Source organism: Leifsonia sp. NPDC080035 (assembly GCF_040050925.1).
In the GTDB taxonomy this organism is placed as follows: Bacteria; Actinomycetota; Actinomycetes; order Actinomycetales; family Microbacteriaceae; genus Leifsonia.
In genome coordinates this window covers 1344723-1457650 of the sequence record NZ_CP157390.1, presented here as the reverse complement: position 1 = coordinate 1457650, position 112928 = coordinate 1344723, and the positions used below count along the sequence as shown (strand labels likewise).

General features: G+C 71.7%; 112 protein-coding genes and 1 pseudogene (2 of these 113 cut by a window edge). 73 read left to right on the top strand and 40 right to left on the bottom strand.

Features of this window, described 5'->3' with window-relative positions; genetic code table 11:
• A protein-coding gene (locus AAME72_RS07125; protein WP_348789543.1) for an SDR family NAD(P)-dependent oxidoreductase crosses the window boundary here: on the bottom strand, nucleotides 1-500 show its 5' portion. 316 nt of this gene lie to the left of the window's left edge; the window shows 500 of its 816 coding nt (coding positions 1-500); it begins with the start codon at nucleotides 498-500; its stop codon lies off the left edge, out of view.
• 54 nt (nucleotides 501-554) lie between these two features.
• On the opposite strand from AAME72_RS07125, the gene AAME72_RS07120 reads away from it, so the two are divergent.
• The 4 genes from AAME72_RS07120 (at nucleotide 555) to AAME72_RS07105 (ending at nucleotide 3114) form a co-directional block, all read left to right on the top strand.
• On the top strand, nucleotides 555-1205 hold the full coding sequence (locus tag AAME72_RS07120; RefSeq protein WP_348789542.1) for a helix-turn-helix domain-containing protein: 651 nt from the start codon (nucleotides 555-557) through the stop codon (nucleotides 1203-1205).
• A gap of 349 nt (nucleotides 1206-1554) precedes the next feature.
• Nucleotides 1555-2061, top strand: a complete 507-nt coding sequence (locus AAME72_RS07115) for a hypothetical protein (RefSeq protein ID WP_348789541.1) — start codon at nucleotides 1555-1557, stop codon at nucleotides 2059-2061.
• Nucleotides 2062-2134: 73 nt separating this feature from the next.
• A complete protein-coding gene (locus tag AAME72_RS07110) occupies nucleotides 2135-2740 on the top strand; it encodes a DUF308 domain-containing protein (protein WP_348789540.1) in 606 nt (201 codons plus the stop codon).
• Between the two features lie 26 nt (nucleotides 2741-2766).
• Nucleotides 2767-3114 carry a hypothetical protein gene (locus tag AAME72_RS07105; protein ID WP_348789539.1) on the top strand — a complete coding sequence of 116 codons (348 nt, stop codon included), beginning with the start codon at nucleotides 2767-2769 and terminating at the stop codon, nucleotides 3112-3114.
• A 36-nt stretch (nucleotides 3115-3150) separates the two neighbouring features.
• On the opposite strand, the gene purB is transcribed toward AAME72_RS07105, so the two are convergent.
• Both purB and AAME72_RS07095 read right to left on the bottom strand, forming a co-directional pair.
• Complete coding sequence (gene purB / locus AAME72_RS07100; RefSeq protein WP_348789538.1) at nucleotides 3151-4530, bottom strand: adenylosuccinate lyase; 1380 nt, start codon at nucleotides 4528-4530, stop codon at nucleotides 3151-3153.
• Between the two features lie 58 nt (nucleotides 4531-4588).
• A complete protein-coding gene (locus tag AAME72_RS07095; RefSeq protein ID WP_348789537.1) occupies nucleotides 4589-4975 on the bottom strand; it encodes a phage holin family protein in 387 nt (128 codons plus the stop codon).
• Between the two features lie 106 nt (nucleotides 4976-5081).
• On the opposite strand from AAME72_RS07095, the gene AAME72_RS07090 reads away from it, so the two are divergent.
• The 4 genes from AAME72_RS07090 (at nucleotide 5082) to AAME72_RS07075 (ending at nucleotide 10063) form a co-directional block, all read left to right on the top strand.
• A complete protein-coding gene (locus AAME72_RS07090; protein ID WP_348789536.1) occupies nucleotides 5082-6191 on the top strand; it encodes a pyridoxal phosphate-dependent aminotransferase in 1110 nt (369 codons plus the stop codon).
• A 4-nt stretch (nucleotides 6192-6195) separates the two neighbouring features.
• A complete protein-coding gene (gene pdhA, locus AAME72_RS07085) occupies nucleotides 6196-7335 on the top strand; it encodes a pyruvate dehydrogenase (acetyl-transferring) E1 component subunit alpha (protein WP_348789535.1) in 1140 nt (379 codons plus the stop codon).
• A 359-nt stretch (nucleotides 7336-7694) separates the two neighbouring features.
• Entirely contained in the window at nucleotides 7695-8654 is a 960-nt protein-coding gene (locus tag AAME72_RS07080) for an alpha-ketoacid dehydrogenase subunit beta (protein ID WP_348790102.1), read from the top strand.
• 26 nt (nucleotides 8655-8680) lie between these two features.
• Entirely contained in the window at nucleotides 8681-10063 is a 1383-nt protein-coding gene (locus tag AAME72_RS07075; RefSeq protein ID WP_348789534.1) for a dihydrolipoamide acetyltransferase family protein, read from the top strand.
• Between the two features lie 15 nt (nucleotides 10064-10078).
• Here the strand turns inward: AAME72_RS07075 and AAME72_RS07070 are convergent, their stop codons facing one another.
• The 3 genes from AAME72_RS07070 to AAME72_RS07060 are packed head-to-tail and all read right to left on the bottom strand — an operon-like array spanning nucleotide 10079 to nucleotide 11738.
• Nucleotides 10079-11101: an NAD(P)-dependent alcohol dehydrogenase gene (locus AAME72_RS07070; RefSeq protein WP_348789533.1), complete on the bottom strand. Its 1023-nt coding sequence runs from the start codon at nucleotides 11099-11101 to the stop codon at nucleotides 10079-10081.
• A gap of 14 nt (nucleotides 11102-11115) precedes the next feature.
• Nucleotides 11116-11334, bottom strand: coding sequence for a helix-turn-helix transcriptional regulator (locus AAME72_RS07065; RefSeq protein ID WP_348789532.1), 219 nt, complete (start codon nucleotides 11332-11334; stop codon nucleotides 11116-11118).
• Nucleotides 11328-11738 (bottom strand): hypothetical protein, encoded by a 411-nt coding sequence (locus AAME72_RS07060; RefSeq protein WP_348789531.1) that lies wholly within the window; start codon nucleotides 11736-11738, stop codon nucleotides 11328-11330. Before AAME72_RS07060 ends, AAME72_RS07065 begins: the two co-directional genes overlap by 7 nt.
• 174 nt (nucleotides 11739-11912) lie before the next feature.
• On the opposite strand from AAME72_RS07060, the gene AAME72_RS07055 reads away from it, so the two are divergent.
• The 9 genes from AAME72_RS07055 (at nucleotide 11913) to AAME72_RS07015 (ending at nucleotide 18426) form a co-directional block, all read left to right on the top strand.
• The gene (locus AAME72_RS07055) at nucleotides 11913-12812 is read left to right on the top strand and encodes a zinc ABC transporter substrate-binding protein (protein ID WP_348789530.1); all 900 of its coding nucleotides are present in this window, start codon (nucleotides 11913-11915) and stop codon (nucleotides 12810-12812) included.
• Nucleotides 12809-13669: an ATP-binding cassette domain-containing protein gene (locus AAME72_RS07050; RefSeq protein WP_348789529.1), complete on the top strand. Its 861-nt coding sequence runs from the start codon at nucleotides 12809-12811 to the stop codon at nucleotides 13667-13669. Before AAME72_RS07055 ends, AAME72_RS07050 begins: the two co-directional genes overlap by 4 nt.
• Nucleotides 13666-14523: a metal ABC transporter permease gene (locus tag AAME72_RS07045; protein WP_348789528.1), complete on the top strand. Its 858-nt coding sequence runs from the start codon at nucleotides 13666-13668 to the stop codon at nucleotides 14521-14523. Before AAME72_RS07050 ends, AAME72_RS07045 begins: the two co-directional genes overlap by 4 nt.
• A 6-nt stretch (nucleotides 14524-14529) precedes the next feature.
• Entirely contained in the window at nucleotides 14530-14928 is a 399-nt protein-coding gene (locus AAME72_RS07040; RefSeq protein WP_348789527.1) for a transcriptional repressor, read from the top strand.
• A 168-nt stretch (nucleotides 14929-15096) separates the two neighbouring features.
• On the top strand, nucleotides 15097-15333 hold the full coding sequence (gene rpmB / locus AAME72_RS07035; RefSeq protein WP_348789526.1) for a 50S ribosomal protein L28: 237 nt from the start codon (nucleotides 15097-15099) through the stop codon (nucleotides 15331-15333).
• Between the two features lie 2 nt (nucleotides 15334-15335).
• Nucleotides 15336-15503 (top strand): 50S ribosomal protein L33, encoded by a 168-nt coding sequence (gene rpmG / locus AAME72_RS07030; RefSeq protein WP_089916186.1) that lies wholly within the window; start codon nucleotides 15336-15338, stop codon nucleotides 15501-15503.
• A 3-nt stretch (nucleotides 15504-15506) separates the two neighbouring features.
• Complete coding sequence (gene rpsN, locus AAME72_RS07025; protein WP_179604180.1) at nucleotides 15507-15812, top strand: 30S ribosomal protein S14; 306 nt, start codon at nucleotides 15507-15509, stop codon at nucleotides 15810-15812.
• A 233-nt stretch (nucleotides 15813-16045) separates the two neighbouring features.
• The gene (locus tag AAME72_RS07020; protein WP_314146123.1) at nucleotides 16046-16330 is read left to right on the top strand and encodes an HU family DNA-binding protein; all 285 of its coding nucleotides are present in this window, start codon (nucleotides 16046-16048) and stop codon (nucleotides 16328-16330) included.
• 146 nt (nucleotides 16331-16476) lie between these two features.
• Nucleotides 16477-18426: a cytochrome c oxidase assembly protein gene (locus AAME72_RS07015; protein ID WP_348790101.1), complete on the top strand. Its 1950-nt coding sequence runs from the start codon at nucleotides 16477-16479 to the stop codon at nucleotides 18424-18426.
• A gap of 24 nt (nucleotides 18427-18450) precedes the next feature.
• Here AAME72_RS07015 and AAME72_RS07010 read toward each other — a convergent pair whose 3' ends face one another.
• Entirely contained in the window at nucleotides 18451-19491 is a 1041-nt protein-coding gene (locus AAME72_RS07010; protein ID WP_348789525.1) for a hypothetical protein, read from the bottom strand.
• 92 nt (nucleotides 19492-19583) lie between these two features.
• On the opposite strand from AAME72_RS07010, the gene AAME72_RS07005 reads away from it, so the two are divergent.
• Nucleotides 19584-20903 carry a DEAD/DEAH box helicase gene (locus tag AAME72_RS07005; RefSeq protein WP_348789524.1) on the top strand — a complete coding sequence of 440 codons (1320 nt, stop codon included), beginning with the start codon at nucleotides 19584-19586 and terminating at the stop codon, nucleotides 20901-20903.
• A gap of 42 nt (nucleotides 20904-20945) precedes the next feature.
• A complete protein-coding gene (locus AAME72_RS07000; protein WP_348789523.1) occupies nucleotides 20946-21299 on the top strand; it encodes an FHA domain-containing protein in 354 nt (117 codons plus the stop codon).
• 25 nt (nucleotides 21300-21324) lie between these two features.
• Here the strand turns inward: AAME72_RS07000 and AAME72_RS06995 are convergent, their stop codons facing one another.
• From AAME72_RS06995 to AAME72_RS06985, 3 genes are all read right to left on the bottom strand, one after another.
• Nucleotides 21325-21972: a biliverdin-producing heme oxygenase gene (locus AAME72_RS06995; RefSeq protein ID WP_348789522.1), complete on the bottom strand. Its 648-nt coding sequence runs from the start codon at nucleotides 21970-21972 to the stop codon at nucleotides 21325-21327.
• 70 nt (nucleotides 21973-22042) lie between these two features.
• A complete protein-coding gene (locus AAME72_RS06990) occupies nucleotides 22043-22567 on the bottom strand; it encodes a hypothetical protein (protein ID WP_348789521.1) in 525 nt (174 codons plus the stop codon).
• A 32-nt stretch (nucleotides 22568-22599) separates the two neighbouring features.
• Entirely contained in the window at nucleotides 22600-23013 is a 414-nt protein-coding gene (locus AAME72_RS06985) for a DUF4383 domain-containing protein (RefSeq protein ID WP_348789520.1), read from the bottom strand.
• A gap of 139 nt (nucleotides 23014-23152) precedes the next feature.
• Here AAME72_RS06985 and AAME72_RS06980 point away from each other — a divergent pair, with 139 nt between their 5' ends.
• Nucleotides 23153-24427 (top strand): serine hydrolase domain-containing protein, encoded by a 1275-nt coding sequence (locus AAME72_RS06980; protein WP_348789519.1) that lies wholly within the window; start codon nucleotides 23153-23155, stop codon nucleotides 24425-24427.
• A gap of 9 nt (nucleotides 24428-24436) precedes the next feature.
• Here AAME72_RS06980 and AAME72_RS06975 read toward each other — a convergent pair whose 3' ends face one another.
• Genes AAME72_RS06975 through flgN form a run of 4 tightly spaced genes read right to left on the bottom strand, consistent with a single transcriptional unit; the run spans nucleotide 24437 to nucleotide 27628 of the window.
• Nucleotides 24437-24826: a flagellar assembly protein FliW gene (locus AAME72_RS06975; protein ID WP_348789518.1), complete on the bottom strand. Its 390-nt coding sequence runs from the start codon at nucleotides 24824-24826 to the stop codon at nucleotides 24437-24439.
• Nucleotides 24823-25695: a flagellar hook-associated protein FlgL gene (gene flgL / locus AAME72_RS06970; RefSeq protein ID WP_348789517.1), complete on the bottom strand. Its 873-nt coding sequence runs from the start codon at nucleotides 25693-25695 to the stop codon at nucleotides 24823-24825. Before flgL ends, AAME72_RS06975 begins: the two co-directional genes overlap by 4 nt.
• 14 nt (nucleotides 25696-25709) lie before the next feature.
• Nucleotides 25710-27134 (bottom strand): flagellar hook-associated protein FlgK, encoded by a 1425-nt coding sequence (flgK, locus tag AAME72_RS06965; protein ID WP_348789516.1) that lies wholly within the window; start codon nucleotides 27132-27134, stop codon nucleotides 25710-25712.
• On the bottom strand, nucleotides 27134-27628 hold the full coding sequence (gene flgN / locus AAME72_RS06960) for a flagellar export chaperone FlgN (RefSeq protein WP_348789515.1): 495 nt from the start codon (nucleotides 27626-27628) through the stop codon (nucleotides 27134-27136). The genes flgK and flgN overlap by 1 nt, the downstream gene beginning before the upstream one ends.
• A gap of 381 nt (nucleotides 27629-28009) precedes the next feature.
• Between flgN and AAME72_RS06955 the strand changes: the two genes are divergently transcribed.
• From AAME72_RS06955 to AAME72_RS06870, 18 genes are all read left to right on the top strand, one after another.
• Entirely contained in the window at nucleotides 28010-28828 is an 819-nt protein-coding gene (locus tag AAME72_RS06955; RefSeq protein WP_348789514.1) for a sigma-70 family RNA polymerase sigma factor, read from the top strand.
• Nucleotides 28829-28987: 159 nt separating this feature from the next.
• Nucleotides 28988-29821, top strand: coding sequence for a flagellin (locus AAME72_RS06950; protein ID WP_348789513.1), 834 nt, complete (start codon nucleotides 28988-28990; stop codon nucleotides 29819-29821).
• 192 nt (nucleotides 29822-30013) lie between these two features.
• Nucleotides 30014-31399, top strand: a complete 1386-nt coding sequence (fliD, locus tag AAME72_RS06945) for a flagellar filament capping protein FliD (RefSeq protein WP_348789512.1) — start codon at nucleotides 30014-30016, stop codon at nucleotides 31397-31399.
• A gap of 5 nt (nucleotides 31400-31404) precedes the next feature.
• Complete coding sequence (locus AAME72_RS06940; RefSeq protein WP_348789511.1) at nucleotides 31405-31896, top strand: flagellar export chaperone FliS; 492 nt, start codon at nucleotides 31405-31407, stop codon at nucleotides 31894-31896.
• The gene (locus AAME72_RS06935) at nucleotides 31877-32221 is read left to right on the top strand and encodes a hypothetical protein (protein ID WP_348789510.1); all 345 of its coding nucleotides are present in this window, start codon (nucleotides 31877-31879) and stop codon (nucleotides 32219-32221) included. The genes AAME72_RS06940 and AAME72_RS06935 overlap by 20 nt, the downstream gene beginning before the upstream one ends.
• 543 nt (nucleotides 32222-32764) lie before the next feature.
• Entirely contained in the window at nucleotides 32765-33106 is a 342-nt protein-coding gene (locus AAME72_RS06930; RefSeq protein ID WP_348789509.1) for a flagellar basal body protein, read from the top strand.
• A gap of 41 nt (nucleotides 33107-33147) precedes the next feature.
• Nucleotides 33148-33540, top strand: coding sequence for a flagellar basal body rod C-terminal domain-containing protein (locus tag AAME72_RS06925; RefSeq protein ID WP_348789508.1), 393 nt, complete (start codon nucleotides 33148-33150; stop codon nucleotides 33538-33540).
• Nucleotides 33540-33848, top strand: coding sequence for a flagellar hook-basal body complex protein FliE (fliE, locus tag AAME72_RS06920; protein WP_348789507.1), 309 nt, complete (start codon nucleotides 33540-33542; stop codon nucleotides 33846-33848). The genes AAME72_RS06925 and fliE overlap by 1 nt, the downstream gene beginning before the upstream one ends.
• Complete coding sequence (fliF, locus tag AAME72_RS06915; RefSeq protein ID WP_348789506.1) at nucleotides 33848-35446, top strand: flagellar basal-body MS-ring/collar protein FliF; 1599 nt, start codon at nucleotides 33848-33850, stop codon at nucleotides 35444-35446. The genes fliE and fliF overlap by 1 nt, the downstream gene beginning before the upstream one ends.
• The gene (fliG, locus tag AAME72_RS06910) at nucleotides 35443-36459 is read left to right on the top strand and encodes a flagellar motor switch protein FliG (protein ID WP_348789505.1); all 1017 of its coding nucleotides are present in this window, start codon (nucleotides 35443-35445) and stop codon (nucleotides 36457-36459) included. The genes fliF and fliG overlap by 4 nt, the downstream gene beginning before the upstream one ends.
• Nucleotides 36449-37051, top strand: coding sequence for a FliH/SctL family protein (locus AAME72_RS06905; protein WP_348789504.1), 603 nt, complete (start codon nucleotides 36449-36451; stop codon nucleotides 37049-37051). Before fliG ends, AAME72_RS06905 begins: the two co-directional genes overlap by 11 nt.
• On the top strand, nucleotides 37048-38361 hold the full coding sequence (locus tag AAME72_RS06900) for a FliI/YscN family ATPase (protein WP_348789503.1): 1314 nt from the start codon (nucleotides 37048-37050) through the stop codon (nucleotides 38359-38361). The genes AAME72_RS06905 and AAME72_RS06900 overlap by 4 nt, the downstream gene beginning before the upstream one ends.
• Nucleotides 38361-38807, top strand: a complete 447-nt coding sequence (locus AAME72_RS06895; protein WP_348789502.1) for a hypothetical protein — start codon at nucleotides 38361-38363, stop codon at nucleotides 38805-38807. The genes AAME72_RS06900 and AAME72_RS06895 overlap by 1 nt, the downstream gene beginning before the upstream one ends.
• Nucleotides 38804-39577, top strand: coding sequence for a C40 family peptidase (locus tag AAME72_RS06890; protein WP_348789501.1), 774 nt, complete (start codon nucleotides 38804-38806; stop codon nucleotides 39575-39577). The genes AAME72_RS06895 and AAME72_RS06890 overlap by 4 nt, the downstream gene beginning before the upstream one ends.
• Nucleotides 39574-41031 (top strand): flagellar hook-length control protein FliK, encoded by a 1458-nt coding sequence (locus AAME72_RS06885; protein ID WP_348789500.1) that lies wholly within the window; start codon nucleotides 39574-39576, stop codon nucleotides 41029-41031. The genes AAME72_RS06890 and AAME72_RS06885 overlap by 4 nt, the downstream gene beginning before the upstream one ends.
• A gap of 18 nt (nucleotides 41032-41049) precedes the next feature.
• A complete protein-coding gene (locus tag AAME72_RS06880; RefSeq protein WP_348789499.1) occupies nucleotides 41050-41505 on the top strand; it encodes a flagellar hook capping FlgD N-terminal domain-containing protein in 456 nt (151 codons plus the stop codon).
• 27 nt (nucleotides 41506-41532) lie between these two features.
• A complete protein-coding gene (locus tag AAME72_RS06875) occupies nucleotides 41533-42708 on the top strand; it encodes a flagellar hook protein FlgE (RefSeq protein ID WP_348789498.1) in 1176 nt (391 codons plus the stop codon).
• A 125-nt stretch (nucleotides 42709-42833) separates the two neighbouring features.
• Nucleotides 42834-43583, top strand: coding sequence for an ABC transporter permease (locus AAME72_RS06870; RefSeq protein WP_348789497.1), 750 nt, complete (start codon nucleotides 42834-42836; stop codon nucleotides 43581-43583).
• Nucleotides 43584-43668: 85 nt separating this feature from the next.
• Here the strand turns inward: AAME72_RS06870 and AAME72_RS06865 are convergent, their stop codons facing one another.
• Genes AAME72_RS06865 through AAME72_RS06855 form a run of 3 tightly spaced genes read right to left on the bottom strand, consistent with a single transcriptional unit; the run spans nucleotide 43669 to nucleotide 45594 of the window.
• Entirely contained in the window at nucleotides 43669-44490 is an 822-nt protein-coding gene (locus AAME72_RS06865) for a flagellar motor protein MotB (RefSeq protein WP_348789496.1), read from the bottom strand.
• A gap of 1 nt (nucleotide 44491) precedes the next feature.
• Nucleotides 44492-45298 carry a MotA/TolQ/ExbB proton channel family protein gene (locus AAME72_RS06860; RefSeq protein ID WP_348789495.1) on the bottom strand — a complete coding sequence of 269 codons (807 nt, stop codon included), beginning with the start codon at nucleotides 45296-45298 and terminating at the stop codon, nucleotides 44492-44494.
• Nucleotides 45299-45312: 14 nt separating this feature from the next.
• The gene (locus AAME72_RS06855) at nucleotides 45313-45594 is read right to left on the bottom strand and encodes a flagellar FlbD family protein (protein ID WP_348789494.1); all 282 of its coding nucleotides are present in this window, start codon (nucleotides 45592-45594) and stop codon (nucleotides 45313-45315) included.
• 166 nt (nucleotides 45595-45760) lie between these two features.
• Here AAME72_RS06855 and AAME72_RS06850 point away from each other — a divergent pair, with 166 nt between their 5' ends.
• From AAME72_RS06850 to fliN, 3 genes are read left to right on the top strand one after another with little or no spacing between them, the layout of a single operon-like run.
• The gene (locus AAME72_RS06850) at nucleotides 45761-46372 is read left to right on the top strand and encodes a vitamin K epoxide reductase family protein (RefSeq protein WP_348789493.1); all 612 of its coding nucleotides are present in this window, start codon (nucleotides 45761-45763) and stop codon (nucleotides 46370-46372) included.
• 32 nt (nucleotides 46373-46404) lie between these two features.
• Nucleotides 46405-47280: a flagellar motor switch protein FliM gene (locus tag AAME72_RS06845; protein ID WP_348789492.1), complete on the top strand. Its 876-nt coding sequence runs from the start codon at nucleotides 46405-46407 to the stop codon at nucleotides 47278-47280.
• Between the two features lie 4 nt (nucleotides 47281-47284).
• Complete coding sequence (gene fliN / locus AAME72_RS06840; RefSeq protein WP_348789491.1) at nucleotides 47285-48001, top strand: flagellar motor switch protein FliN; 717 nt, start codon at nucleotides 47285-47287, stop codon at nucleotides 47999-48001.
• Nucleotides 48002-48005: 4 nt separating this feature from the next.
• On the opposite strand, the gene AAME72_RS06835 is transcribed toward fliN, so the two are convergent.
• Nucleotides 48006-48944, bottom strand: a complete 939-nt coding sequence (locus AAME72_RS06835; RefSeq protein ID WP_348789490.1) for an Lrp/AsnC family transcriptional regulator — start codon at nucleotides 48942-48944, stop codon at nucleotides 48006-48008.
• Between the two features lie 212 nt (nucleotides 48945-49156).
• Here AAME72_RS06835 and AAME72_RS06830 point away from each other — a divergent pair, with 212 nt between their 5' ends.
• From AAME72_RS06830 to AAME72_RS06810, 5 genes are read left to right on the top strand one after another with little or no spacing between them, the layout of a single operon-like run.
• Nucleotides 49157-50503 (top strand): MFS transporter, encoded by a 1347-nt coding sequence (locus tag AAME72_RS06830; protein WP_348789489.1) that lies wholly within the window; start codon nucleotides 49157-49159, stop codon nucleotides 50501-50503.
• Between the two features lie 4 nt (nucleotides 50504-50507).
• A complete protein-coding gene (locus tag AAME72_RS06825; RefSeq protein WP_348789488.1) occupies nucleotides 50508-52181 on the top strand; it encodes an amidohydrolase in 1674 nt (557 codons plus the stop codon).
• Between the two features lie 25 nt (nucleotides 52182-52206).
• A complete protein-coding gene (locus AAME72_RS06820) occupies nucleotides 52207-53838 on the top strand; it encodes a thiamine pyrophosphate-binding protein (protein ID WP_348789487.1) in 1632 nt (543 codons plus the stop codon).
• Between the two features lie 18 nt (nucleotides 53839-53856).
• Complete coding sequence (gene speB, locus AAME72_RS06815; RefSeq protein ID WP_348789486.1) at nucleotides 53857-54864, top strand: agmatinase; 1008 nt, start codon at nucleotides 53857-53859, stop codon at nucleotides 54862-54864.
• Complete coding sequence (locus AAME72_RS06810; protein ID WP_348789485.1) at nucleotides 54857-55846, top strand: C-terminal binding protein; 990 nt, start codon at nucleotides 54857-54859, stop codon at nucleotides 55844-55846. Before speB ends, AAME72_RS06810 begins: the two co-directional genes overlap by 8 nt.
• Nucleotides 55847-55879: 33 nt before the next feature.
• On the opposite strand, the gene AAME72_RS06805 is transcribed toward AAME72_RS06810, so the two are convergent.
• A complete protein-coding gene (locus AAME72_RS06805) occupies nucleotides 55880-56623 on the bottom strand; it encodes an SUMF1/EgtB/PvdO family nonheme iron enzyme (RefSeq protein WP_348789484.1) in 744 nt (247 codons plus the stop codon).
• Between the two features lie 78 nt (nucleotides 56624-56701).
• Here AAME72_RS06805 and fliO point away from each other — a divergent pair, with 78 nt between their 5' ends.
• The 8 genes from fliO to csrA all read left to right on the top strand — a co-directional run bounded on the left by fliO (nucleotide 56702) and on the right by csrA (nucleotide 63258).
• A complete protein-coding gene (fliO, locus tag AAME72_RS06800) occupies nucleotides 56702-57187 on the top strand; it encodes a flagellar biosynthetic protein FliO (protein WP_348789483.1) in 486 nt (161 codons plus the stop codon).
• Nucleotides 57148-58023 carry a flagellar type III secretion system pore protein FliP gene (gene fliP / locus AAME72_RS06795; RefSeq protein ID WP_348789482.1) on the top strand — a complete coding sequence of 292 codons (876 nt, stop codon included), beginning with the start codon at nucleotides 57148-57150 and terminating at the stop codon, nucleotides 58021-58023. Before fliO ends, fliP begins: the two co-directional genes overlap by 40 nt.
• Entirely contained in the window at nucleotides 58020-58295 is a 276-nt protein-coding gene (locus tag AAME72_RS06790) for a flagellar biosynthetic protein FliQ (RefSeq protein WP_314148020.1), read from the top strand. The genes fliP and AAME72_RS06790 overlap by 4 nt, the downstream gene beginning before the upstream one ends.
• Nucleotides 58295-59056, top strand: a complete 762-nt coding sequence (locus tag AAME72_RS06785) for a flagellar biosynthetic protein FliR (RefSeq protein ID WP_348789481.1) — start codon at nucleotides 58295-58297, stop codon at nucleotides 59054-59056. The genes AAME72_RS06790 and AAME72_RS06785 overlap by 1 nt, the downstream gene beginning before the upstream one ends.
• On the top strand, nucleotides 59053-60189 hold the full coding sequence (locus AAME72_RS06780) for an EscU/YscU/HrcU family type III secretion system export apparatus switch protein (RefSeq protein WP_348789480.1): 1137 nt from the start codon (nucleotides 59053-59055) through the stop codon (nucleotides 60187-60189). The genes AAME72_RS06785 and AAME72_RS06780 overlap by 4 nt, the downstream gene beginning before the upstream one ends.
• On the top strand, nucleotides 60186-62234 hold the full coding sequence (locus tag AAME72_RS06775) for a flagellar biosynthesis protein FlhA (RefSeq protein ID WP_348789479.1): 2049 nt from the start codon (nucleotides 60186-60188) through the stop codon (nucleotides 62232-62234). Before AAME72_RS06780 ends, AAME72_RS06775 begins: the two co-directional genes overlap by 4 nt.
• A 40-nt stretch (nucleotides 62235-62274) precedes the next feature.
• A complete protein-coding gene (locus tag AAME72_RS06770) occupies nucleotides 62275-62925 on the top strand; it encodes a hypothetical protein (RefSeq protein WP_348789478.1) in 651 nt (216 codons plus the stop codon).
• 96 nt (nucleotides 62926-63021) lie between these two features.
• Nucleotides 63022-63258 (top strand): carbon storage regulator CsrA, encoded by a 237-nt coding sequence (gene csrA / locus AAME72_RS06765; protein ID WP_348789477.1) that lies wholly within the window; start codon nucleotides 63022-63024, stop codon nucleotides 63256-63258.
• A 102-nt stretch (nucleotides 63259-63360) separates the two neighbouring features.
• Here the strand turns inward: csrA and AAME72_RS06760 are convergent, their stop codons facing one another.
• From AAME72_RS06760 to AAME72_RS06740, 5 genes are read right to left on the bottom strand one after another with little or no spacing between them, the layout of a single operon-like run.
• Complete coding sequence (locus AAME72_RS06760; RefSeq protein WP_348789476.1) at nucleotides 63361-64119, bottom strand: SDR family oxidoreductase; 759 nt, start codon at nucleotides 64117-64119, stop codon at nucleotides 63361-63363.
• Entirely contained in the window at nucleotides 64110-65261 is a 1152-nt protein-coding gene (locus AAME72_RS06755; RefSeq protein WP_348789475.1) for an NAD(+)/NADH kinase, read from the bottom strand. Before AAME72_RS06755 ends, AAME72_RS06760 begins: the two co-directional genes overlap by 10 nt.
• Entirely contained in the window at nucleotides 65258-66862 is a 1605-nt protein-coding gene (gcvPB, locus tag AAME72_RS06750) for an aminomethyl-transferring glycine dehydrogenase subunit GcvPB (protein ID WP_348789474.1), read from the bottom strand. The genes AAME72_RS06755 and gcvPB overlap by 4 nt, the downstream gene beginning before the upstream one ends.
• A complete protein-coding gene (gene gcvPA / locus AAME72_RS06745; RefSeq protein WP_348789473.1) occupies nucleotides 66859-68235 on the bottom strand; it encodes an aminomethyl-transferring glycine dehydrogenase subunit GcvPA in 1377 nt (458 codons plus the stop codon). The genes gcvPB and gcvPA overlap by 4 nt, the downstream gene beginning before the upstream one ends.
• Entirely contained in the window at nucleotides 68232-70265 is a 2034-nt protein-coding gene (locus AAME72_RS06740) for a beta-galactosidase (protein ID WP_348789472.1), read from the bottom strand. Before AAME72_RS06740 ends, gcvPA begins: the two co-directional genes overlap by 4 nt.
• Before the next feature lie 142 nt (nucleotides 70266-70407).
• Between AAME72_RS06740 and AAME72_RS06735 the strand changes: the two genes are divergently transcribed.
• Nucleotides 70408-71067, top strand: a complete 660-nt coding sequence (locus tag AAME72_RS06735; RefSeq protein ID WP_348789471.1) for a GntR family transcriptional regulator — start codon at nucleotides 70408-70410, stop codon at nucleotides 71065-71067.
• Nucleotides 71068-71095: 28 nt separating this feature from the next.
• On the opposite strand, the gene AAME72_RS06730 is transcribed toward AAME72_RS06735, so the two are convergent.
• From AAME72_RS06730 to AAME72_RS06700, 7 genes are read right to left on the bottom strand one after another with little or no spacing between them, the layout of a single operon-like run.
• Nucleotides 71096-71917, bottom strand: a complete 822-nt coding sequence (locus AAME72_RS06730) for a carbohydrate ABC transporter permease (RefSeq protein ID WP_348789470.1) — start codon at nucleotides 71915-71917, stop codon at nucleotides 71096-71098.
• Nucleotides 71914-72834, bottom strand: a complete 921-nt coding sequence (locus AAME72_RS06725; protein WP_348789469.1) for a sugar ABC transporter permease — start codon at nucleotides 72832-72834, stop codon at nucleotides 71914-71916. The genes AAME72_RS06730 and AAME72_RS06725 overlap by 4 nt, the downstream gene beginning before the upstream one ends.
• 1 nt (nucleotide 72835) lies before the next feature.
• Nucleotides 72836-74143 carry an extracellular solute-binding protein gene (locus AAME72_RS06720; RefSeq protein WP_348789468.1) on the bottom strand — a complete coding sequence of 436 codons (1308 nt, stop codon included), beginning with the start codon at nucleotides 74141-74143 and terminating at the stop codon, nucleotides 72836-72838.
• Between the two features lie 39 nt (nucleotides 74144-74182).
• A complete protein-coding gene (locus AAME72_RS06715; protein ID WP_348789467.1) occupies nucleotides 74183-75895 on the bottom strand; it encodes a hypothetical protein in 1713 nt (570 codons plus the stop codon).
• Nucleotides 75892-76788 (bottom strand): carbohydrate ABC transporter permease, encoded by an 897-nt coding sequence (locus tag AAME72_RS06710; RefSeq protein ID WP_348789466.1) that lies wholly within the window; start codon nucleotides 76786-76788, stop codon nucleotides 75892-75894. Before AAME72_RS06710 ends, AAME72_RS06715 begins: the two co-directional genes overlap by 4 nt.
• Entirely contained in the window at nucleotides 76785-77750 is a 966-nt protein-coding gene (locus AAME72_RS06705) for a sugar ABC transporter permease (protein WP_348789465.1), read from the bottom strand. The genes AAME72_RS06710 and AAME72_RS06705 overlap by 4 nt, the downstream gene beginning before the upstream one ends.
• A gap of 10 nt (nucleotides 77751-77760) precedes the next feature.
• A complete protein-coding gene (locus AAME72_RS06700) occupies nucleotides 77761-79035 on the bottom strand; it encodes a sugar ABC transporter substrate-binding protein (RefSeq protein WP_348789464.1) in 1275 nt (424 codons plus the stop codon).
• A 152-nt stretch (nucleotides 79036-79187) separates the two neighbouring features.
• On the opposite strand from AAME72_RS06700, the gene AAME72_RS06695 reads away from it, so the two are divergent.
• Complete coding sequence (locus AAME72_RS06695; RefSeq protein ID WP_348789463.1) at nucleotides 79188-80219, top strand: serine hydrolase domain-containing protein; 1032 nt, start codon at nucleotides 79188-79190, stop codon at nucleotides 80217-80219.
• 64 nt (nucleotides 80220-80283) lie between these two features.
• Nucleotides 80284-80859 (top strand): isochorismatase family cysteine hydrolase, encoded by a 576-nt coding sequence (locus AAME72_RS06690; protein WP_348789462.1) that lies wholly within the window; start codon nucleotides 80284-80286, stop codon nucleotides 80857-80859.
• 50 nt (nucleotides 80860-80909) lie between these two features.
• Here AAME72_RS06690 and AAME72_RS06685 read toward each other — a convergent pair.
• Nucleotides 80910-81320, bottom strand: a pseudogene (locus tag AAME72_RS06685) (NUDIX domain-containing protein); the annotation flags it as partial.
• 35 nt (nucleotides 81321-81355) lie between these two features.
• Nucleotides 81356-82306: a zinc-binding dehydrogenase gene (locus tag AAME72_RS06680; protein ID WP_348789461.1), complete on the bottom strand. Its 951-nt coding sequence runs from the start codon at nucleotides 82304-82306 to the stop codon at nucleotides 81356-81358.
• A gap of 145 nt (nucleotides 82307-82451) precedes the next feature.
• Between AAME72_RS06680 and AAME72_RS06675 the strand changes: the two genes are divergently transcribed.
• From AAME72_RS06675 to AAME72_RS06655, 5 genes are read left to right on the top strand one after another with little or no spacing between them, the layout of a single operon-like run.
• Entirely contained in the window at nucleotides 82452-84056 is a 1605-nt protein-coding gene (locus AAME72_RS06675) for an MFS transporter (protein WP_348789460.1), read from the top strand.
• A gap of 2 nt (nucleotides 84057-84058) precedes the next feature.
• Complete coding sequence (locus AAME72_RS06670; protein ID WP_348789459.1) at nucleotides 84059-85258, top strand: sensor histidine kinase; 1200 nt, start codon at nucleotides 84059-84061, stop codon at nucleotides 85256-85258.
• Nucleotides 85255-85878, top strand: a complete 624-nt coding sequence (locus AAME72_RS06665; RefSeq protein WP_348789458.1) for a response regulator transcription factor — start codon at nucleotides 85255-85257, stop codon at nucleotides 85876-85878. Before AAME72_RS06670 ends, AAME72_RS06665 begins: the two co-directional genes overlap by 4 nt.
• 12 nt (nucleotides 85879-85890) lie before the next feature.
• Nucleotides 85891-86520, top strand: coding sequence for a TMEM175 family protein (locus tag AAME72_RS06660; RefSeq protein ID WP_348789457.1), 630 nt, complete (start codon nucleotides 85891-85893; stop codon nucleotides 86518-86520).
• Between the two features lie 16 nt (nucleotides 86521-86536).
• On the top strand, nucleotides 86537-86725 hold the full coding sequence (locus tag AAME72_RS06655; protein WP_348789456.1) for a hypothetical protein: 189 nt from the start codon (nucleotides 86537-86539) through the stop codon (nucleotides 86723-86725).
• 34 nt (nucleotides 86726-86759) lie between these two features.
• On the opposite strand, the gene AAME72_RS06650 is transcribed toward AAME72_RS06655, so the two are convergent.
• On the bottom strand, nucleotides 86760-86978 hold the full coding sequence (locus tag AAME72_RS06650; RefSeq protein ID WP_348789455.1) for a hypothetical protein: 219 nt from the start codon (nucleotides 86976-86978) through the stop codon (nucleotides 86760-86762).
• A 144-nt stretch (nucleotides 86979-87122) separates the two neighbouring features.
• On the opposite strand from AAME72_RS06650, the gene AAME72_RS06645 reads away from it, so the two are divergent.
• Together AAME72_RS06645 and AAME72_RS06640 are read left to right on the top strand one after the other, a co-directional pair.
• Complete coding sequence (locus AAME72_RS06645; protein ID WP_348789454.1) at nucleotides 87123-89984, top strand: hypothetical protein; 2862 nt, start codon at nucleotides 87123-87125, stop codon at nucleotides 89982-89984.
• 150 nt (nucleotides 89985-90134) lie between these two features.
• Nucleotides 90135-92384 carry a glycoside hydrolase family 3 C-terminal domain-containing protein gene (locus AAME72_RS06640; RefSeq protein ID WP_348789453.1) on the top strand — a complete coding sequence of 750 codons (2250 nt, stop codon included), beginning with the start codon at nucleotides 90135-90137 and terminating at the stop codon, nucleotides 92382-92384.
• 7 nt (nucleotides 92385-92391) lie between these two features.
• Here AAME72_RS06640 and AAME72_RS06635 read toward each other — a convergent pair whose 3' ends face one another.
• From AAME72_RS06635 to AAME72_RS06615, 5 genes are all read right to left on the bottom strand, one after another.
• Complete coding sequence (locus AAME72_RS06635) at nucleotides 92392-94125, bottom strand: ABC transporter ATP-binding protein (RefSeq protein ID WP_348789452.1); 1734 nt, start codon at nucleotides 94123-94125, stop codon at nucleotides 92392-92394.
• Nucleotides 94106-96082, bottom strand: coding sequence for an ABC transporter ATP-binding protein (locus AAME72_RS06630; protein ID WP_348789451.1), 1977 nt, complete (start codon nucleotides 96080-96082; stop codon nucleotides 94106-94108). Before AAME72_RS06630 ends, AAME72_RS06635 begins: the two co-directional genes overlap by 20 nt.
• Nucleotides 96083-96196: 114 nt before the next feature.
• Entirely contained in the window at nucleotides 96197-96859 is a 663-nt protein-coding gene (locus tag AAME72_RS06625) for a class II aldolase/adducin family protein (protein ID WP_348789450.1), read from the bottom strand.
• The gene (otnK, locus tag AAME72_RS06620) at nucleotides 96847-98151 is read right to left on the bottom strand and encodes a 3-oxo-tetronate kinase (RefSeq protein WP_348790100.1); all 1305 of its coding nucleotides are present in this window, start codon (nucleotides 98149-98151) and stop codon (nucleotides 96847-96849) included. The genes AAME72_RS06625 and otnK overlap by 13 nt, the downstream gene beginning before the upstream one ends.
• Nucleotides 98151-98936, bottom strand: a complete 786-nt coding sequence (locus AAME72_RS06615; RefSeq protein WP_348789449.1) for a DeoR/GlpR family DNA-binding transcription regulator — start codon at nucleotides 98934-98936, stop codon at nucleotides 98151-98153. The genes otnK and AAME72_RS06615 overlap by 1 nt, the downstream gene beginning before the upstream one ends.
• Nucleotides 98937-99022: 86 nt before the next feature.
• On the opposite strand from AAME72_RS06615, the gene AAME72_RS06610 reads away from it, so the two are divergent.
• The 9 genes from AAME72_RS06610 to AAME72_RS06570 all read left to right on the top strand — a co-directional run bounded on the left by AAME72_RS06610 (nucleotide 99023) and on the right by AAME72_RS06570 (nucleotide 112823).
• Nucleotides 99023-100471 (top strand): FGGY family carbohydrate kinase, encoded by a 1449-nt coding sequence (locus AAME72_RS06610; protein WP_348789448.1) that lies wholly within the window; start codon nucleotides 99023-99025, stop codon nucleotides 100469-100471.
• On the top strand, nucleotides 100468-101388 hold the full coding sequence (locus tag AAME72_RS06605; protein WP_348789447.1) for a hypothetical protein: 921 nt from the start codon (nucleotides 100468-100470) through the stop codon (nucleotides 101386-101388). The genes AAME72_RS06610 and AAME72_RS06605 overlap by 4 nt, the downstream gene beginning before the upstream one ends.
• Nucleotides 101385-102149 carry an aspartate/glutamate racemase family protein gene (locus tag AAME72_RS06600; RefSeq protein ID WP_348789446.1) on the top strand — a complete coding sequence of 255 codons (765 nt, stop codon included), beginning with the start codon at nucleotides 101385-101387 and terminating at the stop codon, nucleotides 102147-102149. Before AAME72_RS06605 ends, AAME72_RS06600 begins: the two co-directional genes overlap by 4 nt.
• A gap of 507 nt (nucleotides 102150-102656) precedes the next feature.
• Entirely contained in the window at nucleotides 102657-104543 is a 1887-nt protein-coding gene (locus AAME72_RS06595; protein ID WP_348789445.1) for a hypothetical protein, read from the top strand.
• Nucleotides 104540-106384 carry an MBL fold metallo-hydrolase gene (locus AAME72_RS06590; RefSeq protein ID WP_348789444.1) on the top strand — a complete coding sequence of 615 codons (1845 nt, stop codon included), beginning with the start codon at nucleotides 104540-104542 and terminating at the stop codon, nucleotides 106382-106384. The genes AAME72_RS06595 and AAME72_RS06590 overlap by 4 nt, the downstream gene beginning before the upstream one ends.
• A gap of 254 nt (nucleotides 106385-106638) precedes the next feature.
• Complete coding sequence (locus tag AAME72_RS06585; protein ID WP_348789443.1) at nucleotides 106639-107682, top strand: ROK family protein; 1044 nt, start codon at nucleotides 106639-106641, stop codon at nucleotides 107680-107682.
• Nucleotides 107675-108259, top strand: a complete 585-nt coding sequence (locus AAME72_RS06580; protein WP_348789442.1) for an SIS domain-containing protein — start codon at nucleotides 107675-107677, stop codon at nucleotides 108257-108259. The genes AAME72_RS06585 and AAME72_RS06580 overlap by 8 nt, the downstream gene beginning before the upstream one ends.
• Nucleotides 108260-108336: 77 nt before the next feature.
• Nucleotides 108337-110958: a glycoside hydrolase family 38 C-terminal domain-containing protein gene (locus AAME72_RS06575; protein WP_348789441.1), complete on the top strand. Its 2622-nt coding sequence runs from the start codon at nucleotides 108337-108339 to the stop codon at nucleotides 110956-110958.
• The gene (locus tag AAME72_RS06570) at nucleotides 110955-112823 is read left to right on the top strand and encodes a hypothetical protein (RefSeq protein WP_348789440.1); all 1869 of its coding nucleotides are present in this window, start codon (nucleotides 110955-110957) and stop codon (nucleotides 112821-112823) included. The genes AAME72_RS06575 and AAME72_RS06570 overlap by 4 nt, the downstream gene beginning before the upstream one ends.
• 13 nt (nucleotides 112824-112836) lie before the next feature.
• Here the strand turns inward: AAME72_RS06570 and AAME72_RS06565 are convergent, their stop codons facing one another.
• Nucleotides 112837-112928 carry the final stretch of a GntR family transcriptional regulator gene (locus AAME72_RS06565; RefSeq protein WP_348789439.1) on the bottom strand. The gene runs 661 nt beyond the window's last position, so 92 of the gene's 753 nt are visible here — the last part of the coding sequence; its start codon lies beyond the right edge, outside the window; the stop codon is at nucleotides 112837-112839.

Sequence of the window (112928 nt, the reverse complement as noted above, 5' to 3'; positions counted from 1 at the left end):
ACATCGATGCCGTACTGGCGCACCTCGCCGCGCAGCGAGTCGGACAGTGCCTCCAGGGCGAACTTGGAGGCGTGGTACCAGCCTCCGAGGGGAGCCGCGAACTCGCCGGCGAGCGACGAGACGTTGACGATCCGCCCGCTCCTGGCCTCGCGCATCCCCGGGAGAACCGCCTGGATGAGCCCGACCGCGCCGACGACGTTCACCTCCAGCTGCCTCCGCGCATCCACCAGGGTCGTCTCCTCGACGCTGCCGAACTCGCCGTAGCCGGCGCAGTTGATGAGGACGTCGACGTGTCCGGCCCGCTCGGTCGCGAGGTCGACGGCCCGGCGGATCGAGGCCGGGTCGGTCAGATCGATGGGCACCGCCGTGACGCCGGGGATGCCGTCGATCGCGCGGGCGTTGCGGGCGGCACCGAAGACGGTCGCGCCGCCTTGTGCGAGAAGGGCCGCGGCGCGTGCGCCGATGCCGGAGGAGGCGCCGGTGATCAGGATCGTTGTCATGAGAAGTCCTTTCTGTGAACGCTATTCACAGAAAGGGACGTTACAGTGAACGTCATGCACAGTCAAGAGGATCGCGCGCTCCGCCAGTTGTGGGGGCTCGAGGTCGCCGTCGCCCGCGGCCCGAAGGCCCGATGGAGCCCGGCCCAGGTTGCTGCGGCGGCCGTCGAGCTCGCGGACGAGGCCGGCCTCGACGGCGTCTCACTCGGAAAGGTGGCCGAGCGGGTCGGGATGACCACGACGGGTGTCTACCGCTACGTCGACTCGAAGGCCGAGCTCGTCGAGCTCATGGTGGACGCGGCGATCGGGGACCCCCCGGCGATCCCGGGCACGGACTGGCGCGAGCGCTGCAGGGCGTGGACGGCGCTGCTCGCGGACCGGTACGCGCGGCATCCGTGGCTGTGCGAGGTCACCCCGACGCGGATGCCGACGCAGCCGCGGGCCTACGCCTGGATCGAGGCGTTGCTCGACGCCGTCGGCGATCGGCCCGAGGTCGACGCGCTCCGGCTCGCGCTCCTGCTCGACAGTCTCGTGCGCACCTACGCCTCGCTCGAGAACGGACTCCGCGGGGCCGAGCCGGCTCCGTGGCTCGCGGCGGCCGTCGCGGAACGGTATCCGCGCCTCGCCGCGGCTGCGGTCCAGGATGTCTCGGACGCCGGGCGAGAGCTGGAGTTCGCGGTGGATGCCGTCCTAGCCGGCCTGGGCTGAGCCCGCGCGCCGGGTGGCGGGCGGTAGACCCGCGCTTGCGCGCGCGGTACGCCGCCGAGTTCGCGCGGTCGCCGCTGCCGGCGACGGCAACGCCCGCGGCGGATCCCGCGACCTTCACTCAGGCAACCGTGGCGGCGGCGCCGCGAGTGCGGATGCCGTGCGGGATCTGCGGGTCGACGCTCGCGGTGATGGTGGCCGCCAGCGTCGTCTCCCGCTTCCGTCGCCGCGGACGTCGCCGTGGACGCCGCGCTGCGGCGCCGGACGCCGCGTCGCGCACACCCAGCGCCGCGTCCGCGGATCATCCCGGAGAATGACGCGCCACCGACCGGACCCCGGTTGTAATGGAGGGGTGAACCCGATCCTGATCCCCCTCCTGCAGAGTGCGGGAGCCGTCGCGCTCGCGGTGGTGTCGTTCGCCTTCGCGTTCACCTGGCCCGCGCTCGCCGCCCCGATCCAGCAGCTGACGACCGAGCGCTCGCGGCTCGCCGCGTTCTGCGGCGTCGGGTCGCTCCTCGCGCTCGCCGCGGCCGTCGTCTACGTCGTTCCGGGGCTTCTGCTCCGCGACGACCTTGGCGTCGTCGTCGCGGTGCCCATCGCGGCGACCTGGGCGATCACGGCGGCGGCGCTTCTGGTGCGGGGGATGCTCCAGAACGGTGTCGCCCGCGTCGTCTCGGCGTCGTTCGCCGTCGTGGCCGCGACGGGGGCGGCCGCAGGCATCCTCACCGCCGTCTGCGCCCACCACGCCATCGCCAGGAGCATCCTGCCGACCGGCGGCTTCCTCCTCGTCGTCGGCGCGCTCGCGGCGATCGTCCTCTGGGCGCACTCGGACAAGGGCGTGGAGACCGCCCGCGCCTAGCCCGCGCGCGGCAAACGTGCAGGAAGCCCGCGACTAGACTGGAACGCGAAACCTGCCTGAAAGAGGTCGCCGAGTGGCACCCGCCGTTCCTGCCCAGACTCCCGGGATTCCGACACCGATCCGTTACTGGGTCGTCCCCGCCGTGCGCGCCGTCGTCGCGCTCGCCGCGGCCGCTGTCGTCACCTTCACCCGGGACGCGCACACCGCCGAGTTCGGCCTCATCGTCTTCGGCGCGTTCGCGCTCGCCGACGGGCTCGCGGTCAGCGTCCTCAGCCTGCTCTTCGCAGGGCGCGGGCTCACGCGGACCCTGTTCGTCATCCAGGGCGTCATCGGGGTCATCGCCGGGGTGCTCGCGCTCGCGCTGATGACCAGCGGGCTCGGGCTGTTCCTCTACCTCGTGACCGTGTGGGCGGCGCTCACCGGCTTCCTCGAGCTCTACAGCGGCGTCCGCAACCGCTCGCGGGATGCGGCGGCGCGCGACTGGCTGATCACCGGTGCGCTGACGGCGGTGCTGGCGCTCGTGCTCCTGTTCGTGCCCGCCGACGCCGTGCTCGCGATCGGCCTGTTCGGCGCCTGGGCCGTCGTCGTCGGGGTCTTCCAGGCGATCGGAGCCGCGTCCCTGCGCTCGGCCGCCCGTGCGGGGGCAGCGGCCGCGGAGCGAGCGGAGAGCGGATCGTGACCAAGCGCGACAAGAAAGACCAGAGCGTGACCACCAGTCTCGAACCCACCCGCCGCGACCGCTTCCTGCCCGCCGAACTGCTCGGGATCTCCGGAGGGCTCGGCGTCTTCGTCGGTCTCATCGTCCTCATCGCGACGCGCGAGTTCATCCTCGCCGGCGTCGCGCTCGGCATCGCGTTCATCCTGTCGCTCGTGCTGATGGCGCTGTTCGCCCTCGCGTTCAGGCCGACCGCGTCCGAGGTGGAGGACATCCACGAGCAGGACGTCGAGGCCGAGGCCAAGAAGGCTGCGGCCGCGGACGGCGGCCCGGCGACGGCTGCGCCGCCGGTCCGTCCCGAGGGCGACGCCCCGGACGACCGCCCGCGCGGTCACTGAGCCGAGCCGCGCAGCGCTCGGCCGCCGGACTGCCGCCTAGAGGCGGTCGACCAGCTCCGACGCCAGCCCGACGTAACCCGCGGGCGTGAGCGCGAGCAGGCGGTTCTTCGCCGCCTGCCCGATCTCCAGGCCGTTCACGAATGCCGTGAGCGCCTCGTGGTCGACACGCTTCCCCCGCGTCAGCTCCTTCAGCAGGGCGTACGGGTCGGAGATCGTGGAGCGGCCGGCGGTGACCTCCGCCCGGATGACCGTCTGGATCGCCTCGGCGAGCACCTCCCAGTTCGCGTCGAGGTCCGCATCCAGAGCCGCCTGGTCGAGCGAGATCTGACCGAGCCCGCGCTGGATGTTGTCCAGGGCGAGCACCGAGTGGCCGAGCCCGACCCCGATGTTGCGCTGGGCGCTGGAGTCGGTGAGGTCGCGCTGCAGACGGCTGGTCACCAGCGTCGCGGCGAGGGAGTCCAGGATGGCGCTGGAGAGCTCGAGGTTCGCCTCCGCGTTCTCGAAGCGGATCGGGTTCACCTTGTGCGGCATCGTCGACGACCCGGTCGCCCCGGGCTCCGGCGTCTGCCGGAAATAGCCCAGCGAGATGTAGGTCCAGATGTCGGTGCAGAGATTGTGCAGCACGCGGTTGGCGTGCGAGATGCGCGCATACAGCTCGGCCTGCCAGTCATGCGACTCGATCTGCGTGGTGAGCGGGTTCCAGTCCAGCCCCAGGCTGGAGACGAACTCCTGCGAGATCGCCGGCCAGTCGGCATCCGGCTCGGCCACGAGGTGGGCGGCGAACGTCCCGGTCGCGCCGCTGAACTTGCCGAGGTACTCGGTCTGCTCGATCTGGGCGTGGATGCGCTCGAGGCGGTGCACGAAGACGGCGAGCTCCTTGCCCATCGTCGTCGGCGTCGCCGGCTGTCCGTGCGTGCGGGCGAGCATGGCCGCGTCCCGGTACTGCAGTGCCTGCGAGCGGAGCTCCGCGATGACCGCGCGGTACTTCGGAAGCCAGACCTCGTTGATCGCGGCGCTGACCGTGAGCGCGTAGGAGAGGTTGTTGATGTCCTCGCTGGTCGCGGCGAAGTGCGTGAGCTCGGCGATGTCGTCCAGACCGAGGGCGTGCAGCCGCTCGCGCACGAGGTACTCGACAGCCTTCACGTCGTGCTTGGTGGTCGCCTCCAGTTCGGCCAGACGGTCGATCTCCGGCTGTCCGAAGTCGTCGACAAGCGCACGCAGCTGGCGAACCTGCTCGTCGGAGAGCGGGCTGGAGCCGAACATCCGGTGGCCGGTCAGGTAGATCAGCCACTCCACCTCGACCTGCACGCGCGCGCGGTTCAGGCCGGCCTCGGACAGGTGGTCGCCGAGGCCGATCACGGCGGGACGGTAGCGTCCGTCGAGTGGGCTCAGCGGCTGGGGAGGCAGGGCGGTCATGGGGCTCCTCGCGTGCGGTCGGTGGGGGTTCGTCCCCTATTCTCCCGCACTCACGAGGTCAGCTGCGCGAGAGCGGCCGGAGCACCAGCCCGATCAGCCACGCGATGATGCCGAGTACCAGTGCGCCGAGCACGCCCCACCAGAAGCCGTCGATGTGCAGCCCGAAGCCCATCGCGTCGCTGATCCACGCGACGATGAGGAGCAGGAGGCCATTCACGATGAACGAGATCAGCCCCAGCGTGAGGACATAGAGCGGGAACGCGACCACGCGGATGACGGTGCCCACGATCGCGTTGACCACACCGAAGATCACAGCGATGAGCAGGTAGGTCAGCACGGTCGCGGTGGTGTCGTCCGCATACGGATGCACCGACACGCCACTCACGATCAGGGTCGTGAGCCAGAGCGCGACGGCATTGATGATCACCCTCAGAAGGAATCGCATGCCGCCATCCTCCCAGGGCTGTGCGTTTCCGAATAGGTACCACGGTACGGTTCCGCGGCCGAAGCTGATTCCCCCACGGGAATGCGGGCGCGGCTAAGTTGGGTCTGTGACTGACGAAGACACGCTGCGCGTGCGCCTGCGGCCCGAGATCGTGGCGGTTCCCGCCTACAAGCAGGGACGCCCGGCACCCGCGGACGGCTTCAAGCTGTCGAGCAACGAGAACCCGTACCCGCCGCTGCCCTCCGTCGTGGAGGCGGTGACGGCGACGCTCGCCGACCTCAACCGCTACCCCAACGCCGGTGGTGGGGACCTGCGCGAGCGTCTGGCGGTGCGGCACGGTGTCGGCGTCGAGCAGGTGCACCTCGGAAGCGGGTCCGTCTCGCTGCTGGCGCAGTTCATCATGGCCGCGGCGGGCGCCGGCGACGAGGTCGTCTACTCGTGGCGCTCCTTCGAGGCGTACCCGGGTCTCGTGACGGTCGCGGGTGCGACGAGCGTCCAGATCCCCAACCGTCCGGATGGCCGTCACGACCTGCCGGCGATGGCCGCCGCGATCACCGACCGCACCCGTGTCGTCATCGTCTGCACTCCCAACAACCCGACGGGTACCATCGTCACGGCCTCCGAGTTCGAGGAGTTCATGGCGGCGGTCCCGTCCGACCTGCTCGTGCTGCTTGACGAGGCCTACTACGAGTTCGTCACCGACGACGCCTCGGTCGACGGCATCCCGCTGCTCGAGCGCTACCCCAACCTCGTCGTGCTCCGCACGTTCTCGAAGGCGTACGGACTGGCGGCGCTGCGCGTCGGATACGCCGTCGGCCCCGCCCCGGTGCTGGACGCCGCCCGCTCCGCCGCGATCCCGCTCTCGGTGACGGATGCCGCCCGGGTGGCGGCGCTCGCCTCCATCGAGGCGGAGGACGAGCTCATGGAGCGCGTCGCGCGCATCGCGATGCGTCGCGACCGGCTGCGGGAGGCGCTTCTCGAGCAGGGCTGGAACGTGCCGGCGGCGCAGGGAAACTTCGTCTGGCTGCCCACCGGGGAGCAGACGGCGGCGGCGAACGACGCGTTCTTCGACGCCGGGCTGACCGTGCGTGCATTCCCGCCCGAGGGCATCCGGATCAGCGTCGGCGAGCAGGAATCTGTGGACAAACTCCTTGAAGTGGCCGCCGATATTGTGCGGAATCTACCAAATGGGCACGAAGGCAAGCGGTTAGGTTAGAACGGTGGTTGCGACGAACGATACTCCGCGCCCGGCGAACACCGTCCAGCTGCTCACCGCTGACGGTCGTTTCCAGCCGAGCGACCCGGCCGGCGAGTACCTCCCCTATCTGGAGAGGCTCGACGAGGACGACTACCGTCGCTTCTATCGCGACATGGTCCGCGTCCGCGCCTTCGACAACGAGGCCGCGAACCTCCAGCGCCAGGGCCAGCTCGGCCTCTGGGTGCCGAGTCACGGCCAGGAGGGCGCCCAGGTCGGCTCCGCACACGCCGCGAAGCCGCAGGACAGCCTGTTCCCCTCGTACCGCGAGCACGCGATCGGCATGATCCGCGGGATCGACCCGGTCGGGATCATGGGGCTGCTTCGCGGCACGACGCACGGCGGCTGGGACCCGACGGACCCCGCGGTCGGCAACTTCCACCTCTACACGCTGGTGATCGGCTCGCACACACTGCACGCGACCGGATACGCGATGGGCGTGAAGTTCGACGGCAAGGTGGGCACTGGGAATCCGGAGACCGACGAGGCCGTCATCGCGTACTTCGGCGATGGCGCGACCAGCCAGGGCGACGTCAGCGAGGCGTTCGTCTTCGCTGCGAGCTACCAGACCCCGCAGGTGTTCTTCCTGCAGAACAACCACTGGGCGATCTCGGTGCCGGTGACGACGCAGTCGCGCACTCCTCTTTATCTGCGGTCCAGCGGTTTCGGCATCCCGGGCGTGCAGATCGACGGGAACGATGTGCTCGCCTCGTACGCCGTGACCGCGAAGCACCTCGACGACGCACGCAACGGCGAAGGCCCGAGCATGATCGAAGCCCTCACCTACAGGATGGGCGCGCACACCTCGAGCGACGACCCGAGCAAGTACCGCACCGACGAGGAGCTCGCCCACTGGGCCGAGCGCGACCCGATCCTGCGGTTCCGCGTCTTCCTGGAGCAGCAGGGAGTCGGCCAGGCGTTCTTCGCGAGCGCGGACGAGGAGGCCGCCGACCTGGCGGCGGACGTGCGACGTCGCACGCTCGAGCTCCCGAACCCGCCGGCGTCGAGCATGTTCGAGCACGTCTACAGTGAGCCGCATCCCGTGGTCGACGAGCAGCGTCGCTGGCTCGAAGACTACGAGGCGTCCTTCGGAGGTGACGCATGAGCGACGTGAGGAGCGGGGCCGAGTACGTGGAGGCCGAGCTGATCGACGGCGACGAGCAGGAGCACACGAACGCGCTCGCAGACACGCACGCCATCGACGTGGTGGAGATCGTGGAGAGCGAGCCGGGTTCCGAGGTGCTGGAGGAGCACGTGGCCGAGCAGGAGTGGACGCGCGAGTTCACGATCGACGACGCGGAGGTCGCCCAGGGCGACGCGAGCGCGTCGGTGGACGCGCAGGACGAGTCCGCGACGGAGGCCGTCGCTCTCGGGAACATGGCCGAGGCGTCGGCCGATGCGTCGGACGACGAGCCGGAGCAGCCGGCGGCCGCCGAGCCCGAGCCGCGCATCCAGAACCTGCCGATGGTGAAGGCGCTGAACGCGGGACTGCGGCGCGCGCTCGCCGACGACCCGCGTGTCCTCATCATGGGCGAGGACGTCGGCCCGCTCGGCGGCGTCTTCCGCGTGACCGAGGGGCTGCAGAAGGAGTTCGGCTCGCAGCGCGTGCTGGACACGCCGCTGGCCGAGGCCGGCATCGTCGGCAGCGCCATCGGTCTCGCGATGCGCGGCTACCGGCCCGTGGTCGAGATCCAGTTCAACGGCTTCGTGTTCCCCGGCTTCGACCAGATCACCACTCAACTCGCCAAGCTGACGAACCGTCACAGCGGCGCGGTGAAGATGCCCGTCGTCATCCGCATCCCGCACGGCGGTCACATCGGTGCGGTCGAGCACCACCAGGAGGCGCCGGAGGCGTACTTCGCGCACACCGCCGGTCTGCGGGTCGTCGCGCCGTCCACCCCGCACGACGCGTACTGGATGATCCAGGAGGCGATCGCCTCCGACGACCCCGTGATCTTCTTCGAGCCGATGAGCCGCTACTGGCCGAAGGGCGAGGTCGACACGGTCGAGAACCCGGTGCCGCTGCACGCCAGCCGTGTCGTCCGCACCGGCACCGACGCGACCGTCGTCGCCTGGGCCGGCATGGTGAGCGTCGCGCTCCGTGCGGCCGAGATCGCCGCTGAGGAGGGTCGCAGCCTCGAGGTCATCGATGTGCGCTCCCTCTCCCCGATCGACTACGGCCCCATCGTGCAATCCGTCCAGAAGACCGGTCGGCTCGTCGTCGCGCAGGAGGCGCCCGGCACCGTCTCGGTCGGCTCCGAGATCGCGGCCGTTGTCGCCGAGAAGGCGTTCTACTCCCTGGAGTCGCCGGTGCTGCGGGTGGCCGGATTCGATACCCCGTTCCCACCGGCGAAGCTCGAAGGCGTCTACCTCCCCGACGCCGACCGCATCCTCGAGGCCGTGGATCGCGCGCTCGCCTACTGAGCGCGCCGATACGAAAGAAGTCCTACATGAGCGAGTCCCAGTTCCTGCTGCCCGACGTGGGCGAGGGCCTGACAGAGGCGGAGATCGTCTCCTGGAAGGTCGCACCGGGCGAGAAGGTCGCCGTCAATCAGGTGATCGTCGAGATCGAGACCGCCAAGTCGCTGGTCGAGCTGCCGTCGCCCTTCGAGGGCACGGTCGGCGAGCTGCTGGTGACGGAGGGCCAGACCGTCGAGGTCGGCACCCCGATCTTCACCGTGACCGGCGACCAGGCGGCGCAGGCTGCGCCGGTGAGCGAGGTCGCGGAGGCCGAGGCCGACACTGCGGCGAGCGTCTCGCACGAGACGGACGAGCCGAAGCCGGGAGCCGTTCTCGTCGGCTACGGCGCCGCCGGTCACGGGACGAGCCGCCGCCGCAGGGTGACGCACCCCGGCACGAACTCCATCCCGGTGACCTTCACCCCGGCGCCCACCAGCGCGCCGGCCGCGCCCGCCGCTGCCGCCCCCGCCACCGCGCCTGCAGCGCAGGCAGCGCCGGCCTCAGCATCCGCGGCTCCGGTCATCGCCAAGCCTCCGATCCGCAAGCTCGCGAAGGACCTCGGCGTCGACCTCGCCGCCGTCACCGCGACCGGCCCGATCGGCGACGTCACCCGCGACGACGTGCTCCGCGAGGCCACTCAGGCGAGCGTCTTCCGCAACATCCAGACGCCGGAGTGGCCGGACGACCGCGAGGAGCGCATCCCGGTCAAGGGCGTGCGCAAGGCGATCGCGACGGCGATGACCACCAGCGCGTTCACGGCGCCGCACGTGAGCCTCTTCGTCGACGTCGACGCCACCCGGACCATGGAGTTCGTCAAGCGTCTCAAGAACTCGGCCGACTTCGCCGGCATCAAAGTGTCGCCCCTGCTCATCGTCGCGAAGGCGCTCATGTGGGCGGTGCGCCGCAACCCCACGGTGAACTCGTCGTGGACCGATGAGGAGATCATCGTCCGCCACTACGTGAACCTCGGCATCGCCGCGGCAACGCCGCGCGGCCTGATCGTCCCGAACATCAAGGACGCCCAGGAGATGACGCTGCTGGAGCTCGCGAGGGCCCTCGAGGAGCTCACGCTGACGGCGCGCGCGGGCAAGACGCCGCCGTCGGACATGACCGGCGGCACGATCACGATCACCAACGTCGGCGTCTTCGGGATGGACACGGGAACGCCCATCCTGAACCCCGGGGAGGTCGGCATCGTCGCGCTCGGCACGATCAAGCAGAAGCCGTGGGTGGTGGACGGCGAGGTGCGCCCGCGCTTCGTGACCACCGTCGGGGCGTCGTTCGATCACCGCGTGGTGGACGGGGACGTCGCGTCGCGCTTCCTGGCGGACGTCGCCTCCATCATCGAGGAGCCCGCGCTGCTGCTCGACTGACTCTGACGAGGTTCGTCACGGCGTCACGACCACCTTGCCGCGTGCCCTGCCTGCGCCGATGTGCTGCACGGCGGCCGCGGTGTCCTCCAGCGCGTACGCCGTGTCGAGCACCGGATGGATGCCGCCGCTCGCCAGCAGCGCCCCCAGCTCCCGCAGATCCTCCATCCGCTCCTTCGCGACGAGGCCGACGAGCCGCTGACGCGCGAACCGGTCGAGGAGCGCCGCGGCGGCGGTGCGCTGGATGCCTCCGGTGAGAGCGCCTCCCGCCTCGCCGCCGACCAGCACCACGGCGCCGTCGGGTTCGAGGATGCGGCGCAGGCGACGGAGCGGGCGGTTGCCTGCCGTGTCGATGATGGCGTCGTAGCGCGTCCCCTCGGTGAGCACGTCCGTCGTCGCGTAGTCGACGACGCGCTCGGCGCCCAGGCCGTGCACCAGCTTCGCCTTCGCCCGGCTGCACACTCCGGTGACGACGACACCCTTGGCGACGGCGAGCTGCACCACGAAATGGCCCACGCCTCCCGCCGCACCCAGCACGAGTACGCGATCGCCCGGGCCCACCGTGGCCGCGGCGACGGCCTGTACGGCGGTCACCCCGGACACGGGGAGGGTCGCCGCCACCTCGAAGGAGGCGTCGTCCGGCATCCGCACCAGCTCCGCTGCCTTCGCCACGACGAACTCCGCCAGCGCGCCGTCCGCCGAGCCGAATACGCGGTCGCCCGCCTGCCAGGCGCCGTCGCCGGAGGCCGCCTCGACGGTGCCTGCGAACGCCAGCCCCAGGGCCTGCGCCTTCGGCCCCCGCCAGCCGAATCCGATGAGCCGCATGAGGTAGGGGCGGCCGGTGGTCAGGTGCCACGTCCCGGCGTCGACGCCCGCCGCCCTGACCCTGACGAGCACCTCGCCCGAGCCCGGGACGGGGATGGGGACGCGGCTCACGCGCAGGGCGCTCGGCTCGCCGTACCGCTCCGGCCTCACGGCCCGCATCGTCGCCGTCTCTGCCTCTGCCTCCAGCGCGTCGGCGCCGGCCGTTCTGCTCTCCATGGTCGTGCCCTCCCTCAGTCTTCGGGGTACTGGAACACGTCGTCGAGCGGGACCCCGAACACCCGCGCGAGTTGGAACGCCATCTCGAGCGACGGCGAGTAGCGGCCCTGCTCGATGGCGATGATGGTCTGGCGGGTGACGCCCACCCGGTCGGCGAGCTCGGCCTGGGTCATCTCGCCCGCTGCGAACCGCAGCGTACGGAGCGAGTTGGTGACGCGCGTCGCCCTCACCACGACGGCATCCCCCGGCGGTACGCGGCGAGTCGTGCGCTCGCGCCGACGACGGCGGAGAGCGCGAAGGCCAAGTAGACGGCGTTGGCGATCCAGAACCACGGCGCCTGGAACAGGGCGAGCACGAGTGCCGCCACCGCCCCGAGCACCACGAAGGACCCACCGATCCGCTCGCCGAACGCGTACACCTCTCGGTCGCGCTGATCCCGCTTGTCGCGGTCGCGGCCGTTGGTGATCGAGATCACGATGCTCGCCACGATGTTGACCGCGATCGCGCCGCCGATCGTCGCGAGCAGCAGCGGCACGTACGCCTCCGTGCCGAAGACGGCGAGCAGCACCAGATAGGTCGCGTAACCCACCACGGCGGTCACCAGGAAGATCCAGGAGTTCTTCTCGTCGTACGACACGGCCGCATCCCTTCATGTCTGGTTTGCTTTACATCGACGAATGTAAAACAAAGTAGACACGGTGTCAATGGTGATAGACATCCCGATTCATGGCTCGCCTGATTTTGACAATCATTCTCAACAAGGGTTAGTGTCGAAGAGTCCCGACCTCGACTTAGACAAGGCATACCCGCCATGCAGAAGCGCCCGCTCCTCGCCATCGCCCTCGCCGCAACGACCGCCATCGCCCTCGCCGGCTGCTCCTCCGGAGCATCCGGAGACGACGCGAAGGTCCGTGTCGTCGCCAGCACGAACGTGTACGGCGACATCGCGACCACGATCGCCGGAGACGCCGTCGACGTGACATCGCTGATGAAGGACCCCGCCCAGGACCCGCATTCGTTCGAGGCCAGCGCGCAGAGCCAGCTCGCGGTCTCCAAGGCCGACATCCTCATCGAGAACGGCGGCGGCTACGACGACTTCATGGACACGCTGCGCACCGGAGCGAAGAACGACTCGGCCACGGTGCTCAACGTCGTCGACCTCTCCGGCAAGAAGCCGGTCGACGGCGAGCTCAACGAGCACGTCTGGTACGACATCCCCACGATCGGAAAGCTGACCGACGCGCTCGTCACCGCGCTGTCGAAGGCGGACCCGGCGCAGAAGACGACGTTCGAGAAGAACGCCGGAGCCTTCACCGCGAAGCTCGACGCGCTCGGGAAGCGCACCGCGGAGCTGAAGACGCGGTACGCGGGCGAGGGTGTCGCGATCACCGAGCCCGTGCCGCTCTACCTGCTCGAGGCGATCGGGCTGGAGAACCGCACGCCGGAGAAGTTCAGCGAGGCCATCGAGGGCGGCAACGACGTCTCCCCCGTCGTGCTGCAGGAGACGCTGCGGCTGTTCTCCGGTCACCGGGTGAAGCTGCTCGCCTACAATGAGCAGACCAGCGGCCCCGAGACCGAGAAGGTGCTCGCCGCCGCCAAGCAGGCCGACATCCCCGTCGTGCCGGTCACCGAGACCCTCCCGAGCGGCAAGGATTACACCTCCTGGATGAACGCCAACCTGGACGCCGTCGCGGCGGCGCTGGCGAAGTGAGCGAGCCGCTCGAGCGCGTTCCCGCGCCCGCCGACCGCGAGGTGGTGCTGAGTCTCCGCGACGCGGCCCTCGGATTCGGCGCGCGCACGCTCTGGAGCGGGCTGGACCTCGACGTCCACGCCGGCGAGTTTGTCGCGGTGCTCGGCCCGAACGGCTCGGGCAAAACCAGCCTGCTGAAGACCATCCTCGGCCAGCAGCGGCTGGACGGCGGCAGCATCCGGTTCGACGGGCACGCCGTGCGCCGCGGAGACCGGCGCATCGGCTACATCCCGCAGCAGAAGCTGATCCCGGCGGGGACGCCCATGCGCGCCCGCGACCTCGTCGCCCTCGGCGTGAACGGTCACCGCTGGGGGCTCCCGTTCCCCAGCCGCGCCGACCGCTCCCAGGTCGAGCAGCTGGTGGATTCGGTCGGCGCGCGCCGCTACGCGGACGCGCCGGTGGGCTCCCTCTCCGGCGGAGAACAGCAGCGGCTCCGCGTCGCCCAGGCACTCGCCGGCGACCCTGCGCTGCTGCTCTGCGACGAGCCGCTGCTCTCGCTCGACCTGCAGCACCAGCGCGGCGTCAGCGAGCTGATCGATCGGCGGCGAAGGGAGCACGGCTCCGCTGTCGTCTTCGTCACCCACGACGTGAACCCGGTGCTCGGGATGGTCGACCGCGTCTTGTACCTGGCGGGCGGACGGTTCCGCACGGGGACGCCGGACGAGGTGCTCCGCAGCGATGTCCTCACCGACCTCTACGGCACTCCCGTCGACGTGATCCGTACACGCGGGCGCATCGTCGTCGTCGGCATCCCAGACGCCGAGACCCACGATCACCACGAGCACAGCCGCGACGTGCACCCGGAGCCGGCCGCATGAACGATCTCTGGTCCCAGCTCTTCAATTTCGCCGACTACGGCGAGCTGCTCGCCCTCGTGCGCAACTCGATCTTCGCCGGAGCCGTGCTCGGCGTCGTCGGCGGCCTGATCGGCGTCTTCGTCATGCAGCGCGACATGGCGTTCGCCGTGCACGGGATCAGCGAGCTCTCGTTCGCCGGTGCCGCGGTCGCGCTGCTGTTCGGCGCCAACGTCGTGGCCGGCTCCCTCGTCGGCTCCCTCATCGCCGCCGTGCTGATCGGGCTGCTCGGCGCCAGGGCGCGCGACCGCAACTCGATCATCGCCGTGCTGATGCCGTTCGGGCTCGGGCTCGGCATCCTGGCGCTCGCACTGTATCCCGGGCGAAGTGCGAACAAGTTCGGGCTCCTCACCGGCCAGATCGTGTCCGTCGACGACCCCCAGCTCGGCTCGCTCATCGTCATCGGCGCACTCGTGCTGATCGGGCTGCTCGTGATGTGGCGTCCCCTGATGTTCGACAGCCTGGATGCGGACGTCGCGGCGTCCCGCGGTGTCCCGACCCGTTTCGTCTCGCTGGCGTTCATGGTGCTGCTCGGCCTCGCCGTCGCGGTGTCCGTGCAGATCGTCGGCGCGCTGCTGGTGCTGTCGCTGCTTGTCACGCCGGCGGCCGCGGCGATGCGGGTTTCCTCGTCGCCGCTCGCCGTCCCGCTGCTCAGCGTCGGCTTCGCGCTCGTGTCCGTTGTGGGCGGCATCATGCTGGCGCTCGGAAGCGCGCTGCCGATCAGCCCGTACGTGACCACGATCTCCTTCGTCATCTACGTCGTCTGCCGCGTCGTCGGCACGCGCAGCTCACGGCGTCTCGTGAGCCAGGCGGGCTAGCCTGGGATGGTGAAGCGCAACACCTGGCAGCGGGAGGCCGTCCGCGAGGCCCTGTCCTCGACGGAGGGCTTCATCAGCGCGCAGGGACTGCACCTCAGCCTCCACGAGTCGGGCTCCCCGATCGGGCTCGCGACGGTGTATCGCGCGCTCGCCGACCTGGCGGCGGAGGGCGACGCCGACTCGCTGCAGTCGCCGGAGGGCGAGAGCCTGTACCGCGCCTGCACCACCGGCCACCACCACCACCTGATCTGCCGCAACTGCGGTCTCACGGTGGAGATCGAGGCCGACGAGGTTGAGCAGTGGGCGCGCGCGGCGGCGGCATCGCACGGCTTCACGCAGGCGCAGCACGTGGTCGACGTGTTCGGCTTGTGCGCGGCGTGCTCCGCCGCGGCCGCGACGGCCTGATTTGGCCGGGCGTGTCGTCATGCCGTAGCATGGATGTTTGGCTGAGTGGGCTCCTCCCGCTCAGAGCCGTGTACGAAACCCCCACACCGAGAAATCGCGGGGAAGCCGTGCGCCGACAAGTGACCTTGGGTGGGACCGTCCGGTCCCACGGTATTGGAGAAGAAAGCAATGGCAGCAGTGTGCCAGGTGACTGGAGCCGTTCCCGGCTTCGGTCATAACATCTCGCACTCGCACCGACGCACCAAGCGCCGGTTCGACCCGAACATCCAGAAGAAGACGTACTACGTTCCGTCGCTTCGCCGTAACGTCACCCTCAACCTGAGCGCCAAGGGCATCAAGGTCATCGACGCCCGTGGCATCGAGTCCGTGGTCAAGGACCTCCTGGCCCGTGGGGAGAAGATCTAACAATGGCGAAGCAGCAGGACATCCGTCCGATCATCAAGCTCCGTTCGACGGCGGGCACCGGGTACACCTACGTGACCCGCAAGAACCGCCGCAACGACCCCGACCGCCTCGTGCTCAAGAAGTACGACCCGGTCGTCCGCAAGCACGTCGACTTCCGAGAGGAGCGTTAAACCATGGCCAAGACGTCCAAGATCGCCAAGAACGAGCAGCGCAAGGTCATCGTCGAGCGCTACGCCGCGAAGCGCGCCGAGCTGAAGAAGGCCCTGGTCGACCCGAACGGGACCGACGAGTCCCGCGAGGCCGCCCGCGTCGGCCTGCAGAAGCTCCCCCGCGACGCCTCCCCCATCCGCGTCCGCAACCGCGACGCCGTTGACGGCCGCCCGCGTGGAAACCTCAGCAAGTTCGGCATCTCGCGTGTCCGCTTCCGCGACATGGCGCACCGTGGCGAGCTGCCCGGCATCACCAAGTCGAGCTGGTAAGCACTCGCGACAGCCTGTGAAGGGGCGTCCGGCATCGTGCCGGGCGCCCCTTCGTCGTCCCCCGAAGTCTGCGCAGCGCCGGAGAGTTGACGAAAGAACCGCGAGAATCCGCGTGTTTCCGCGGGATTCTGATACATTCGAGGCGGTCGACCGACCAAACGTAACGGCCTTCGTGGCCTCAACCGTTCCACACGAAGCTGTAGATCCAGCACAAGGTCCGAGGAGGACACTCAATGGCTGACAACCTGAACAAGACCGAGCTCGTTGCTGCCGTCGCTGCGGCGTCGGGTCAGAGCCAGGCCACCGTCTCGAGCGTCGTCGACGCGTTCTTCGCCACCGTCAGCGACACCGTCGCCAAGGGCGGCAAGGTCACCATCCCGGGCTGGCTCGCTGCCGAGCGCACCGAGACCGCCGCTCGCACCGGCCGCAACCCGCAGACCGGCGAGGAGATCTCGATCCCGGCCGGCCACCGCGTCAAGCTGACCGCGGGCTCGAAGCTCAAGGCTGCCGTCAAGTAGTCTTCGCAACGCCTGAACGAGGGCGGCGCCGCACACCGTGCGGTGCCGCCCTCGTCGTCTGTGCGCGGTGAGTTCGCGGCGCCGCTGTGGGCGGGTGTCCAGCGGCGGCGACGTAGGCTTGACGGGTGCCCCGAGTTCTCCGCGTGATGGGACCTGCCGCGTTGCTGGTCGCCGCTCTGGCGTCCGTGCTCGCCGCCCTCGCGTTCGGCGGAGGCGCCGCCGCGCCTCTGCTGCTCGACCCGGGCGCGCTGGTGCGCTGGGGCCTCCCGATCGCCACGCTGGTCGTCAACCTGAGCCTCTCCGGCACCGTCGGTGCGCTCGTGCTCGCCTGCTTCGCCTTCGCACCCGACCGGCCGGAGTACGGCAAGGCGCTGGACTTCGCCGCGGCCTGCGCCGCCGTGATGACGGTCGCCGCCGCCGTGACCGGACTGTTCACGTTCGTCAGTGTCTCGAACGTGCCATGGTCGTTCGACCAGACGTTCACGAACGGCCTCAGCTCCTTCATCACGAGCGTCTCGCTCGGGCAGGCGTGGCTCGGGATCACGCTGATCGCTGCCGCCGTCACGGTCCTCTGCTTCGCGGTGCGCAACCACACCGCCATCCTCTTCGTCGCCATCCTCGCGATGGCGTCGGTCGTGCCGATGGCGCAGCAGGGCCACAACGCCGAGGCGGCCGGCCACGACGCGGCGGTCACGTCGTTCGGTCTGCACGTGCTGTTCGCGGCGATCTGGCTCGGCGGCCTGCTCACGCTGATCGTCATCAAGGGGACGCTCGGCGGCGGACGGCTGGTGACGGTGCTCGAGCGTTACTCCAGCATCGCGCTGATCTGCTTCATCGTCGTCGCCGCGTCCGGATACGTGAACGCGGAGCTTCGGGTGGGCACGCTCGCCGAGCTCGCGACGCCGTACGGCATCCTCGTGCTGGTGAAGGTCGCGGCGCTCGTGGTCCTCGGCCTCTTCGGTGTGATGCAGCGCCGCGTGCTGATCGGGCGGCTGAAGGCCGGAGGGCGCCGCTCGACGTTCTGGTGGATCGTCACGGCCGAGCTCGCGTTCATGGGCATCGCCTCCGGCGTCGCCGCCGCGCTCGCCAGAACGGTCACGCCCGTCCCGCAGACGCGCGCGGCGACGCCGACTCCGGCCGAGATCCTCACCGGGGAGAAGCTTCCGCCCGAGCTCACCTGGGAGCGGCTGTTCACGAGCTGGAACTTCGACCTGCTCTGGGTGCTCGGCTGCGCGTTCGTCCTCTTCTTCTACCTGGCGGGCGTCTGGCGGCTGCATCGCCGCGGCGACAAGTGGCCGATCTACCGCACCGTCCTCTGGGTGCTCGGCATCGCGCTGCTGTTCTACATCACCAACGGCGGCGTGAACGTCTACGAGAAGTACCTGTTCTCCGCTCACATGTCCGCGCACATGGTGCTGACGATGGCGGTTCCGCTGCTGCTGGTGCCCGGTGCCCCGATCACGCTCGCCGCCCGCGCGATCCGCAAGCGCACGGACGGCAGCCGCGGCGGACGGGAGTGGATCCTGCTCGCGGTGCACTCGCGGTTCGCCGGGATCATCTCCAACCCGATCGTCGCGGCGATCCTCTTCGCCGGCTCGCTGTGGGCGTTCTACTACACCCCGCTCATCCGGTGGGCCACGACGGATCACATCGGGCACGAGTGGATGGTCGCCCACTTCCTCATCACCGGGTACCTGTTCGTGCAGTCGCTGATCGGGATCGACCCGGTCAAGTACCGCCTCGCCTACCCGTTCCGGCTGCTCCTGCTGCTGCTGACGATGGCGTTCCACGCCTTCTTCGGGCTGTCGATCATGCAGATGCACGGTCTGCTGCTCGCCGACTGGTTCGGCGCGATGGGCCGGACCTGGGGCGCGACGCCGCTGATCGACCAGCAGACCGGCGGCGGGATCGCGTGGAGCATCGGCGAGATCCCCACGGTGATCCTCGCGATCGTGGTCGCCATCCAGTGGAGCAGGAGCGACGAGCGCGAGACCAAGCGCCGCGACCGCAACGCCGACCGCACGGGCGACGCCGAGCTGCGGGCGTACAACGAGCGGCTCGCCCGGCTCGCCGAGCGCGACGGCGCACAGCGGTAGCAGCGGCCCCGCCGGGCGCCCTGGCTAGTCGGCGACGACGATGTCCAGCGAGCCGTCCGGGCGGATGGTCACGCTGGAGAGTGAGACGGCGAACTTCTCGTCCGACTCCCGTTGCCGCACCGTACCGTCGAACAGCGACTGAACGGTGACGGAGAGGTGGGCGACGCCGACCGCCTGGTCCATCGTCCAGGTGGTCGCGCCCGCGGTGAGGTGGACGGCCGGGTAGGTCACCATCGTCCACGACGGCATGCCCTGCACACGGTCGTCGATCTCGACGCCGAACGGGCACCCGGCCGGTTGCAGCACCTGCTGCTTCGCGCAGTCGTCCAGGAATCCGTTCAGCTGCGTCTGCACCGCCTGCGTGAACGCGTCCGTCGGCTCGGCGTCGACGACCGCCTCGGTGCTCCGGCCGGGCGAACCCGAGACGACAGCGGGGTCTGCGTGCAGGTACCGGGAACTGTGGCCGAGTTCGTATCGTCCCGGAGCGAAGAGCAGGTAGTCGGCCGCGACGCTGAAGGCCGAACTCGGCTGATCCGGCGCGGCGGCGCGCGGATACACCGTGTGCGCGCCGATGGTGAAGGTGTCGGCGTGCGCGACCGTGATGCGGGCGACCGTGAGCGGCACCGACGCGAACTCCCACGTCGTCAGCACACCGAGGACCGAGGCCGCCGGCCGCACGGTGAACGCCGCGGTCACGGGCCTGCCGTCCGCGAGCGCGTGCACCGTCACCCGGTGCTCGCCGCCGGAGAGCTCCCGGTCGGAGCGCACGGAGATGTCGGTCAGGCGCGGCAGCACGTCGCTGCGCAGCAGCTCGTGGGAGGCGTCCTCCGGCAGCTGCGCCTGCTTCAGCGCTGCCGGCGTCGGATCTGCGCCCGGCATCGAGAGGGCGGCCCCGAGGTCGTGCGCGGCGAGGGCCTCGACGTAGGCGGTGACGAACCCCGACGGACTGTAGAAGGCCCGCTGCACGGCACCGAGCGCGGCGAGGAACGAGACGACGAGGAGGATCCCGATGCCGGACCAGAGCAGCGCGGGCCGCATCCTGGTGCCCGAGCCGTCCCCACTCATGAAGCCATCCTATGGGCCTGTGGATGAGCGGTTCCCGGCGCACGGGCGGGGTTAGAGTAGTTCGGCAGGTCGCGCACGGAAGGGGTTCGCCGATGGGACGGCTCTCCCTCTCGCCCGAACAGCAGGCGGTCTTCGAGCTGATCGAGAACACGCGCGAGCACGTCTTCGTGACCGGCAGGGCGGGCACGGGCAAGTCGACGCTGCTCAACCACCTGTCGTGGACCACCGACAAGTCGCTGGTGATCTCGGCGCCGACCGGCGTGGCCGCCCTGAACGTCGGCGGCCAGACCATCCACTCGCTGTTCCGGCTGCCGATCGGCGTCATCGCCGACCACGACATCGAGCAGACGGTGGAGCTGCGCAAGCTGCTCAACAGCATCGACACTCTCGTCATCGACGAGGTCTCCATGGTGAACGCCGACCTGATGGATGCGGTCGACCGCAGCCTGCGGCAGGCGCGCCAGCGGCCGCTGGAACCGTTCGGCGGCGTCCAGGTCGTGCTCTTCGGCGACCCGTACCAGCTGGCCCCGGTGCCGGGCGATCACGAGGAGCGCGCCTACTTCGGCGACACCTACCGGTCGATGTGGTTCTTCGACGCCAAGGTGTGGCAGGAGGCGGACCTGCGGATCGTCGAGCTGCTGCAGGTGCACCGCCAGCACGAGTCCGAGTTCCGATTCATGCTCAACGCGGTGCGGCACGGGCAGGTGACGAAGGAGATCGCCGACCGGCTGAACGAGGTGGGCGCGCGGCCGGCGCCCCAGGACGGCACGATCACGCTCGCCACCCGCAACGACACCGTCAACCGGATCAACGCGCAGGCGCTGGCGCGCCTCCCCGGCCGGGCGCTCACCGCGAAGGCGGAGGTGTCGGGCGACTTCGGCGGCCGCACGTACCCGGCCGACGAGGTGCTGGAGCTGAAGGTCGGCGCCCAGGTGATGTTCCTGCGCAACGACGTGGGTCAGGGCGACGGGCCGCGCTGGGTGAACGGCACGATCGGCACCGTGACCAGGATCGACTCGACCGTCTACGTGGATGTGGACGGCGAGGTACACGAGGTGGAGCCGGCGATCTGGGAGAAGTACCGCTACACCTACTCCCCCGAGACCAAGAAGCTGACCAAGGATGTCGTCGCCGAGTTCACGCAGTTCCCGCTGCGGCTGGCGTGGGCCGTGACCATCCACAAGTCGCAGGGCAAGACCTACGACCAGGCGATCGTGGACCTCGGCACGCGCGCGTTCACGTCCGGTCAGACCTACGTGGCGCTCAGCCGCATCACGACGCTGGACGGCCTCTACCTGACCCGGCCGCTGCGCCCGAGCGACATCACGGTCGACCCGGACGTCGAGCGGTTCATGCGCGACGCGAGGCCCGTGCACGTGCCGGTGGCGGCCGCCACCCCTGCGTCGTCCTAGCGCGAGCCGCTAGGGTTCTGCCTGGACGCGAGGGGAGACACCATGGCAGCGACGTTCGTGCTGGACTTCAGCGATGGGCAGCACCTGGAGACGATGGGGAACGGCGTGATCGGGCGCAACCCGTCCGTCCACACGCCGGGCACCGAGATGGACGACCCGGCGCACGTCGAGCTGGTCACGATCGGGGACGACGCCAAGTCGGTCTCCCGTGCGCACCTCGCCTTCGGCCAGTACCAGGGCATCTTCTGGGTGATGGACCTCGGCTCCGCGAACGGAACGACGATCAGCTACCCGGGCGACGGCACGTTCGCCTGCGACCCGAACACGCGGCACGAGGTCGATCCCGGCTCGATCGTCCGGTTCGGCAACGCCTCGTTCTCGCTGGGCAGGCGCTGAGCGCGGCGCGACGGGCCGCCCGAACCTAGGCCGCGGCCTTCGCGGCGGCCAGGTCGTCGAACAGCTCGGTGTTGAAGCGGAACGCCAGCGCCACCTCGGCGATCACCCGGTCGCGCTCGTCGTCGTCCCAGTCCACCGCGTCCAGCTGGGCCCGGTAGACGTCCTTGAACACCTTGGGCTTCGCGATCTCGGTGAACAGGTAGAAGCCGACGCCGTTCGTCTCGAAGCCGTACTGGCGCTGCAGGAGCGTGCGGATGATCTGTCCGCCCGAGAGGTCGCCGAGGTAGCGCGTGTAGTGGTGGGCGACGAAGCCGCCCGGCCAGCCGTGGCCGACCTCTCGGACCCGCGCCGTGTAGCGCAGGGTGCTCGGGAGCGGGTGGATGCGCTCGCGCCAGTCCGGCCCGATGAGGAACTCGAGGTCGGCTTCGATGGCGGGCAGGCGGGTGAGCTTCGGGGTGATGAACAGCGCGGCCACCGGGTCCCCCGCCATGTGCGCGGCCGCCTCTTCGAGCGCCTCGTAGATGAAGTAGTGCTGCGAGAGCAGGTGGATGTAGTCGTCGCGGCTGCCCTTGCCGCTCATCAGGTCCTGCATGAAGACCGCGCCCTCGCTCTCCTGGTGGACGGTGCGGGTGCGCTCGCGGAGCGCCTGCGAGAAGGGGATCGGTTCGGCCACGATGGTCTCCAGGTCAGGTAAGGCTTACCTAAGTCTCCCGTGCCGAGCGCCCGGCGTCAACCGGAGGCGGTCAGTGGTGGTGGTGGACGGTGACCGCGGCGATGCCCGCGTCGGTGGCGCCGAGGGCCGGGATGGTCACGGCGCAGACGGCGGATGCGCTGAGGGCGAGCGCGGCGACGAAGCGCAGCGCGCCCGACTGCGGAGCCGCCTCGCGGTCGCCGCGGGAGCGGCGGCGCCGCAGCACGACCGCGGCCACCCCGGCGACGGCGAGGTCGAGGAGCGACGCGACGCCCATCGGGAGGAACGGGAGGGAAAGGACCGTTCCCCCCGACGTCGTCGCACCGGTCGTGGCGAGGGCCGCCCAGATCCCGAGCGGGACGAGGGCCAGCGCCGGCACGGCCGCGAAGAGCGGGGGGCGGTCGCGTGCGAGCGCCGCGGCCGCCCAGCCGAGCTCCGCCGCCGCCACCGCCACGAACGCGACGAGCAGCGGCAGGGGTGCGCCGGGGGCCAGGGCCGCGTGCAGCAGTCCGGCCCCCAGCGCGGCCACGGCGAGGAACGCCCTGGTCGTCGGAGCGACCGGAAGGGTGTTCGACATCCTGCTCAAGGGGTGCGCCGTGGCCACGTCGGTCAGGCGGCGACCGAGCTGGAGCGCACGGTCCGCTCGGCGCCGAGACCGACACCGAGGAGCACGATCGCGCTCACGAGGTGAAGGAAGTGGTCGGGGGTGTTCAGGGCGAGGATGTTCGCTCCCGTGCCGACCAGGAAGAACCCGACGATGCCGAGCAGCAGGTAGACGGCGCCGACGGTGATGTTGACGGCCTTGGCGGCAGCCGCCCTGGTGAGGCCGGCGATGAGCAGCGCCGCGCCGATCAGCAGGTGGGCGATGTTGTGCAGCGGGTTCACCTCGAAGATCCCGAGGATGAGCCCGCCCTTCGTCGCGACGAAGCCGACACCGCCGGTGAACGCGAAGCCGAGCAGGCCGACGAGCAGGTAGACCGCGCCGAAGATGGTGGCGACGAGGCGGTTCGGGGATGTGCGCATTGTGGATCCTCCTTGGATGACGGCGCACGTTCGCGCGCCTCGGACTGTGTTCGGCGCGCCACGCCCGAACGGATTGGAGACCCTCGTGCGGGCTACAATCGCTGGACAGACAGCTGGCACACGACCGTCGGGGGATGGCATGCGACGACCGAAGCGGCTCCACAGGGCGGCCATCGTCGTCACCGCGGCGCTCGCCGCGTTCGCGCTGGCGGCGTGCACGTCGGTCAGCGCCGGATCGGGCCTGCCGGAGCAGCAGCCGGGCGGGCTGGGCTCCGAGGTCGAGAAGCGGCTGGACAGCGCGCTGACCGAGGCGATGACCAAGGCCGGCGCGTCGGCGGGCATCGCCGGCGTGTGGGCGCCCTGGGCGGGCAGCTGGACCTCCGCATCCGGCACGACGGCCTTGAAGGGCTCGACGCCGGTCACCGCTCAGATGACGTTCCGCGCCGGCCAGCTGACCCTGCCGATGTCGTGCACTGTGCTGCTCTCGCTCGTCGACGACGGCACGGTCGAACTCGACGACCCGGTCTCGCAGTGGCTCCCGGGGCTCGTCGGCGTGACGGGCGTGACCCTGCGCGAGCTGTGCCAGAACACGTCCGGCATCGGCGATTACGCCGGCCAGCTGCGCGGCCAGTTCCTGACCAACCCCACGCGCGTGTGGCCGCCCCTGGAGCTGGCGAGCGACGGCATCGCGACGGCCAGGACCGGCAACCCCGGCGAGAAGTACTCGGCGTCGCAGACCAACGGCATCCTGCTCGGGATGGCGCTGCAGAACGCGACGGGCAAGAACTGGCAGCAGCTCTACACCGAGCGCATCTTCGACCGGCTGGGGATGGACTCCACCGTGCTGCCCGACAGCACCGTCATGACGCCGCCGGGGCGGCATCCCGTCGGCTACGCGGCCCTGCCGGACGCGAGCGGCAAGACCGTCTGCGCGCCGATGCACGATCTGACCCGCCTCTCCCCCAGCGTCGGCTGGACGGCGGGCGGCGTCGTCTCGAACCTCGACGATCTGCGGGCGTTCTCGCAGGCGCTCGCCGCGGGGTCGCTGGTCAGCGAGAAGTCCGCGGACGAGCAGGCGAAAGCCGTGCCGGCCGGTGCGTCCTGGCAGCGCTACGGGCTCGGGATGCAGTTGCTGGGCCCGCTGCGCGGGGCGTCCGGCGCCATCCCCGGCTACGTCTCGGCGATGTACACCGACCCGGGCTCCGGGCTCACGATCGTGCTCGCGCTCAACAACTCCACCGCGGGTCCGGGATTCGCGCAGGCGCTCGCGGAACGCTTCGCGTCCATCGTCTCCAAGGTGCCGGCCGACAAGAAGGGCGCGAAGGTCGTCGCGTCCCTGCCGTGGTCGGAGCAGCAGGCGGTGGACACGATGACGAAGGCGTCCCCGTGCCCGCTTCCGGCGCCGAAGAAGTAGCGGCCGGGGCTAGGCGCCCGCGCCGGCGAGGGCGGCGAGCTCGGCGCGGACCGGGAGCGCGTCGTCGTCGAGCACGAGCTGGAGCGCGGCTCCGGTCGCCCGGTTCACGATGACCGGGGCGAGGAGGTTGACGGTGCTGCCCTCGCGCGACGGTGTCACGACGACGAGGAGCTGCGCCTGCTCCGGGGCGCTGATGCCGAGCTCGGCGGCGTGATCGTCCGGAAGCTCCGGCGAGTACCCGGGGAGGTGCAGCTCGGCGTCCAGCGTGAACAGCCGGATCTCCGGCCGCTCCTCGGCGGTGAGCGTGTAGAGGCCATCGGCGCCTGCGACGGGTGCGAGCTCGAACGCGTCCAGCGGCTCCAGGCCGGGAGGCGGGGCGATGAAACGGACCGCGGTCATCGGAGGAAGTCCATCAGCGTCGGCTGCAGCACGCGGGCCGTGACGGCGATCGCGGTCTGGTAGTTCACATCCTGGGTCTTCAGGTCGAGCAGAACCTTGCTGAGGTCCACATCCTCGAGTCCGGCGCGCTGCGACTCCAGGGCGTTCGCGCCGACGGCGAGGGTGTCCTTCGCCTTGTCGATGCGGGTCTGGCGTCCGCCGATCTCCGCGTGCTCTCCCACGACCGCCTTCATCCTGTCGTCGATCTCCGCCAGGCGCGGCCCGACGTTGACCCCGTTGCGCAGGTCGCTCACCGTGTTGTCGATCAGGGCGAACACCGAGGATGCGCCGGTTCCGAAGACCGCGGCGCCGTCGGCATCCACCCGGATGGTGGTGTCGGGGCCGATCCTGCGCTCCACTGTACTTCCCGCGACGCCGGTGAACGTGTAGTCGGGCTGGAAGGCGACGCCGGCGTCCGAGTTGCCGGCGAAGACCGTGCGGCCGAGGTAGGTCGAGTTCGCGAGCGCCATCAGGCTCTTCTTGAGGCCGTCGAGCTCGGTCGCGACGGACTCCTTCGCCTCGGGCGACAGCGCTCCGTCGTTCGCGCCCTGGACGGTGAGGTCGCGCATCCTGCGCAGGATGCTCTCCACACCGGTGAGGGCCGAGTCCGCGGTGTTCAGCCAGGCGTCGCCGTTGTCGACGTTGCGCTGGTACTGGGCGGTGGCGGCCTGGTCGGAGCGGATGACCATCGCGCTCGCCGCGGCGGTCGGGTCGTCCGACGGCTTGGTGATCTGCCTGCGGCTGGTCGCCTGATCGTAGAGCTGGGCCTGGCGCTGCAGGCTCAGCTGCAGGTTGCGCTGGGCGTTCAGCGTCTGCGTGGCGTTCGTCACCCGGGTGAACACGATTACCTCCCGACCAATCCGGTGTGGTTGATGAGCACGTCGAGCGCCTCGTCCACGGCCGTCATCACTCGCGCGGCGCCCTGGTAGGCGTGCTGGAACGCGAGCATGTTCATGTTCTCCTCGTCGAGGTCGACGGAGGAGTTCGCCAGCTGAGCGTTGCCGGCGGAGCTGGCGGCGAGGTCGGCGAGATCCGACTGCTGCTGCTCGGTCTTGCTGGCGACGCCAACGCGCACGACGAAGGCGGCCCACTGCTTGTCGACGGCGTCGGTGCCGGTGCCGAGCTTCGCGATGGCGTCGGCGACGCTTCCGTTGCTGCCGCCCGTGCCCGGGGTGCCGGTGGCGACCCCTGAGACGCCGGTCGGCACGACGGAGAGGCCGAGCGCGGCGGGCTTGGACGCGTCGATGGCGAAGAAGTCGAGGCCGGTCGCGCCGGTCGGCGTCGAACCGGTGCTGTGCACCGCGTTCACGCGCTGCGCGAGCGCGACGGCGAAGGCGTTGTAGCTCGCGGCGGCCTCGGCGAGCACGCCGCCGGTGCCGGAGGCGTCAGCGGGTGCGAGCGTGGAGACGGCGCCGGCGATCTGGCCGCCCTCCAGCGCGATGGCGGAGCCGGGACGGTGCGCCCACTCCAGGCGGACCGGATCCCCTGCCGCGTCGGACATCCGCTGGGCGCCGGCGAGCTGCACGGCGTTCGCGGTGGTTCCCGAGACGAGCGCGTTGCCGCCGACCAGGACATCCACGGTGCCGTCCTCGTTCGGGCGGACAACTCCGCCGGCCAGGTTCGCGATCTTCGCGGTCAGCTGGTCGCGGCGGTCGAGCAGCTCGTTCGGCGACGCCCCGGAGGCGACGGCGGCGCGGATGCGACCGTTCAGATCGGCGACCTCGGTCGCGGCGGTGTTCAGGTCGTTCACCATCCCGGACGCGTTCTGGCGGAGGGCGCTCCACTGGTCGTCGACGGCGCGGTAGCCGGCGGAGATCTGCGTGACCAGGCTGCCCGCCTGGCCGAGCAGCACGCCGACGGGCGCCTGCTCCCCGGCCTGGTTGGCGACGTCGCCCCACGCGGACCAGAACTTCTGCAGCTGGGTGGAGAGGCCGTTCGCTCCGGGCTCGTTCAGCGACCCCTCCAGCGTCGCGAGCGCCTGAGCCCGCGTGGAGGAGTAGCCGGCGAGCGCCGTCGTGCTGCGGACGCGTGCGTCCAGTGCGGCGTCGTCGAGGCGCTGGACGCCGTCGACGCTCACGCCCTGACCGGGGCGGACGCCGCCGGAGAACAGCCCGGCGTTGTTCAGCGCGGGGACGCCGGAGGTGGTGACGCGCTGCCGCGTGTAGCCGGCGGTGTTGGCGTTGACGAGGTTCTGGCCGACGACGTCGAGCCCCGCCTTCGCCGCCACGAGTCCGGTGTACGCGGTGTTCAGTCCGCTGAAGGTGCTCATCAGGCCTCCGTGTCGAAGAGCCGCGCGCCGGTGTCGCCGGGACGGTTCTCGCCCGCCGCGCCGTAGACGCCCGCGTCCGGGCCGCTCCCGGTGAGCCCGCTCAGGGTCTCCTGGGTGGACCGGGCCGCCTCGCGCAGCAGTCGCTCATTGGTGTCCCTCACCTCCGCGATCTGGCCGGTGAGTTCGGTCATCGCGGTCAGGTGGGACGTGAAGATGTCGGACCAGATTCCCTCGGGAGCGGCCGCGGCCAGCTCGCGGAGGGTGGCGTCGGGGCCGATGCCCCATTCCTCCGCGACGACCGCGACCTCGACGGTGCGCGCGAGCCCGACCGCTCGCATGCGCTCCATCACCTGCTCCACCTCGCGGGTGGCGTGAGAGATCCAGCGCGACTTGCCGGAGATGAGCAGCAGCTGCTCCTCCTCGAGCTTGAAGAGCAGGAGCTCGAGAAGCTCACGCTCCTTCCAGAGCTGCGCAGAGAGTTCGCTCGCGGCCATGTCGCTCCTGACGTCCTCGTGAGTCGATGTGCGCACCTGGGTCCCTCGATCCGTAAGGGGACGGGATGTCCGCCTCATGGGGGACCATCGGCAGCGTCGCGGCCCACGTTAGGCGGGTCAACCTGTGGAATCGCTCAGCGCCCTACCGGGCGCCCGCCGTTTCTCCCATTCCCCGTACTGGGGGTAGGGGCTGCCCCGTAGTGGGGGCAAAGCGTTCGAGACCTCGGTGTGCGCGCGTTGTTACCGTGAACACGAAAGACCCCTAGCACCCCGCTCGGCACCCGACCAAGCCCGAGCACCAAGCACCGCCCGAGTACCCGCGCACCTCCTCCCGACCGAGGTGGATGCACGGTGCCCGGAACTACCAGAGGGGTCGCCCGCGTGAACCGGAACGAACGCAACACGCTCGTCGTCGAGAACCTGCCGCTCGTCGGCTACCTGGTCTCCGACTTGTGCGCGCGCGCCACGCACCTGTCGCGCGACGACCTGGCCTCGGCGGGATCGCTCGCGCTCGTGCAGGCGGCCGAGGCGTACGACGCATCCACCGGGGTGCCCTTCGGCGCCTACGCGCGCACCCGCATCCTCGGCGCCCTCGCCGACGAGCTGCGGGCGAGCGACTGGGCGACCCGGTCGGCCCGCAAGCGCATCAAGGAGACGCTGGCGGTGCAGGAGAGCCTCACGTCGGCCCTCGGCCGCACGCCCTCCGTGGACGAGATCGCGAGCGCGCTCGGCGTCGACCGCGACACCGCGGCCGCCGGGCTCGCCGACGCAGCCCGCTCCGTGACCACCCTCGACGAGACGGTCGAGCCGTTCCTCGTCTCCGAGGCTCCCGGCCCGGAGGATGCGCTGCTGGTCGGCGAGCGCACCTCGTACGTGCGCGCCGCCGTCGCGGCCCTCCCCGACCGGATGCGCTCGATCGTCGAGGCGATCTACTTCGACGACCGCACCGTGACCGAGATCGCCGAGGAGCTGGGGATCACGCACTCCGCCGTGTCGCAGCAGCGGTCCGAGGCGATCCGCCTGATGCGGGAGGGACTCGCGACGCACTACGCAGACGAGGGCGACCCCGAGGTGATCGAGGCCCGCACCTCGCAGGCGCGGCGCAGCGCCTATCTCGCCCGGCTCGCCCAGCACGCCGTCGCGAACCTGCACCCGCACGTCCCCTCCCCCGCGTCCTCCTCCGCCGCCCGCGCGTCCTGAGCCGCGAGCACAGGAGAAGTGCTGTCCTCCGGCGGTGTCGACGACCCTTTTTCCTGTGTTCGGCGGCTGAGGCTAACGGGGGGCGGCAGGCGGCCGATAGAGGGTTCTGCGGGACACGGACGGACCGCGTAAGAACAGCCCAGTCATGGAGGAAACATCATGGGTATGCAGATCAACACCAACATCTCGGCGCTCAACGCCTACCGCAACCTGAACAACACTCAGAGCGACCTCTCGAAGTCGCTCGAGAAGCTGTCCAGCGGCCTCCGCATCAACCGTGCGGCGGACGACGCGGCGGGTCTCGCGATCTCCGAGGGCCTGAAGTCGCAGGTCGGGGGCCTCACGGTCGCCGCCCGCAACGCTCAGGACGGCATCAGCGTCGTGCAGACCGCTGAAGGCCAGCTCACCGAGGTCCACTCGATCCTGCAGCGCATGCGCGACCTGGCCGTCCAGGCCGGTAACGACTCGAACAACACCGACTCGCGCGCCGCCATCAAGACCGAGGTCGACCAGCTGACCAAGGAGCTCACGCGCATCTCCGGTGACGCGAACTTCAACGGCATCAAGCTGCTCGACGGCTCCAACGCGAAGCTGACCTTCCAGGTCGGCGCCGGCGACTCGGCGGCGAACGACCAGATCGACGTCGACCTGACCGGTGCGAACGTCGCGACCATCGCCACCACCGTGGGTGCGCTCACGTACGACACGGCCGCCAACGCCCTCACCACGATCACCGCGCTCGACACGGCGATCAAGGGCGTCTCGACGGCTCGCGCCAACCTCGGTGCGGTCCAGAACCGCTTCGAGAGCACCATCCGCAGCCTCAACGTCTCCAAGGAGAACCTGTCCGCTGCGAACTCGCGCATCACCGACACCGACATGGCGGAGGAGATGGTGAAGTACACCCGCTCCAACATCCTGTCGCAGGCGGGCACCGCGATGCTGGCCCAGGCCAACCAGTCCGGCCAGGGCGTCCTGCAGCTCCTCCGCTAAGCAACAGCCCGGGCGGGGTAGCTGGAGCGTCCTGCAGCTCCTCCGCTAAGCAGCCCACAGGCTCCTAGCGCAGAAGCGACAGGCCCGGCGGCCGGGACGTCACCCCCAAAGGACGTCCCGGTCGCCGACCACATGCACCACAGAGCACCACCGCACCACCTCACCGCAGGTCCGTAGAAGGGAGAGCACCGCATGGGTTTGGCCATCGACGGTCTGATCAGCGGCCTGAAGACGACGGACCTGATCGATCAGCTGATGCAGGCGGAAGCCGTTCCGCAGACGCTGCTCAAGAACAAGGTCACCGACTCCACGACCTTCATCACGGCGATGCAGACCCTCAACTCGAAGGTCGCCGCGCTCGCCGACTCCGCGGGCAAGCTCGCGAAGCCCGCAGGAACCGACCTGCACACGACGACCAGCAGCTCCACCGCCGTCACCGCGATCGCGGGCCCCGGCGCCGTGGACGGCAGCATCGACTTCACGGTCGACCGCCTGGCGCAGGCCCAGGTGACGGTCACCGGTCCGATGACCCAGTGGCCCGACCAGCCCCCGACGCTCACGTTCGTCGCGTCCGATGGGACCATTAAGCAGGTGACCGCCGCCAGCTCGTCCCTCGCGGACGTCGCCGCGGCGATCAACAAGGCGGGCGTCGGCGTCAGCGCCACCCGCGTCTCCGCCGGCCTCGACCCCGCGACCGGCGAGAAGCTCTACCGCCTGCAGCTCAGCTCGGCGAAGACCGGCGCGGATGGAGCATTCACGGCGTACCGCGGCACCCCGGCCGATGTCACCGCCGGCACGGCGACGAACCTGCTGACCGAACCGGGCGCGGCCCAGGTGCGACAGGCGCAGGACGCGCAGCTCACGCTGTGGACCGGCACCGGCGCCGCGCAGACCGTCACCAGCTCCACCAACACCTTCAGCGATGTGCTGCCCGGTGTGACGGTGACCGCCACCGCCGAATCCACGACTCCGGTCACCCTGACGGTCGCGCGCGACGACAAGGCGCTCTCGGACGCGGCGAACACGCTCGTCACGAGCCTCAACGACATCTTCGGCTTCATCGCCCAGAAGCAGGCCGTGTCGACGACCACCAACTCCACGGGAGGCACGGTCGTCACGGCGGGCACCTTCACGGGCGAGTCGACGGTGCGCGACGCGGACCAGAAGCTGATGGACGCGGTGATCGCCCCGATCGACGGCGTCTCCCCCTCCGCCTACGGCATCAGCATCACGAGCGACGGCCAGGTCACCTTCGATAAGGACAAATTCGCGACGGCGCTCGCCACGGATCCCGACAAGGTGAAGGCCGCGCTGTCGACCATCGCCCAGCGCGTCTCCGACGCCGCGACGGTCGTCAGCGACAAGTACGACGGTACGATCACCACTAAGATCCAGGGCGAGCAGAAGACGGTCAAGAGTCTCAACGACCAGATCACCGACTGGGACACGCGCCTCGCCGACCGGCGCTCGACCCTGGAGAAGACGTATGCCAACCTCGAAGTCCAGCTCCAGCAGCTGCAGTCGCAGTCGTCGTGGCTGACCGGTCAGCTCGCCTCCCTCCCCTCCTCGGGCAGCTGATGACGATGCTCGGGAACGCAGCGGCCAAGCTGTCGGCCTACAACAGGGACAGCGTGCTCTCGGCGAGCCCTGCCCGCCTGCTCACGATGCTCTACGACCGGCTGGTGCTCGACCTCACCCGGGCCGAGGAGGCGCTGCGCGCCGAGGCGTGGCCGACCGCGTGGGAGAACCTGCGGCACGCCGACCAGATCGTCGCCGAGCTCGCCTCGAGCCTCCGGGTCGACCTCTGGGACGGCGCCGAGGGACTGCTCCAGCTCTACGCATACGTCGCCGACCTGATCGTCGCGGGGACCATCGAGCGGGATGCGGACAAGGTGCACGAGGCCATCGGGCTGGTCGAGCCGCTGCGCCAGACCTGGCACGAGGCGGCCGCCGCGCTGCCGGCGGCCGGTGCGGGTGCGGCGCGTGCCGGTGCGGGCGTGTACGGAGCCGCCGGAGCCGCCGGAACGATCGGAGCCATCGGGCCGGAGGGCGGACATGACCTCGGCGTCGCCTGAGCTCGACGAGAGCGCGGTGGGAGTGGACCAGCAGGCCGTCTCCCCCGCCGTCGAGGCGTGGGCGGATGCCCTCACGCGCATGGAGCAGGAGCTCCACGGGGCGCTCGCGAAGGTCGACCCCGTCCCCTGGCGGCCGCCCATCGGGCTCGGCCCGATCCCGGCCGAGCTGCAGGAGCGGGCCGCCCGTCTGCTCGAGGCGCAGCTGCACACGATCCGGTACCTGGAGGACGTCCGTCAGACGACCGCGAAGCACCTCGCCGCGGTCAAATCGGTCCCCCGCGCCGAGGCCGGTCCGCATCCGGTCTACTTCGACCTGATCGGCTGACGCGCGTCTCTCTCCCATGCCTCGCGGAGCATCCCGGGCGTGTCGATGTCGTTCAACGCGCGTTCAACCTACGGGGGTCGACAGGGTTGTCCGCCGAGGCCCGTCCTCCCCAGGTTGTCCACCTGTGGATAACTCTGGGGAGAACCCGTGGATGAGCGTCGCAAACGTGTGGAGGACACGCGCGGAATGTGTGGAATCTCAGAATTCCCAGAAAACGTAAATACGCCCTGATCGGCTCTTTCGCTGCGATTTTGCGACATTCGAATCTCCGTTCGAAAGCACAGGGGTGTAATTCACACGCTGTGCAAGGCTGTGGATGAAGGTGTGGGAGAACCCCGGCTTAGGCGGTTTCATCCACAGGCAGGCTGCTGCCCGCAGGGCCGGTCCGGCATGCACTGTTCACCTGCCGGGAACCTGCCCCGAACTGGGCACACACGCACCGCCTAACGCATCCCCGGACACGGTCGATAGAGCGATTCGAGCACGGATCGCTCACCGACTGGCCACGGATGGGCCGCCCTCTCGACATCGATGGAGTGCAGTGTGCTCGAATCCGTGACCAGCGCCGCCCTGCTCAGCGCGCTCGACGGCCTCGCCGCGCGCCAGCGCGCGATCGCGAACAACATCGCGAACGTCAACACGCCCGGGTACACCGCGGAGCGCGTGTCGTTCGAGGACGCGCTCGCCGCCTCCGTCGAACGGGGGGACGGCACCGTCGCCGCGACCACCGCGCGCTCCCTGGAGCCGACCCGGCTCGACGGCAACAACGTCAACCTCGACACCGAGACGCTCTCCAACGTGGACACCGTGCTGCGTTTCCAGTTCGCCTCGCAGGCCGCGGGCAACCAGTTCTCGGCCGTCCGTGCGGCCCTGAAGACGACCTGACGCGCCGGCGCGAGCAACGTAAGACCGAGAGGACGCATGCGATGACCTTCGACGCGATCGGGATCGCGGGCACGGGGCTCACCCTGCACCGCAAGTGGCTGGACGCGATCAGCGACAACCTGGCCAACATCAACACCGCCAAGCCCACCGACGGCGCCGCCTTCCAGGCGCGCTACATCGTGGCCCAGGAGGGCCAGGGCGTCTCCGGCGCGTACGTCGCCGGCGCCGCATACGGCAGCGCGGAGGGCCGGATGGTCTACGAGCCGGACAACCCGGTCGCGGACGCCAAAGGCTACGTGCGCTACCCCGACATCGACCTCTCCGAGCAGATGGGCGCGCTCATCATGGCCCAGCGCGGCTACCAGGCGAATGCCGCGGTGGTCGACCGCGCGAAGGAGAGCTACCAGGCCGCTCTGCAGATCGGAAAGAACTGATGCCCATCCCCGCGATCGGATCGATCGGCGCCGTCGACGCCACCACCAGCGCCACGGGCGCGGTGTCCGCGACCCCCGGCACCGGGGGAGCGGCGTTCGGCGATGCGCTCACCAGCGCCGTCGACAACCTGCAGCAGCTGCAGGGCACGAGCGACACGCTCGCGATCAAGGCCGTCACCGGCAACCTCGACGACATCCACGACGCGACCATCGCCGCCACCCGCGCGCAGGTCACCATGGAGCTCGTCGCCGGCGTCCGCAACAAGGCCGTCGACGCGTTCAACGAGATCATGCGGATGCAGGCCTGATGCCTCAGCAGGTGACGAGCTTCCTCCGGCGAATCGGCGACACGATCCGCGGGTTCAGCGTGGGCCAGCGGGTGATCGCGATCATCGGCATCGCCGTCGTCGCGCTCGGTGCGACCGGCCTGGCGATGTGGGCATCCCAGCCGTCGTACACGCCGCTGTTCTCCGGTGTGCAGGCCTCCGACGCCTCCGCGATCGTCGACCAGCTGCGCACCGACGGGGTGCCGTACCAGCTGACCGACGGCGGCTCCACCATCCTCGTGCCGCAGCAGAAGGTCTACGACGAGCGGCTGAAGGCGGCCTCCGCCGGCCTGCCGACCTCGACCTCCGGCGGCTACTCCCTGCTCGACAAGATGGGCGTGACGTCGTCCGAGTTCCAGCAGTCGGTCACCTACAAGCGTGCGATGGAGGGTGAGCTCGCCAACACCATCGGCGCGATGAAGGGCGTGAAGACCGCGTCCGTGCGCCTGGCCATCCCCGAGGACACGGTCTTCGTCTCCGAGAAGAAGGACCCGACCGCGTCGGTGTTCGTGGAGACGCAGAACGGCGTGACCCTGACCTCGGACCAGGTGCAGGCGATCGTCCACCTGACGAGCGCTGCGGTCACCGGCATGAAGCCGACCGACGTCGCCGTCGTCGACGCCGACGGCACCGTCCTCAGCACGGTCGGCGCCGGCGCGACCGGGGGAGCGGACAAGCAGGCGACGACATACGAGACCCGGGTGAAGTCGGCCGTGCAGGAGATGCTCGACAAGGTCGTCGGCCCCGGCAACGCGACCGTGGCGGTGGCGGCCGATGTCAGCACCGAGTCGGCCCAGCGCACGGAGGAGTCGTACACGACCCCGACCAACGCGCCGTCCCTCAGCGAGACCACCCAGAAGGAGACCTACACCGGGACGGGCGGCGGCGCGGCTGGCGTGCTCGGGCCGGACAACATCGCGGTCCCGAACGGCACCAACGGCAACGGCAGCTTCAGCTCCGAGTCGGCCACCAAGGACAACGCGGTGGACAAGGTCACCGAGCAGCGCACCATCCCGGCCGGCGCGGTCACGCGGCAGACGGTCTCGGTCGCCCTCAACTCCGACGCGGTCGGCAACGTGAGCGCCAACGAGATCCGCAACCTCGTCAACGCCGCGGCCGGCATCGACACCGCGCGCGGCGACGCCGTGAGCGTGGAGATGGTGCCGTTCAGCAAGGCGAGCGCGACCGAGGCGGCCAAGGCCATCCAGCAGGCGAAGGACGCCGCGGCCGCGGACCAGCTGACGGGGATCATCCGCAGCTCGATCATCGGCGCCGCCATCGTCGCAGCGGCGATCATCGCCTTCGCCCTGTTCCGCCGCAGCCGCAAGCGCGCCGCAGAGCAGGCCGAGCTGGAGGCCGAGGAGGCGGACACCCTGGCGCTCGACCAGCTTCCGTTCCCGATCGCGCTGGACCCGGCCCCGCCGACGGTCCCGATGCAGCTCGACCCGCTGCCGGACCCGGACGGACCCGAGCTCGAGGCCGAGCGCCGCCGCGCGGAGATCGAGGCCCTCGCCGAGCGCGACCCGCAGAAGACGGCTGAGTACCTGCGCAGCCTGATGGAGGACCGGGCGGGCGTATGACAGACACCAAGAGCCAGCTGACCGGCGCGCAGAAGGTCGCCGTCGTGCTGATGAACATGGACCAGCAGCGCGCGGCCCAGGTGATGAAGCAGTTCTCCGACGAGGAGGCCGACGAGATCACCGCCGAGATCCTGCGGCTGCGCCGCGTGGATCCGGGCGTCGCGGAGAAGGCGCTGAACGAGTTCCACGACATCACGACGCGCGGAGCAGTGACGCGCGGCGGCCGGGACATCGCGGTCGGCCTGCTGGAGGCCTCGTTCGGCGCCGAGCGTGCGACCGGGGTGCTGAACCGCGTGGCGTCGAGCCTGGCGGGCAAGCAGTTCGAGTTCCTCGACGCGGTCGAGCCGGGGCAGGTCCAGATGCTGCTGGCGGGGGAGCTGCCGCAGACCAGCGCGCTGGTGCTCGCGCACCTGCGCGCGGACCACGCGTCGCGCATCCTGGCCGGCCTCGACGACCAGGCGCGGACCGAGGTCGCGCACGCGATCGCGACGATGGGCTCGCCGAGCCCGGACGCCGTGCGCGTGGTGGCGGACACGCTCAAGCAGCGCGCGAGCGCCGTGGTGGCGGCGCGCACATCGTCCGACTCGGTCGGCGGCATCCAGCCGCTCGTCGACATCATCAATCGCGCCGACGCCGGCACCGAGAAGGCGTTGCTGGAGGCGCTCGAGCAGCGAGACCCCGCGCTCGCCGAGGAGGTCCGCTCGCGGATGCTGACCTTCGAGGACATCGTCCGGCTCGAGGCGCGGGACGTGCAGCAGGTGCTGCGCGGCGTCGATGCGGCCGTGCTCGCGGTCGCCATGAAGGGCGCGCCGGACGCCGTCGCCGAGGTCATCACCACCAACCTGTCCGAGCGCAACCGCGAGGTGCTGGAGGACGAGATCCGCATCCTGGGCCCGGTGCGCCTGTCGCAGGTCGAGGACGCTCGCGCGGCGATCGTCCGCGCGATCCGCGACCTGGAGGCCGCCGGTGCGATCACCGTGCAGCGCGGGGACGAGGACGCGTATGTCGAATGACGTCGCCTTCGCGCCGCTCACCGTGCCTGTGCTCGCCGAGACCGAGGACCAGCAGGCGACGATGACGGCCGCCCGCGCCCGCGGCTATTCGGCGGGGTACGCGGACGGACTGCGCGCCGCGGCCGCCGAGCAGGCGGCGTGGCTGGCTGAGGCGGAGGGTGCGCGCGCGGCCGAGGCGGCGGAGGCGGCCGAGGCGACCCGTGCGCTGGCGACGGCTCTTCGAGCCGCGGCGGTGGAGCTGCGCGAGGCGACCGTGCCGGTGCTGGAGGAGGCGGAGGCGACGCTCGTGGAGGCCGCGTTCTCGCTCGCGTCCGCAGTCGTCGGCGATGCCCTGTCCGATCGCGTCGCCGCCGCGAGGGCGGCCGTGGCGCGCGTGCTCGAGGATCCGGCCGGGGGAGCGGTCGCCGTGGTCAGGATGAACCCGGCTGATGTCGCGCTCCTCGGCGGTGCCGACGCCGTCGGCCCGGGCGCGCCGCGCATCGTCGCGGACGCGGCGCTCGCTCCCGGGGATGCGATCGGCGAACTTCCCGACGGCTGGCTCGACGGGCGCATCCACGCGGCGCTCGAGCGCGCGAAGGGTGCCATCGGATGAGCGCGGTGCTCGCGGGGTGGCAGGCGGCCGTGGCGGCCGCCCGTCCGGAGCGCGTCGGCCGGGTGACCGGTGTCGTCGGGCTCGGCGCGGAGATCGAGGGCGTCGCCGCCGCGATCGGCGACCTCGTGGTGATCGGAGACGAGCCGGGTGTCCACGCGGAGGTCGTCGCGACCACGGCGTCCGGGGCGAAGGTCATGCCGTTCGGGCGGCTCACCGGCGTCGCGGCGGGTGCTCCCGTGCGCGCGGTGCGTACGCCGCTGCTCGTGCCGACCGGCACCGGGATGCTCGGCCGCGTCATCGACGCGCTCGGCCGCCCGGTCGACGGCCGCGGGCCGATCGAGCCGGACGGGTTCGTCCCGCTCGACAACCGTGCGCCGGACGCGATGCGCCGGGCGCGCATCCTGAGCCCGCTCGGTCTCGGCGTGCGCGTGCTCGACACCATGGTGAGCGCGGGGCGGGGCCAGCGTCTCGGGCTGTTCGCGGGCTCGGGAGTCGGCAAGTCGTCGCTGCTGTCGATGATCGCCCGCGGCACCGAGGCGGATGTGTCGGTGATCGCCCTGGTGGGCGAGCGCGGGCGCGAGGTACGCGAGTTCCTGGAGGACGACCTCGGTCCCGCCGGCCTCGCCCGCTCGGTGGTCGTCGTCGCCACTTCGGACGAGCCGGCCGTGATGCGGCTGCGCGCCGCGTTCGCCGCGACGCGGATCGCCGAGGCGTTCCGCGACCAGGGCCGCGACGTCGTGCTGATGATGGACTCCCTGACCCGCGTCGCGATGGCGCAGCGCGAGATCGGGCTCTCGGCGGGGGAGCCGCCGGCGACGCGCGGCTACCCGCCGTCGACGTTCTCCCTGCTCGCCCAGCTGCTGGAGCGCGCGGGGACCGGCGTGACCGGTTCGATCACCGGCCTCTACACGGTGCTCGTCGACGGCGACGACCACAACGAGCCGATCGCCGACGCCGCCCGCAGCATCCTCGACGGGCACGTCGTGCTCGACCGCCGGCTGTCGGTGGTGGGGCACTTCCCGTCCGTGGACGTGCTCGGCTCGGTCTCGCGGCTGGCGTCCCGCGTGACGACGCCGGAGCAGCGGGCGGCGGCGACGGCGCTCCGCAGCATCCTGGCCGCCAAGGTCGGCGCGCAGGACCTGCTCGACGTCGGCGCGTACAAGCCGGGAACGAACGCGCGGGTGGACGCCGCAGTGGCGAACGAGGACGCGATCAACGCGTTCCTGCGCCAGGGCATCGGCGAGCCGGCCCCGCTGACGGAATCGTGGGGGCGCCTCGGCGCCCTCGTCGCAGGGATGGGAGTGGTCTGATGGCACGAGCGTTCCCCCTGGCCGGGCTGCTGCGGCTCCGCCAGATCGAGAAGGAGCACGCGGCGAGCGACCTCGCCGCCGCGAACGCACTGCGCCGCACGGCGCAGGACCGGCAGGCGAGCGCGATCGCGGCGCTGCACGCGGTACCCGTGGAGGCGACGGACTCGTCGACGCTGTTCGCGCTCGCCGCGGCGCGTGCATCCACACGGAGCATGCTGACCGACCTCTCGGTGCTCGCCGAGCAGGCCGAGGAGCAGGCCGTGGTCGCGCAGGCCGCGTTCACCGAGGCGAAGAAGCGCGCCGTCGGCCTGGAGAAGCTGGAGACCCGGCACAGGGCCGAGGTCGTGGCGGGGGAGCTCGGCGCCGAGCAGGCGGCCATCGACGAGATCGCGACGGGCGCGTGGCTGCGCGAGAAGGCAGCGGGCGACGGAAGGGGAGAGGCGTGAGCGTGACGGATGCCATCGGCCGGATCGCACAGATCCAGGCGACGCTGGTGCAGCTGGACGGCGTGGGGAAGACCACGGCGACATCGTCGGCGTCGGTGTCGGCGTCGGTGTCGGCGTCGAGCGGCACCGCGGGCACGAGCGCGACGGACTTCGCGGATGCGCTCGCGGGAGCCCTCGGCACCACAGGGGCGAGCGACGCGACGGCCGGCGGAGGCGCCGTCACCGGCGCCGACGTGGTGGCCGACGCGAAGAAGTACCTGGGGGTGCCGTACGTGTTCGGCGGCACCAGCGCGTCGGGGCTCGACTGCTCGGGCCTCGTACAGCGGGTCTTCAAGGACCTCGGCATCGACGTGCCGCGACTCGTGTCCGGTCAGTCGACGGTCGGCACCGAGGTGCCGTCGCTGGCGCAGGCGCAGCCGGGCGACCTGATCGTGACCAACGGCGGCGAGCACATCGTGATCTACGCCGGGAACGGCAAGGTCATCCACGCGCCGAGCGAGGGGCGCAATGTCAGCCTCGTGGACAACTGGATGGACGACTCGGACATCGTGACCATCCGGCGGGTGGTGCCGCAGGCGTCGGCGGCGTCGGCGTCGGCCGCATCGTCATCCGTGTCCGCGCTCTCCGGGCTGTCGTCGCTCGGCGGGCTGAGTGGGCTGTCGTCGCTCTCGGGACTGACGTCGTCGGGATCGGCCGGATCGGCCGGCTCGTCGCAGGCGGCGATGCTCCAGGCGCTCTTCGCGTCCCTCGTGAAGGGCGGCTCGCTGTGAGCCCGGTGGCGGCGGCTTCGCCGGCCCCCGCATCCACGCCCTCGGCCGCGGGGACCGGTGCCAAGGCCGCGAAGCCGGGCGGCGGGGATGCGTTCGCGGCGTTCCTGCGCGGCGCGGCGCCCGCGCACGACCCGGGGCCCCGCCCGGATGCCCGGCCCGGGCGCGCGGACCATGACCAGCCGCGGGACGCGAAGCCGGTGCACGCCCGCACGGCGCGGCACGCGACGCCGGCCCAGGGGACGACGACGCCCGCGGCGAAGGACGATGCCGGAACGCCGGACGTCACCGCGACCGGGACAGAGGCGGCCCCGACGGCGGCGGCCTCTCCGGCGACGCCGGATCCGGCCGCGGCTCTCGAGGCGGCGGTGGCCGCTCCCGTCCCGGCCGCGCCCGCCGCACCGATCGCGTCCTCGGCTCCGACCGGCGCAGAGGCGGCTCCCGTCGCTCCCGCGCCCGTCGCCACGGCCCCGGCCACGGCCACGGCCGCGGCCGGCGCGCTGCCGGCCGCCGCCGGACCAGCGCCGGAGCCGACGGCCCAGGACATCCCCTCGGCCGTCCCCGCCTCGCTCTCAGCCGAGCCCGCGCGCGCCGGCTCGGACGCCTCCGCCGACGCTCCCGCCCCGCAGCGCGCCCCCGCCCCGGCACGAGTGGCGCCCGCATCCACCGGGGATGCGCAGGCACCGGCCGCCCCGCGGACGACCGCGACGGCGGATACGGCGGCAGCGCTCCCCGCTGGGGTCGCTGCACCGGCCGACACCGCACCGTCGGCCGCTCCCGCCGGCGGCGCCGCCGCTGCGGCCGCGTCCGCTCAGCCCGTCCCCGCATCGCCATCGAGCGGCGCCGGGGAGCAGGGCTCGGGAACCCCGGACCGCCACCAGCAGCAGCCGGTCGTCGTCACGGCGGCGGCGCCCGAGGCGTTGCAGCCGGGCCCCGCGGTCGCCGCCGCTCCCGCTCCGAGCGTCGCTCCGGCCGCGGCGTCCGCACCGGCGGCCCCCGCGACCACGACGGGCATGCCGACGCCGACCCTCGGCTCCCAGCTGGCCCGGCCGGTGTTCACGCTGGCTGCGGCCGGTCGCGGCGAGCACGTGATGACCGTGCACGTGACCCCGGACAACCTCGGCCCCGTCACCGTGCGGGCGCACGTCGGGGCAGAGGGCGTCCGCGTCGAACTCTTCGCGCCCACCGAGGCGGGCCGGGATGCGCTGCGCGCGATCCTCCCCGACCTGCGGCGCGACATGGGCGGCGCCGGCCTGTCCGGCACGCTCGACCTGTCCGCTCAGAGTCAGCCCTCCCCGCAGCGGGACGCACCGGGCGGCTGGCGGCCGACCGTGCCCGGCGGCGGCGAACACCGCGACGCGTCCGACGCCTCCGACGCGGAGCAGCGCCGCACACCGACCATCGACCGCGCGCCGTCCGGCGACGGTCGCGCCCACTCCATCGACCTCATCGTCTAGACACCGAAAGGAGCCACCGTGGCCGTCGACCCCGTCACCGGAACCGACACCGCCCCCACCGGCGGCATCTACACCACAGCGCCGACGCGCACGCCGAAGCAGTCGCTCGACGGCGAGGCGTTCATGCAGCTGCTCGTCACGCAGCTGCGCAACCAGGACCCGAGCTCGCCGATGGACACCAACCAGATGATCGCGCAGACGACGCAGCTGGCCATGATGGAGAAGCTCACCAACATGGACACCACCAACCAGGAGGCGTTCGCGCTGCAGATGCGCACCTCCGCTGCCGCTCTCATCGGCCACACCGTGAGCTACCTCGACAAGAACGGCGACACCCAGACCGGGATCGCCTCCTCCGTCTCCTACGCCGGTGCCGTTCCCGTCGTCACCGTCGGCGACAAGCAGATCAACCTGGACGCCATCCTCGGCGTCGTCACCCCCACCACGTCGACGCCGGCTCCGGCGTCCGCCTGACACGGCGACACACAGAAAGGCAGCGCAATGCTCCGTTCGCTCTACTCCGGTATCTCCGGACTCCGCTCGCACCAGACCATGCTCGATGTCACCGGCAACAACATCGCCAACGTCAACACCACGGCGTTCAAGTCGTCGGCCGTGCAGTTCCAGGACACGCTCTCCCAGCTGGTCCAGGGCGCCGGCGGACCGCAGGCGCAGACCGGCGGTACCAACCCGGCCCAGATCGGCCTCGGTGTGCTCGTCGCGGGCATCTCCACCAACTTCACCCAGGGCGCGGCGCAGGCGACCGGCCGGCCCACGGACATGATGATCAACGGCGACGGCTTCTTCGTCACCAAGGTCGGCGGCGAGACCGTCTACACCCGTGCCGGCTCGTTCGATCCGGACGCGCTCGGCCGCCTGGTCGGCCCCGGCGGCGCGATCCTGCAGGGCTGGAACGCCGTCAACGGCGTCGTGCAGCAGGGCGGCGCGCTCACCGACGTCACGATCCCGCTGAAGGCCGTCGCGCCCGCGTCGGCGACCAGCACCGCGTCCGTCACCGGCAACCTGCCGTCGGACGCCAAGACCGGCGACGAGCTGGTGCGCGACGTCTCCGTCTACGACGTCAACGGCGCCGAGCGCAAGCTCACCCTGACCTTCACGAAGACCGCCGCCGGCTGGGATGTCGCGGGCAAGGACGCGAACGGCGCGACCGGCAACGCGACGCTCACCTTCACGAACGGCGTGCTCGACCCGGCCGGCGGCTCCCTCGCCATCGGCGGCATCACCGTGGACCTGTCGACCAGCACCGGCTACGCGGGGATGACGACGGTCGCGTTCAAGGATCAGAACGGCCGCGCGGCGGGCACGCTCGAATCCTTCACCCTCTCCAAGGACGGCACGATCATCGGCCTCTTCTCCAACGGCGACAAGCAGGCCGTCGGCCGCATCGCGCTGGCGACCTTCGTCAACCCGGGCGGCCTGGAGAAGGCCGGTGGCTCGACCTACCGCGCCACGGTCAACTCGGGCGCGGCGCAGGTGGGCGGCCCGGGGGAGGACGGCCTCGGCAACCTCCAGGGCGGCTCCCTCGAGATGTCGAACGTCGACCTGTCCCAGGAGTTCACGAACCTGATCGTCGCTCAGCGCGGCTTCCAGGCGAACGCCCGCATCATCACCACCTCTGACGAGGTGCTGCAGGAGCTGACGAACCTCAAGCGCTGATCCTCGGGCGTCGGAAACGGAGGACATTCGGTCGATTCGCGCCGATTCGTCCTCCGGTTCCGGCATCCGGCGGCGTGTTGCCCGTCCCCGTCCTCCCTTTCCGGCCGCATCACTAGGCTCGTCCCGTGCCGATCGTCCGCGAGCTTGCCCCGACCCTGCTCGGGGTCGCCCTGCTGGCGCTGCTCGCCACCGCCGTGCTGTCCGCCTACCGGGTGCCGCACCGCTGGGCTCCGCTCCTGGCCATCCTGCGCGGCGCCGCCCAGCTGGCCGTCATCAGCGTGATCCTCGCCGGCGTCATCACGAGCCCGCTCTGGGTGGCGCTGGCGCTGCTGGTGATGTTCGGCGTGGCCGCGGCGACCGCCACGCATCGCATCGGCTGGTCGCTGCCGCACGGCGTGATGATGGCGACCGCCATGGCGGCGGGCGTGATCGTCACCTTCGGCATCGTCTTCGCCACCGGCGCGATCGAGTTCAGCGCACGGTACGCGCTGGCGATCGGCGGCATCGTCATCGGCAACGCGATGAGCATCGCGACCCTCTCCGGCCGTCGCTTCACCGAGGCCGTCGACGACCACTGGGAGGAGGTGGAGGGCTGGCTCGCGCTCGGTGCCACCCCGCGCCAGTCCACGCTCGAGCAGGCCAGGTCCGCCGTCTACTCCGCGCTCATCCCGAGCGTCGACCAGACGAAGACGACCGGCCTCGTCACCCTGCCCGGTGCGTTCGTCGGGGCGATCTTCGGTGGGGTGTCGCCGCTGGAGGCCGGCCGGTTCCAGGTGGTCGTGCTCGCGGCGATCATGTGCGCCGGGTCGATCACCGCAGTGATCGTCGCCGCGTGGCTCGCGCCGGTGCGGGTGCGCCCGGCGCGGTTGCGGTAGCCGTCGCGCCGATCCGGGCACGGTTATTTGTGCCACATGTTCGCAAACCGGCGCCGGCTACCGCGATTTGTGCCAAATGGTCGCGTCAGCCGGTCGTCGACGCGGTCGCCGTGGTGGACTGCAGCGCCTTGGGGATGAGCTCCCGGATGCGCTCCGGCTGGTTCGACAGCACCACGACGTCCACGCGGCGGTTCTGGGCGAGGTCCTGGTCGGAGGCGCCGGTCGCGGAGGCGAGCGGACGCGCGGAGCCGTAGCTGACGGCGGCGATGCGCGCGGACGGGAAGCCGTTGCTCTCCACCAGGTGACGCAGGACGCTGGTGGCGCGGCCGGCCGAGAGCTCCCAGTTGGTGGGGTAGGGGGCGCCGGGCTGGCGGAAGTCCGCGTGGCCCTCGATGGACACCTGGTACGGCTCGGGGGAGAGCACCGGGCCGATGTCGTCCAGCACCTGCACCGCCTGCGCGCTCAGCTCCGCCCGGTTGGAGGCGAAGAACGTCGAGCTGCCGACCAGTCCGATCGTCAGGCCGCGCTCGTCGATCTTCATCTGCACCGCGTCCTGCAGACCGTCGTGGGTGAGGCTCGCCTGGATCTTGTCCTTCAGTTTCTCGAGGTTCTGCGCCTCCCGCTGGGCGAGCGCGAAGTCCGTCGTGGTGCCGTTGTCCTTCACGTGCGTCGGCGGGACGACGACACCGGTCGCTGTGTCGATCTTCTCCGTCTTGGTCTGGCCGAAGCCGGTCGCCAGGGAGTTCTTGAGCGCCTCGAACTTCTTCGCATCCACCGTCGACATGGCGAAGAGGACGATGAACATGCACATGAGCACGGTGACCATGTCCATGTAGGAGGCCATCCAGCGCTCCTCGTTCTCGTGCTCCTCTTCCTCCTGGTGCTTGCGCCGGCGGCGGGCGGACATGTCAGGCCGCTTCCTTCTCGGGGGCGGGGACGGCCTTCGGGCCCTTGGCCGGCTTGGCCGAGTCGCCGTCCGGGACCATCGCGCGCAGGCGCTCGCCGAGGAGACGCGGCTGACTTCCCGCCTGCACCGCGAGCACGCCCTCCATGAGCAGCGTCATCCGCTCCACGTCCAGCTCGGAGAGCCGGCGCAGGCGGGCGCCGATCGGCAGCCAGAGGAAGTTGGCCGACAGCAGGCCCCAGAGGGTGGCGACGAACGCGCTCGCGATCATCGGACCGAGCTCCGCGGGCTGGGAAAGGTTTTCGAGCACGTGCGTCAGCGAGACGACCGTGCCGATGATGCCGATGGTCGGTGCGTACCCGCCCATGCCGGAGAAGAACTTGGCGGCGACGCGGTCCTTCTTCGACCGGGTCGCGATCTCGTCTTCGAGCAGGACGCGCAGCTCGTCCCCGTCGGTGCCGTCGGCGATGTTCTGCAGCGCGCGCTTGAGGAACGGGTCGTCGATCCCGTCGGCCTCCTGCTCCATCGCGAGCAGCCCGTTGGCGCGCGCCTTCTCCGCCAGCCCGACCACCTGGTCGATGACCTTCTGCGGCGGCTCGATCTTGCCGCGGAACGCGCGCGGCAGCGCCTTCACCGCGATGATGAAGTCCTTGAGCGTGCCGCTCGCGATCCCGACCGCGATCGTCGCCCCGAAAACGAGCACCATCGGGGCGGGCAGCACGAGCGAGCTGAGGTGCGCGCCCTCCATCGTGACCATCGCCACGACGGCGCCGAAGGCCACGACGATCCCGATGATCGTTGCCGGATCCATGATGAAACTCCTCGTTACTTCTTCCGGGCGCGGATGGGGACTGCCGGCGCCGTCTCCGCTTCGGGCAGCGGGGCGGGAACCGGGCGCGGACCGGAGGCGGGCAGATCATGCGCGAGCGCGATGACCCGCGCACGGTACGCGGCGATCTTCTCGATGACCTCGGCCATCGACTCCGTGACGATGAACTTCGCCCCGTCCACCATCACGAGGGTGGTGTCCGGACTGGCGTGGATGCGCTCGATGAGGTCCGGGTTGACCGCAAACTGGCTGTCGTTCAATCGGGTGACGACGATCATGGGCGCGAATCCTGGTCTCGGCTCCGGGTGAGCCGTCACAGGGGCACTATCGGCGCGGGCCGGTCGGTCGTTAGGGGGACCGGGCTGGTGACCGGATGCACGCGGTCCTCGATATTTCCGGCGGTCGCGTGTGCGCCCGCCGCCCCGCGGTTGCGAGACTTCACGGGTGTCCGTCGAGACCCCGGCCCCCTCCTCCCGCCGTCCCCGCGCGCTCGCGGCGTTCCTGATCGTGGCCGGCTGCGTCGGCCTGTGGGCCGCGTTCATGCTCACGATGGACAAGATCCACGTGCTCGAGGATCCGTCCGCCCAGCTCTCGTGCTCCTTCAGCGTCCTCATCGGCTGCGTGAAGAACCTCGGGTCGTGGCAGGGGTCGGTCTTCGGGTTCCCGAACCCGGTGTTCGGGCTGGCCGCGTGGAGCGCGGTCATCGCGGCGGGGGCCAGCATCCTCGCGGCGGGCCGGCTCGCCCGCTGGTGGTGGCTCACGTTCGCGGCGGGGACCGTCGTCGCGCTCGGCCTCGTGATCTTCTTCATCACCGCATCCCTGACCGACCTGCGCGTGCTATGCCCGTGGTGCATGGTCACCTGGGCGGTCACGATCCCGACGTTCTGGGGCGTGACGCTGTACACGCTGAAGGAGGGGCATCTGCCGCTCCCGCCGCGCGCCCGCCGGGTGGCGGGAGTGCTCTACGGCTGGGTGCCGCTGATCACGGTCGCCTGCTACGCGATCGTCGCGGTGCTGGCGCAGTTGCAGCTCGACTGGATCCACAGGGCCTTCTAACGGCGGGGCGCGGGCTGCCGATAGTGCCTCCCGTGACCACCCTGCAGGCCCCAGCGCCGGACATCCCGGCCTACGACTTCCGGCGGCCGACCACGCTCGCCCGCGAGCACTCGCGCGTGCTGGAGCTGGCCTTCGAGACGTTCGCCCGGCAGTGGGCGACCCAGCTGACCGCCAAGGTGCGCGTGCTGTCCCAGGTCACCTGCGAGCGGGTCGCGATGCAGACCTACGACGAGTACGCCGCCTCGCTTCCGGCCACGACGGCGATGGTGCTGTGCGAGTTGGAGGGGGTCGCGCCGAAGGGTGTCATCCAGTTCCCGACCACGGCGGCGCTGTCGTGGGTGAACGCGATGCTCGGCGGCTCCGGCGTGCCGGTGTCGGCCGAGCGCACCTTCACCCAGATCGAGCACGCGCTCGTGCGACGGCTGATGGACGACGCGCTGGAGGACCTGCGCTACTCGCTCGGGAGCATCCTCATCGCGCCGATAGCGGTGGACGCCATCCAGTACAACTCCCAGTTCGCCCAGGCCGCGGCCACCAACGAGCTGATGATCGTCGCCGGGTTCGAGCTGCGCGTCGGCGACTCGGTCGCCGAGTCCACGCTCGCCCTGCCCGCCTCCGTGCTACTGCCGCAGCTCGGGGAGACCAACCCGACGTCCAGCGCCGACGACGCGAGGGAGCTCGTGGATGCGCAGCTCGCGCGCGTCCCCGTCGACGTCTCCCTGCGGCTCGCCCCGGCGACCGTCAAGCCGAGCGTCGTGCTCGGACTCGCGGTCGGCGACGTGCTGCCGCTCCCGCACCCGCACCACCGACCGTTCGATCTCGCCGTCGGCGGCCAGCCCGTCGCCGGCGCCGCGCTGGGCTCCAGCGGAAGCAGGCTCGCCTGCGTGATCGTGAAGACAGAGGACTGAACCGATGAACATGGCCATCGCATCCGGCGCCGCGCTCTCCCTGGGCCAGGCGCAGGCGGCCGCGGACGCGCTCGCCGCCGTGCTGCCCACCGGAGCACCGCTCACCCCGCTGCTGCACACCGGAGAGGCGTTCGCCGGACGCACCGGAAACGCCGTGGTGGCGAGCTTCGTCGGCGCCGTCTCCGCCGACCTCGCGGTCGTGCTGCTGGAGGCGCCCGCGCTGGTCGACGACGGCGCGGACGGCGCGCCCGTGGTCGCGCTGCAGGACGTGCTTCAGCCCGCGCTCGAGTCCGCGAGCGACACCTTCGGCGCCGGGGTGCTCGACGACGCGCGCGTCGAGGATGCCGCCGAGCTTTTCTCGGACCCGTCGGCGACCGTGTTCGAGCTGACCGGTCCGGCCGGAGTCGCCGGCTGGTTCGCGGTCCGCGGCCGCGGTTCCCTCGACCGTCCGGCGCCCACGTCGGCGATCGCCGGCAAGCTGGCGCGGATCAGCAACGTGGAGATGGCCCTCACCGTGGAGATCGGCCGCACCAGGATGGCCGTCCGCGACGTGCTCTCGATGGAGCCGGGCGCGGTCATCGAACTGGACCGGTCCGCGGGATCGCCCGCCGACGTGCTCCTGAACGGGCGCCTGATCGCCCACGGCGAGATCGTGGTCGTCGACCAGGACTACGCGGTGCGGATCACGAAGATCCTGGACGCCGCGGAAGAGCTGGACTGAGTCGCTACGGCCGCACGATGCGGCCGAGCGTGCGCGTGTAGTCCTCCTTGATGATGTCGAGGTGCGCCCAGGTCTCGAGCGAGCCGACCTCGGGAAGCGCGCGCAGCTCCTCGATGACCTTCAGGACGCCCGCTGTCGTGCTGCCGACGATCGTCGCGATCGCGTCGTAGGCGCCGTGCGCGTCCGCCGCCAGGTCGACGGCGGGTGTCGCCACCAGGTAGCTGTGGACCGGCTCGGCCGCGCCGCGCAGGGCGATGCCGACGCCGACGGCGACGCGATTGCGGGAGAGCCCGCCGGTGTCGATCGCGGCGATCCGGATGACGCCCGCGTCGAGCAGCCTCCGCACCCGGGCGCGCGCGGAGGACGGTGACAGGCGTACCGTGTCGGCCAGGGTGCGGTAGCTGGCCCGCCCGTCCTCCTGGAGCACCGCGATGAGGTCGTGATCCACGCGGTCGAGCCGCACATCCGTGACGGAGGCGGCGGTGATGAACTCCTTCAGCAGGGCGTCGTACGTGCTGACGCGCAGCTGCCGCACGCCCGGGATGCCGCGGATCGCCGCCAGGGTGGCGTGCAGCTCGTCCGTGTCGCCGTGCCGGGACTCGAACACCACCGGCGACGAGCCGCTGACCATCGAGACGAAGACGGTGTCCGGCAGCTCTGCGATGCGCTCGGCGACCGGCCTGGCCGGGCCGTCCACACCGACGAGACCGTGGATGAGCACGTTGAGCCCCGCGAATCCGGGGTCGAGCGCCGCCACGACGCGCAGTCCCTCGCGGCCGACGAGCGCGCCCAGCCGTCGCGACACCAGGTCGCGGGAGACGCCGAGCGTGCGGGCGAGCTCGTGGATGCTTGCCCGCCCGTCCGCCTGCAGCGCGCGGACGAGGCTGGCGTCGATCGCGTCGGAGTCGCGGTCCTGGCTGGCTCTGTCATGGCGGATCGGCACATTCCGGAGAATACCCGGATTCGCCGACCGACGTCCGCATATCGTCGGCGCAGATCGGCTTCGGACGATGATTCGCGCAGCTTATGAGGCTCACAGCGCGCAGAACGACGGCGAGAATCGCCTTCGAGCGCCGATGTGCGCTTGCGCATCCCGGCCGGCGGCGTGAGACTTCACGACGAACTTCACGACAAATACGAGCAAAGGAGCTGTGTGTGTCTGTTTCAGCAACGCAACCCGTCGGGCACGCCCGCGCGTTGAGGGCCGGTCTGGCCTCCGCGGTCGGAACCACCATCGAGTGGTACGACTTCTACGTCTACGCGACCGCCGCCGCCATCGTCTTCCCACAGGTCTTCTTCCCCGAGGTCAACCACGCCCTCGGCACGCTCGCGTCCTTCGGGACCTACGCGGTCGCCTACTTCATGCGCCCGCTCGGCGGAATCATCTTCGGCCACATCGGTGACAAGCTCGGCCGCAAGCGCGCGCTGACGCTCACGCTCTTCGTGATGGGCGTCGCGACCGTGCTGGTCGGCTGCCTGCCCGGGTACGCCGCCATCGGCATCGCCGCCCCGATCCTGCTCATCCTGCTGCGCATCGCGCAGGGCCTCGCCGTCGGCGGCGAGTGGGGCGGCGCGAGTCTGATGTCGGTGGAGAGCGCCCCGCCGAAGTTCAAGACCTTCTACGGCGGCTTCACCCAGCTCGGCAACCCGCTCGGCGCGCTGCTGGCCTCCGGCGCGTTCTGGATCCTCGCGGGGATGGGCGACGACGTACTGCTCACCTGGGGCTGGCGCATCCCGTTCCTGTTCAGCATCGTCCTGATCGGCGTCGGGATCTGGGTGCGCTACCGCGTCGAGGAGACGCCGGTCTTCGAGCAGAAGATCGAGGGCCACACCCAGTCCACCCCGATCGTGTTCGCGCTGCGCAACAACTGGCTGCCGATCCTGCTCGGCTTCTGCATCATCGCGATGTCGTCCGGCGGCTACGTGATCGCCACGACGTTCGTGCAGAACTTCGCCACCAGCCCGGAGGTCGGCCTCCAGGCCGGCGTCATCCTCGGTGCGATGACCGTCGCGTCGTTCATCGAGGCGCTGGTCACGCTGCCGCTGGCCATGCTCGGCGACAAGTGGGGCGGCAAGCGGGTCATCATCCTCGGCTCCGTGCTCTCGTTCGCGGCCGTGATCCCGCTCGTGCTGGTCATCCAGAACCACCAGGTCGCCCTGATCTACGTGTTCGTCAGCGTGATCCGCATCACGCTGAGCGGCGCCTGGGCCCCGCTCTCGACCGTCATGACGCAGATGTTCCGGCCGCAGGCCAGGTACACCTCGATGTCGCTGTCGTACGGGATCGGCGCGGCCGTCTGGGGCGGACTGTCACCGGCGATCGCGACCGCCCTGATCGCGGCGACAGGGAGCTTCTGGTCCGCCATCTGGTTCTTCGGAGGACTAGCGCTCATCGCCGTCATCGGCACCTGGTTCGCGCCGCAGCACTCCGACACCGCGCCGGTCACGGGGTCGTTCACCCCGCGGCTGGACACCACCGCCATCAAGACGACGAGGAGCTGACCCCGTGCGACACCTGGCCACCTACGACGCCCGCGACTCCGCGCCCACCATCGTCACGGCCGAGACCGTGCTGACCGTCGACGGCGACGCGCCGCGCGCCGAGGCGATGCTCACGGCGGGCGGCAGGATTCTCGCGGTCGGCTCCCTCGCCGCCGTCGAGGGGGCGGCCACGGCGGCGGGTGTCGACCCGGTCCGCGTCGACTTCCCCGGCGCGACGATCGTGCCCGGCTTCATCGACGCGCACGCGCATCCACTCATGTACGGGCAGCTGCTCACCTGGGTGGACGTCAGCCCGGAGAAGGCGGGCTCGATCCCCGAGATCGTCGAGCTGATGCGCGAGGGCGCGCAGCGCCTGCCCGCCGGCGTCCCGCTGCGCGGCTACGGCTACGAGCAGCGCAACCTGGCCGAACGGCGGCACCCCACCAAGGAGGAGCTGGACCGCGTCGCGACCGACCGCGAGGTGTACGTCATGAACGCCTCCGGCCACGGGGGAGTGGTCAACAGCTTCACCCTGGAGAAGTACGGGATCACCAGGGACACCCCGAACCCGGAGGGCGGCGAGTTCTTCCGCGACGCCGACGGCGAGCTGACGGGCGAGTTGTCCGACGCGGCCTGCAACGTGCTCACCGGGCTGCACGGGGTGAAGATCGGCCACCACGGCCCGAACTTCCACCTCGGGGACGAGCCGGCCGAGCACCAGCGCCAGCTCGACATCGCCCAGCGCGAGTTCCTGTCCTCCGGCGTCACCGCCCTCGGCGACGCCCAGGTGTCGAAGCGCGAGCTCGCTGCCTACCTGGCGATGGCGGACCGCGGTGAGCTCTCCGTGCGCGTCTCGATGTACTTCCTCTCGCACCTGCTCGACCAGGTGCTCGACCTCGGCCTGACCGGGCCGTTCGGCAACGCGTTCCTCTCCGTCGCGGGCATCAAGCTGTACGCCGACGGCACGCTCGGCGGCTGGACCGCCTACTTCCCCGAGGGCTACGTCGGCGACCCGTGCCGCAGGGGCCAGCTCTACCACGAGCCCGCCGAGTACGCCGGGCTCGTGGCCAAGGCGCACCGCGCCGGGCTGCAGACGGCGACGCACGCCCAGTCGCCGACCGCGATCGCGATGGTGGTGGATGCGGTCGAGCAGGTGCTGACCGAGCATCCCGACGCCGATGCGCGGCACCGGATCGAGCACTGCGGCCTGCCCGCGCCCGAGGAGATCGAGCGGATGGCGCGGCTGGGCATCCGCCCGGTGAACCAGACGCAGCACTACTACAACTGGGGCGAGGGGGTCGAGCAGGCCATCGGCACTCCCGGCGAGCGGTTCAACCCGCTCGGCGAGTTCCTGGAGGCGGGCGTACCCGTCACCATCTCGTCCGACGCACCCGTCGCCGAGCCGCGTCCCCTTGAGGCCATCCAGGCCGCTGTGACGCGCGTGACGCGCCGAGGCCACAAACTCGGCCCGGACTCGCTGCGGATCAGCGCGGAGGAGGCGCTGCGCGCCCACACTCTGGAGGGGGCGATCACGCTGGGCCGCGAGAACGAGCTCGGCTCGCTCGTCGCGGGCAAGCGCGCGGACTTCGTGGTGCTCGGCGCGAATCCGCTCGAGGTGGAGCCGGAGACGATCTCCACCATCCCGGTGCTCGCGACGTGGGTGGACGGCAGTGCGAGGTACGAGGCCGATGGCGACTGACGTCGCGGCGGAAAGGCGGACCGACATGGAGACGCGCGCGGCGCGCACGACCGGGTGGGTGGTCGTCGAGACCCTCCGCAACTACGGCATCGACACGGTGTTCGGGATCCCCGGGACGCACAACCTCGAGTTCTACCGGCCACTGACCGCGCTCGGCGTGCATCCCGTGACCACCCGGCACGAGCAGGGCGCGGGCTATGCGGCGGACGGCTGGTCGCTGCAGACCGGCAAGCCCGGCGTCGTGATCACAACGAGCGGGCCCGGGCTGCTGAACGCGCTGTCCGCGGCGGGCACCGCGTACTGCGAGTCCCGGCCGATGATCCTGCTGTCGCCCGGCCCCGCCCGCGGACGCGAGTTCGCCGACGTCGGGACGCTGCACGAGACGAAGGACCAGCTCGCCGCCGCCTCGGCGATCGTCGAGTGGGGACGCCGCGTCCATTCGGCCGAGGAGGCGGTCCAGGCCGTCCATGATGCGTTCGCGCTGTTCGCCTCCGGCCGGCCGCGTCCCGTGTACATCGAGGTGCCGCTCGACCTTCTGGAGGAGGAGGCCGAGCTGGATGCGGAGACGCTGGTCGCCCGCACGAGCGCGGCCCCTTCGGCTCCCGACCGCGCGTCGATCGCCGAGGCCGCGCGGCTCCTGGCCGGCGCGAGCGACCCGGTGATCCTCGCCGGCGGCGGATCCCGCAGGGCGACCGCGGAGCTGCGTGCGCTCGCCGAACGGCTCGGCGCGCCCGTGGTGACGACGCTGAACGCGAAGGGCGTGCTGGACGAGCATCACCCGCTGTCCCTCGGCGCCAACCTCCGCCTCGCCGCGGCCAGAAACCGGGCGCGCGACGCCGACGTGCTGCTGGTCGTCGGGTCGAAGCTCGGCGAGGCCGAGCTGTGGGTGGAGAGACTGGAGGCGCGCGGCCGCGTCATCCGGATCGACGTCGCCGCGTCGCAGCTGGACAAGAACCAGGCGGCCGAGATCGGGATCGTCGCGGACGCGTCGGCGGCGCTCGCCGCGCTGCTGGACGCCCTCGCCGGCGGCGACCCCGCCGGTGCCGCCGGTCCCGCCGCCGGCCGCGACGCGCGGGTGCCGGAGACGCTGGCCGCCGTCGCCGCCGAGTGCGCCGAGCTCTCCGCCGTCAACACGGACATCGCGGACGCCATCGCCGCGGCGCTGCCCGCCGACGCGATCGTGACGACGGACTCGTCGCAGATCGCCTACTGGGGCCTGCTGAACCGCCTGCGCGTCGCCCGGCCGAATTCGACGCCGTACATGGCGACGTACGCCACGCTCGGCTACGGCCTGCCCGCCGCCATCGGCTCGCGGGTCGCCGAGCCGGGCCGCCCGGTGGTCGCGGTCGTCGGCGACGGCGCGCTGATGTTCTCGCTCCAGGAGTTCATGACGGTCGTGGAGCAGCGGCTGGACATCACCGTGATCGTCGTCGACAACGGCGGCTACGCGGAGATCAAGCAGAACGAGGTGGACGCGGGGATCGCCCCGATCGCCGTGGACCTTGCCCAGCCGGACTGGGCGGCGCTCGCCGAGGCGTTCGGCGGCACCGGGCACCGGGCCGGCTCCGCCGACGAGCTGGCGGCGGCGGTCGCGGCCGCGGTCGCCTCGGGTGGGCTGCACGTCATCCACCTGCCGCAGGCCGCCTTCACGAAGTAACGAGCACGAGGAAGCAGCATGAGCACAGACCCCATCGGCACCCCGCCCATCGGCCCGTCGGACGCATCGAAGACCCCGCGCTACGCGGGCCTGTCCACCTTCGCCCGGCTGCCGCGGCTGGAGGACGTCCCCGCCGCGGACATCGCGGTGGTCGGCATCCCGTTCGACACCGGCGTCAGCTTCCGCCCGGGCGCGCGGTTCGGCCCGGAGCACGTGCGCGCCTCCAGCCGCCTGCTGCGACCGTACAACCCGGCGCAGGACTTCTCGGGCTGGGAGGCGGTGCAGGTCGCGGATGCCGGCGACATCGCCGTGAACCCGTTCCACATCGACGAGGCGGTGCGGCAGATCGCGGACGCCGCGGCCGAGCTCGGCGAGCGGGCGCGGCGCATCCTCACCATCGGCGGCGACCACACCATCGCCTACCCGCTGCTGAGGGCGCTCAGCGCGAAGCACGGACCGGTCGCAGTGCTGCACTTCGACGCGCACCTGGACACGTGGGACACCTACTTCGACGAGCCGATCACGCACGGGACGCCGTTTCGCCGGGCGTCGGAGGAGGGCTTCCTCGACCGCACCGCGTCCGTCCACGTCGGCACCCGCGGCCCGCTCTACAGCAAGCAGGACCTGGAGGACGACGGTCGCCTCGGCTTCTCGATCGTGTCGAGCGAGTACATCGAGGAGAACGGCATCCCGTCGGCGCTGGAGCGCATCCGCCGCCGCGTCGGCGACAAACCGCTGTACATCTCGATCGACATCGACGTGCTCGACCCGGCGCACGCGCCGGGGACGGGGACGCCGGAGGCGGGCGGCCTGACCAGCCGGGAGCTGCTGCGCCTGCTGCGCGGGCTCACCGACCTGAACATCGTCGGGGCGGACGTGGTGGAGGTCGCGCCTGCCTACGACCATGCGCAGGTCACCGGCATCGCCGCCGCGCACGTCGCCTACGAGCTGATGACCGCGATGGCGCAGGTGATCGTGCGCGAGGGCAGCGCGCACCCGCGCGGTGAGGCCGCGGCCGATGAGTGATGCGCGCCGGCCCGTCGCGGTCTACACCGACGTCGACGACACGGATCCCGCCCCCGGGATCGCCCTGCTCGAATCGCAGGGCTTCGAGGTGCGCGTGCTCGGGACGCGCAATCCGGCGGCGATCGTCGCCGGCGCGGCCGACGCCGACGCGCTCCTCCCCGGCTACGCCGCGATCACGCGCGAGACGATCGCGGCGCTGCCGCGGCTGAAGGTCATCGCGCTGATGTCGATGGGCTTCGACTACGTGGACGTCGACGCGGCGACCGAGCACGGCATCCACGTGACGAACGTCCCCGGTGCTGCGACCGAGGAGGTCGCGACCCACGCCCTCGCGCTGCTGCTGGCGAGCGCGCGGCAGCTGCCGTTCTACACCGCGTCCGCGACGCCGGAGCGCTGGAACGAGCGCGCGGCCGTCGCTCCGCCGCGGCTCAGCGAGCGCACCCTCGGGGTCGTCGGGCTCGGCAGGATCGGCCGCGAGTTCGCCCGGCAGGCCGGCCCGCTGTTCGGGCGCGTGCTCGGCTACGACCCGCTGCTCCCCGACGATGAGGGCACACGCGACGAACTGGCCGCCCTCGGGATCGAGCGCACCGGCCTCGACAAGGTGCGGCGCGGCTCCGATGCGCTGTCCCTGCACGTGCCGCTGACGCCGGAGACCGAACGGATGGTCGACGCCGCGTTCCTCGCGGAGATGCCGGCCGGCGCCCTCCTGCTCAACGTCTCCCGCGGCGGCCTGATCGACAACGCGGCGCTGGTGGAAGCGCTCGACGCCGGACGGCTCTCCGGGGCGGCGCTCGACGTGCTGGACGAGGAGCCGCCGAGCCGGGGGCACCCCCTGCTCGGGCGCGACGACGTGGTGCTGACGCCGCACATCGCATACTTCTCGCAGCGGACCGAGATCGAGTACGTACGCATCCAGGCGCAGAACGCGGCGTCGGCGGTCCTCACGGGCACCCCGGACTCGCCGGTCAACAGGCTGGGCTGACGACGAGGCGCGCGGGGTCCGCGGGTTCGGGGCTCAGCGGCGCGGCGTCCAGCCGGGCGGCAGCGGGCCGCTGATGGCGGCGCGCTCCGCGTCGGCCTGGGCCGACCAGCCCTGGGCCGCATCCACCGCGTCGAAGCCGCCGCGCGCGACCCGGAAGCCGAGGTCCTCGTGCTGTGTGCGCGGAGAGCCGCCGCGCCGGGTGGAGGCGCGGACGCTCCACGCGTCGTCGGCGAACCCACCGCCGCGGAACACCCGGTAGTCGTCGTAGCGGGCGGGATCCAGGAGGTCCCAGCACCACTCCCACACGTTGCCGAGGGTGTCGAAGAGCCCGTGCAGGTTGGGCATCCTGCCGCCGACGTCGTGCGGTGCGGAGAGGCCGTCGGCGCTCGTCCAGGCGACCCCGCCGAGCGGGCCGTAGTGCGGCGCCGTCGAGCCGGCGCGGCAGGCGTGCTCCCACTCTGCCTCGGTCGGCAGGCGGTAGCCGTCCGAGTCGACGTGCCAGGTGACGTCCTCGCCATCGAACGAGTATGCGGGGTCGAGGCCCTCCCACTCCGAGGCGGCGTTGCAGAACCGGATGGCGCGCAGCCAGCTCACTCCCGTCGCCGGGCGGCGCGGGTGCGGGGCCGGCTCGCCGATCAGCTCGGCCACCTGCTGCTCGGTCACGGCGTAGACGCCGATCTCGAAGGACTCCAGTTCCACGCTCCAGCGCCGCTTCTGGCGGGCGTCGTGCAGCGCGACGGTGCCGGGCGGGATGTACGCCAGCTCGATGTCGGTCACGGCCCCAGCCTCCCACGCCGCGGCGATGGGCGTGCGAGGCGCCTAACGGAGTCGCAGGGCCGGCCGATAGTCGCAGCCGTGGAAACCCTGTTCGTCGCCCTCCGGGTGCTCGTCGTCCTCGGCGTGATCGTCGGGCTGCTGTGGTTCGTGCAGCGCCGCGTCGCCAAGGGCCGCGGGCTCGGCGGCCGGACCCGGCGTGGCAACGCCGTGTCGGTCGTCGGCCGGCAGGGCGTCGGGCCGAAGGCGTCGGTCGTCGTCGTGGATGTGGACGGCAACCGCTTCGTGCTCGGCGTGACCGAACGAGAGGTGAGCGTTCTGCACACCGGCGCACGTCCGCACGACGCGGACGCGGAGATCACCCCTCTGAGGCCGGTGCGCAAGACGTTCGCCAAGGACGTGCCGGCGGCGGACGCCCCGGCGCAGGTCTCCACGAACAGCAGGCAGGATGCCGACTTCCTCACGGCGCAGGGACGCGCCTCGGTCTTCGACGAGGCACTCAAAGGCTCGATCCTGTCACCTGCTACATGGCGACAGGCGGGCTTGGCGGTGCGGCCCAAGAAGTGACGGCCGCCCGCGCGCCGCGGCTCGCCCGCGTCGCGGTCGCCGCCGTCCTCGTCGCGCTCATCGCCCTCGCCTTCCTGCTGCTGAGCTCGACCGCGGCGCACGCCGTCCCCACGCCGTCCCCTGTCCCGACGCCGGGCGGCCCGACCGGTCCCGGCGGCGGCAGCGGCGGGATCACCGTCGACATCAACGGCCCGAACGGCACGCCGAACGCGGCCATCCTGACGCTCGTCGGCATCACGGTGCTCTCCGTCGCGCCCGCGCTGCTGCTGATGATGTCGTCGTTCACCAAGATCTTCGTGGTGCTCGCGATCACCAGGAACGCGCTCGCGCTGCCGTCCATCCCGCCGAACCAGGTGCTCGCCGGACTCTCCCTCTTCCTCAGCCTGTTCATCATGAGCCCGGTGCTGATGGACATCAACAGCACGGCGGTCCAGCCGTACCTCGCAGGGCACATCGACTTCACCGCCGCCGTACACGCCGCCGAGGCGCCGCTGCGCGCCTTCATGGCGGCGCACACCCGCGAGGAGGACATCGCGCTGATGACGCGGGCGGCCGGACGGCCGAACCCGGAGTCGGCGGCGGCGGTGCCGCTGCTCACGCTCATCCCGGCGTTCATGATCTCGGAGCTGCGTGCCGCGTTCATCATCGGCTTCGTGATCTTCGTGCCGTTCCTCGTGATCGACATGGTGGTCTCCGCGGCGCTGATGTCGATGGGCATGATGATGCTGCCGCCGGTGATGATCTCGCTGCCGTTCAAGATCCTGCTGTTCGTGCTCGTCGACGGCTGGGGCCTGATCGTCACGAGCCTGATCACGAGCTATCGGGGCGGCGGATGAACGCCAACGCCGTCCTCGACATCGCCATGCAGGGCCTCCTGGTCACGGCGAAGCTCGCCGCGCCCATCGTCGTGACCGCGCTCGTCGTCGGGTTCGCGATCTCGCTCATCCAGTCGATCACCCAGATCCAGGAGGTGACGCTCTCCTTCGTGCCGAAGGCCGCGGCCGTCGCCGTCGCGCTGATCATCTGCGGGCAGTGGATGATCTCCGAGCTCGTCTCCTTCACCCACGTGCTCTTCGAGAAGATCCCGATGCTGCTGGGCGGCGGCTGATGAACATCCCCATCGACCTCGCCGCCATCGAGGCGATCGCGCTGGCGTCGCTGCGGATGGTCGCCTTCCTGATGATCGCGCCGCCGTTCTCGTACAACGGCTTCCCCGCGCAGGTGAAGGGGATGCTCGCGATCGGGCTCGCGATCGCGGTGGCGCCGCGCGTCGGCGCCGGCTACCACACGGCAGACACGGGCGTCTTCCTGCTGGACATGGTCAAGGAGCTCGCGGTCGGGGCGACGCTCGGCTTCCTGGTCTTCCTGACCTTCGCGGCCATCCAGTCGGCGGGCAGCCTGGTCGACCTGTTCGGCGGCTTCCAGCTGGCGCAGGCGTTCGATCCGCAGTCGATGATCAACGGCGCCCAGTTCACCCGGATGTTCCAGCTGACCGCCCTCGCCCTGCTGTTCGCGACGGGCGGCTACCAGCTGATCATCGGCGGTCTGGTGCGCACGTTCGACGCCGTCCCGCTCGCCACGGGGCTCGGGATGGCCGACCCGGCGAAGGCGATGGTCAGCGGCATCACGCAGATGTTCCTCTCCGCACTGCAGATCGCCGGCCCGCTCATCGTCGTGCTGTTCCTGGCGGACATGGCGCTCGGCCTGCTGACCCGCGTCGCGCCGGCCCTGAACGCCCTGGCGCTCGGCTTCCCGCTGAAGATCATGCTCACCATCGTGCTGGCCGCGGTCGTGTTCGTCGCCCTGCCTGGGGTGGTGTCGTCGCTCACCGACGGCGCCGTGAAGACGATGCTGGGGGTGACGCGGTGAGCGACGCCCAGGAACGCACCGAACAGGCGACCGACAAGCGGATGAAGGAGGCGCGCCAGAAGGGCCGCCTCGCCAAGTCCACCGACCTCACCGCCTGGGTCGGCGTAGGCGCCGCGGCGGTCATGCTGCCGTTCACCCTGCAGCGCGGCAGCGAAGCCGCCGTCGACCAGGTGTTCTCGGTCCGCTCGGTGATCGAGAGCCCGGACCCGGCGAAGGCGGTCGCGGCGCTCGGCGACGGGCTGGGCAGCATCATGGCGACGGTCGGCCCGATGCTCGCCGTCGGGGCGATCGCGATCATCGGCGCCGCGGCCGCGCAGGGCGGCATCCACCTGAAGCGGCTGTCCGGCAAGTTCGAGCAGTTCAACATCGTCAGCGGGATCACCCGGGTGTTCGGGATGCGCGCGCTCTGGGAGGGCGCGAAGACCCTGCTGAAGTCGGCAGTGGTCGGCATCGGCCTGTTCCTCGTGGTGCGGGGGCTGATGCCCACTCTGCTGACCTCGGGCAGCATGTCGCTCGACTCCCTGCTGTCCGCGGCGAGCGGCGGCGCGGCGGGTCTGCTGCAGGCCGCCGTCGGCGCCGGACTCGTGCTCGCCGGACTGGACGTGCTGGTCGTGATGCGCAGGAACCGCAAGCACACCCGCATGACCAAGCGCGAGGTGCGCGACGAGCACAAGAACTCCGACGGCGACCCGCTGATCAAGTCGCAGCGCCGCTCCCGGCAGCTGGCGATGAGCCGCAACCGGATGATCGCCGCGATCGGAGGTTCGGATGTCGTGCTCGTCAACCCGACGCACATCGCGATCGCAATCAAATACGAACCGGGCAAGTCCGCTCCGCGCGTGGTCGCGAAGGGTGCGGGGGCGATCGCGCTGCGCATCCGTGAGAAGGCCGAGGAGGAGCGGGTGCCGGTCGTCAAGGACATCCCGCTCGCCCGCGCGCTGCACAGCGCCTGCGGGCTCGGCGACGAGATCCCCGTCGAGCTCTACAACGCCGTGGCCCGCGTGCTCGCGTTCGTGATGTCGCTGAAGGCGCGCGGCGCCGCCACGGGCGTCCACACCATGCCGTCGCCGTCCCCCGTGCCCTCGTCCGCGCCGGCGCGCGCGGGAGCCGTCCCCGCAGGAGGTCTGTCATGAAGTCCACCGCCGCCAAGGTCGCCGTCCCGATCGGCGTCGTCGGCATCATCATGCTGCTGGTGATCCCGGTGCCCGCCTGGCTGCTGGACACCCTCATCATCGTGAACATCATGCTGGCGCTGGTGATCCTGCTCACCACGATGTTCGTGAAGAAGCCGCTCGACTTCTCCGTCTTCCCGTCGCTGCTGCTCGTGGCGACCCTGTTCCGGCTCGGCCTCAACGTCGCATCCACGCGCCTCGTGCTCGGCGACGGCTACGCCGGCCAGGTCATCCAGGCGTTCGGGCACGTCGCGGTCGGCGGGTCGATCATCATCGGCGCGGTGGTGTTCCTCATCCTGATCGTCATCCAGTTCATCGTCGTCACCAAGGGCGCCGAGCGCGTCGCGGAGGTCGGTGCGCGCTTCACCCTCGACGCCATGCCGGGCAAGCAGATGGCCATCGACGCGGACCTGAACGCCGGCCTGATCACGGAGGAGCAGGCGCGGACCCGCCGGGCGGAGGTCTCGGCGGAGGCGGACTTCTACGGCGCGATGGACGGCGCGAGCAAGTTCGTGAAGGGCGACGCGATCGCGGGCATCCTGATCATCGTCATCAACGTGGTCGGCGGCATCGCGATCGGCATGATCCAGCGCGGCATGGACCTCGTCGACGCCGTCAACTCCTACACACTGCTGACCATCGGCGACGGCCTGGTGACGCAGATCCCCGCGCTCCTGATGGCCGTCTCCACCGGCATGATCGTGACGCGCTCCAACGCCGAGACCGAGATCGGGACCACCGCCAGCGGTCAGCTCAGCCAGTCGCGCAACGCGCTCACGATCGCGGGATGCGCGGCGATCGTGATGGCGCTGATCCCCGGGATGCCGCCCATCCCGTTCGTGCTCGTCGGCGCGTTCCTGGTGCTCGCCGCGCAGCGCATCAAGACGTCCCAGGCGGCGGCGAAGAAGGCGAAGGCCGCGCAGACCGCCGTCGCGAACGCGGGCAAGACCGAGACCACCGAGGACCTGATGGAGCAGATGCGGGTGCACGCGCTGGAGATCACGCTCGCGCCGGACCTGGTGGACATCGTCAGCGGCACCTCCGACGACCTGCTCGCCCGGGTGCGGGCGCTGCGCCGCAAGATCGCGCTGGAGCTGGGCGTGATCGTCCCGCCGGTGCGCACGCGCGACAGCGCCGAGCTGCCGCCCTCCACCTACGTCATCAAGATCGCCGGTGTCGAGTCGGGACGCGGGCAGGCGCCGGGCGGCCGTGTGCTCGCGCTCGGCGACGCGCTCGACGGGCTGCCCGGCACCCCGACGGTCGAGCCGGTGTTCGGGCTCCCGGCCAAGTGGATCCCGTCCGAGATGCGGCACAGCGCGGAGCTCGGCGGCGCGACGGTCATCGACCGCGTCTCGGTGCTCATCACACACCTGTCGGCGATCATCACGGCGAACGCTGCGCGCCTGCTCACCCGCGAGGACGTGCGCCAGCTCACCGAGGGCGTCAAGCAGGTGAACCCGCCCGCGGTGGAGGAGCTCATCCCGAACCTGCTCTCGCTCGCCGAGGTGCAGCGGGTGCTGCAGGGGCTGCTGGCGGAGCAGGTGCCGATCAACGACCTGCCGCGCATCCTGGAGGCACTCGCCCTGCGCGCGAAGGTGTCGAACGATCCGGAGGGGCTGGTGGAGGCGGCGCGCAGCGCGCTCGGCCCCGCGGTCGTGGCCCCGCACCTCGACGGCGGCACGCTGCGGGTCATCATGATCGATCCGGGGCTCGAGCAAGCGATGCTGGAGGGTCTCCGCCCGGCCGAGAACGGCACGCAGATCGTCCTCGACCCGGCGCGGCTGGAGGCGGTGATGGGGTCGATCAAGCAGACCGCCACCCAGCTCGACGAGGCCAACGTCTCCGCGGTGCTGGTCTGCGCTCCGGCGCTGCGTCCGGCGATCCGGAGGCTCGTCGCCGGGCAGCTCTCCGGGCTCGCTGTGCTGAGCTACCAGGAGGTGACCGCGGTGCAGGCGGCGATCGAGACGGTGGGGGTGGTCCGCGTTGCGGAGCCGATCGCGGCCTGAGTGGCTGGGAGCCGACGAGCTCGAGGAGGTGCTGCCGGCCGTGTCCACGTCGTCGGCGGCGTTCGCGGCCATCCTGGACGACCTCGTGCGGACGACGGACCTGCCGGCCCCCGCGGCCGAGCCTCCTGCGCCCTCCGCTCCTCCCGCCGCCTCTGAGTCGCCGAAGGGCACGTCGTTGTCACTTTCGGCGGCTGCAAGTGACAACAACGTGCCCCTCGCCGCCACGTTCGCGGCGCCCCCCGCACGGCTGCGGGGGAGGGGCGACCTGACGCTCGTGGTCGGGCTCGGCGGCGACGCCCTCGCCGCGGCGCGGACGCTCGCGGCCTCGGCCGGTCGGGACGGCGAAGCGCTCGTGATCGTGGACAGGCGGGATGCGCTCGCGGCGCGCGCCGACGGCGTGCGGGAGGAGCATCCCGTCGTCGGCGCGTTCAGCCTGCCCGGGGTGGATGCCGTGGCCGGTCTGGCCACGGAACTCGCAGGCATCGCGCCCGACCAGGTGTGGGTGGCGGTGGACGCGAGCCGCAAGACGCAGGACACCGCGCACTGGGTGGGCGCCGTGGATGCGGTGCTCGCGGTCGACGGCATCGCCGCGACCGGTGCCGCCCTCACGGCCAGCCCGGACGAGGTGCGCGGCCTCGGCCTGCCCGTCCTCTGGCTCGACGCGCCGCCCGAACCAGCACCGGGGGCGTGACACGCCGCGTCCGCCGGCGCCTGACGGCGTGTCGCGTCCCCTCCGCCGCGCAGGTCGGCGGTTCCGCGCGCACCGCGCCGCGGATAGGCTGGACCGATGCTGGTTCTGACGCGCAAGCCCGGTGAGCGGGTGCTGATCGGGGACGACATCGTCGTCACCATCCTGGACGCGCGAGGGGACGGCGTGCGGATCGGGATCGACGCTCCGCGCGGCATCCGCATCCAGCGCGACGAGGTGGTCAAGGCCGTGAGCGAGGCCAATCAGGAGGCGCGCGAGCAGGCCGCCGGCGCGGACGACGCCGAGGCGCTCATCAAGAAGTCGCTGGGACTCTGACCGCACCCCGAGACAGCGACTGACCCCGCCCGGTACGTCTGCCGCTGCTCGAGCAGGGGGCGAACGTACCGAACGGGGTCAGTCGCTGCGTGCGAGGCGCGGTCAGGCGATGCCGCCGCCGTCCACGACCATGGCCGAGCCGGTCACGTACGACGACTCATCGCTCGCCAGCCAGACGACGGCGGCCGCGATCTCGCTCGGCTCGCCCATCCGGCGCAGTGGGCGGTCGGCCGCCTCGGCGAGGAACGAGCCGGTCTCCTGACCGAGCTGACGTGCCTCGTCGCGCAGCATCCCGGTATTCACGTCGCCCGGGTTCACCGAGTTGACGCGGATGCCCTGAGGGCCGTGATCGATCGCCAGCGCGCGGGTCATGTTCACGACGGCGCCCTTGGAGGCGCAGTAAGAGATGGCCTGGCCGCCGCCCTTCAGCCCCCAGCCACTGCCGGTGTTGATGATGGAGCCCTTGCCCTTCGCCGCCATGATCGGCACGACGTGCTTGCACATCAGGAAGATGCCGCGCACGTTCACGCCGAAGACGCGGTCCCACTCTTCGACCGTGGTCTCGACGGCGGTCGTGCGGCGGATGATGCCCGCGTTGTTGAAGGCGATGTCGATGCCGCCGAACGCGTCGTCGGCCGCGGCGACGACCCGCTCCACGTCCGCCTCGGCGGAGACGTCGGCCCCGAGCGCGATCGCCTCGCCGCCGGCCGCGCGGATCTCCTCGGCGACGGCCTCCGCCGCGTCCTGCTGCAGGTCGACGACGGCGACGCGCGCGCCCTCCGCCGCGAGGGCGAGGGAGGTGGCGCGGCCGATGCCGCCCGCTCCTCCGGTGACGATGGCGGACTTGCCGGCTAGACGCATTCGAGTTCTCCTTCGATGGGGGCCGCTGTGGCGGCACTGACAGGGTAGAGGCTCGCGGTGGACGGCCCTGTGACCACGAGGACGTGGCCGGCCAGCCGCATGTCGAGCCGGGGATCGCCGGTGTCGACCAGCAGGGGCCGGCCGGCGAGGTCGATGAGTTTCTGCTCCGTCGCGACGACGAGCAGGGGGTGCGCGCCCAGCGCAGCGATCACGCGTGCCGAGAGCTGCTGGTTGCCGCGCCCGAGCAGGAAGCCCTGGCCGCCGATCACGGTGACGACGGCCTGCGCGGGTCGACCCTCGACGGCCGCAAGCGCCTGCGCCTCGGTCACGTCTCGCCCGAGAAGGACGCCGTCCTCGATGACGTCGACGCCGAGCGGGCTGGTGTCGAGGCCCAGCACGCGGCCGACCTCGGCCGTTGTCCCGCCGGGCCCGAGCAGGTAGCGAACGCCGGGGCGCATCCGGGCGACGGCACCCGCGGCGGCGCTGCGGACGGCCTCCCGCGCGCTCGCCGGGGTCGCGGCCTTGCGTGCCTGCGTGCGACCGGGCGCAGCGGGGACCTCGACCAGCGCGAACAGCCGGGGGTCCGGTCGGCCTGCGCGCATCGCATCCTCGTCGAGGTCGAGCACCTCGGCGGTGGCGGTCGTCACGGGATGTGCGAGCCAGTCGGCGGCGAGGGTGCCGGCCGCCGCCGGCCCGACGGCGAAGCACCCCGAGTACATCTTGACGCCCGCAGGAATGCCGAGCATCGGCGCGCCCGGCGAGAGGCCGCGGGCGACGTCTCTCGCGGTCCCGTCGCCGCCGGCGAACAGGACGAGGGACGCTCCGGCGGCATGGATGGCGGCTACCGCCCTGGCCGTGTCATCGGGCGTGGTGGGCGTATGCCCGCTCGCGTATACGACGCGCGGCGTCAATCCCGCCGCCCTGACGGCGTCCTCGCCGAGCGCGTCGGCGGCGGTGATCACCACGGCTCCGGGCCGAGAGGCGGCGAGCACACGGAGCGCCTCCGCGGCACGCTCGCCGGCGCGCGCTCGGCCACCGCGGCGCAGCGCCTCGCGCTGCACTTCGACGCCGTCGCTGCCGGCGAGCCCGGTGGGCCCGCCGAGACCCGCGACCGGGTTCACGACGAACCCGATGGCGTTCACGCCGCCGCGTCCTCCGAGGAGGCGGCCGCCGACGCGTCCTGGCCGAAGTACTTCCGGCGGTAGGCACGCCAGGTGACGGCCCAGCGCGCGGGATCGTCCAGGTCGTCGTGGTGCGTGTGGTGGACGGTCTGGTTGTGCGGCGCGCTGCGCACGACCTCCGGGGTCTCCCTCGCCTCTCGAGCGATCTCTGCCAGCACGTCGGCGTACTCGTCCAGCTCCGCCTTGGAGTACGACTCGGTCGGTTCCAGGGTGAACGGCTGCGGCACCACGTAGGGGTGGTGGCTCGTCCAGTAGTGCATCCCGAAGTCGGCCGCGCGGATGCCGATCTCCTCCGAGCTGATCCCGGTCTCCTCGAACAGCTCCTGCCACGAGTAGCGCACCTGCTCGATGCGACGACGGCCCGTGGCGTAGGGGGCGCTGGCGCCGGGGATCTCAAGGACGCGCTTCATCAGGTAGTTGTTGTTGAGCACGGCCGTCTCCGCCACCGCGCGCAGACCCGGTGCACCGAGAGCACGGATCCACGCGTAGGTGCGGACGATGTTCGGGACGACGCCGAAGAACGGCGCGACGGACCCGATCGACTGCGGGCGGTCGCCGTCGATCACGAACCGGTCGCCGACCTTCTCGACCACCGGCCCGGGCAGGAAGGGGGCGAGCGCCTCCGACACCGCGTTGGCGCCCGAGCCGGGGCCGCCGCAGCCGTGCGGCGTGCCGAACGTCTTGTGCAGGTTGAAGTGGCACACGTCGAAGCCGGCGTCGCGGGCGCGGGTGATGCCGAGGATGCCGTTGGCGTTCGCCTGGTCGTACGACGCGAGCGCCCCGACCGAGTGCGCCAGCTCCACCCACTCTCGGATCCGCGGATTGTAGATGCCGGTGTCCTCGGGGTTCGTCACCATGATCGCGGCGGTGCGCGGCGAGATGGCGGCACGCAGCGCCTCCACGTCGGGGTACCCGTCGGCGTCCGGGAAGACCGTGATGACCGTGTAGCCGGCCATCTTGGCCGCGGCCGCGTTGGACGGGTGCGAGAAGATCGTGGTGATCACCTCGTCCCGTTGCTCGCCCTCGCCGCGGGAGGCATGGTAGGCGCGGATCATCGAGATGTTGGCCCAGATCGCCTCCGAACCGCCGCCGGTCTGAAGGGAGACACGGCTCATGCCCGAGATCTCGGCGAGCATCCGCTCGGTGCGCCAGATGATCTCCAGCGCGCCCTGCGCCGACTCCGGATCCTGCAGCGGGTGCAGGTCGGTGAGGTCGGGTGTGCGGATGATCGCCTCGTTCACCTTCGGGGCGTACTTCATCGTGCAGGTGCCCTGGCCGACGTCGACGTTCAGGTCGGCGCCCAGGTTCTCCTGGCTGAGGCGGAGATAGTGCTTGAGCACGCGCATCTGGCCGATCTCGGGGAGCGCGGGCGGTGCGGAGCGGCGCAGCGACGCCGGCAGATCGGCGACGACGTCGCCGACGACGGAGCGGACGCCGTCCTCCGTCTGCGACGGCACGACACCGCGCTCGCCGGGGGTGTGCAGCTCGAAGACGATCGGCTCGTCCCAGCGCGCCTGGTGGAACCGGCGCAGCGCGGGCTTGGGGGCGATGGGGAGGGTCATCGGGCGTTCTCCTTCAGAGCGGCGCCGAACGCGGCGGCCAGGTCGTCGATGTCGTTCTGGGTGTTCTGCTCTGTGACGCACACGAGCAGGCGGGCCTCGTCGAGCGCGAGGCCGGGTTCGAAGCCGCGGACGCGCAGGATGTCGACCAGTTCGGGAGCGGTGAGCGCGGCATCCCGCAGGTCGAGCACGAACTCGCGCAGGTGCACCGCGCTGTCCGCCACGGTCACGCCGGGGAGGGCGGTGAGCGCGTGCTGCGCGTACGCGGTGCGTGCGAGCAGCGTCTCGCCGAGCTCCGCCATGCCCTGCGGCCCCATCAGCGAGAGGTGGACGCCGGCGGCGATGCCCCACAGGGCGGCGGCCGTTCCGACCCACTCCTTGCCCTCCTCGCGCACCGCGAACGAGGTCCGGTCGTAGGCGACGTCGCCGAAGCCGTACTCGCCGGGCACGTCCGTGGACTCGAGGCCGAACAGGCGCGATGGCATCTCCATGACCAGGCGCGGGTCGTCGTCCACGGCGATGAAGCCGGCGTGGGCGCCGCCGTACCACGGGTGCAGGCCGAGCGACTGGATGTCGCCGTGCAGGATGTCCGCGCCGAGGTCGGCGGGGGAGGCGAGGACGCCGAGACCGACCGGGTCGAGGCCGGCCACCAGCAGGGCTCCCACGGCGTGCGCCGCCTCCGCCAGCTCGGCCACCGCTGTCTCGAGCGCGCCGTGGAAGCTCGGGGTCTCCACCCACACCGCGGCGGTTTCCGGGCCGATGAGATCGGCCGCCGCGGGTACGTCGGCAACGCCGTCGACCGTGGGCACGACGACGAGGTCGGCGATCGGCTTCACGTAGTCGCGCACCTTGGAGAGCTTGTCCGGGTGGGCGTCGCTGACCAGCAGGATGTCGCGGCGCCCGGTCACCCGCGTCGCCATGGCCAGGGCGGTCGCCGCCGCCTGGTAACCGTCATAGGTGGGTACATTGACGACGTCGCAGTTCAGCAGTTCGCCCATGAGCGACTGGTACTGGAAAAGCGCCTGGAACCGGCCGTGGTCCTCGTACGGCTCGCCCGCGTACGCGGTGAGGAATTCGCTGCGGTTGATGACCTCGTCCACCACCGCGGGGACCGCGTGGTTGTACGTTCCGGCGCCGAGGAACAGGCGGCCAGGTTCCACCGCGCGGTTGCGGCGAAGCAGGCCGCCCACATGGCGCACCAGGTCCTGCTCGGCGATGAGCGGCTCCGGCAGGTCCAGGTCGCGGCCGAGGCGGAGCTCGGCGGGGACGTCGGCGTAGAACTCGTCGATGGTCGCCGCACCGACCGCGTCGAGCATGGCCTGCCGCGACTCGGGTGCCGTGTTCGGCACGTAGGGATGGACGAAGGGGTTGGTCATGCTTGCCTCTCAGTGGTCGGGTGCTGGATCACGGCGACGCCGAACGCGCCGAGCGGCAGGCCCGCGCCGGCGTCGGAGCCGGTGAGCAGGTCTGTGCCGCCGGGGATGCGCGGAGCGGTCCGCGCGTCCCTGCCGTGGTTGAGCACGAAGGTGAAGTCGGTGCCGCCGTCCGTGCGGGTGACGATCTCGAGCGCGGTGTCGGGTTCGCGGGTGGCGACTCCGGCCTCGGCGAACACCGCGGAGAGCACGGCGCGCATCCCCTCGTCGCCGAGCCCGGCCGCGAGATACCAGGCCGCTCCGGCGCCGTGGCTGCGGCGGGTGAGCGCGGGCAGACCGGCGAGGTCGCCGTCGGCGAACCGGGCCAGCACCTTGGCGTCCTCCGCCGCCTCGATCCATTCGCCCCAGACGCGCGTGGGATGCACGACCCCGCCGAGCTCGACCGTGCGGTGCCCGCCGTCGGGCAGCGGCCACCACTCGTCGACCTCGACCCCGAGCAGGTCGCGCAGTGGGCCCGGGGCTCCGCCATCGTGGATCTGCTCCCGGTGGTCGACGACACCGGAGAACGGTCCGACGACGACGTGACCGCCGGCGGCGACGAACGCGCCGAGCGCCTCCGCCTGCTCGGCGGTCGCCGCGTAGAGGTTCGGGACGAGCACCACCCGGTGGTCGCCGAACGGCCCGGCCGCGCGGGCGACATCGACGGGCTGGCCGAGCGCGAAGGCGGCCGCGTGCCAGGCCCGCGCCTCGGTGAGCCAGTTCAGCCGCTGCGACGGCATCGACTCGGTCTGGGTGACGCCCCACCAGGCGTCCCAGTCGGCCACCAGCGCCACCGAGGACCTCACGCGCGTCCCACGCACCGGCTCCAGCAGCTTCAGCTCCGCGCCGAGCGTCTTCGTCTCCTGGAAGCTGCGGCTGCGCTCGCCGCGGTGGCCGAGCATCGCGGAGTGGAACTTCTCCGGCCCGAACTTCGCCTGCCGCCACTGGAAGAACATCACGCCGTCCGAGCCGTGGGCGACGGCCTGCAGGCTGCCGAGCCGCATCTGCCCGGGCGCCTTCGGCACGTTCACGTCGCGCCAGCTGACCGCGCTCGGCGCCTGCTCGAGCAGCAGCCATGGGCGGCCGTCCTTGAGACTGCGCATCAGGCCGTAGTTGAGGGCGGCGCCGACGTGAGCGATGGGGTCGGCGGGGTCGGGATAGGCGTCGTCGGTGACGAGGTCCTCCGCGTCGGCGAAGTCCCAGTAGTCGAGCTCGCGGAACAGGCTCATGAAGTTCGTGGTCACGGCGATCTCCGGAGTGACCTCCCTGAGCACATCCACCTCCGCCCGGAAGAGCTCCAGGAGCGCGTCGGAGGAGAACCGCTCGAAGTCGACGACCTGCGCGGGGTTGATCGGGCCGGTGGCGGTGCGGGGCGGCTCGATCTGGTCGAAGCTCAGGTAGTTCTGGCCCCAGCAGCTGGTTCCCCACGCGGCGTTGAGGCCGGCGATGTCGCCGTAACGCGCCTCGAGCCAGCGCCGGAAGTGGCGAGCCGACTCGGGGCACCAGCAGCGGGCGACGTGGTCTCCGTACTCGTTCGAGACGTGCCACAGTGCCAGCGCGGGATGCTCGCCGTAGCGCTCGGCGAGCGCGCGGGTGAGCCGCAGCGCCGCCCGCCGGTAGATCGGCGAGCTCGGGCAGTACGACTGCCGCGAGCCGAACTCGAGGCGGACGCCGTCGGCGTTCCACGGCAGGACCTCGGGATGCTCGCGCACCAGCCACGCGGGCGGCGTCGCCGTCGCGGTGGCAAGGTCGACCGCGATGCCGTTCGCCCAGAGTAGGTCGATGATGCGGTCGAGCCCCGCGAAGTCCCAGCGGCCGGGCTCCGGCTCCAGCAGCGGCCAGGAGAAGACCGGCAGCGTGACGATGTTCACGCCGGCCTCGACCATGAGGCGCACGTCCTCAGCCCAGACGTCCTCCGACCACTGGTCGGGGTTGTAGTCGCCGCCGTAGGCGAGCGCGTCGAGCCGGATGCTCCGGGGCGCGGGGATCGTCATCGGTCTCCTCGGGGATCTGCGAGTGCTGGTGCTTGTGCGTCGATCAGTGTCGACTGTATTCTGTATACAGCAACGCTAGAGCGAACGCAGCGACGGGTCAAGCCCTAAGCTGACGACCACGAGTCCGGCCGGGAGGGTCCACATGGCGATCGAGCGCAAGAATCTGCGTTCCCAGGTGCGCGAGGAACTCCTCGCGCGGATGCGCGCCGGCGAGGTCCGCCCGGGCGAGAGCATCAACGAGGTCGCCCTCGCCGCCGAGCTCGGCGTCTCCCGCACCCCGCTCCGCGAGGCGCTGATCGCCCTCGAGAGCGAGGGCCAGATCGAAAGCGAGAACGGCAAGGGCTTCCGCTTCGTGCCGCTCAGCGCGCGCGAGTTCGAGGAGCTCTGCCCGATCATCGTCACGCTGGAGGGCCTGGCGCTCGACCTGTCGCCGGCCGACGAGCTCGCCGAGCTGGGCCGCCGGCTGTCCGAGCTGGCCGCCGCCTTCTCCGACGACCTCGCCCAGCACGCCGTCGTGAACCGCAAGGACGACGAGTGGCACAACCTCATGCTGAGCGCGTGCCCCAACCAGAAGCTGCTGGAGCAGATCGCCCAGGTGCGCAGCGCCATCCACCGCTACGAGTCCCTGCTCGTCGGAGAGGACGTGCTCGTCGAGCGCTCGGCCGAGGAGCACGCCGCGATCGCGCAGCACCTCGCGGAGGGCGACGTACCGGCCGCCAAGGCGGCCCTCTCCGAGAACTGGACCAACGGGATGCGCCGCCTGCTCGCCGACGCCGGGATCAAGTGGGAGCGTCTGGCCTGACGCGACGACGCCGCGTCGCCTCCAGCCATCACCCCTTCACCGCGCCGCCGAGCAGCCCCGACACGAACTGCTTCTGGAACACCAGGAACAGCACAAGGAGCGGCAGGGTCGCGAGCAGCGAGCCGAGCATCAGGCCCGAGTAGTCGACGCGGGAGAGCCCGATCATCGTGTTGAGGGCGACCGGGATCGTGTACTTGTCCTCGGTGTTCAGCATCAGCAACGGCCAGATGAACGCGTTCCACTGGCTCACGAACGTGTAGATGACAAGCGCCGCGATCTGCGGGCGCGCGACCGGAAGCACGACCCGGTAGAAGGTGCGCAGCTCGCCCGCGCCGTCGATCCGTGCCGCCTCCACGATCGTGTCCGGGAAGTCGAGGAACGCCTGGCGCATCAGGAAGATGCCGAACGCATTCGCGAGGAACGGCAGGATGACCGCCTGGTAGGTGTCGATCCAGCCGAGGCTCGCCATCATCTGGAACAGCGGGACGAGCAGCACCTGCATCGGGATCATCATCGTGCCGAGCACAACGACAAGCAGGATCCCGCGGCCGCGGAACCGGAACTTCGCGAGGCCGTAGCCGGCGAGCACACTCACCGCGGAGCTGAACACCGTGTAGATCACCGCGATGAGCAGGCTGTTCAGCATCACCTGGCCGAAGCCGGTCTGCTCCTGCAGCCGCGTCAGGTTCGCCCACAGCTCCCCGCCGGGCAGGATCGGCAGCGGGCGTGCGAACAGCTCGGAGGTGGTGTGCGTGGATGCGGTGAGCATCCAGAGGAACGGCACGACGCTGAGCAGCGCACCGGCTGCGAGCAGTACGTAGGCGGGGGTGTGGCGGAGGGCGCGGATCACTTCTTCTCCCGGAGCAGGCGGAACTGGATGATCGAGACGATGCCCGTGATGAGCACCAGCAGCCACGCGATCGCCGACGCGTAGCCGGGATCGAACTGCTGGAAGCCGACCTTGTAGAGGTAGAGCACCGGCGTCAGGGTGGCGTTGTTGGGGCCGCCGCCGGTGAGGATGACGTTCTCGTCGAAGAGCTGCAGCGCGCCGATCGTCGAGGTGACGGTCGTGAACACGATCGCCGGGCGCAGCTGGGGCACGACGACGTGCGCGAAGGTCGCCCAGCGGCCGGCGCCGTCGATCCGTGCCGCCTCGTACTGCTCGGCGGGGATGCTCTGCAGCCCGGCGAGCAGGATGACCATGTTGTAGCCGGTCCAGCGCCAGGTGATCGACGCGATGAGCGCGACGCGTGCCCAGACCTCGCTGTCCAGCCAGTCGACGGGCGCGATCCCGACCAGCCCGAGCAGCTGGTTGACCGCGCCGCCGTCGGTGGTGAGCAGCACCCGGAAGACCACGGAGTACGCGACCAGCGTGGTCACCGCGGGCAGGAAGTACAGCAGCCGGAAGCCGGAACGGAACCGCAGCCACGTCTGGTTGAGCGTGTACGCGAGCACCAGGGCGATGCCGATCATCAGCGGCACCTGCACCACGAGGATGAGGAACGCGTTGCCGAGGCTGGTGGCGACCAGCGGGTCCTGGAAGAGCCGGGCGTACTGGTCGAGGCCCACCCAGTGCAGCTCGCCGGCCCGGGTGCTGAAGAAGCTCTGCCAGAGCGAGACGACCAGGGGATAGGCGAAGAAGATCGCGAACAGCGCGGCGGCGGGCAGCGCGAACCAGAGGCCCGGTCGCTGAAGCCTGCGCTCCAGCGACCGGGGCCGTCCGGCCGGCGCCGTGCGACGCCGTGCTGCGGTGTCGACGGCGACCATCTCAGCCCGCGATCGAGCGGCCGGTGGCCGTGGCGATCTGCTTGGCCGCATCCTGAAGCGCCGCCTCCGGGTCCTTGCCGCCGAGCACCGATGCGGAGACGGCAGCGCCGACGATGTCGCTCGCTTTGGCGTTGTCCGCCGTGTAAGTGATCGCCGGGATCTTCGCGGTCTGCTCGGCGAACAGCGTGTAGACCTTCTGACCGCCGAAGTACGGGTCCGGCGTACTGAAGAACGGATCCTTCAATGCTGGCAGGTAGGACGGGAACAGGCCGTCCTTCTCCATCATCGACACCTGGTTGCCGCTGTCGGCGAGGGCGAACGCCACGAACGACGCCGCCAGCTGCGGGTTCTTCGACTGCGCGGGCACGGCGAGGCCGGAGCCGCCGTTGTTGGAGGTGCGGGCACCGCCATCGGCGAAGGCCGGCAGCTCGATGACGCCGTACTTCCCGCTCAGTTCGGCGGCCTCGCCGGTGAGGGTGGCGATCCACCACACCGCCTCTGGCGTGACCGCGGAGTCGCCGTTCTTCGCGCTCGTGACGCGCGCGTCCCAGCCCTTCACGTTCTTCAGCAGCCCCTTGTCGTTCAGCTCCTTCTCCAGGCGCAGCGCTGCGACGGCCTGAGGAGTCGCGACCGTGATGTCCCCCTTCGCATCGAAGAGGCCCTGACCCTGCTGCTGCAGCAGCATCTGGAACAGTCCGCCGGTGGCGACGTCGGCCGTGATGAGCGTGTGCCCGGTCGCGGTCTTGATGCGCTCGCCCGCGGAGACGAGCTCGTCCCAGGTCCCGAGGCTCGCCGGGTCGACGCCGGCCTTCTGGAGGTAGTCGGAGCGGTAGAACAGCCCGACCGTGCCCGAGTCCCACGGCACAGCACGGATCGCACCGGTCTTGTCGGTGGACGCAGCCCACTTGGATGGGTCGAAGTCAGCCTTCTTCGACCCCACGATCGGTGTCAGGTCGACGAAGCCCTTCGGGAACTGGCTGAGGTAACCGGGGGTGTGGTCCGTCTCCATCGTCACGACGTCCGGCAGGCCGGTGCCGGCCTGGAGGCCGACGGACAGCTTGTCGTAGGCATTGTCGTAACCGACGTCCACGACCTTCACCGTCGTTCCGGGATGTGCGGACTGGTACTCGGCGGCGAGCCGCTTGAGCGACGTCGCGGCGGCGTCCCACGACCAGACGGTGATCGAGCCCTCCGGCTTGGCGGACGGGTCGAGCGTGGCGGGTCCGCTCCCGGCGTTGCCGGCCATGGCGCAGCCGGTGAGGGCCAGGACGGCAGCGGTCAAGGGCGCGATGATGCGCAGGCGTTTCATGTGACTCCTTCGTCGATGGAACGGTTCGATAGGGGTGGATCAGGACGAGAGCTGCACCGCCAGGTCCACGAACAACGCAGCGGACCACCCGAACGCAGTGGTCGCGGTGCGGGCCTTGCGGCCGGTGCTGGGGGTGAAGTACTCGTGCGGGCCGCCGCCGTGGATGACCAGGCGGAGCGTCTGCTCGGCCAGTTCGCGGGCGCGGTCGGCATGGCCGGACACGGCGAGCCCCTCGGCGAGGAGGGCGTTGACGTTGACCCACACGGGGCCGCGCCACATCCGCTCCTCGGAGAAGTCGGGGTCGCGCCGCGCCACCGTCGGCACGGTCCAGGCGGTCGCGAAGCGATCGGGGTCGTCGAGCGCGGCGAGGATGCCCGCGACGTAGCGGCCGGGCAGCCGACCGGTGAGCAGGGGCAGCAGGGAGACCGCAGCCTCCGAGCCGACGGGCGTGCCGGCGCCGGAGGAGCGGAAGAACCCGGCGGTCTCGTCCCACATCCCCTCGAGCAGTTCAAGGGTCCGCGCCGCGCGCGCGGTGTGGCGCTCGGCGGCTTCGACGTCGCCCGTCGTGCGGGCGCGGGAGGCGAGCAGGTCGTCCTGCAGGATCAGGTACGCGGCGAGGTCGGGCGAGGACACCGGTAGCTCGGCGTCGAAGACCGGGCTGTCGTCGAGGCCGGACGAGTACGGGTGCCCGTACTCGGGCATCCCGTCGCCGTCGAGATCGGAGTGTACGAACCACCACTCCTGGCTGCGCGCGACGGTCGCCCAGGCGGTGTCGAACCAGGCCGGGTCGTCGACGAAGCCCTCCAGCCGGCGCAGCGCCCACGCGGCGAGCGGCGGCTTGGTGAGCGGGATGGGCGCGGTCGGGTCCGCGATCGCCGAGCCCGCGCGGCGCAGGTTCTCGCGGTCGCCCGGCGGCAGGTCGTCGCTGGAGGCGAGCACCCCGTCGTCGTGCACGACGTCGGGCAGCTGGCCGTCGGCCGTCGGGAACGCGAAGGCCAGCTCCAGCTGCTGCTTGGCGAGTTCCGGGTCGCCGTGCCGCAGCCCCGACGCGATGAAGTACGCGTCCCACTGCCAGACGCCGACGTAGCCGATCTTGGACGGTACGACGGCGCGGGCGCCACGGCCGGGCAGCTCGACGATGTTCGCGCCGAGCACCCACCAGCAGAAGGCGGTCATGTCGGCGAGGTCGTCGCGCACCGCGGGCGTGCGGGCGAACCAGTCGTCCCAGACGGCCCGAGTGCGGGCGAGGGAAGCGGGATGGTCCGCGGGAGTGTCGGCAGCGGCGGCGCCGATCCCGAGCCGGAGCGACCCGCCGCCGAACGAGAGCCGGACCGTGTCGCCGGTCACGACGACGTCGTCCGCGCCGGTCGCAGACCATCCCGCCGTCGGCGCCGAGGGCAGGCCGGGACGCCAGACGTGGCCGGGAGCGAGGCCTGGGAGGTCGAGCTCGACGCTCCAGCGGCCGTCGCCGCCGAGGCTGAGCGCGTCCGGGCCATCGAAGGTCAGGGTGACGCCGGCGGCGCCGAACGCGATGCGGTCGGGCCGCACGTCCGAGACCGGCGCGACCCGGCCGTCCGCGCCGCGCACCCGGAGGGTGCGCACCAGCACGCTGTCGTCCAGCCGGCGCTCGTACTCCGCGAGCCGAACGGTCAGGCCGCCATCGACGCGCAGCACGAGGATGCGCGAGCCGGGCAGCGTGAACGGCGCGTTCTCGAGGTCGAGGTACCGCGCCGCCCGCTCCGCGGGGGTCACCGGCCGCCCAGCCCGGAGGCTGCCATGCTGCCGATGATCCGGCGCTGCCCGATCACGAACGCGATCAGCATCGGGATGGTCGCGATGGCGGACGCCGCCATGATCAGCCCGTAGTTGACCGAGCCGAACTGGCCCCGGAAGCTCTGCAGCAGCAGCGGCACGGTGAACAGCTCCTGCGAGTTCAGGATCACCAGCGGCAGCAGGAAATTGTTCCAGGTGCTCAGTGCGACGATGATCGCGAGGGCGCCGAGTCCGGGGCGCAGGTTCGGCAGGATGATGCTCCAGAAGATCCGCCAGCGGCCGGCGCCGTCGACGATCGCAGCCTCCTCCAGCTCCTTCGGCAGCGACAGCACGAACTGGCGCATGAGGAACACCGCGAACGGGTTCGCGAGCGCGGCCGGGACGATCAGCGCCAGGTGCGAGTCCACCCAGCCGAGCTTCGCCATCAGGAAGTAGAAGGGGATCAGTGTCACCTGCATCGGGATCATCTGCGTGGCCAGGAACACCACGAACAACACCCGGGAGCCTCGGAACGGGATGCGTGCGAACGCGTAGCCGGCCATCGCGGCGGTGATCAGCGTGCCGACCACGACGAGGACGGCGATGTAGATGGTGTTCCAGTACGCGGTGCCGAAGGGCACGTCGTTCCAGGCATCCACGTAGTTCTGCAGGGTGAACGGCTTCGGCCAGAAGCTCAGCGGGTCGTTCAGCAGCTGGGGGAGCGGCTTGAAGGAGGTCAGCAGCATCCAGAGGAACGGGAAGACCATGGCGATGCCGCCGGCCAGGAGCACGATGTGCAGCGCCAGCTTGCGCGCGCGGGCGGCTCCGCGGCCGGTGCGGGGAGCGGGGTCCGCGGACCGCGTCCGCTCGGTGGGCACGGTGGCGGTGGTCATGCGGCACCATCCTCGTAGTGGACGAACTTCTTCTGTGCGGCGAACTGGATGCCCGTGATCACCAGCGTGATGATCAGCAGGATGATCGAGGCCGCGCTCGCGGGACCGAACTGGAACTTCCCGAAGCCCAGGTCGTAGATGTGGTAGACGATGGTCCGGGTCGCGTTGTCGGGCCCGGCGTTCGCGGTGAGGATGAAGACGGTGTCGAACGTCTGCAGCGAGCTGATGAACGCGATCACCGTCGAGAAGAAGATGATGGGCGAGAGCAGCGGCAGCCGCACCCGGAAGAACAGGGTGAGGGCGCCTGCGCCGTCGAGCCGGGCCGCCTCGATGACGGTCGGCGAGATGTTCTGCAGGCCGGCCAGGAAGATGATGACGTTCAGACCGACGGACGACCAGATCGTGACGATGCACACGGCGACCAGCGCCAGGTGCGGGTCGCCCAGCCAGTCCGGCGGGGCGATGTGGAAGACGGAGGCGATGAAGCCGCTCAGCACGCCGTCCTTGCGGAACAGCTGCTGCCAGATCATCGCGACGGCCACCGACGAGGTGACGACCGGGGCGAAGAAGAGGATGAGGTAGAGCGTGCGCGTCTTGAGCCGCTCGAGCGCCACCGCCAGCACGACGGCGAGCCCGAGGCCGACCGGGACGGTGATCAGCGCGATGAGCAGGGTGTTCAGGATGGCCCGGCCGAACAGCGGGTCGGTCATCTCGGTCTGGAAGTTGTCGAACCCGACCCAGCTCAGGGCGTTCAGCCCGTCCCACTTCGCGAACGCGAGCACCAGGCTCGCGATGAAGGGGACGACGACGAACAGCGCCATCCCGGCCAGCTGCGGGCCGACGAAGACGTAGCCCCAGCGGCGGTCGCGGCGCCGCCAGGCGGACTCCTTCCGGAGCCCGCCCGGCGCCGCGGGGGCGACCTCGGCCTCGGTGGCGACGGCCGCTTCTCCCAGTGCGCTCACGCTCGTCGCCTCACTTGCCGCCGGTCTTGTCGGCGATCATCTTCGCGACCTCGTCGAGCGTCGCCTGCGTCGATGCCTTGCCCTGGTACAGGGCCAGCATCTTGTCGCTGATGTCGCTGGAGAGGCCGGGGACGCTCGCCTCGGTCGTGTAGTCCTCGAACCCGATGTCGCGCATGTCGAGCATCGTCTGCGCGTGCTTCGGGTAGCCGTCGAGCACGACGGAGTCCGCGCCCTTGATCGACGGGACGGCGTTTCCGCCGCCCTTCAGACGGAAGGTCTGGCCCTCGGCGGAGAGGAAGCTGGTCCAGAACTCGAACGCGGCGTCCTTGTTCTTGGTCTTCGCGTTGATGGCGAGGTAGCTCACCGCGACGCCGGTGGGCGCGGCCTTGCCGCTCGGGGTCGGCCACGGTGCGACGTCGTAGTTCTCGGGGTCGCCCGCCGCCTTCACGGTGCCGATGGTGTAGCGGCCCTGCACGAAGAAGCCGGACTTGTGGGTCACGAACACGCTGTCCGCGCCGGCGCCCTCGGGCAGGGTGTCCGCGACGACGAAGGTGCCGTCCTGGAAGTTCTTGGCCAGCACATCCATCGCCTTCACGCTGGTCTCGTCGGTGTTGGCGACGAACTTCCCCGAGTCGTCGAACGCCTTCCCGCCCTGGGCCGAGATCCAGCTGTAGTGGGTGGACCAGTAGTTCCAGAACATCGAGCCGGTCAGGCCCGCCTTGTGCAGCTTCCGGTTCATGTCGAGGAAGGCCTCGGTCGTCCACTTGCCCTCGGCGGCGAGCGTCGCGGGGTCGTCGGTGACGCCGGCCTTCTTCAGCGCGACCTTGTCGTACCAGAGGGCGTCCGGGTTGGAGTCGTTGGGCGCTGCATAGATCTGGTCGCCCTTCTTGGTCGCGCCGAACAGGCCCTGCGCGAAGTCCTCCGGCTTGGTCTTGCTGGCGGAGGAGTTCATCAGGTCGGTGAGCGGCAACAGGGCGTTCGAGTTCACGAACTGGCCGATCTTGTCGTCGCCGATGTAGAAGACGTCGGGCGCGGTGCCGGAGGCGAGTTGCGCGAGAAGCTTGGTGTGGTAGTCGCCGTAGTCCGCTACCGGCTGGAGGACGACCTTGATATCGGGGTGGTCCTTCATGAACTGGGTGTCGAAGTCCTTGTACCGGGTGAGCTCCTCCGGGGTGCCCCAGGTCGACCAGACGACGGTCTTGCCGCCGGAGCCTCCCGAGCCGGAGCATGCCGCCATGCTGAGCGCGAGTGCGGCGGCCGCCGTGATGGCCAGCGCCCTTCTCATCGTTGAGTCGACGCGAGACATGAGTACCTCGTTCCTTGAAGTGTCTCTGCTGTGTGCGATGCTGCGGGTTGTGCATCGGGTGGGTCTGTATTCTGTATACAGTAGTCAATACGGGTATTGCAAGCCCTCCACGCGCACGGGATGATGCGTTCATGCCCGACTTCCGCCGCGTCCTCGAGCTCGTGGACGCCAGGGGCGGAGCGAGCTGGCTGACGATCCTGCGGGGTTCCGAGGTGCTGCTCGACCGGCGGTCGGGCTGCGGCGCCGACGCTCTGTTCTACACGTTCTCGGTGAGCAAGCCGTTCGCGGCGCTGTCGGTGCACCTGCTCGCGGAGCGCGGGATGCTGCGGCTCGACGACCCCGTCGCCGACCACTGGCCGGGGTACGGGGCGCGCGGCAAGGACGGCATCACGATCCGGCAGGTGCTCTCGCACCGGGCGGGCGTGCCGTTCTCCACCGGGACGATGCTCGGGGACACCGTTCGGATGACCGATCCGGCGCGATCGGTCGCCGCCGCCGAGGACGCGCGACCGCGCTGGGCGGCGGGCGAGGTGGTCGGCTATCACGTCCTCAGCTACGGCTTCATCCTCGGCGAGGTGGTGCGCAGGGTGAGCGGGATGCCGATCCAGCGGTTCATCGCCGAGAACCTGCTCGAGCCGGCGGCACTCGACGACACGTCGCTCGGCCTGTCGCCGGAGCGAGCGCACCGGGCGGTGCCGCTGCGGGCGCGCAGCGCCGCCGAGCACGCCCGCACCATCCTGTTCAACCGGACGCGGACCCGCGAGCTGCCGATCCCCGCCGCCGCGATCAGCACGAACGGGCGCGACCTCGCCGAGTTCTATCGCATCCTGCTCGCCGGAGGGGAGGGGATCCTGCGGCCGGAGACCATCGCCGCGGCGCGGTCGGTGTCGAGCGACGGCGACGAGCGCGACCGGGTGATGGGCTTCCCGGTGCGCTGGGCGCACGGCTTCCAGCTGGGCGGCCCGATCGGACTGGCGCGGCCGACCGGCTCCCGCGCGGATCCCCTGACCTTCGGCCACAACGGCAGCTCCATCTGCAACGTCTGGGCCGACCCGGCGCGCGACCTCGTCGTCGCCTACCTCACGAACACCGCAGACGAGCGCGCTCGCGCCCTCCGCCACCTCAGCGACGTCAGCGACGAGATCCTCGCCGCCACGACCTGACGCCCCCGGCCCGCCGTGGGCCCGAACGGGCGATCGGGCGGGCGAAGCGAGGTAGTTTATGTATGTGAACGATCTTGTCCCGAACCCCGCCGGCACCGCTCTCCTCCTGATGGACCTGCAGGAGGGGATCGTCGGACGCCATCCCGACGCCGACTCCTTCCTCGCGGGCCTCCTCCGCGCGCGCGAGGCGGCGCGCGCCGCCGGCCTGACCGTCGGTTACGTCCGCGTCGCCCTCACCGCCGAGGAGGCCGAGCGCATCCCGGCCACCTCCCGCTTCGCCGGCGCGGGCGCACGCCTCGACGCCGACAGCCCGGCCACCCAGATCGACGCCCGCATCGCGCCCGCCGAGGGCGAGATCGTCGTACGCAAGAAGCGGGTCGGCGCGTTCTCTACAACCGACCTGGGCGAGCAGCTCGACGCCCGCGGCGTCGACACGCTCGTGCTCGCCGGGCTGGTCACGAGCGGCGTGGTGCTCTCGACGGTGCGCGACGCCGCCGACCGCGACTACCGGCTCGTGGTGCTCGAGGACGGCTGCTGGGACTCGGACCCGGAGGTCCACCGCGTGCTCACCGAGAAGGTGTTCGCCCGGGGTGGCGTGACGGTCACCAGCATCGACGACTTCATCGCGTCGCTGGCGTAGCGCGCGATCGCGACCAGGCCGGAAGGGATGTCCGAATCCTCCAGCTCGTCGACCGGCAGCCAGTGCAGCTCCTGCGACTCCCCTGGCTCCGGTCGCCCGGCCGGGTCGGTCGTCGCCAGGAACGCGTAGACGATGTCGGTGTGCACGTGGTCGTCCCCGATGGGATGCACGTCCACGCACAGCGGCGCCGGAAGCACGTTGACGCCCTCCGCCCACTCGATCCGGTGCGGCGGCTGGAGCAGCAGGAGCTGCTCCAGGTCGTAGCCGGACTCCTCGCGCAGCTCGTGCGCGACCGCCGCCCACGGGTCCTCGGTCCGCTCCACGTGCCCGCCCGGCTGAAGCAGGATCCCGCGCTTGCGGTGGCGGTGCACGAGCAGGTGGATGCGTCCCTCCCGCTCACGCAGCACGATCGCGCTCGCGGTCAGGTCGTACTCGCCGGGGCCGGTGTTCAGGTGGGGCATGCCCGTCAGTCTGACACGCGGCCCCGGCGGAGGGGTCAGTACATCGCGATGAGGCGGCCGACGACGCCGCCCGACCGCAGCCGGTCGAGGGCGTCCGGGATCTCGGCGGGGGTGATCAGGTTCATCGGCGGCTTCAGCTGCCCGGACCGCATCAGCTCGTACAGCGCGGCGAGGTCCTCCTTCGTGCCCGACTTGGAGCCGCGGATCGTCAGCTGGTTGATGATGATCGGGTAGGTGTTGATGGTGGACTCGAGCCGGCCCATGCCCACCTGGACGAGCGTCCCGAACTCGGTGAGCGTCTCGATCGCCGCGGCGGTCGTCGTGCCGAAGCCGGCGTAGTCGACGATCAGCTCGAGCTTCTTGTCCGCGAAGGCGTCGATCGACTCGGCGACACCGGCCAGGCCGATCTCGCCGGCGAGCTCGCGGGTGGCCGGGTTCACCTCGGCCGCGTAGACCTCGGCGCCCAGCAGGACGGCGACGCGGGCGCCGATGTAGCCGAGGCCGCCGAGGCCGATGACGCCGACCCGCATCCCGGCCTTCGCCCCGCCGGTCGCGACCATCGCGTGGTACGAGGTGAGGCCGGCGTCCGTCGCCATCGCGCCGAGGTCGAACGAGACCTCGTCGGGAAGGCGCACCAGATTCTCCTCGGTCGCCCGGAGCTTCGGCCCGAAACCGCCGTCCCACTTGCCGTAGCCGATCGCGTCCCCGTCGGAGAAGACCGGTGACAGGCCGACCCGGTCGCCGACCTTCCAGTGCCCCATCCCCTCGCCGACCGCGCTGATGACCCCGGCGTTCTCGTGGCCGAGGGTCATCGGCAGGCGCGGGAACAGCGGCATCCAGCCGGCGTCGTCGAGCGCGCTGACGTCGGAGTGGCAGATGCCAGCGGCCTTCACGTCGACGACGACCTCGCCGGGGCCGGCCTCCGGCTCGGGGACCTCGCGGAGTTCGAGGGGCTTGTTCGTTCCGAAGAACTGCCATGACTGCATTGTGAATCCTCTTCTCGGAGTGATTCGGGTAGCGGTTCGAGCATACGCTCCGGGCGTCCGGGCGCCCCGTGTCCACCGATCGGCGGACACGGGTGACAGCCGGCCGCCGGTGCCGCACGCGGCGGCCGGTCGCCAGGCTGGGACCATGACATCCGCAACCGCCGTGGGCACCGGCTCCTCGAAGCTGGCGCTGACCGGGCTCATCCTCGCCGTCTCGATGACGACGATCGACCAGACGATCGTCGCGCTCTCCGCCCCCACCATCCAGCAGAACCTCGGCCTCGGCCACGACGGGATGCAGTGGGCGGTCAACGTGTACCTGCTCGCGACCGCCGCGTTCTTCCTCCTCGGCGGCCGCATCGCCGACGTCGTCGGACACAAGCGGATGGCGCTGGTCGGCATCGCGGGCTTCGGCATCACCTCGCTGCTCTGCGGGCTCGCGCCCACCGGCGACCTCGCCGAGGTGTGGCTGGTGACGGCGCGGGCCCTGCAGGGCGTCAGCGGCGCGATCATGTTCCCCGCCGCCATCGGCATCGTCGTCGAGGGCTTCGCGCGCGAGGGCCGCGGCCGGGCGATGGCGATCTTCTTCGCCATCACCGGCGCCATGACGGCCATCGGACCGATCGCCGGCGGCTACCTCACGCAGTGGACGTGGCGTGCGATCTTCTGGGTGAACGTTCCGATCGCCGTCGCCGCGTTCGTGATCGTGGCGCTCGCCGCGCGGCCCTCGGTGCGCCGCCGGGAGCGGATCGACTGGCTCGGCGCTGTCGTCGTCGCGGCCGGGATGGGTGCCATCGTCTTCGGTCTGCAGCAGGCCAGTGCGTGGGGCTGGGGCGACGTGAGGGTGGTCGCAGCGCTCGTGGGCGGCGTCCTGCTGCTCGGCGCGTTCGTCGCGATCCAACTGCGCAGCGGCAGCCCGCTGGTGCGCCTCGCCGCGTTCCGGGACCGCGGCTTCACCCTCTCGACGCTCGCCACCCTGTTCGCCTCGGTCGCCTTCGTCTCCACCTTCTTCTTCCTCAGCGTCTACGGTCAGGTGTCGCTGCAGCTCCCGGCGATGGAGACGGGGCTGCTCTTCCTGAAGTTCTTCATCGGCTTCGTGGTGGCAAGCAGGATCGGCTCGGTGCGGTTCGACAGGCACGGCGCCAAGGGGGACGTGCTGCTCGGCGGTCTGGTCGGCGCGTTCGGCTTCGGCTGGCTTGCGCTCAGCGTGACCGACCTCGACATCCACGCCGACGCGTTCTTCAACCCGCAGACCTGGCCGATCATGGTCGCCGGCGCGGGCATCGGCCTGATGTTCAGCCCGGTCTCCACCGATGCCGTCAACCGGGCGATCGGCGCCAGCTACGGCGAGGTCACCGCGATCTCGCAGACGATGAAGAACTTCGGCGCCGCCCTCGGCCTCGCGGTGCTGACCACCGTGGTCACCTCCCGGCTCACGGACCTGCTCACCGCTTCCTTCGCCCGGTTCGGCGGTTCGGCAGCCGATGCGCAGAGCGCCGTCGAGCAGATCAGCGGGGCCTCGGGCGACTCGTCCTCCTCGTCGCTCGCGTCGCTGCCGGCGAGCGTGCGCGACGGCATCCTGCACGCCGTCCAGACGGACTACGCCGGCGCGGTGCAGTGGGCGTTCTGGGGCATGGCCGCGGCGATGCTGGTGGTCGCCGTGATCGGGCTGCTCTACCCGGCCGGACGCGCGGCCGAGGCGGATGAGGCCGGGCGGGAAGCGCGCGACGCCCGACCCGCTACAGTCTGATCGTGCAGACCACAGCAGCGCGGATCGACGACCGCGGCTTCCGCGACTGGATCGTCTACTCGGCGGTCGCGACCGTGGTCTCGGTGCTTCTGATCCTGGCGGACCCGTACCCCGGGTTCGCCAGGACGGCGCTGTCCGCGGCGATCGTGCTCGCGCTGTTCCCGGTGTACTGGTTCCTTGCACGTCCGTCGCTCGCCGGGGTGCGTCTCAACTCGCTGCGGGCCTGGTTGTACGTGGTCCTCGCGACCGTCGGCTACCTCGTCGCGCTCGGCCTCAACGAGACCGCGAACGTCGCGCTCTTCGTTCTCTCGCCGCAGATCTTCCTGCTGCTCGGCACCCTCCCGGCGGCCCTGGCGATCGTCGTCGTCAATGTCGCCGGAGTCGTCCTCCGCCTGCTGCGGGACGCCCTCGGCCCGACGGATCTGCTGCAGCTGCTCGCGCTGACCATCCTCATCATCGTGGTGTCGATCTGGTTCAGCAACCGCATCATCAGCGTCACCCGCGAGAGCAGCGAGCGCGGGAAGCTCATCGAACGGCTGCGCGAGCAGCAGCTCGAGATCGCCGAGCTCTCCGAGCGGCAGGGCGCGGCGACCGAGCGCGAGCGGATCGCGCGCGAGATGCACGACACCCTCGCGCAGGGCTTCACGAGCATCGTGACGCTGGGCCACGCCGCCCGAGCCGAGCTGGAGACGGACCCGGCCGCGGCCAGCCGACACCTGGAGCTGATGACGGAGACGGCGCAGGAGAACCTGCAGGAGTCGCGGCGGATCATCGCCGCGCTCACCCCGGTGCGGCTGGAGTCCTCCTCGCTCGACCGGGCCCTCCAGCGCGTCACCGCGCGCTTCGCGGAGGAGAGCGGCGTTCCCGCCACGTTCGGCACCGATGGGGAGCCGCGGACCGCGCCGCCCGCGGTGGAGGTGGTGGCCCTGCGGGTGGTGCAGGAGGCGCTCGCCAACGTGCGCAAGCACGCGGCCGCGGCGGAGGTGTCGGTGCGGCTCGGCTACCGGCCGGCCGAACTGGTGCTGACCGTCGCCGACGACGGCGCCGGGTTCGATCCCGACGCTCCACGCGACGGCTACGGCCTCGACGGGATGGCGGCGCGCGTGGCCGAGGTCGGCGGCCGGTTCGAGCTGCGCTCGGGGCCCGGGGAGGGAACGATGCTGACGGCCACGCTGCCGGCGTCGGCGGAGGAGGCGTCGTGATCCGCATCATTCTGGCCGACGACCACCCGGTGGTCCGCGAGGGCATCCGCGGGATGCTGTCGGCCTACGACGGCATCGACGTCGTGGGCCAGGCGGCCAGCGGTCCGGAGGCCGTCGGGCTGGTCGCATCGCTGCGACCGGACCTGGTGCTCATGGACCTGCGGATGCCGGGTGGCGACGGGGTGGAGGCGACGCGCGCGATCGCGGCGCAGCATCCAGGAACCCGCGTCGTCGTGCTGACCACCTACGAGACCGACCAGGACATCCTGCGCGCCATCGAGGCCGGCGCGAGCGGCTACCTGCTGAAGGACATCGCCCCGGAGGAGCTCGCCCGCTCGGTGCGCGCGGCCGCGGCGGGCGAGACGGTGCTCGCGACCTCGGCCGCCTCGGCGCTGCTCGGCCGGGTGCAGGGGCGGCAGTCGGCTCCCGCGCTGTCCCCGCGGGAGCTCAAGGTGCTCGGACTCGCCGCGGACGGCCGGACGAACGCGGCCATCGGCGCGGAGCTGTTCCTCGGCGAGGCGACGGTGAAGACGTACCTCAGCCGCGCCTACGAGAAGCTCGGCGTCTCCGATCGCACCTCCGCGGTGCGTCGCGCCCTGGAACTGGGGCTCCTCGACTAGCAGAATGGCCGCATGGCAGTCATGCGGACGGAACGAGGGCTGGACCGGCTGGTCAACTTCTCCGACGCGACCGTCGCCATCGCCATCACGCTGCTCATCCTGCCGCTGGTGGACGCCGCCAAGGACATCGGACACCAGAGCTTCGGCGACTTCTTCTCGGAGAACTTCTGGGAGCTGCTCGCGTTCGTCATCTCGTTCGCCGTGATCGCCCGCTACTGGGTCGTCCACCACCGTGTGTTCGAGTGGGTGGAGAGCTACGACGGCCGCCTGGTCTGGCTGAACTTCGTGTGGCTCGCGACCATCGTGTTCATGCCGTTCACCGCCAACGTGCTCTCGAACAGCAACGGGGAGCGGGCGGAGGTGGATGCGCTGTACATCGGCAACCTGCTCGCGATCTCCCTGTCGATGCAGGCGATCGGCTGGGTGCTTGCGCACAGTCCCGGGCTGGTGCGCGAGGGCGCGAGGGACTCGATGGACTCCACCCGCGGCTGGTCGGCGATCATCATCATCGGCGTATGCCTGATCCTCGCGGTGCTCGTGCCGAGCGTCGGGATGTTCTGGCTGTTCCTGATGTTCCTGTCGGAACCGGTGCACCTGCTGCTGCGCCGGCTCGCCGGCAGGCCTTCCCAGACGACGCCCTGAGGATTATCGTCGCGGCATGCGACCCAAGACTCTCATCGTGCTCGTCCTTCTCGCCGGGGCGTACGTCCTCGGCGCCCGCGCCGGCCGCGAGCGGTACGAGCAGATCGTCGGATCCCTCACCTCGTTCTGGAACGACCCGGACGTGAAGAACGCGCGCAAGAAGGCGAAGAAGGCCGCCGACAAGGCGCGCAAGCGCCTCTCCTAGCGCGCTCTCGGTTCGGTCGGGTCAGGCTCCCGGGTCAGGGCTCGTCGTAGTCGCCCTCGGTGTACTCCCCGTCGGGAGCGGCGGCCGGCTCCTCCGCGTCGGTGTACGTGCCCTCGACCTCGGGCTCGGGCGCCGACTCCTCCGTCTCGGTGTACTGACCGTGGACCGTGCGCTCGTGGGGTCCCTCGTCGTTGGCCTCGGTGTAGCCGCCCTCGAGGTTCTCCCGGGCGTCGCCTGCATCTGGGGTGCTCATACGAGGGACATTACGCCGCCGGGCGGCCGGCGAACAGAGGGTGTGCGGACGCTCGGCCGATACCTCGCGATGTAGCCGAGGAATCCTCAACGGGAGTAAGGTTCGCGCTGCCGGCGATGCTGCCGGCACCGAGGGGGATCCACGATGATCCGGTTGATCCAGCGTGCCAGAAAAGCCGACCCGGATGTGCTGGAGCTGCGCATCCACGGCATCAACAACACCCCGGCCGCCGAGATGCTCGGCGTGCCGCCGGGGCAGGCGCGACTCGACGAGGGCGACGACGTCGGCGGCTTCTACGTGCCGACGGTCGACCCCGTCGACCCGGACGACCCCGCCGCCCCACCCAGCCGGATCCGCCGCGAGGGCTACCGCTGGGGCGGGCTCGCACGCTTCGGCGGCGGCGCGAAGGGCGTGATCGCGCTCTTCTTCGTCCAGCTCGCGTGGCTGCTGATCCTGCCGTTCGGGTTGTGCAACACCGCCTACTGGACCAGGCGCATCCCCGACCAGCCGGACATCGGCGAATGGCGCGCCGGGCGGGGAGCCGCACCCATCCGCGTCTTCGCCCTGGGGCTGACCTTGCTCTACGTCTGCGCGCTCGCCTCCGTCGCCTTCGATCTGCTCGGCTCGCAGTGTCTCCTCGCGTCCGCGACCTGCTCGGGGCTGCCGTCCAGCGTGCACGATGCCCTGGTCGCGCTCGGTCTCGACTACCGGGGATTCCGGCTCGCGGCGCTCTCGCTGCTGCCGGTGGCCGGCATCCTGGTGCTCTTCCTCGTGTCCCACGCGGCGCGGGTGCGCTACGAGGCGGCGATCTTCGACACGGCGGCCAAGATGCGTGCCGCCGCCACGGAAAGCGGCGTCGAGGGCACGATGCGCCGCCCGCTGGCCACCGACGGCTTCTGGAGCATCACCAGGGTGAAGCTGCCTTCGGAGCTCCTGCACCTCACCGCGACGCTGTTCCTGGTGGGTCTGCTGCTGAGCTGGGATGCGGTGTTCTCGTCGTGCGGGAATCCGGACGGGGCGGTGGAGTCCGTCTCGCTTCCGGCCGCCTGCTGGGACAGCGTGGGGTCGTCCGCGCTGTTCCGGTACTGGTGGATCTCGCTCCTCGGGGCGCTCGCCGTCGCCGGCCTGGTGTTCACGCTCTTCGCGGTCATCCTGCAATCGCGGACGCGGGTGTCGCGCGAGCAGCAGCGTCAGATCGCCGCCGTCGATCCGGCCGCACGCGACCAGCTCCACCGGGAGTTCGTGCGCGCGAAGCTGCGGCGACGGGACCGCACTGCCGTGGTCGCACTGCTCGTCGGCGTGGCGGACTACCTCGCGGTCGCCATCGCGATCGCGCTGCCCACCGATCGTGCGCGCGAACGGCACGAGCACTTCCTCGGCCTCGTCATCACGCCGTCCCTGGTGCTCGGCGTCCTGCTCGCCATCGCCGTCTCCGCCCTGGGATGGCGACGGCTGGGCGACCCGATGTTGTGGAAGCGCGAGCATCGGCCGTGGGTGCGCGGGATCCCGTCGGCGATCTCGATCGTCCTGGTCGCGGTCGGCGGCATCGCCCTGCTCGTCGCCGCACTGCACCCCGGGTCGGCGCCGGTGGCGTTCGCGGTGGCCGGAGGATGCGTCGTCGTCCTGGTGCTGATGATCGTGGCGTGGCCGTCGCTGCGGAGGCGCCCGAACCGGTACGAGGGCTGGCGCGGGGCGGGGCCCGGCGTCGTCCTGCTCCTCGCCCTCGGGGCGGCGCTGCTCCTCTCCACCCTGCTGGTCTTCGGTGCACAGTGCTATCTCACGTCGACGGGATCGCCGCCGATGTGCAACCTCACGGCGTCGGCTCTGCGGCCGCCGCGGGCGTTCGCCAACTTCGGCGACCTCGTGCCGGTGCTCGTGCTCGTCTTCGTCGTGTTCGTTGCGCTGGTCGGGGTGGCCAGGGTCGTCCACCTGCCCTGGCTGACGACGCCCCGCACGGACGGCGGCCGCGAGCTGCGGATGCCGCTCGACCGCTACGAGGGCGGGCGGGTGCGCACCGCCCCGCCGGCCGGCAAGCTCGACACGCGGATCCTGCGCGCCCGGCGCTCCGCGGCGCTCTTCCATCGCGGAGAGCCGGTGCTCGGGTTCCTGGCGTTGCTGCTGGCCGTGGCGATCGGCGTCGACCTGGTGCTGCCCGGTGCCCCGTGGACCGCGCTCCTCGACCTGTCCCTGCCCGCGCTCGGGCTGGTGGCCGTCGTCGGGATCATCGCGATCCTCGACAACGCGATCACCACGAAGGAGCGCCCGATCGGCGTGATGTGGGACTTGATGTGCTTCCTCCCACGCGGCGGTCATCCGTACGGGCCGCCCTGCTACTCGGAGCGGGTGGTGCCGGAGCTCCGGGACCGCATCGTCGCCTGGCTCGAGACGGACCTGGCGCGAGGGTCGGTGGTCGACGGGAGGGACACCCGCCCGCCCGAGCGGCGGACCGCCGACGAGCTGGCCGCGCTGACCAAGCCGCAGCGCCGCAAGGTCATCCTGAGCGCGCACAGCCTCGGCGGCGTGCTCGCCGTCTCGACCCTGTTCACGCTCGGCGCCGACACGACGAGCGGACTGCGCAACGTCGGACTGCTGACCTATGGGACGCAACTGCGGGTGTACTTCGGGCGCTTCTTCCCGGAGCTCTACGGGCCGGCCGCGCTGGGCGGCCACCGCTCGCGCGGGCCGTCGCTGGTGTCGCCCGACCCGTGGCGGCGTCAGGTGAACGAGGATCAGCTGCCGGATGCCGTGCCGGAGCGCGGTGGGGATCATCCGACGCTCCGGGAGCTGCTGCGTCAGCCCGGCTCGGGGTGGATCGCCTGGATCAACCTCTGGCGGCGCACCGACTACCTCGGCTTCCCCGACGTCTCGTACGGGGACAACGGGATCGACCGCGGCGCGGACGAGTTCGGGCCGCAGCGCTATCTGATCACCGTGGCCTCGCACCCCAACTACACGGCGACCGCGCAGTACATGAGCGCGCTGCGGGAGATGATGAACCGCATCTAGCCCCTCCCGTCCCCGCCGTCGGTTCCGGAGTTCTTCACGCTCGCGCCCGGCGTGTTGCGTGCACAACTCCGGAACGGACGGCGAGGGTCGACGCTTAAAACCGAGTGGTGTAAGGTATTGCCCACATCCGGCCTGCATCGAAGGAGAACCATGGTCGACAGCCTCGCCCGCGCATCCGAACTGACGACAGAGGAGAAGGCGTCGCTGACCAGCGGCTCGAGCTTCTGGGAGACCGAGGCGGTCGAGCGCGTCGGGATCCCGTCGATGTACCTCACCGACGGCCCGCACGGCGTCCGCAAGCAGGCGCAGGGCGGCGACCATCTCGGCATCGGGGACAGCGTGCCCGCCACCTGCTTCCCGCCGGCCGTCGCGCTCGGCTCGAGCTGGGATGCGGAGCTGCTCGAGCGCGTCGGCGCCGCCCTCGGCGAGGAGGCGAAGGCGGAGGGTGTCGGCGTGCTGCTCGGCCCCGGCATCAACATCAAGCGGTCGCCGCTGTGCGGGCGCAACTTCGAGTACCTCTCCGAGGACCCGATCGTCTCCGGCCGGCTCGGCGCCGCCCTCGTGCGCGGCCTGCAGTCGCAGGGCGTCGGCGCCTCGCTCAAGCACTTCGCCGCCAACAACCAGGAGACCGACCGGCTGCGGGTCAGCGCGGACGTGGACGAGCGTCCCCTGCGCGAGATCTACCTGCGCGGCTTCCAGCACGTCGTCGAGAACGCGCAGCCGTGGACGGTGATGTGCTCCTACAACCGCATCAACGGCGTCTATGCCAGCGAGGACCCGTGGCTGCTCACCTCCGTGCTGCGCGACGAGTGGGGTTTCGACGGCCTGGTCGTCTCCGACTGGGGCGCGGTGAACGACCGAGTGAGCGCACTGGTCGCCGGCCTCGACCTGGAGATGCCGTCCTCGGGCGGCGTCACGGACGCGCAGCTGGTCGCGGCGGTGCGTGACGGCTCGCTCGACGAATCCGTGCTCGACACGGCCGCGGACCGCGTCATCCGGCTGGTGGAGAAGGCGCTCGCCGGCGCGGACCCGGACGCGTCGTACGACGCGGACGCGCACCACGCCCTCGCGCGCGAGGTCGCCGGCCGCAGCGTCGTCCTGCTCAAGAACGAGGGCGTGCTGCCGCTGGCCGCCGGGGCGGGTCGGTGCATCGCGGTGGTCGGCGAGTTCGCCAGGACGCCGCGTTACCAGGGCGCGGGATCGTCGCAGATCGTCCCGACCCGGCTCGACACCGCGCTGGACGAGATCCGCGCGCTCGCCGGGGACGCGTCGGTGGACTTCGCCGCCGGGTACGCGCTCGGCGGCTCCGAGGACGCGGTCGCGCTCACCGCCGAGGCCGTCTCGGTCGCGGCCGGAGCGGACGACGTGCTGGTCTTCCTCGGCCTGCCCGCGGAGGACGAGTCGGAGGGCTTCGACCGCGAGCACATCGAGCTGCCCGAGGCGCAGACGGCCCTGCTGGATGCGGTGATCGCCGCGAACCCGCGGGTCACCGTCGTGCTCTCCAACGGCGGCGTCGTGCGGGTGTCGGGATGGGCGGACCGCGTGCCCGCCATCGTCGAGGGCTGGCTGCTCGGGCAGGCGGGCGGTGGCGCGATCGCCGACGTGCTGTTCGGGGTGGTGAACCCGTCCGGCCGGCTCGCCGAGAGCATCCCGCTGCGGCTGGAGGACACCGCCAGCTACCTGAACTTCCCCGGCGAGAAGGGGCACGTCCGCTACGGCGAGGGCCTCTTCGTCGGCTACCGCGACTTCGACGCCAGGGACGCCGCGGTGAGCTTCCCGTTCGGCCACGGCCTGTCGTACACCACGTTCGCGTTCGGGCCGGTGACCGCGACGGCCACCTCGGACGGCGGCATCCGGGTGTCCGTGGACGTCACCAACACCGGCGACCGGGACGGCCGCGAGATCGTGCAGGTCTACGTGTCGGTGCCCGGCTCCCGCGTGCAGCGCCCGCTGCGCGAGCTCAAGGGCTTCCGCCCCGTGGAGGTCGCGGCCGGCGCGACGGCGACCGCAACGATCACCATCCCGGCCGGCGACCTCGCCTACTTCGACACCGAGGTGGCGGGCTGGGTCGTCGAGGGCGGCGACTACGTCGTGTCGGTCGGCGCGTCGTCCCGCGACCTGCGCGGCAGCGCGACCGTGACGCTGGCCGGCGACGGGGCGCGGGTGCCGCTGACCGTTGACTCGACCCTGGGCGAGTGGCTGAGCCACCCGGTCGGCGGCCAGATTCTGCAGGCGGCGCTTTCGCAGAGCCCCGAGGCGGCAGGGATGGGCGCGATGCTGGCGGACCCGAGCCTGCGCAGGATGGCCGAGTCCATCCCGCTCGTGCGCGCGGCGGCGTTCCCGGGCAGCCCGGTCACCCGCGAGCAGCTCGACCAGCTGGTGGCCGCCGCGAACGGGTAGCCGCGCCTCAGCCGTGCCAGGAGTTCCACAGCTCGGCGTAGGCGCCGCCCGCGGCGACCAGCTCGTCGTGGCTGCCCAGCTCCTCCACCTCGCCGTCGCGCACCACCGCGATGCGGTCGGCGTCGTGCGCGGTGTGCAGCCGGTGCGCGATCGCGACGACCGTGCGGCCCTCCAGCACGCTGTTCATGGCGCGCTCCAGGTCGCGGGCGGCGGTCGGGTCGAGCAGTGAGGTGGCCTCGTCGAGCACGAGCGTGTGCGGGTCGAGCAGCACGAGCCGGGCGAGCGCCAGCTGCTGCGCCTGCGCGGGGGTGAGGACGACGCCGCCGGAGCCGACGACGGTGTCCAGGCCCAGGGGCATCGCCGCCACCCAGCCGAGCGCGCCGACCACGCGCAGCGCGGCGGCGAGCTCGTCGTGGGGCGCGCCCGGCCGCGCGAGCGACAGGTTCTCGGCGATCGTGCCGACGAACACGTGGTGCTCCTGGGTGACGAGGGCGACGTGGCCGCGCAGGTCGTCCAGCGGGAGGTCGACCAGCCGGACGCCGCCGACGGTCACCCGTCCCGAGGTCGGCCCGGTGATCCCCGCCAGAAGCCGCCCGAGCGTCGACTTGCCGGAGCCGGACGGTCCGACGATGGCGAGCCGCTCGCCGACGGCGAGATCGAGGCTGATCCCGTGCAGCACCTCCGTGCCCTCGCGGTACGAGAAGCGCACATCGTCCACGACGACCTGCTCGCCGTCGGGCGTCTCGCCGCTCGGCTCGCGGTCGTCCGGCACGTCTGCGACCCCGATGATGCGGGAGAGCGCGGTGGTGCCGACCTGGATCTCGTCGAGCCAGCTGATGAGCTCGTCGACCGGCGAGACCAGCTGCATCGCGTAGAGCGCGACGGCGGTCACGGCGCCGATGGTGGCGGCGCCCGCGCCGACCAGGAACGCGCCCCAGACCAGGACGACGATCACCGGGAGCAGGAACGAGATGTCGGTGCTCGGGAAGAACCACGACCGCAGCCACAGCGTGTACCACTCGGAGTCGCGGCGCTCGCGGAGGGCCGCATCCACCTTGGCGCGCTGAGCGGGGGCGAGGCTGAGCGCTTCGATCGTCCGCACGCCGTCCACCGTCTCGCTGATGGTGCCGCCGAGCGTCGCGTACGAGGCGAGCTGACGCTGGTAGCCCGGGCCGGAACGCTTCAGGTACCACCGCGTCGCCAGGACCAGGATGGGCGCGCCGGCCAGCATCCCGACCGCGACGGCCGGGTTCACGACGAACGCGGCGACGAGCGTCAGCACGACGGTGACGCCGGCGACGAGGATGCGCGGAACGCCGAACCGCACGGTCTGGGCGACCGACTGGATGTCGTTCGTCGTGCGCGCGAGCAGGTCGCCGGTCCCGGCCGCCTCCACCGTGGAGAGCGGCAGGCGCGCGACAGTGGCGAGGAACTCCTCCCGCAGGGACGCGAACACACCCTCGCCGAGCACCATCGACTGACGCTGGGCGAACCGGGTGAGCACCGCCTGGGCGACGATCGCCGCGAGCAGCACGGCGGCGATGGTGTCGATGCCGCCGGAGCTCAGCCCGTGGCCGGTCACGCCGTCGATGATGACGCCGATCAGTGCAGGTCCGGCGAGTCCGGCGACGGCGGCGAGCGTGTGCAGGCCGAGCACCACCGAGAGCGCGCCGCGGTGGCGCCGGATGAGCCGGGCGGCCGTCGCGCGGACGGTCGCGGTGCTAGCGATCGGAAGGAGCATCGCCCGTTCCCTTCTGGTTCTTCTTCGACTGCTTCTTCTGCTTCTTCTGTTTCTTCGCGTCCGGCTTGCCCGGCTTCTGCGCGACCACGGGATGCGTGGCCGTCCAGAGCGCGTCGATGGACCCCGTCCACGCGGCGTCCAGGTCGGTGCCCTCGGCGGGCTCTGCTGCGCTGATCGTGCGCGAGACGATCGCCCGGTAGAGGTCGCCGAGGTCATCGTCGAGGCGCAGCAGCTCCTGGTGGCTGCCGGTGCCGACGACGCGGCCCTTCCGCACCACCGCGATGCTGTCCATCCGGTCGAGCAGCAGCGGGCTGGCGGAGACGACGACCGTCGTGCGCCCCTCGCGCGCCTCGCGCAGGCGCTCGGCGATCTGCGCCTCGGTGTGCGCGTCGACGGCGCTTGTCGGCTCGATCAGGACCAGCACCTCGGCGTCGGTCAGCAGGGCGCGCGCGAGGCTGAGCCGCTGGCGCTGACCGCCGGAGAAGGTGCGGCCGCGCTCGGCGACCCGCTCGTGCACGCCCGCGGGCAGCGCATCCACCGTCTCGCTCGCGGCGGCGGCCTCGAGCGCGGCGGAGACGCGGCGCAGCCGGCCGGTGCTGGTGTCCGTCCAGTCGCCTGTTCGGGAGCCGGCTGCCCGCCGCGTCGGCAGGACGTCCAGGCCGTCGAGCAGGGGGCCGCCGAACAGGTGCGGGGAGGCGTCGCTGACGACGATGCGCTCGCGCACGTCGCGCACGGGCACCCGGGTGTGGTCGACGCCGCCCCACAGCACCGGCGCGTCCCGGTGCACCGCGTCGTCGAAGCGGCCGAGCCGGGTCGCGATGGCCGCGGCCTCGTCCGGGTCCGCATCCACGATCGCCGTGAACCGTCCCGGCGCGACGACGACGCCGGAGGCGACATCCTCGATGGCCGAGCCGGCGGGCGGCGCGTGCTCGACGTCGCCGGTGTCCCGTGCGGCGGGCCGCGTCCGCAGCACCGCGAGCACGCGTCGCGCCGAGACGACGCCGGCCGTGAAGGTCTGCGCGGCCTCGACGCCGGTGCGCAGCGGGAGGACGAGGAAGGTCGCGTACCCGTAGAAGGCGGTCAGCTGCCCGGGTGTGATCGCGCCGTCGACCGCGAGATGCGCCCCGAACGAGACGATGAAGACGAGGAAAGCCCCCGGCAGCAGGACCTGCAGGCCGTCGAGCCAGGACTGGGTCTTCGCGACGCCGACCCCGGCCTGGCGCACGCGCTGCGACTGCCGCGCGTAGCGGTCGACGAACTCCTGCTCGCCGCCGATCCCGCGCAGCACGCGCAGCCCGACCACGGTGTCGGCGCCGAGCGTCGTCAGCTGCCCGGACGCCTCCCGCCACACCGCCTGACGGTTCCGCAGCGGCCGCAGCAGTGCCGCCAGCACGAGCGCCACCAGCGGCACGCCGATGACGACCGCGAGCCCGAGCGGGAGGGACGCCGACAGCATGATGATCGACACCACGACGAACGCCACGATGCCGCCGCCGAGCCGCGCGGTGACGTCGTACATCGCGCCGAGGCGCAGCGAGTCGGTGGAGACCGTTGCCACGATCTCGCCGGAGGATGTGGTGGCCGTGATCGCCGGCCCGGTCTCGGCCGAGTGGTGGCCGATCAGCCGAGCGATGCCGAGGGAGGAGCGCAGCCAGTTGGAGACGGCCATCCGGTGCCGCAGCATCCCGGTGACGGCCTGGACGATCGCGACGGCGAGCAGTGCGCCGCACCACAGCCAGAGCCGGCCGGTGTCGCCGCCGACGCCCTCGTCCACCGCGCGTCCGAGCAGGAACGGCCAGACGGCTTGGCACAGCATCCACACCACGCCGAAAACCACCCCGGCGGCGAGGGTGCCCGGCTGCCGCGCGGCCTGCCAGAGCAGGAAGCGCGGAACGGAGGCGAGGTGCCGGTCGGTGGGCCGCGGTGGTGCGGGACGGTCAGCGCGGACGCTGGTCACGGTGAGCTCCTTGCGAAGAGGTGGGGGTGGGATGCAGGGTGCGGGATGCGGAGGCGCAGGCACGCGAGGGGGACGACGGAGGCGGGACGAAGGGGATCGCTCGGCCCGAGCGGCTCAGCGTCCCGGCGGCGTGAGCGCGGCGACCGCGGCGGCGTCGAGCGGCACCGCCGGCGAGCCGTGGAGCAGCAGGCCGACCTGGGCGGCGGTCTCCAGCTCCTCGGCGAGGTCGATCGCGGCGTCCAGCGACGCCGCGGCGACGACAGGGCCGTGGTTGGCGAGCAGCAGTACGGGATGCCCCGCCGCCGCCGCGGCGACCGCGGAGGCGAGGGCGGACGTGCCGGGCGCGGCGTACGGGACAAGCGGCACGGACCCGAGCCGCATCACGCGGTACGGCGTGAGCGCGGGCAGTGCGGCGAACCCGTCCTCGCCTGGCGGCAGGCAGGCGACGGCCGTCGCGTGCGGCGAGTGCAGGTGCACCACCGCGCGCGCCTCGGGATGCGCGGCGTACATCGCCGCGTGCAGCGGAAGCTCCTTCGTCGGGCGGGGGGAGCCCTCTGCGTGCGACGGCGTGGCGGCGAGCCGGTCCTCGGTCACCGAGCGCAGCGAGGAGCCGGTCGGGGTCGCGAGGATGCGCGCCCCCACCCGCACGCTGACGTTGCCCGAGCTGCCGGGCGAGAGGCCGGCGGCGGCGAGATGGCGGCAGGCCCGCACGATGGCGACCCGTGCCTCGGCCTCGTCCGTCACGTCGTCGGGGCTCACGAGGTTCACGGTGCGCACGGGGCCGCCTCCCACGCCGTGGTGAACAGGTCGGCTCCACCGAAGTTGCCGGACTTCAGCAGGAGCGCGACGTCGCGCCCGCCGGCCAGCGCGACCGCCCACGGCACGCCCGGCGCGGCCTGCCTGCCGATGAGCAGCCGGCGCGCCCCGAGCCGGGAGGTCACCGCTCCGGAGGTCTCGCCGCCGGCGACGAGCAGGTGGCTGAAGCCGAGGTCGTGCACCGCGATCGCGGCGAGCTCCGCCAGGGCGGTCTCGATCAACCCGGCGGCGCGCGCGGCGCCCAGCTCCCGCTGAGCGCGGGCGACGTCCCGCGAGGCGGCGACGAGCACCGGCGCGAGCGGTTCCGTGCGGCGGGCCAGTGCCTCCCGGAGCCGCAGCAGCTCGCTGTCGGGGTCGTCGGCGAGGTCGAACGGGTCGAGGATGTGGACGTCGCCGCCGAACGCCTCGATCTGGGCGCGGGTAGCGGCGGACGCGCTCCCGGCGAGGATGAGCCGGCCCGTCACCGGCACGGCGGGCACGGTGGTCGCGGTGGTCGCGGTGTGCGGGGGGTCCGCGGGCGCTCCCGCGTCCCCGCGCTCGGACGCGGCCGACCGGGCCAGGGCGGTGCCGACGCCGGCGCCCCCGCTCGCGACGACGGGCCGCTCGAGCGCGCTGCGCAGGATCGCCGCCGCGATGGCGTCGAGGTCGCGCTCGAGGAGCGCATCCACGAGCGTGTGCCCCTCCCGGCTCAGGGCGGCGATACGATCCGGCCCGAGCCGGACGTCCTCCCAGCGGACCAGGGACACGGGCTTCGGCGTCTGCGGCCGCAGCAGCCGGACGACGTCGGAGTCGCGCATCGGGGTGAGCGGGTGGTCGCGCATCGGCGACTCGGCGAGCGGGATACCGCCCGCGAACAGCGTCCCCGCGTACTGGGTGCGCGCGCTGCCCGGCGTCGACGGCGTGCCGATCGTGCCGGACGCGCCCGCCACGGCGACGAGCGCGTCGGCGATCGGCCCGATGTTGCCGCGCGGGGTCGAATCGAAGGTCGAGCAGTACTTCTGGTACAGCTGCGTCGCCCCCGCGGCTAGCAGCGCGCGGGCGGCGGCGGACGCCTCGGCGACCGCGCGCTCGACCGGCGCGGTGCGCGCGATGAGCGCGACGACCGTGCATCCTGCTCCGTCCGCGAAGGCGTCGACGGGCGAGCCCGCATCCGGAACTCCGAGCAGCACCGTCGCGGGCAGCCCGGCCTCGGCCGCGCGCCCCGCGAGGTCGCACGCGCCGGTCACGTCGTCGGCGATGGCGCCGAGCCGCATCACGAGACGTCGACCGCCTGTTCCGCTCCGGCCACCACGACGCGCACGCCCGCGTCCGCGAGCGCGCGCAGGTCGTCGGGTTCTGCGCCGTCGTCGGTGACGATTACGTCCACAAGGCTCAGCGCGCCGACGCGGATGGGGGCGCGGGAGCCGAGCTTGGAGTGGTCCACGAGCAGCACGGTCGTGCGCGCGGCGCGGGCGAGCTCCTGCTTGATCTCCGCGTCGAGGGCGTTGGCGCAGAGGATGCTGGTGGCGTCGACCGCGGTCGCCGAGAGCACCGCGACATCGAACGCGTAGTCCCCGATCGCCCGGCGGGCCGCGGCCCCGGCGAAGCTGCGCGTCTCCGGCTGGTAGACGCCCCCGATGCCGACGAGCTCTACGTCCCCGCGCTCGATGGCGGACTGGATGACCGGGGCCGAGTGGCTGACGATCGTCGTGCCGGCGGCGACGAGCCCGGCGAGCGGCGCGACCGTCGTCCCGGCGTCGAGCGCGATCGTGCCCGCGCCGCTCAGCAGCTCGAGGCACGCCTCGGCGATGGACCGCTTCTCGTCTCCGCCCGTGCCGGCGCGCTCCTCGAAGGGGCGGCCGTGGCCCAGGTCGGGCAGGCTGGCGCCGCCGACGACGCGGCGGGCGAGGCCGTCGGCCGCGAGCTGGCGCAGGTCGCGGCGGATGGTCATCTCCGAGACGCCGAACTCCTCGGCGACCCGCGACGACGACACGTAGCCCTCGGCCGAGAGGCGGCGGAGGAGCTCGTCGCGGCGGGCGGGGGCGTCGGTGTAGCGCACGCGTCCATCCAATCGACTCCCACCCGCACTTGTCAATAAACGGACAAATCTTGACTCAAATGTTCAGAAGTGAACAGAATGAGGGTGTGACCGTTCCGGCATCCTCCGCCGCTGCCCTCGGCGTCGACGTGGGCACGACCAACACGAAGGTCGTGCTGGCGGCGTTTGGCGGCGACGGCGTCGTGCACGAGCAGCGCGGCCGCACGATGCCGACGCCCGCCACGGGTGCGGAGCTGCGGGATGCGGTGCTCGCCGCGATCGCCGAGGTCGCCGAGGGGCAGCGCGACCGGATCGTCGGCATCGGGATCGCCTCGATGGCCGAGACGGGTGCCCTGATCGGCCCCGATGGTGAGCCACGCGGCTCGCTCCTGCGCTGGACGCGCGGCGACACCCGCGCCGCCGACCGTCTCGTCGTGGCCGCCGGCGCCCCCGAGCTGTACGCCGCGACCGGTGTGCCGGTCGCCGCGAAGTCGCCGCTCGCCCACTGGCTGACGCTCGCCGACGAGGACGACCCGCGCCTCCATGGCGCTCGCTGGAGCGGTGTGGATGCGCTGGTCGCCGAGGCGCTGACCGGCGAGGCCGTCACCGACCGCACGCTCGCGGCGCGCACCATGGCCTATCGCATCGACGGCACCGCCGAGTCCTTCGACCCCGACCTCCTCGCCCTCGCCGGCCTGACGCCGGACCGCTTCCCGCGTGTCTCACCTCCGGGCGACGCGGCAGGGGCGCTCTCCGCGCACGCCGCCGCCGCGCTCGACCTCCCCGCCGGCCTGCCGGTCGTCGTCGCCGGTCACGACCATGCGGTCGGGGCGTGGGCGGCCGGGGTCCGCGAGCCGGGGCAGGCCGCCGACTCCGTCGGCACCGCGGAGGCGCTCTACCGCGTCGCCGCCGACATTCCGCGCGAGGAGGCGCGGCGGCAGGGGATGAGCATCGCGCCCAGCGTGGACGGCCGTCACCGGTCGCTGCTCGCCGGCAACCCCACCGCGGGCGCCCTCGTCGAGTGGGCGCTGCGGGAGCTGCTGCCCGGCGTCGAACCCACCGCGGCCCTCCGCAGCGCTGAGGCGCACGCCGGCCGGCCGATCGAGGCGTTCCTGCTGCCGTATCTGCGCGGCCGCCAGTCGCCGCTGCCCGACCCGGGTGCACGCGTCCGTGCGGTTCCCGCTCTGCCCGCCGAGCCGGGCGCGGCGCTCGCCGCCGTCTTCGCCGGCCTCGCCCTGCACCTGGCGTGGCTGGACGCCGAGCAGACGCGCATCCTGGGGCCGCGCCATCCCGATGTGACCCTGCTCGGCGGTGCCGCGGCGGCGAACGGCGCCTGGGCGCGGATCAAGAACCGGGTCCTCCCTGGCAGGCTCCGGCCGGTCGCCGCGGGCGAGGTCGTCGCCGTCGGAGCCGCCATGCTGGCCGCGCACCGCATCACCGGCATCACGACCACCCTGCCGCTCGGCAGTCCAGAAGACGCCGCCACCACGGGCGACCCGGCTCTGCTGGAGCGGTTCGTGGCGGCGGCGACGCACCACGAGAAGGAACCCGCATGACCGACCCCGCACCCGCCTCCACCGCGCCCGCGTCCGTCCCCCGAAGCCTCGATGCGATCGCGCGCCCCTCCGGCACGTTGGCCATGGTCGCGATGGATCAGCGGGAGAGCCTGCGCCACATGTTCGACCTCGCCGGGGCGGATCGCCCGGCCGACGACGTGCTGATCGGCTTCAAGGTGGCCGTCGCCGAGGCGCTCGGGCCGCTCGCCTCCGGCTTCCTCATCGACCGGCAGTACGGCTTCGAGGCCGTGCGGGACCTGCTCCCCTCCCGGACCGGGCTCATCCTCGCCGCGGACGCCCTCGAACAGGAGGACGGCGGTCCCGTCGAGGAGACCGGGCTGGACGACGTCGTCCTGGAGCGCACGGACCTCGACGGCGTCGTGGCGCTCAAGCTGCTCGTGATCTGGCGGCGCGACGCCAAGCGGCCCGCCCGCGTGCACCTGGTGGAGCGCTTCATCGCCGAGTGCCGCGCCCGCGGCGTCCTCTCGGTGCTCGAGCCCGTCGTCCGGGCGACCCCGGCGGAGCTCGACGAGAAGAGCTGGGACATGGACGACGCCATCCGCGAGGCGGCGCGGGAGCTCTCCCCGCTCGGCCCTTCGCTCTACAAGGTGCAGGTGCCGCTCGCCGGCACCGGCGACGATCGCGAGCAGCGGGAGGCGAGCGAGCGCCTGAACGAGGCGATCACCGGTCCGTGGGTTGTGCTCTCGCAGGGCGTCGACCGGCCCGCGTTCGAGCCCGCCGTGCGGGCCGCCTGCCGCGCGGGGGCGAGCGGCTTCCTCGCCGGACGCGCGCTGTGGAGCGACGTGGTCGGTAGCGCGGACGTGCCTGCCGCCCTGCGCGAGCTGTCCGTCCCGCGCTTCGAGAGCCTCATCGCGGTCGTCGAGCGCGAGGCGCGGCCCTGGCGGGAGGCGTCGTGATCGCCGGCGTGCTGCACACCGTCCCCGCGCTCGCCGGGGCGTTCGACGAGCTGCTCGCCGAGAGCATCCCCGGCGCCTACCGCGAGCACATCGTCGACGCCTGGCTGCTCGAGACGGCGATCGCGGACGGCGTCACCGCCGATGTGCGCGCGCGGGTCGCCTCGCATCTCGCGCACCTGGCGGACGCGGGCGCGGACGCCGTGCTCGTCACCTGCTCCTCGATCGGCGAGGCGGCAGAGCGCGCGGCCGAGGGGATGCGCATCCCCGTCGTCCGCGTCGACGCCGCCATGGCCGCGGAGGCGGTGCGGCTGGCGGGCTCCGGCGCGCGGGTGTCCGGGCCGCCGGTGACCGCGGCGCCGATGATCGCCGCGCTCGCGACCAACACGGCGACGCTCGGACCCACCTCGCGCCTCATCGAGCGCGAGGCCGCCGCGCAGGGGTCGGGCGCCGTCGTCACGGCCCGCGTCGTCGCCGGCGCCGCGGCTGCGCGCGCCGAGGGCGACCGCGCGACGCACGACCGGCTGATCGCCGAGGCCGTCCGTGCGGTCGCGGGCGAGGCGACGGTGGTCGTGCTCGCCCAGGCGTCGATGGCGGATGCCGCCGCCGCGGCGGGTGTCGACGTCCCCGTGCTCACCTCCCCGGCCGGCGGCGTCGCGCGGCTGCGGGAGGCACTGACCCCGTCGGGCCCGGACGGGCCGGTCGCCAGCGCGAACCGGCCGGCCGCGTCCGGTCCCGACGGAACCTCGGGGGTGCGGCCGTGAGCACCGGCGTGCGCGTCCGTGACTCCGGAGAAGCGGCCCCGATCCCGCCGCTTTCCCCGTTCCTACGGTCCCAGAACGCCAAGCGCCGCCGGGTTCTCCGGAATTGCACGCGGGCCCACCGGCCCGTCGGAAACGGAGGGGATCCGCCCCCAATTCCCCGCTGGTCTCCTCCCTTCGCCGCGCCACGCCGCCCGCGGCCCCGTCCGTCCTCCCTTCCCGACACCGCGGTCGCGCTCGCGCTCGCGAAGCGGCACAGCACGCATCCTGCTTTCGCGGGCGAGTTCCGCTACGGTGTGGAGGCGGACGGCGCGCTCGTCCTCCCCAGGACTCCGGGCGGGGCCGCAGCACCCACCGTCGGCTTCGCCCCAGAGCCGACGTTCCGCATCACGCTCCACGGCCGGGGCGGCGCGGTCACCGCCGACTCCGTCGCCGCTCGCGCGGGCCTCCGCGCCCGCTGACCCCATCCCCTCTTCTCCGCGACGAGCTCCCCGAGAACCCCGAAGGACGATGCAGACCACCCACACCGACATCACGGTCACCCGCGGCGCGACCGAGGTTGTGATCACGGCCCCCGCCTACACTCTCGGCGTCGCGCTCGCGCGGCCGCGCGCCACGCTCGCCTCGGCGAGCGGCGAGCTGTGGACCGACCTCTCGCTCATCGCCGGCGTCGACCGCGTCGGGATGCCCGACGAGGCCTCCGGCCCGACCGCGGTCACCCTGGAGGAGGAGCCGGGCGGCGACGTCGTGGTGCGGGTCATCAGCGACTCGAGCGCGTGGGCGACCCGGGCCCTCGTCCTGCGCTGCACCCCCGGCGAGGTGCGCGCCCAGATCGAGGTGACCACCGCAGAGGAGGACGCCCGGATCGCCGACGTCACCGTCTTCGGCGGCCAGGCCGCCCTGCCGACCGGTGCGGCGGGCACCTTCCGCTCAGGAATCCGGTTCCCCTCGGTCTTCGTGCCGACGCCCACCGAGCCGGTGCAGGTCGTGCGTCCGTCGAGCAGCCAGGCGCAGCTCGGCGTCGTCGGCGACGCCGAGCCCGGGCGCCTGCACGGCATCTTCTCGCCGCCCCCGCTGGTGTTCGCCTTCGGCCGCCCGGCGATCGGCGCGGAGGCGGCGCACGGTCCCACCGACATGCCCGTCGGCGACTGGCTGGGCGTCTCCGTCGTCGCGCCCGTCGAGCAGCTCGGCTTCACCACGTTCCGGTACGACGCTCTCGACGGCGGCTTCCTGCTGCGGCTGGCGTACGAGGGGCACACCCGGGTGGGACCGGGCGGCTGGTCGTCGCCGGAGTTCGTGCTGCGTCCCGCCGGGGCGCCGCTCACGGCGATCCGCGACTACCGCGACGACCTCGTCGCGCGCGGCTGGGCGGCCGAGCCCGGTCCGGCGGCGGACTGGTGGCTCGAGCCGATCTTCTGCGGCTGGGGCGCGCAGTGCGCCCTCGCCGTGCGGATGAGCCACGAGGGCGAGGCGCTCGCCACCGACGACGCCGACGGGTTCGTGCTGCCGGCCGGTGCCGCGTTCGCCCCCGACCTCGCTCGCCAGGAGCTGTACGACCGCTGGCTCGCGCGGCTCGCCGAGCGCGGCATCCACCCGGGCACGGTCGTGATCGACGACCGCTGGCAGGCGGACTACGGCACCAACACCGTCGACCACCTCAAGTGGCCGGACCTGCGCGGCTGGATCGCCGGCCGCCACGCGGCGGGGCAGCGTGTGCTGCTCTGGTTCAAGGCATGGGACCCGTCCGGTCTCCCCGCCGAGCTCACGGTGCGTGACGCGGGCGGTCGTCCGCTCTCGGTCGACCCGTCCAACCCCGCGTACCTGGAGGCGCTGGCCGCGCAGGTCACGCACATGCTGTCCGCCGACGGCCTTGACGCCGACGGCTTCAAGGTGGACTTCACTCAGCGCGCCCCGTCCGGCACGAGCCTCAGGGCGCACACCGAGGACGTGTGGGGCATCGCGGCGCTGCACGCGATCGTCCGCACCATCCACGACGCGGCCAAGGCGGTGAAGCCGGATGCGCTGGTCGTGACGCACACCGTCCATCCCTCGTTCGGCGGGGTCACCGACATGGTGCGGCTGAACGACGTGCTCGAGGACTCGGTGCACGGCGAGCCCGTGCCGGTCGCCGACCAGGTGCGCTACCGGCACGACGTTGCCGCGAACGCGCTGCCCGGTCACCCCATCGACACCGACCAGTGGCCGATGCCGAGCAGGGACGAGTGGCTGGAGTACGCCCGCGTGCAGGGCCGGCTCGGGGTCCCCGCGCTGTACTACGTCGAGTCGATCGACAACAGCCGCGAGCCGATCGAGGACGAGCACCTCGACGAGATCGCCGCGCTCTGGCGCGAGTACCGGGAGAACCGGTCGAGCCGGTCGAGCCGGTCGCCCGCATGAGCGCGTTCACCGAGGTGGCGCCGGGCGTCCACCGGTTCGTGGACACCTGCAACGTCTACGTCGTGCTCCCGCAGCCCGGCGCGACGGCGGGTGCGATCGCGATCGACTTCGGCTCCGGCGACGTGCTCGACCACCTGCACGAGCTGGGGCTGGCCACCCTGGACGCGGTGCTGATGACCCACCACCACCGCGACCAGGGCCAGGGGCTGCCGCGCGCGGTGGCGGCGGGCATCCCCATCCACGTGCCGCCGGTGGAGCAGGACCTGTTCGCGCGCGTGGACGAGATGTGGTCGGCGCGCGCGCTCTACAACGACTACAACCTCCGGCAGGACCGATTCTCGCTGCTCGATCCGGTGCCGATCGCCGGGGTGGTGCCCGAGTACCGCACGGCCCGCTACGGCGGTGTGGATGTTGCGACGGTGCCGACGCCGGGCCACACGATGGGCTCGGTGACCTACCTGGTCGACCGCCCCGAGGGGCGCGTCGCGTTCACAGGCGACCTGATCTACGCGCCGGGCAAGGTGTGGTCGCTCGCGGCGACCCAGTGGTCCTACACAGAGAACGAGGGCCCGGCGATGAACGCGCTCTCCTGCTTCGTGCTGCAGGAGGAGGAGCCGGATGTGCTGCTCCCGTCGCACGGCGAGCCGATGCCCGACGCCGTCGCCGCCCTGGCCGAGCTCGCCAGGCGGATGGGCGACTACGTCGACTCGCGGCGCACCCGGCCGTGGGACCTGCGCGACTGGTACGACCGTCCCTTCGTGCGGCTCACGGACCACCTGCTGCTGAACCGCAGCGCCAACTCCTGCGTGTACGTGCTGCTCAGCGATTCCGGCGCTGCGTTGCTCATCGACTACGGCTACGACATGTCGACGGGATGGCCGGCCGGCACCGACCGCGCGGCGCGCCGGCCGTGGCTCGCCTCGCTTCCCGCGCTGAAGCGCGACTACGGAGTGACGAGCATCGAGGTGGTGCTCGGGACGCACTACCACGACGACCACGTGGCCGGGATGAACCTGCTGCGGGAGGTCGAGGGGACCGAGGTGTGGCTGCCGGAGAACGTCGCGCCGATCATGGCCGACCCGATGCGCACCGACCTGCCCTGCCAGTGGTTCGAGCCCATCCCGGCAGACCGGGTGCTTCCGCTCGGGCCCACCGTGCGCTGGCGGGAGTACGAGTTCACCACCCACGAGCTGCCCGGCCACACCCTGTACGCGGCGGCGTTCGAGTTCGAGGTGGATGGTGTGCGGGTGCTCGCCACCGGCGACCAGCAGACGGCGGAGGGGCGCCTCGGCGTGCAGCGCGAGATCCTCAACTACCAGTACCGCAACCGGTTCCGGCGCGACGACTTCATCCAGAGCGCGGCCCTGTACCGCAGGGTCTCGCCCGGTCTGATGATCACCGGGCACTGGCAGGGCAGGCAGGTGGACGAGGACTACCTGGAGCTGCTCACCCGCCAGGGAGACGAGCTCGCGGCCATCCACGACGGACTGCTGCCGGACGACGGGATGCGCCCGCCCGCCGACGGCAACCTGGTGCTCGTGGAGCCGTTCTACCAGCGGGTCCCGGCCGGTTCGACGCTGGAGTACGAGGTGGTCGTGGTGAACCCGTACGACGGTCCGCGCGAGGTGGTCGCCGCGCTGGTGCTGCCGGAGGGGTGGGAGGTGGTCGTGGCGCCCGCCGCTCCCGCAGCGGTCGTGGCCGGCGCCGGCGAGACGGTCCGGCTGCCGTTCACCGTGCGCGCGACCTCGGCCGCGGTGCGGAGGCAGCGCCTCGCCGCCGACGTCAGCCTCGGCGCCACCCGCCTCGGCCAGGCCGGGGACGCGGTCGTCGACACCGAATAGCCCTCGCCTGGCCACACAAGGGACGCGACACGCCGCATGCAGGCGCGCCAAACGGCGTGTCGCGCCCCCGCTGCGGGCGGCGACGCTCTCGCCCGGCCGCCCGGGACGCGGCATGACTCATCCTCGGCGGGTGGGATGTGGCGCTTCGGGGGTGGCGCCCGGTTGACCCGCTTCACCCGCGCACCCTATGATCTGTGGGAACGATCCCACACGATCCACCGACGACGGTGAGACCGTGCAGCCCTCGGAAGGACATGATGGCAAACGGCCCACGCGCCGTCCTCTCGCTCGACATCGGCGGCACCAAGCTCGCCGTCGCCGTGGTCACGGAGGATGGCCGAACCCACGCACTCGCGGTCGAACCCACCCGCCGGGAGGAGGGTCCAGGTGTAATCGTTCCCAGACTGTTCGCGATGGGTCACCGGGCGATCGCGGACGCGGGCATCCCGGCCGACAGGATCGCCGCGGTCGGCATCTCCTGCGGTGGTCCGCTCGACGCGTCGGCCGGCGTGCTCACCGGCCCGCTGCACCTTCCCGGCTGGGTCGACCTTCCGATCGTCGCACTCGCCGAGCGCGAGTTCGGCATCCCCGCCGCGCTGGAGAACGACGCGACGGCCGGCGCGCTGGGCGAGTTCCGCTACGGCGCGGCCCTGGGCGCCGACACCATGGTCTATCTGACCATCTCTACGGGGATCGGCGGCGGCGCTGTCATCGGCGGCCGGCTGCACCGTGGCGCGGCAGGCAACGGCGGGGAGTTCGGGCACGTCATGGTCCGCACCGGCGGCCGGCTCTGCCTGTGCGGACGCCGCGGCTGCCTCGAAGGCTACGCATCCGGCACCTCCATCGCAGCCCGGGCGCGGGAGGCGGTCGCCGAGCGCGGCGCGGACTCCGCGCTCGCCCGCATCGGGGAGGTGCGCGCCGAGCACGTCGTCGCCGCAGCCGCCGCGGGCGACGCGCTCGCCGCCGAGCTCTGGGAGGAGACCATCGACGTCCTCTCGGTCGCCATCACCGACCTCGTCAACGTCTTCGAGCCCGACCTCGTCGTGCTGGGCGGGGGCGTGATCCGCTCCGGGGATGCGCTCCTCGTGCCCGTGCGCGAGCGGGTGGCCGCGTCCGCGATGCCCCCGGCCGCCGCCGCGTCCACGGTCGTCGTCGCGGGCCTCGGCGACGAGGTGTGCGTCGTCGGCGCGGGCGCCGTCGCCTTCGACCACCTCGACCGCCTCGCGGCCGCGTCCGCGACCGCCGACGCCGCGCCCGCCGCCGCGGCCGCGAGCGCCAGGGAGCCGCACCATGTCTGAGTGGATGGACGAGCAGCTCCGCGCGCACATCGCAACGGCCGAGGCCGGCGAGGCCCTGCTCCCGCAGCTCCGGGTCGTCGGCCGGGTGCTCTGCGAGGCGTTCGCGAGTGGCGGCATCCTGTACACGTTCGGCAACGGCGGCAGCGCGGCCGACGCCCAGCACTTCACGGGCGAGATCATCGGCCACTACAAGCGCGACCGCCGCCCGCTCGGCGCCGTGACGCTGAGCACCGACCCCACCACGTTGACGTGCATCGCCAACGACTACTCGTACGACGACGTGTTCGCCCGCCAGGTGCAGGGCCTGGCTCGTCCCGGGGACGTCGTCGCGGCCTTCACGACCAGCGGCCGGAGTGCGAACATCGTGTCAGCCCTCGAGGCCGCGCAGGCGGCCGGCGCGACCACCGTGCTGTTCGGGGGCGGCGACGGCGGCCCCGCTGCGCGGTTCGCCGACCACGCCCTGCTCAGTCCCTCCAGTTCCACCCCGAGAATCCAGGAATTCCACACGTTCATGCTCCACGTACTCTCCGAGATCGTGGACGCGTGGGCCGACGGCGACGAGGAGTACGCACTGTGACCGACAAGGCCGCCGCCATCGATTCCGGAGTTGTTCCCACCGACACGCCGCCCGAGGCGGGAAGAACTCCGGAAGCGATGGCGAGGAACGCCGCCAGCGCGAGCGCTCCCGTCGCCAACGCCCCCGCCGGCGCCCAGCCGCGCGACCTGCCGCCGGCGCCGCGCCCGCTCGCGACCCCCGACCGCACCCTGCACATGATCGGCAACGCCCACCTCGACCCGGTCTGGCTGTGGCCGTGGCAGGAGGGCTACCAGGAGGCGCGCGCGACCTTCTGGTCCGCCATCCACCGCATGGACGAGTACCCGGACTTCGTCTTCACGTGCGACCAGATCGTGCTGCTGAGCTGGGTGGAGGAGTCCGACCCGGAGCTGTTCGCCCGCATCCAGGAGCGCGTCGCCGAGGGCCGCTGGGTGAACGTCGGCGGATGGTGGGTGGAGCCGGACAACAACATGCCGATGGGCGAGAGCTTCGTGCGCCAGGGTCTGTACGGCCAGCGCTACCTGCTCTCCCGGTTCGGCATCCCGTCGACGGTCGGCATGAACGTCGACCCGTTCGGCCACAACGCGATGCTCCCGCAGATCCTGCGCGGCCAGGGGATGGACTCCTACACCTTCATGCGCCCCGGCCCGCACGAGGGCGACCTGGCGCCGACCCTGTTCTGGTGGGAGGCGCCCGACGGCTCCCGCGTCCTCGCCTACCGCATCCCGTTCGAGTACTGCAGCCCGCCCGGGTCGGTGGACGGCCAGACCGAGAAGGCGCTGCAGTCCCTCGACCGCGCGGTCGGCTTCGGCGAGAACGCCACCGCGATGGTGTTCTACGGCGTCGGCAACCACGGCGGCGGGCCGACCATCGCCAACATCGAGTCGATCCACCGCTACGACCGGATGGGCTCCTTCGGAAGGATGACGATGTCCTCTCCCCGCACGTACTTCGACGAGGTGCTCGGCCGCGGCGAGGCGTACCTGGATGCGCTGCCCGTGCGCCGCGACGACCTGCAGCACCACGCGCCCGGCTGCTACTCCGCTCACTCGGGCATCAAGGCGTGGCAGCGCCGCGCGCAGTTCGCCGTGCTGAACGCGGAGCGCTGGGCCGCCGTCGTCGCCGCGACCGACGGGATCGACTACCCGCGCGCGGAGCTGGAGACGGCGTGGAAGCAGGTGCTGTTCAACCAGTTCCACGACATCCTGCCCGGCTCCGCCATCGAGTCGTCGTACGACGACGCCCGCGACCAGCTCGGCGAGGCCGTCGCCGTCTCCAAGCGCATCGTGACCAGGGCGCACAACGTGATCGCCCGCCAGGTCGAGGTCCCAAGGGAGGACGGCACGCAGCCGGTCCTGGTCTTCAACCCGCACCCGTGGCCGGTCGCGACCGACGTCGACTTCCAGTACGGCGCGCAGCGCAGCGGCGTGCATGTCGTCGACGAGAACGGCGCGCCGGTCGTGTTCCAGAACGCGCAGTCCACCGCGACGACGGACGATGTCTCCCGCGGCGCCGTCACGTTCCGCGCCGAGTTGCCCGCGCTCGGCTACCGCCTCTACCGGCTGCGGCCCGGCCCCGGCCCGCTCGCCGCGACCGGCGCCGGCCCCGGCCCCGGCACCGGCACCGGCGCCGGCCTCACCGTCACCGAGGACACCCTCGAGACCGCGCACGTCCGCATCCGCATCGACCAGCAGACCGGCTGGATCTCCTCCTACTTGGTCAAGGCGACCGGCGTGGATGTGATGGCCGGGGTCGACGGCACGCAGCACACGCAGGTCAACGACGACCCGACCGACACCTGGGGCCACCGCGTCGTCTCGTACGCCTGGCCGGGCGCGAGCATGGAGCTGAGGCGCATCGTGGTCCGCGAGACCGGCCCGCTGCGCTCCCGGCTGCGCATCGAACGCGCGTGGGGCGCATCCACCCTGGTAGAGGAGCTGATCCTCGACCACGACTCGCCCGTGCTGCGCGTGAACGTGACGCTCGACTGGCGCGAGCAGGCGCACCTGCTCAAGCTGCGCTTCCCCACGGTGCTGGAGGAGCCGGAGGCGACCTACGAGATCCCGTTCGGCCACCTGAAGCGGCCGGTGGACGGCGCCGAGGAGCCCGCGCAGTCGTGGGTCGACCTCACCGGGACGGTCGGCGGCACGGCGGCGGGCCTCACGGTCGTCACCACGAACAAACACGCGTACGACGTGAGCCCCGGCGAGCAGCCGAGCATCGGGGTGACCGCCGTCCGCAGCCCCGTCTACTCGTGGCACGACCCGCGGCTGCTCGACCCGGACGGCATCTACAGCTTCCAGGACCAAGGCATCCAGCGGTTCAGTTACGAGCTCGTCGCCCACTCCGGCGACTGGCGCGAGGCCGACCCGATCCGCCGCGCGCTGCTCCTCGGCAACCCGGTGCGGGCGATGCAGGAGTCGTTCCACGACGGCGTGCTCCCTCCCGTGCACTCGTTCGCGAGCGACGGCAGCGGAGCCGTGATGGTCACCGCGATCAAGGGCACCGAGGACGCGGCGGACGCGCCGGGCGGGGCGGACGTCGTCGTGCGCGCCGTCGAGACCCGTGGCGAGGGCGGCCGGTCGCGCATCGAGCTGCCGCTGCTCGGCCGCACGATCGAGGAGGACTTCGGGCCGTCGCAGCTGCGCACGTTCGTCGTCCCCGCCGATCCTGCGGAGCCGGTGCGCGAGGTCGACCTCATCGAGCGTCCGCTGTCGTGACCGCGCGTCCCGGGCTCCGGGTGCGCGTGGACGGCGCGCCGGCGGAGGCCTTCGAGCTGCGCACGGAGTGGGCGGAGGCCGACCCCGGCTGGTCGGTGCGCATCTCGGTCGCCTACGTGGGCGCCGCGCCCGTCGACGCCTCCCTCCTGGTCGAGGCGGTCGTCCCGGACGCCGACGACCCGTGGTGGCTCATCCCGGGCACGTTCTACGGCGAGAACCGGCCGGCCGAGAACACCCGCGCGTTCCCCCGGTTCCGGGCCGGCGCCCGCTCGGACGCGGAGCACGGCGCCCTCATCAGCGACACCTGGGAGTTCCGCGCCGACCGCGCCGCGACGCCCGCCGTGTTCGTCTGGGCGGGGGAGGGGCGTGGCGGCCTGGCGCTCGCCGCGGACGAGACCACGGCGCTCGGGCTCACCGGCCTGGGCCTCTCCCACGACGCCGGCACCGGGGAGGCGACGCTCGCGCTGCGCTTCCCTTACCGCGAGTACCCGGTCACCTATTACGGCGACGCGCGACCGCGCCCGGCCGACGCCTCCACGCACCGCTTCGAGCCCGGCTCGACCGCGACCGTGACGGTGCGCGTCTTCGAGCTCGGCGCCGACCGGCACGCGTACGCGCCCGTGCTGCGCGCCCTGCACGCCGAGGCGGCGCCGTCGTCCTCCCTCGAACCGTGGCTGGAGGTGGCGACCGCCGCGGATCTGACCGCCGAGGGTCTGCTCGCCTGGCACTACGACCCCGACCCCGGCGTGCTGCTGGAGACCGTCGGCTTCGACAGGGAGGTGAGCGGCCGCGACGGCCTCACCGTGGACAGACAGGCGATGCACGTCGGCTGGGTCAGCGGCATCCCGTGGGCGTACGCGCTGCTGGCCCACGGCCTGCGCACCGGTCGCACGGACGAGGTGGATGCGGCCCGCCGCGTCATCGACTTCATCACGGCGGAGCTCTCGCCGTCCGGCACCTTCTGGGGCGTCTGGTACCGCGAGCACGGCTGGACGCAGTCCTGGACCGAGCTGAAGCGCGGGCTGCACTCGCGCACGCTGGCGGAGGCGACGCTGTTCCTGATCCGGGCGCAGACGCTGGACACCCACGATCGGTGGGAGCGCGCCGTCCGCTCGAACCTGGACGCGGTGGTCGCCCGGCAGCGCGCCGACGGCAACCTCGGCTCGGTGCACCACGCCGAGACCGGTGAGGTGCTGTCCTGGTCCGGCGCCTCCGGCCTCACCTGGACCGCCGCGCTCGTGGAGGCCGCCGACCGGGACGAGCGGTACCTGCCCGCCGCGCTCGCCGCCGGCCGCTACTACGAGGCGTTCGTCGACCGGGAGTTCCTGCACGGCGCCCCGGAGGACGTCGACCTCGCCCCGACGTCGGAGGACGGCTACGCCGCGGTGATGGCCTACGTCGCGCTGCACCGGGCGACCGGCGACGCGCATTGGCTCGACGTCGCCCGGCGCGCGGCCGACTGGATGCTGACCTTCCGCTACAGCTACGACGTGCGCTTCCCCCCGCACACCCTCCTCGGCGCCTACGGCTTCCGGACCCGCGGCGCCGACACCGCCTCCCCCTCCAATCAGCACCTGCACGCATACGGACTGGTCTGCACCGCCGAGCTGCGCGAGCTGTCGGCCGCCCTCGGCGACCCGCACTACGCGGAGCGCGCGGACGAGACGCTCGCCTGCTTCCGCCAGTTCATCGCCCGCGAGGACGGCGACTTCAACGCGTACCGCGGCATGGTGAGCGAGCGCTACTACCAGACTGCGTGCTTCCAGCCGAAGGGGATGCTGCTGACGCTCTCGCACGCGTGGAGCGTGGGTGTGACCCTGCTCGCCTGCGAGCAGACGCTGGCCGACGAGCGGGCCGCCTCGTAGCGGCGGCCGCAGGTCAGCGTACGCCGACGTAGAACCGCGACTCGTCGCTGCGGTGCAGGGCGTGGTAGTACTCGAACGGCACGCCGTCCTCGTCCCACGCGACCG

Coding starts and splice junctions, on each gene's coding strand:
- otnK (WP_348790100.1), bottom strand. CDS start 98,151: ATGCGGCTCGGCGCCATCGCCGACGACGTGACCGGCGCGTGCGACCTC.
- AAME72_RS06855 (WP_348789494.1), bottom strand. CDS start 45,594: ATGATCGTCGTCACCCGATTGAACGACAGCCAGTTTGCGGTCAACCCG.
- fliE (WP_348789507.1), top strand. CDS start 33,540: ATGCCCATCCCCGCGATCGGATCGATCGGCGCCGTCGACGCCACCACC.
- gcvPA (WP_348789473.1), bottom strand. CDS start 68,235: ATGACCAACCCCTTCGTCCATCCCTACGTGCCGAACACGGCACCCGAG.
- AAME72_RS06680 (WP_348789461.1), bottom strand. CDS start 82,306: ATGCAGTCATGGCAGTTCTTCGGAACGAACAAGCCCCTCGAACTCCGC.
- AAME72_RS06675 (WP_348789460.1), top strand. CDS start 82,452: ATGACATCCGCAACCGCCGTGGGCACCGGCTCCTCGAAGCTGGCGCTG.
- rpmB (WP_348789526.1), top strand. CDS start 15,097: ATGGCAGCAGTGTGCCAGGTGACTGGAGCCGTTCCCGGCTTCGGTCAT.
- AAME72_RS06975 (WP_348789518.1), bottom strand. CDS start 24,826: ATGACCGCGGTCCGTTTCATCGCCCCGCCTCCCGGCCTGGAGCCGCTG.
- rpsN (WP_179604180.1), top strand. CDS start 15,507: ATGGCCAAGACGTCCAAGATCGCCAAGAACGAGCAGCGCAAGGTCATC.
- AAME72_RS06660 (WP_348789457.1), top strand. CDS start 85,891: ATGGCAGTCATGCGGACGGAACGAGGGCTGGACCGGCTGGTCAACTTC.
- AAME72_RS06785 (WP_348789481.1), top strand. CDS start 58,295: ATGAACATCCCCATCGACCTCGCCGCCATCGAGGCGATCGCGCTGGCG.
- AAME72_RS07045 (WP_348789528.1), top strand. CDS start 13,666: ATGAACGATCTCTGGTCCCAGCTCTTCAATTTCGCCGACTACGGCGAG.
- AAME72_RS06725 (WP_348789469.1), bottom strand. CDS start 72,834: ATGGTCGCCGTCGACACCGCAGCACGGCGTCGCACGGCGCCGGCCGGA.
- AAME72_RS07020 (WP_314146123.1), top strand. CDS start 16,046: ATGGCTGACAACCTGAACAAGACCGAGCTCGTTGCTGCCGTCGCTGCG.
- AAME72_RS07040 (WP_348789527.1), top strand. CDS start 14,530: ATGGTGAAGCGCAACACCTGGCAGCGGGAGGCCGTCCGCGAGGCCCTG.
- flgK (WP_348789516.1), bottom strand. CDS start 27,134: ATGAGCACCTTCAGCGGACTGAACACCGCGTACACCGGACTCGTGGCG.
- AAME72_RS06900 (WP_348789503.1), top strand. CDS start 37,048: ATGAGCGCGGTGCTCGCGGGGTGGCAGGCGGCCGTGGCGGCCGCCCGT.
- gcvPB (WP_348789474.1), bottom strand. CDS start 66,862: ATGACCCTCCCCATCGCCCCCAAGCCCGCGCTGCGCCGGTTCCACCAG.
- AAME72_RS06635 (WP_348789452.1), bottom strand. CDS start 94,125: ATGCTCCTTCCGATCGCTAGCACCGCGACCGTCCGCGCGACGGCCGCC.
- AAME72_RS06720 (WP_348789468.1), bottom strand. CDS start 74,143: ATGAAACGCCTGCGCATCATCGCGCCCTTGACCGCTGCCGTCCTGGCC.
- AAME72_RS06590 (WP_348789444.1), top strand. CDS start 104,540: ATGAGCGCGTTCACCGAGGTGGCGCCGGGCGTCCACCGGTTCGTGGAC.
- AAME72_RS06980 (WP_348789519.1), top strand. CDS start 23,153: ATGCGACGACCGAAGCGGCTCCACAGGGCGGCCATCGTCGTCACCGCG.
- fliP (WP_348789482.1), top strand. CDS start 57,148: ATGGCGACAGGCGGGCTTGGCGGTGCGGCCCAAGAAGTGACGGCCGCC.
- AAME72_RS06775 (WP_348789479.1), top strand. CDS start 60,186: ATGAAGTCCACCGCCGCCAAGGTCGCCGTCCCGATCGGCGTCGTCGGC.
- AAME72_RS06740 (WP_348789472.1), bottom strand. CDS start 70,265: ATGACGATCCCCGCGCCCCGGAGCATCCGGCTCGACGCGCTCGCCTAC.
- AAME72_RS06650 (WP_348789455.1), bottom strand. CDS start 86,978: ATGAGCACCCCAGATGCAGGCGACGCCCGGGAGAACCTCGAGGGCGGC.
- AAME72_RS06585 (WP_348789443.1), top strand. CDS start 106,639: ATGATGGCAAACGGCCCACGCGCCGTCCTCTCGCTCGACATCGGCGGC.
- AAME72_RS06735 (WP_348789471.1), top strand. CDS start 70,408: ATGGCGATCGAGCGCAAGAATCTGCGTTCCCAGGTGCGCGAGGAACTC.
- AAME72_RS06575 (WP_348789441.1), top strand. CDS start 108,337: ATGGCGAGGAACGCCGCCAGCGCGAGCGCTCCCGTCGCCAACGCCCCC.
- AAME72_RS06645 (WP_348789454.1), top strand. CDS start 87,123: ATGATCCGGTTGATCCAGCGTGCCAGAAAAGCCGACCCGGATGTGCTG.
- AAME72_RS06925 (WP_348789508.1), top strand. CDS start 33,148: ATGACCTTCGACGCGATCGGGATCGCGGGCACGGGGCTCACCCTGCAC.
- AAME72_RS07055 (WP_348789530.1), top strand. CDS start 11,913: ATGCAGAAGCGCCCGCTCCTCGCCATCGCCCTCGCCGCAACGACCGCC.
- speB (WP_348789486.1), top strand. CDS start 53,857: ATGAGCACAGACCCCATCGGCACCCCGCCCATCGGCCCGTCGGACGCA.
- AAME72_RS06905 (WP_348789504.1), top strand. CDS start 36,449: ATGTCGAATGACGTCGCCTTCGCGCCGCTCACCGTGCCTGTGCTCGCC.
- AAME72_RS06935 (WP_348789510.1), top strand. CDS start 31,877: ATGACCTCGGCGTCGCCTGAGCTCGACGAGAGCGCGGTGGGAGTGGAC.
- flgN (WP_348789515.1), bottom strand. CDS start 27,628: ATGGCCGCGAGCGAACTCTCTGCGCAGCTCTGGAAGGAGCGTGAGCTT.
- AAME72_RS06810 (WP_348789485.1), top strand. CDS start 54,857: ATGAGTGATGCGCGCCGGCCCGTCGCGGTCTACACCGACGTCGACGAC.
- AAME72_RS06985 (WP_348789520.1), bottom strand. CDS start 23,013: ATGCGCACATCCCCGAACCGCCTCGTCGCCACCATCTTCGGCGCGGTC.
- AAME72_RS07095 (WP_348789537.1), bottom strand. CDS start 4,975: ATGCGATTCCTTCTGAGGGTGATCATCAATGCCGTCGCGCTCTGGCTC.
- AAME72_RS06605 (WP_348789447.1), top strand. CDS start 100,468: ATGACCGACCCCGCACCCGCCTCCACCGCGCCCGCGTCCGTCCCCCGA.
- purB (WP_348789538.1), bottom strand. CDS start 4,530: ATGACCGCCCTGCCTCCCCAGCCGCTGAGCCCACTCGACGGACGCTAC.
- AAME72_RS06595 (WP_348789445.1), top strand. CDS start 102,657: ATGCAGACCACCCACACCGACATCACGGTCACCCGCGGCGCGACCGAG.
- AAME72_RS06790 (WP_314148020.1), top strand. CDS start 58,020: ATGAACGCCAACGCCGTCCTCGACATCGCCATGCAGGGCCTCCTGGTC.
- fliG (WP_348789505.1), top strand. CDS start 35,443: ATGACAGACACCAAGAGCCAGCTGACCGGCGCGCAGAAGGTCGCCGTC.
- AAME72_RS06640 (WP_348789453.1), top strand. CDS start 90,135: ATGGTCGACAGCCTCGCCCGCGCATCCGAACTGACGACAGAGGAGAAG.
- AAME72_RS06580 (WP_348789442.1), top strand. CDS start 107,675: ATGTCTGAGTGGATGGACGAGCAGCTCCGCGCGCACATCGCAACGGCC.
- AAME72_RS06895 (WP_348789502.1), top strand. CDS start 38,361: ATGGCACGAGCGTTCCCCCTGGCCGGGCTGCTGCGGCTCCGCCAGATC.
- AAME72_RS07015 (WP_348790101.1), top strand. CDS start 16,477: ATGGGACCTGCCGCGTTGCTGGTCGCCGCTCTGGCGTCCGTGCTCGCC.
- AAME72_RS07010 (WP_348789525.1), bottom strand. CDS start 19,491: ATGAGTGGGGACGGCTCGGGCACCAGGATGCGGCCCGCGCTGCTCTGG.
- AAME72_RS06710 (WP_348789466.1), bottom strand. CDS start 76,788: ATGACCACCGCCACCGTGCCCACCGAGCGGACGCGGTCCGCGGACCCC.
- fliN (WP_348789491.1), top strand. CDS start 47,285: ATGAACATGGCCATCGCATCCGGCGCCGCGCTCTCCCTGGGCCAGGCG.
- AAME72_RS06875 (WP_348789498.1), top strand. CDS start 41,533: ATGCTCCGTTCGCTCTACTCCGGTATCTCCGGACTCCGCTCGCACCAG.
- AAME72_RS06860 (WP_348789495.1), bottom strand. CDS start 45,298: ATGGATCCGGCAACGATCATCGGGATCGTCGTGGCCTTCGGCGCCGTC.
- AAME72_RS06820 (WP_348789487.1), top strand. CDS start 52,207: ATGGAGACGCGCGCGGCGCGCACGACCGGGTGGGTGGTCGTCGAGACC.
- AAME72_RS06950 (WP_348789513.1), top strand. CDS start 28,988: ATGGGTATGCAGATCAACACCAACATCTCGGCGCTCAACGCCTACCGC.
- AAME72_RS07070 (WP_348789533.1), bottom strand. CDS start 11,101: ATGGAGAGCAGAACGGCCGGCGCCGACGCGCTGGAGGCAGAGGCAGAG.
- AAME72_RS07075 (WP_348789534.1), top strand. CDS start 8,681: ATGAGCGAGTCCCAGTTCCTGCTGCCCGACGTGGGCGAGGGCCTGACA.
- fliF (WP_348789506.1), top strand. CDS start 33,848: ATGCCTCAGCAGGTGACGAGCTTCCTCCGGCGAATCGGCGACACGATC.
- csrA (WP_348789477.1), top strand. CDS start 63,022: ATGCTGGTTCTGACGCGCAAGCCCGGTGAGCGGGTGCTGATCGGGGAC.
- AAME72_RS06695 (WP_348789463.1), top strand. CDS start 79,188: ATGCCCGACTTCCGCCGCGTCCTCGAGCTCGTGGACGCCAGGGGCGGA.
- AAME72_RS06940 (WP_348789511.1), top strand. CDS start 31,405: ATGCTCGGGAACGCAGCGGCCAAGCTGTCGGCCTACAACAGGGACAGC.
- AAME72_RS06655 (WP_348789456.1), top strand. CDS start 86,537: ATGCGACCCAAGACTCTCATCGTGCTCGTCCTTCTCGCCGGGGCGTAC.
- fliD (WP_348789512.1), top strand. CDS start 30,014: ATGGGTTTGGCCATCGACGGTCTGATCAGCGGCCTGAAGACGACGGAC.
- AAME72_RS07120 (WP_348789542.1), top strand. CDS start 555: ATGCACAGTCAAGAGGATCGCGCGCTCCGCCAGTTGTGGGGGCTCGAG.
- AAME72_RS06760 (WP_348789476.1), bottom strand. CDS start 64,119: ATGCGTCTAGCCGGCAAGTCCGCCATCGTCACCGGAGGAGCGGGCGGC.
- rpmG (WP_089916186.1), top strand. CDS start 15,336: ATGGCGAAGCAGCAGGACATCCGTCCGATCATCAAGCTCCGTTCGACG.
- AAME72_RS07080 (WP_348790102.1), top strand. CDS start 7,695: ATGGTGAAGGCGCTGAACGCGGGACTGCGGCGCGCGCTCGCCGACGAC.
- AAME72_RS07000 (WP_348789523.1), top strand. CDS start 20,946: ATGGCAGCGACGTTCGTGCTGGACTTCAGCGATGGGCAGCACCTGGAG.
- AAME72_RS06990 (WP_348789521.1), bottom strand. CDS start 22,567: ATGTCGAACACCCTTCCGGTCGCTCCGACGACCAGGGCGTTCCTCGCC.
- AAME72_RS06700 (WP_348789464.1), bottom strand. CDS start 79,035: ATGAGAAGGGCGCTGGCCATCACGGCGGCCGCCGCACTCGCGCTCAGC.
- AAME72_RS06865 (WP_348789496.1), bottom strand. CDS start 44,490: ATGTCCGCCCGCCGCCGGCGCAAGCACCAGGAGGAAGAGGAGCACGAG.
- AAME72_RS07005 (WP_348789524.1), top strand. CDS start 19,584: ATGGGACGGCTCTCCCTCTCGCCCGAACAGCAGGCGGTCTTCGAGCTG.